Genomic DNA, 98,170 nt, shown 5'->3' with positions numbered 1-98,170 from the left:
CCAGCTCGACCAGGTGACCCAGCAGAACGCGGCCATGGTCGAGGAGGCCACCGCGGCCAGCGCGACGCTGCGCCACGAGGCCGAGACGCTGCAGGGCCTCGTGGCCCGGTTCCGCCTGCAGGGCGGCGCGCCCGCCCGACCCGCACAGCCCGGCGCCATGACCCCGCTCCGCCTGGTCGACCCGGCCCGCCCGGCCCCCGGCCCCGCACCTGCGGCCACCGTGCCGCAATCCGAGCGCCTGGCGCGCGCGGCGGGGGCCGAGACCTGGCAGGATTTCTGATCCGCGTCCGGAAACTGCATCTGGGGCGCTCGGGACACCCGGCGCCCCTTGTCCATTCGGCCCATCCCTCGCCCCTTGGGCCATGCAGGATGTTGGACATTCGCGCGCATGGGCGCTAGATCAGGGCCGTTGACAGGAGGCCCCATGCGCCCGCGCGATCTCAGCATTCCCGACCAGCGCCATCCCGAAAAGGCGCATCGCCCCGACACCGCCCAACCGAAGAAACCCGCCTGGATCCGCGTGCGCGCACCGGGCGGGCAGGGCTATCGGGACACCCACCGCATCATCCGCGACCACGGGCTGGCCACGGTCTGCGAAGAGGCGGGTTGCCCGAATGTGGGCGAATGCTGGTCGCATGGCCACGCCACCATGATGATCATGGGCGAGATCTGCACCCGCGGCTGCACCTTCTGCAATGTCGCGACCGGCAAGCCCCAGGCGCTCGACCCGTTCGAACCCGGCCGGGTGGCCGACGCAGTGGCCCGGCTGGGGCTGAAGCATGTGGTGATCACCTCGGTCGACCGCGACGACCTGGAGGATGGCGGGGCCGAGCATTTCGCGCGCACCATCCGCGCCACCCGCCACCGCACGCCCGAGACCACGATCGAGGTGCTGGTGCCCGATTTCCTGAAATGCCAGCCCGCGGCGCTGGAAACCGTGGTCACGGCAAAACCGGACGTCTTCAACCACAATCTGGAAACGGTTCCGGGGCTTTATCCAGAGGTGCGGCCCGGTGCGCGCTATTTCCATTCGCTGCGCCTGTTGCAGCGGGCCAAGGAGATCGACCCGGGCGCCTTCACCAAGTCGGGCATCATGGTGGGCCTGGGCGAGACGCGGCAGGCGGTGCTGCAGGTCATGGACGACCTGCGCGCGGCCGATGTCGATTTCCTGACCATCGGGCAATATCTCCAGCCGACGCCCAAGCATCACGCGGTCGACCGCTTCGTCACGCCCGAGGAATTCGCCGCCTATGAACGCGCGGCCTATGGCAAGGGGTTCCTGATGGTCTCGGCCAGCCCGCTCACGCGGTCGAGCTATCACGCAGGCGAGGATTTCGCCCGTCTCCGCGCCGCGCGTGAACAGGCCCTGTCATCGCGCTGAGGCGCGGCCCCCCGGACAGGGCCGTCACATCTTTCGCTCGCGCCCCGAGATCACCATCAGTTCGCCGATATTCTCGCGCGTGATATAGCCGACCATGCGCCCCGAGGGCTCGGTCACCGCTACCGCCGGCGCGCCGCTGTCCTGCAACGCGTCGAGCGCGGCATCCAGCGGAGCGGCCAGCGGCACCGTCGGAATGCCCTCGGTCATGGCCTCGGCTACAGGCCGCATCCTGCTGCCCTCGGCGGCAAGTGCTGCGAACAGGGCGTTCCGGGTCAGGAAGCCGCGCAGACCGCCCCCGGCATCGACCACCGGAAATTCGTGCTGGGTGGTGCGGATCACCGCGTTCGAGGCCACCTGAAGGGTGTCGCCGGGTCTCAGCGTCTCGAAATGGATGATCATCGCATCGCGCGCCCGCAGATGCCGGGCCATGTCGCGCAACGACACATCAGCGCTCTCGGCGCCCGCGGCCACGAAGATGAAGATCGCGATCAGCACCAGGACCGGGCTGCCCCAGGTCAGGCCGAGAAAGCCGAAGAGGAAGGCCAGCGCCTGGCCTGACCGCGCCGCCAGCCGGGTCGCTGCGACTCGCCCGATTCCATAGGACAGCGCCGCGCGGAATACCCGTCCGCCATCCATCGGGAAGGCCGGGATCATGTTGAACAGCACGAGATAGAGGTTGAGCGCGGCAAGGCTGCCCCAGAACGCCGCCGCGCCGCCCTCGCCGAGTTGCGCGAATGTGGCGATGTCGGGCCGTGCGCCGAGCGCGACCAGAACAAGCCAGATCACGACGTTGACCGCAGGCCCGGCCAGCGCCACGGCGATTTCCTGGCCGGGCTTCTCGGGCATGCGTTCAAGCCGAGCAAGCCCGCCGATCGGCAGAAGCGTGATGTCGGGCGTCGCGATCCCGAAACGGCGCGCCATCAGCGCGTGACCGAACTCGTGCGCCACCACGCAGACGAAGAGCGCCAGCACGAAGACCACGCTGATCGCGGCCGAGGCGGGACCGTAGGCAATCCAGGAGGCGGCGCCGATCCAGGCCAGCAGCAGGAAGAAGGTGGCATGCACCCTCAGTTCCGAGCCGAACAGGCGGCCGATGGGAAAGGACCACGTCATCGCTTCTGCCTCGGGGCGCCGTCAGCGCGCAGGGAGGCCACCCCCCTAGAACGGGATCTCGTCGTCGAGATCGCCGGCCGGAGCCGGCCCCGGCGAGCCCCGGAAATCGTCGCCGCGGCCTTGGTCGTAATCGCCATAGCCCCCGCCGCCATAGCTTCCGCCGCCGCCGCTGCTGCTGCCGCCTTCGCCGCGGCCGTCAAGCATGGTCAGTTCGCTGCGATAGGGGCGCAGCGCGATCTCGGTCGTGTAGCGATCCTGGCCGGACTGGTCCTGCCATTTCCGGGTCTCGAGCTGGCCTTCGATATAGACCTTGGAGCCCTTCTTCAGGTACTGCTCCGCGACCCGCACGAGAGGCTCGGAATAGATCGCCACCGAATGCCATTCGGTCCGTTCACGCCGTTCGCCGGTATTGCGGTCCTTCCATTGCTCCGAGGTCGCGATCCGCAGGTTGCACACCTTGCCGCCACTGGGAAAGCTGCGGACCTCCGGGTCGCGGCCGAGATTGCCGATGAGGATGACCTTGTTGACCGAACCCGCCATTTGGGTGCCCCCTGTCGAATCTGAACTTTCGCGTTTCCCGTTTACACCACCCCCTCAGGTGTAATGGAAGTTGAAAATCCGCCCGGCCCCGGGACCGGTGTTGTGCGACCGGCGGCAAGGCTGGCAGGCGCACGCGTTTTTGCCTATAGTCCCGCGGGACACAAATGACGACCGGAAGAGGGACAGTGCTTCGCAACCTGATGGCGGCCCTGACGCTGCTAGGGCTCGGGATCGCGCCCGCGAGCGCGGATGTAACGGTTTCGTCCAAGGCACGCGCCGCGATCTTCGAGACGCAAAAGCGCGTGCTGGACGGGCGTGCGGCGCAGCAATATGCCAATTCCGTGCGGCTTCAGCCGCAGCGGGTGATCACCCCTTCGGCAGGCGGCACACTGCCCTATGCGGGCAAGTATCGCGGCGAGTATCTCGAACATGCCCGCGCCGCCGCCCGCCGCCATGGGGTGCCCGAGGATCTGTTCCTCAGGCTCGTTCAGCAGGAATCGGGCTGGAACCCGGGGGCTGTCTCGCACAAGGGGGCAATCGGGCTGGCGCAGCTGATGCCCGGCACCGCGCAACTGCTGGGGGTGGACCCGCGCGATCCGCAGCAGAACCTCGAGGGCGGCGCGCGCTACCTGCGCCGCCAGTTCGACCGGTTCCGGTCCTGGCGGCTGGCCCTCGCGGCCTACAATGCCGGCCCCGAGGCGGTCGAGCGCCATGGCGGCGTGCCGCCCTACAACGAGACGCAGACCTATGTCCGGCGAATCTGGGGCAGCTAGGGCAGGGCGTCCGGCACCAGCCGCGTTACCCCGACCGCCGCAGCCCGCGCCAGTGCCGGGTCCAGCGACATCGGGATATACTCGCCGCGCCGCCACAACTCGCCCAGATCGTCATAGTGCCGGCTGAGCGGGTGGCCCGACTGCCCGGTCGAGATCACGAAGACCGAACTGTCGGGGTCTGCGAAATCGAAGACCCCACGAAAGCCCGCCCCGTGGACATTGGCGAAAGGCTCGGGGTCGCGGGCGTGGGTCAGGCCGCGGTTAAGCGTGTTGTCTCCGCCGGAGGTCGGCTGGCGGATATTGACGAACCATTTCAGGAACGGCACCTCGCCCAGCACCGGATGATCGTGCCAGGCCTGATGCGCAGCCCCCCAGCGCAGGCTTTCGAGTGACCCGCCATAGGTCTCGGACAGCCACAGAAGCGCCTCGTCCAGCGCAAGCCGGGCGATCTCGGTGCAGGTTTCGGTCGCGCCGGACTGGCGGATGTCGCACCAGGCGCTGGCCCCGTCGATATCGCGGAACACCCGCTCGATGAACAGCGGCTCGACATGAGCGAACTCGTCGGCCAGCGGGCCCAGTTCGTCGCGGATCAGCCGGTCCTGAAGGTGCCTCAGCCAGGCGGCATAGATCAACGGCTCGGGCAGATGTTCATTCATCTCGCCATTCCACGCGGCCAGCAGTTCCAGCGCGCGCTGGCGCCGCCGCTCGGGGCTGCCTGCGGGCGCAGGCTCGCCGGTGAACCACAGATCGCGCGCGATCAGCGGCAGAAGCGACTGCGCGGTGAAGGACACGGTATCGAGCTGCGCCTCGATGAAGCTTTCGCGGGTATGCACCGAGCGGCGCGTCATCAGCGTCTTCCAGCGCTCGATCCGCTGGGTGTCGCCCCAGTCATAGCTGACATGCAGCGGGAAGGGCCGGTCCAGAAGCTTGTTGTTGGTATTGCCCAGTATGCCGCTTTCGGGTGCGCGAAAGCGCGGGTTGGCGGCATAGTTCAGCCAGCCCTGCCAGCGGTTTTCCTCACGCCAGCCCGGCACCGGCAGGCGCCCCTGGCTCTGGTGTTCGGCCATCCGGCGGGGCATCGCGCCCACGGTCTGCAGGGCGATGGTTTCCCTGTCGACCACCACCAGGTTCTGCGCGGGCGCGATGAAGAACCGCCCCGCCTCGAGCGCCTCGTCCACATTGCGCGCGCGCATCAGCTTCAGCGCCGCGCTCAGCGAGGTGTCGGCACCGCTCAGCAGGGTCCAGCCCAGCGCCGTCACATGACCGGGCGGCGTGATCGAGCCCAGCCCGAAATGGCCGCCGGGCAGCACCGGGCCGTTTTCGGTCCAGCGCATGGTGATCGTCACCGGCTCGCTGCCGGCGACGCGGATGATCGAGCGGCGCGTCTCGAAGGGAGCAAATCCCTCGGGCGCGCGGTATTCCTCGGAATTTTCGGGGTTGAGTTGCTCGAGATACACGTCCTGATCGTCCAGATAGGCCGTGGTCATGCCCCAGCCCAGATCGGCGGACCGTCCCGTCAGGATTGCCGGAATGCCTGGTATCGTGCCGCCGATCACCCCCCCGGACTCCAGTTCCAGCCGCGCGAGGTACCAGATCGACGGCGCGGTGAAGCCCAGATGCGGGTCGCTTGCCAGAAGGGTGCCACCGGCGGCCGAGCGGTTGGGCGCGGCGGCAAAGACGTTCGAGGCCGAGGCGAAGGCCCGCGGGCCGAAAGGCGAGAGAATCCCTTCGGCCATCCGGTCGAGCGGCGCGGACGAGGGCAGGATCCCCGGGGCCAGCGCCGCATAGTCGGGCAGCGCCGCAATGCCCTGCCCGGGCGCATCCGGCATGAGGTCGCGCACCCGCTCGGCCCCGATCAGCAACGACAGCCGCGCGCGCAACACCTCGGTCTCCAGATGGCTCGACAGACTGAGCCCCATCAGCTTGACGAGGGCGATCGAATCGGCCGGTTGCCACATTGCGATCTCTGGCGAGAACAGAAAGAACTCGGGCGCGCCGCGGCCGCGTGCATCGGCGTTGACCCGCCCGATCCAGGCGTTCACCCCGTCCGCATAGGCTTGCAGCGCCGCCATGGCATAGGGGTCTTGTGCCTTCATCGAGCTTTGCGCCAGCCCGTAGATATCAAGTCGCCGGACCAGTTCGTCGACGGCCAGCGTCCGGCTTCCGAAAAGCTCGGACAGACGCCCCTGCGCGGTCCGCCGGAGCATCGTCATCTGCCACAGACGGTCCTGGGCATGGGCAAAGCCCAGCCCGAAGAACACGTCGGTGTCCGACTCCCCGAAGACATGCGGCACATTGGCGTTGTCGCGCACGATCTCGACCGGCGCGGTGATCCGGGCGACGTTGTGCACGGCCTCGTAATTGGGCAGCGAGCGTGCGGCGAGGTAATAGACCGTGGCCCCGGCCAGGAAGGCCAGGATCACCGCGGCCGTGAAAAGCCGCAGAAGCCAGCGGAAAAGCCCGGCCATGTCCGCCCCGTTGTTGACGCCCCCGATGCGGCCGTTAGTTAGGGGCAAACGCCAAAGACTGCAACGAGGGGGAAGATCCAATGGCAAAGGTCGCGTTTCTGGGGCTTGGGGTGATGGGCTATCCGATGGCCGGGCACCTTGCGGCCAAGGGGCATGAGGTCACTGTCTACAACCGCACCGCCGCCAAGGCCGAGGCCTGGGTCGCCCAGCATGGCGGCAGCGCCGCCGCGACGCCCGCGGGCGCAGCCGCGGGCGCAGAATTCGTGATGGCCTGCGTCGGCAACGATGACGACCTGCGCGCGGTCTGCACCGGGACGGAGGGCGCCTTCGCGGGAATGGCCGAAGGCACGGTCTTCGTCGATCACACCACCGTTTCGGCGGCCGTGACGCGCGAGATGCACGAGGCCGCCGCCGCCGCGGGCATCGGCTTTGTCGATGCGCCGGTCTCGGGCGGGCAGGCCGGGGCCGAGAACGGGCAGCTTGTCGTGATGTGCGGCGGTGCGCAGGCCGCCTATGACCGCGCCGAGCCGGTGATCGCATCCTACGCAAAGGCCTGCCGCAGGCTGGGCGACAGCGGGGCAGGGCAACTGACCAAGATGGTCAACCAGATCTGCATCGCGGGCCTGGTGCAGGGTCTGGCCGAGGGGCTGCATTTCGCCGAGAAGGCAGGGCTTGACGGGCGCGCGGTGGTCGAGGTGATCGGCGGCGGCGCGGCCGGAAGCTGGCAGATGATGAACCGCTACGAGACGATGATCGAGGAACGCTTCGATTTCGGCTTCGCCGTCGACTGGATGCGCAAGGATCTCGGGATCTGCCTTGCGACCGCCAACGAGACCGGCGCCAGCCTGCCGGTAACGGCCCTGGTCGATCAGTTCTACAAGGACGTGCAGAAACTTGGCGGCGGGCGCTGGGACACCTCGAGCCTGATCGCACGGCTCCGCGCGATGGGCTGAGGCGCAAGGGGGATCGGCGGGCTGCGGATTCGCTTAAGGAAGGGACGTTATCGGGCGACGTTGTCAGATTGCCGTCGCCCGGCATCCCGCAAGCACTTCGCCCTGGCCCGGCATGCCTCCGCCGCCAATTCCGTTCTCCAAACCGCAGGATGGCCGCGGGCCAGCCTTGTCGGGATGGACCAGGGTCACGCGGCCCCTGAGTTCTGCATGCCGAGCACAGGAACGCCGTCCACGAGGACCTTGCGCGATCGTTCGTCCCGGTGGCGGACGAAGATCTGAGGCTTTGCCATGGACAACGGCATGTCGGCCCGCGCCCCGCGCGTTCGCCCAACCGCGGCCACACCCGCCGGGCGTGGCCTGGTTGCGGCGCACCTGAGCCGACATTTCCCGGTCCGATTCCCGATGGTGTCCATGTCGCCCATCCCGTTGCCTGGACGAGAGCGAAACGGGATGGTTCACAGGCGTTCTAATTCACCCTGCCGCGATCCAGGCCGAAGTCGTTCAGGGGTTTTTGGGTGGCGCACCCGACAGGATTCGAACCTGTGACCTCTGCCTTCGGAGGGCAGCACTCTATCCAGCTGAGCTACGGGTGCTTCGTAAAGCGGTATAACGGCGCGCGCTGTCGGCTGCAATCGGAAAGGCGCGACGCGGTTCGCGGCGTGTTCGGGCGGCGGGCGGGCAAGAGGCGGGCGGCGTCACATCGCCGTTACCCACAGGCGGTATAGAGCGAGGAGCGGGCCACTTCATCTTGCGGGGCTTGCCAGGTGGCGAACGCCATATATAGTCAGAACCAGACAGGGGCGGGCGCGTCCCGCTCCGCGGCAAGAGCAGGCAGACGGGGCGGAGGCGGAGTGGCAGATGGACGGGGATTTCAGAAGCAGTTTCGTACGCGAACCGGGCAGCCTGAGGCACCACCCCGCATTGGTGCTGAATGCCGATTACCGGCCGCTCTCCTATTACCCGCTATCGCTCTGGCCCTGGCAGGAGGCGGTCAAGGCGGCGGTGCTGGACCGGGTCGACATCGTGGCCGAATATGACCAGGTCGTGCGCAGCCCCTCGCGGGTGATCCGAATACCCTCGGTCGTGGTGCTGAAGGACTATGTCAAACCCCAGAAGCGCGTGGCCTTCACGCGCTTCAATCTTTTTCTGAGGGACGAATTCACCTGCCAGTATTGCGGCACCCGCGGCGATCTGACCTTCGACCATGTGGTGCCGCGGGCCCGCGGCGGGATCACCAGTTGGGAGAACGTCGTGGCCGCCTGTTCTCGCTGCAATCTCCGGAAGGGCTCGAAAAGCCTGCGCCAGGCCGGCATGACCCTGCGCCGCGCCCCGCGACGACCCGGGCCTGAAGAGCTTCGCGACACCGGGCGAAAGTTCCCACCAAACCACCTGCACGAAACCTGGGTGGATTTCCTTTACTGGGATGCGGAACTTGATGCCTGACGGGCCGCCGCAGGCGTCCGATGCAAAGGGCTGCATGGTTCCCACAGAACGGGCGGTTCGCCTGCCGGCGGCCACCGAACCCGCTCTTCGGGCGGAGCGAAGAGCCCGGCTCTCATCGGCGTCGCGCGACTGACCGAACGGACAGGTCGGCCCCGAGCTGCCTTTCGACATGTCTGTTCGTCGCCGCGGTGCGGCCCGTCGCACCGGCCCTGCGTTGCGAGCCCGTCTTTCTCAGGCAGGAATAGCGGGTCGGACCGCGCCCTGGTTGGAAAGACCAGCGTTTCAGGACTGGGCTAGCGCATCTTCCGGGTCTCGTTGATCCAGTCGACCATGGCGGCGTCGATCTGGCGCAGGATCTCGACCGCGGCCTCGGCATCGCCATGGTTCACGAGCGCGTCCAGCGCCATGTGCACGCCGCGATGCATCTGCTGCACCCCGTCCAGCGCCTCGCGATTGGCGACCTTGTGCATCGCGCGTTCCCCCCCTGACCAGACGGCGCGCCTATTCGGCGTCGCCGGACCCCTCGTCTTCGCCCTGTTCGGCGATCCAGGCGACCGAGACGACCTCCTCGCCGCGGGCGGTGTTGAACACCCGCACGCCGCCCGCGCTGCGCGAGCGGAACGAGATATCCTCGACCGGGCAGCGGATCGACTGGCCGGTAGAGGTGACCAGCATGATCTGGTTGTCGATCTCGACCGGGAAACAGGCCACCAGCCTGCCGCCGCGCATCCCCTTGTCGATGGCCTGCACGCCCTGGCCGCCGCGGCCGCGCACCGGGTAGTCGTGGCTGGACGACAGCTTGCCGGTGCCGCCCGCGGTGATCGTCAGGATCAGATCCTCGGCCGCCGACATTTCCGCATAGCGTTCGGGCGAAAGCTGGCCCTCGGCAACGGCTTCCTCCTCGTCGTCGGACTCCTCCTCCTCGGTGACGCCGGCCATCAGGCGGCGCTGCTTGAGGAAGGCCGTGCGTTCCTCGGGCGTGGCCTCGAAATGGCGGATCACGGCCATCGACACGACGCTGTCGCCATCGCCCAGCCGCACACCCCGCACGCCGGTCGAATCGCGGCCCTTGAAGACGCGCACATCCGTGGTGGAAAAACGGATCGCCCGGCCCAGGGCGGTGACCAGCATGACGTCGTCATCCTCGGTCGCGATGCGGGCATTCACCAGCGCGACGCCTTCGGGCAGCTTCATCGCGATCTTGCCATTGCGCATGACATTGGTGAAATCGCCCAGCTGGTTGCGCCGGACATCGCCCTCGGTGGTGGCAAAGACGATCTGCAGGTCGTCCCATTCCGCCTCGGGCCGGTCCACCGGCATGATCGCGGCGACTGAGACGCCCGTTGCGATCGGCAGGATGTTGACGATGGCCTTGCCCTTGGACGTGCGTCCACCCTGGGGCAGGCGCCAGCATTTCAGCTTGTAGACCATCCCGTCGGTGGTGAAGAACAGAAGCGGCGTGTGAGTATTGGCCACGAAGAGGGTGGTGACCACATCCTCTTCCTTGGTCTGCATCCCCGACATGCCCTTGCCGCCGCGGCGCTGGGCGCGGAACTCGGCCAGCGGCGTGCGCTTGATATAGCCGGACTGGGTGACCGTCACGACCATGTCCTCGCGCTCGATCAGATCCTCGTCCTCCATGTCGCCGGACCAGTCGGCGATCTCGGTGCGGCGGGGGACGGCGAACTGGTCGCGGACTTCTTTCAGCTCGTTGGAAATGATCTCCATGATCCGGTCGCGCGAGCGCAGAATGTCGAGGTAATCCTTGATCCTTGCGGCAAGGTCTTCAAGTTCGTCGGTAACTTCCTTGACGCCCAGTTGGGTCAGGCGTTGCAGCCGCAGATCGAGGATCGCGCGGGCCTGGGTCTCGGACAGGTAATAGGTGCCGTCCTCGTTCATCTTGTGGCTCGGATCGTCGATCAGCCGGATGTAGTCGGCGATATCGGCGGCAGGCCAGCGGCGTTCCATGAGGCGCGCGCGGGCCTCGGCGGCATCGCTTGATGCGCGGATCGTGGCCACCACCTCGTCCACATTCGACACCGCGACGGCCAGACCGCACAGGATATGGCTACGCTCGCGCGCCTTGCGCAGTTCGAACGCCGTGCGTCGTGCGACAACCTCCTCGCGGAAGTCGATGAAAGACGTGAGGAATTTTCGAAGCGTCAACGTCTCGGGGCGGCCGCCGTTCAGCGCCAGCATGTTGCAGCCGAAGGAAGTCTGCATCGGCGTGAAGCGGAACAACTGGTTCAGCACGACATCGGGCGTGGCGTCGCGTTTCAGCTCGATCACCACGCGCACGCCGACCCGGTCGGATTCGTCCTGCACATGGGCGATGCCCTCGATCCGCTTGTCGCGCGCGGCCTCGGCGATGCGCTCGATCATCGTGGCCTTGTTCACCTGATAGGGGATCTCGTCCACGACGATGGCAAAGCGGTCCTTGCGGATTTCCTCGATCCGGGTCTTCGCCCGGATGATGACCGAGCCGCGCCCCTCCAGATAGGCCTTGCGCGCGCCCGAGCGGCCGAGGATCTGCGCGCCGGTCGGGAAATCCGGGGCAGGGACATAGTCCATCAATTGCTCGGTCGACAGATCCGGGTTCGCGATCAGCGCCAGCGTGGCATCGACCACCTCGCCCAGATTGTGCGGCGGGATGTTGGTGGCCATGCCGACCGCGATGCCGCCCGCGCCGTTGACCAGCATGTTCGGGAAGCGCGCGGGCAGGACGGTGGGTTCCAGGTCCTTGCCGTCATAGTTCGGCTGGAAATCGACCGTGTCCTTGTCGATATCGGCCAGCAGCGCCGCGGCGGGCTTGGCCATGCGCACCTCGGTATAGCGCATGGCGGCCGCGTTATCGCCGTCCATCGAGCCGAAATTGCCCTGCCCATCCAGCAGCGGCAGCGACATCGAGAAATCCTGCGCCATCCGCACCAGCGCATCATAGATCGCGCTGTCGCCATGGGGGTGGTATTTCCCCATCACGTCGCCCACAGGGCGGGCCGACTTGCGATAGGGCTTGTCATGCGTGTTGCCGGTCTCGTGCATCGCGTAGAGGATGCGCCGGTGCACGGGTTTCAGGCCGTCGCGCAGATCCGGGATCGCGCGGCTGACGATCACGCTCATCGCGTAATCGAGATAGGAGGTCTGCATCTCCTGCTCGATGGCAATGGTCGGGCCGTCATGGACGGCACGGGGCGCCCTTGCGCTCGAGCCGTTTTCGTCTTCGTTTTCAGGGGTTTCCGGCGTGTCGCTCACGTCAGTATCCGCCCTTTCGTGGCGATGCTACATATTGTTGGGCGCACTCTAACAGAACCTTCATGTTGGGTGCAATGCTCGTCCGGCCCCGCCATTGGCAGCCGCGCGACAGGAGTGAAAACATACTGTTTTCATTGAAAATAAACAGCGATTCGGCATCATTGAACCGTTAACGCAACAGGAGGTTCAAACGTGCGCCCGACCGAGACTGAGCTGATGCTGAAGGGCTATGGCCTGACCACGGCCGAGTTCTTCTACCGGATGCCCGATTACCGCAATGTGCTGAACACGTTCATCTGGCAGGATTACGACCTCGCCCCCGATCACCCGCGGCTGTTCAGGTTCATCGAGTTCTGGCAGGAAAGCATCGAGGGGCCGCTGCATTCGGTGCGTTTCACCCATCGCAAGATGATCTCGCCCGGCGAATGGCAGAACGTGGTCGGCGAGTTCACGCTGCACTAGACGACCGCGCCGCGCTTCGCCCGTAAAGGAACGCCCAGAGCCAGAGCCCTGCGAAGGCCAGCGAGATCATGGCGTTGTAGCTGGCCATCGACAGGCCGAACATCTCCCACTGGACCTGGTCGCACATCACGACCGGCTGCACCAGCGTCGGGTCGAGCATCTGTTCGGGCGTCAGCGTCTGGAAGCCGGCCGCATCGCCCGTGCACGAGGCGGGGCCGGACCACCATTTCCGCTCGACCCCGGTATGGTAGACCCCAAGCCCGGCCGAAACGACCATCGTCACCGCACCCGCCAGCGGCAGGACGCGCCCGCCCACCGCGATCGCCGCCATGCCCAGAAGCGGTGCGATCATGTGCGGCAGGCGCTGCCACAGGCACAGGATGCAGGGCGCCAGGCCGACGATATACTGGAACCAGTATCCCGCCAGCAGGATGCCGAGCGATCCCGCCGCGGCAAGGAAGATCGCGCGGTTGCGTGTCATCGTCAGCATCCTGGTCATAGATATCTCACAGCGTAGAATCCGCCGAGCAGCAGCAGCACGAACAGGGTAAAGAGCAGGCCCATGTAGCGCTCGATGAAGGCGCGGATCGGAACCCCGAATTTCCACAACAGCGCGGCCAGCACGAAGAAGCGCAGCCCCCGGGCGATCACGCTGGCCACAATGAAGACGCCGAGATTCAGCGACGTCAACCCCGACAGGATCGTGATCACCTTGTAGGGAAAGGGCGTGATGCCCGCGATCAGCACCGCCCAGGCGCCGTATTCATTGTAGCGTTCGGAAAACGCGTCGAAATAGGCGTCCTTGCCGTAGAATTCCAGAACCGGGCGGCCCAGGGTCTCGAAGAAGCCCCAGCCGATCAGATAGCCCAGAAGCCCGCCCAGAACCGAGCCCATCAGCGCGACGCCGGCGATCAGCCAGGCGCGCGAGGGGCGGGCCAGGATCATCGGGATCATCAGCACGTCGGGCGGGATCGGGAAGACCGAGCTTTCAACGAAGGCCACCACGAACAGCGCGGTCAGCGCATGCGGGTGGTCGGCCAGGGACATGGTCCAAGCATAGAGGCGGCGAAGCATCGATGGGCGGTCCTCGGTTCGGTTCGGGCCCAGAAGCCACGGGGGCGATGCCGCGTCAAGACGAGGGCGCGCTCCCCGAAGCGGGCCGGCCCGATTGACCCGCGCGCGGCCGCGCGCTAGAGCGGGGCGTGGCCCGAGTGGCGGAATGGTAGACGCAGGGGATTCAAAATCCTCCGCCGCAAGGCGTGCGAGTTCGACTCTCGCCTCGGGCACCACATCGAACGACCAGCGCAGGAATCGATTCGGCCCGAAAGGGGGGGCGTCTTGCGGGGCTGTTTCCACGTCGTGCCCAATCCTTGCGCCCCGCGCCGATCGGTTCCGTTTCGGCATCCGGGCAGGGGGGCCTGACCCAGAGCCGACCGGGTCTTCGCGCGGCCGGGATCGGAAAGGTTCCGGCGTCAATATGTATCCCGCCCGCGGCCAATGCCGGGCGCGTGATCTGTATTGTTCCGGCGACGTGGACAATCGGCCGCGCCACGGAAACAGTCGCGGAAATCCGCCCGCCGACGCCCGTTGCGGTCCGGGGCAGGGCCGACCGATCCCGCCCGGCTTTTGGCCCCGTTTAGGCCCGATTCTCCTTGGGCCGCGACCTTGGCCGCCATAGCCTGACCTTGCCTTGCTGGGGGGGCATCGGGTCGGGGCCATGGGGTGGCCGCATGACAAAGCCGGGGCGCCGTGCCTGACCTGTCCGCCTATTCCGGCGGACCAGGGCAGGGGAAAAGGGCGGCGTCCCGGCCGGTTTCGAGAGGGGTGGGGGATACCTCCATGCGGGCTGGCCCGACGCCCCGATGTCATGGGCTGACGGGCAGGGACCGGGTCTGTATCAACGCCGTGCCCGGTCCGACCCATGATGTCGCACCCGCTGGACAGAGGGGGCAGCTTGCAGGCAGTTTGGCAGCAGGGCCAAGCGGGCAAGGCAGGGGCTGCGATGACCGACGAGACGGAGATCTGGCACCTGATGCCGGTCGCGATCCTTGCGATCCTGTGGAACCTTGCGGGCTGCGCGGATTACGTTCTGACGCAATATGGCGTCGCGCCCTATCTGCAGATCCTGACGCAGAGCAATGCCGAGTATTTCACCTCGCTTCCCGCGGCACTGGACGGGGCCTGGGCAATTGCGGTCTGGGGCGGACTGTTGGGCTCGGTGATGCTGTTCCTGCGGCTGGGCGCGGCGCCCTGGGTGCTGGGCGTGGCGGCGCTGGCCATGCTGGGTTCGGCGGGCTGGCTGATCCTGCTTGCCGTGCCGCCGCTTGCCGAGGTGTCGGGCCTGTTCGGGGTTGCCATGATCGCGGGCGCGGCCGGGATGGCGACTTTCTTCTACCTTTATGCCCGGCAGATGCGGGTTGCCGGGGCGCTGGGATAGGGGCGCCTCGGGACGCGTCAGAGGCCGGTCCGGGCACGCCAGGCGGCCCAGTCCTCGGGCGTGTCGAGGTCGATGAGCGCGCGGTCTCCCTCCAGCGTGCAGGTGCGCACGCTCTCGCCCGCAAGCACCGCGCGTCCCCCCGCATCGCCCTGCACCGCGCCAAGCGCGGGAAGCAGCCGGGCGGGAAAGATCACCGGATGGCCCGCCGTCCCGTCCGGGGCAGAGGCGCGCAGCACGCGCTCGGGGGCCTGATCGAAGGCCGCGAGCAGGTGCAGCAGATCCCCGGCGGTGATCCCGGGCATGTCGGGCGGCAGCACCATCAGCCCCCGCGCGCCTTCTTGATCGGCTGCCGCAGCCCCTGCGCGAAGCGAGGCCGCCATGCCCTCGGCGGCGTCGATCCCGGCAATGCGCACCGCCAGCCCCGCCAAGGCCGATGCCCGGCCCGCGCTCGTACCCTGCGGCAATGTCACCAGCACCGGCGCCCCGGTGGCGAGCGCGGCCATCACCTGACGGCGCAGGACCGGCACGCCATCGACCGGTTCCAGCAGCTTGTCGCGCCCCCGCATCCGGGACGAGGCGCCCGCGGCCGGCAGCAGGATCAGCACCTCGTCCATTCGACCTCACGCTGAGGCGCGGCGTGCGCGTTGCCATTGGAACCGGGAGGGACGACATGCAAGACTGCCCTTGCAGGATACTGATCGCAACTTGGGGATTGATGGCCAAGGGGGGGCATATGATCCGCACGACATTTCTTTTGGCGGTCTGGGTTCTGCCGATTGCTGTCTTTGCAGAGCCTGTCCCAAGTCCCGTTCCCCAAGCCACACGGGAACAGACCCTTTCGCCCGGCGCAGAGAAGATAAACAACGCGTCTTGCTGCAAGATCTGCCGCCAAGGTAAGGCGTGCGGCGACACATGCATCAGCCGCACACATAGTTGCAGAAAACCCCCGGGCTGCGCCTGCAACGGCTAGCACGCCGCCCCCGCCCCGTCAGCGTTCGGGGATCAGCCCGCGCGGGCTGAAGCGCAGCACCAGAAGCAGGATCACCCCCATGGTCAGCAGCCGCATATGCGCCACGCTGTCCAGAAGATGCGCGCGCAGCGCCGAGTCGGCGGCCATGCCGCTGGTCAGCAGCTCCATCAGGAAGGCGCCGAAGGGTTCGACCTGCACCCAGAGGAACCAGATCAGGAACCCGCCAAGGACCGCCCCGAAATTGTTGCCCGAACCGCCGACGATCACCATCACCCAGACAAGGAAGGTGAAGCGCAGCGGCTGGTAGCTGGCGGGCGTCAACTGGCTGTCCAGCGTGATCATCATGGCGCCGGCCAGCCCGCAGACCGCCGATCCGAGGATGAAGATCTGCAGATGGCGTGCCTTGACATCCTTGCCCATCGCCTCGGCCGCCACCTCGTTGTCGCGGATCGCGCGCATCATCCGCCCCCAGGGCGATCTGAGCGCCATCTGGCTGAGCCAGATCAGCGCGATCAGCACAATTGCGAACAGCCCGGCATAAAGCAGCTTGACGTACAGCGTCGAGGCCGTGACCGGATCGAGCCCGAAGCCCGCGGCCCGTTCGACAAAACCCGGATCGGCCTGCAGGTCGACCTCGTAGGGGACGGGGCGGGGGATGCCGATGACGTTCTTGACGCCGCGGGTCAGCCATTCCTCGTTCTTCAGGACCGCGATCACGATCTCGGCGATGCCCAGCGTCGCGATCGCCAGATAGTCCGAGCGCAGCCCCAGCGCGGTCTTGCCGATCACCCAGGCCGCGCCCGCGGCCAGCAGCGCGCCCACCGGCCAGCCGAACAGCACCGGCAGCCCCAGCCCGCCCAGATAGCCCGTCGCCGCCGGGTTCACCGCCTCGATCGCCGCCACGGCGGGGTCGAAGACAGCGCGGAACACGAAGAAGCCCGCCACCAGCCAGACCACCATCGCGAGCCCGCGCAGCGCGCCCCGCGCCATCCGTCGCCAGAGCTGGATCGCGCCCATGATCACCGCAAGCCCGATGCCCAGCGCGAACAGGACCCGCAGCCCGCCCGCGGACCAGGACTCTCCCACGGGCGGCATCGCGACCAGCACCGCACCCAGCCCGCCCAGCGCCACGAAACCCATGACGCCCACGTTGAACAGGCCCGCATAGCCCCATTGCATGTTCACCCCAAGCGCCATGATGGCCGAGATCAGCCCCATGTTCAGGATGTTCAGCGCCGCGTTCCAGCTTTGCAGGTAGCCGGTGCCCAGGATCAGCAGGGCAACCAGCGCGAAAAGGGCCATGTCTCTGGGCTTCATACCGATTTCCCCCGGAAAATCCCCGTCGGTCGGAACAACAGAACGATCACCAGGATCACGAAGCTGACCGCGAACTTGTATTCGGTGGACAGCAGTTGCACGAGGCCCTCGGGCGCCATGCCGTCAGGCAGCAGGTAGGTCAGCACCTTCTTCCAGGCATAGGTGATCGTCACCTCGGAATAGGCGATCAGGAAGCCGCCCGCGATGGCGCCCAGCGGATTGCCCAGCCCCCCGACGATGGCCGCCGCGAAGATCGGCAGCAGGAGCTGGAAATAGGTGAAGGCCTTGAACGACTTGTCCAGCCCGTAAAGAACGCCCGCCGTGGTCGCAAGGGCTGCCACGATGATCCAGGTGATCGCCACCACGCGTTCGGGATTGATGCCCGACAGCAGCGCCAGGTCCTCGTTGTCGGAAAAGGCGCGCATCGACTTGCCGGTGCGGGTGCGGTTGAGGAACCAGAACAGCAGGGCGACCACGACCACCGCGGTCACGATGGTAATGGCCTGCGAGGTGCGGATCGCCAGCCCCTCGGCCAGCCCGGTCATCTCGCGGAAGGTGCGCGCGTCGATCAGGAACCGTGCCCCGTCGGCAAAGCGATGGTCGTCCGGGCCGATGATGAAGCGGACCAGCCCGTTGAGGATGAACATCACCCCCATCGACACGATCACAAGGATCACCGGCTTGGCCTTCTGTTCGCGGTAGAAGCGATAGACCGCCCGGTCCGTGCCCAGCAGCAGCAGCGCGGTGATCGCGATGCCCGCTGGCAGCGCCAGAAGCGCGGTCGGCAGCGGCCCCAGCGAGATCCCGTAGGACTGCAATCCCCAGGTCACGAGGATTGTCGCCATCGTGCCGAATGCCATCGTGTCGCCATGCGCGAAATTCGAGAAGCGCAATATGCCGTAGATCAGCGTCACTCCCAGCGCCCCAAGCGCCAGTTGCGCGCCATAGGCGGTTGCGGGGATCAGGACGAAATTGGCCAGCGCCACGACGGCGTTCAGGACATCCATTACTCGCAGGTTCCGTGATAGGTGACGACGGTGGGCCCTTCGGCCATGTGCAGGGTGTAGCGTGCGGCGCCGTTGGTGACGACGAGATAGGACCGGGACGATCCGTTGCCGCCCTGAAGGAACAGCGTGCCGCCGCCCAGGGTGCCGAAGGCGTCGACATCGCCCGAGACCGAGGACAGCACCACCCGGGCCAGCATGGTCCCCGCGCCCATCCCGCCGGTGCGGCCGGTCACGTCCAGGGCAAAATCGGCGTCCGTGCAGGGCTCGGTCTCGCGGCATTCCCGCTCGAAGGCACAGGCCAGCGCGAAATCGTTGTCGGTCACCTCGGCATCCTGCGCAGCGAGGGGCAGGGGCGTGCCCAGCATCAGGGCAATGATCGCGACCGGGGCGGCGAGATGGCGGTTCGGCATGGCTGTCCTCCTGGGCGGGCCGACGGGGTCGGCCGACGGTGCTTGGCGCGTATCCACCGATATCCTAACCGGATTTTCCGGCCGGGCGATTCCGAATGCCGTGCGGCCCATCACCGCCGTGCCTCGCAGCGGCCATGGATCGTGATCGCGACCGCGCTGGACGGGGACTCGGCGCCATCCAGCGGCAAGAGGCTGTGCCGGGTCAGAACGAAGCCGAGATCGTCGAACACCGTCATCGCGCCCGCACCCTGGCCGGGTTCGAGCGCGCCGCCCGCGGCCTGCACCAGCACGCCCGGCGCATCGTCCAGACGGCGAAACTCGAAGAACCGCTCGCCCTCGGCCGTGGTCAGGATCAGCTTGTCGCCCGTCTTGCGCGGTACTTCCATGGCATAGCCCAGATCGACCGGGTCGCAGACGCTGTCCACCCGCGTCACGCAGGCCAGGTCTGCCGTGCAGTCCAGCATGGTCGGCGCGGCCTCGGCCGGGATCGCAGGAACGGCCAGCAAAGCCATGAGAAGGAAGCGTTTTCCCATCTCAGCCCCCCAGGAAGGTGCGGCGCACCTCGGGATCGGCCAGAAGTGCCTTGCCGGTATCGGTATAGGCATTGCGCCCCTGCACCAGCACATAGCCCTTGTCGGCGATCTCCAGCGCCTGGCGGGCGTTCTGTTCCACCATCAGGATGGAAATGCCGGTGCGCGCGACCTCGATGATCCGGTCGAACAACTCGTCCATGACGATGGGGGAAACCCCCGCCGTGGGCTCGTCCAGCATCAGGACCGAGGGTTTCGTCATCAGCGCCCGCCCCACGGCGACCTGCTGGCGCTGGCCGCCCGACAACTCGCCCGCTGCCTGCCGACGCTTTTCCTTGAGGATCGGGAAGAGGTGATAGACCTCCTCGATCGTGCCCGAGATGTCGTCGCGGCGCAGGAAGGCGCCCATTTCCAGGTTTTCCTCGACACTCATCGAAGTGAAGATGTTGCTGGTCTGCGGCACGAAGGCCATGCCCTTGGCCACGCGGGCCTGCGGCGTCAGGGCGGTGATGTCCTCGCCGTTCAGACGCACCGCGCCCGAATGGACGTTCAGCATTCCGAACACCGCCTTCATCGCGGTCGACTTGCCCGCGCCATTGGGGCCCACGATCACCGCGATCTCGCCCTTTTCGACCGCCACCGTGCAGCCATGCAGGATGTCCGCGCCGCCATAGCCGCCGGTCATCCGGTCGCCGATCAGGAAAGGTTCACCCATCCGCGCGCGCCCCGTCCTTCTTCCTGGCAAAAATACCCAAATCCGCCCTTTCCGCCTGCGCGTCCCCGCTCAGGCCGTGCCTTCCGCCTTCAGCTTGTTCTTCAGCCCGGTGCCCAGATAGGCCTCGATCACCGCCTCGTTCTGCATGATCTCGTCCGCCTTGCCCTGGGCCAGCACCTTGCCCTCGGCCATCACGATCACCGGATCGCACAGCCGGCCGATGAAATCCATGTCATGCTCGATCACGCAGAAGGTATAGCCGCGTTCGCGGTTCAGCCGCACGATGGCATCGCCGATCGTGTTCAGAAGCGTCCGGTTCACGCCCGCGCCGACCTCGTCGAGGAAGACGACCTTGGCATCGACCATCATCGTGCGGCCAAGTTCCAGCAGCTTCTTCTGCCCGCCCGACAGGTTGCCCGCCCGTTCATCGGCCAGATGGTCGATGGTCAGGAAGTCCAGCACCTCGTCGGCCTTTGCGGCCAGCGCCTTTTCCTCTTCGGCGACCCGGCCACGCCCGAACCAGGCGTTCCACAGCGTCTCGCCCGACTGGCCCGCGGGCACCATCATCAGGTTCTCGCGCACCGTCATGGAACTGAATTCATGCGCGATCTGGAAGGTGCGCAGCAGCCCCTTGTGGAACAGGTCATGCGGTGGCAGGCCCGTGATGTCCTCGCCCGCCATCGTGACCTTGCCCGAGGTCGGCGGCAGCACGCCCGCGATCACGTTGAACAGCGTCGACTTGCCCGCGCCGTTCGGCCCGATCAGCCCGGTGATCGAGCCCGTGGCGATCTCGATCGAGGCGCCGTCCACCGCGTGGAAGCCGCCGAAATGCTTGTGCAGGTTCTCTACCCGGATCACGTTCCCATCCCCCGCGTTCTGGCGCGCGTGCTTAGCGCAAGGCGGCGGCCCGGAAAAGCCCCGGGCCGCCTGTCCTTTCGGCCAGTCGCCGTGCCGCGCCTCAGCGGAAGCGGTCGGTGACGAAGGCACCGTCGGTGATGGTGTATTCGCGGAAATTGCCCGCGCTTTCGCCCGGTCCGATCAGTTCGACCGCGGTTGCCCCGACAAAGTCGATCTGCTCGCCTGCCGCGAGAAGCTCCAGCGCCTTGGCCAGGTCGCCGGGATAGATCTTCTCGCCCGGCTCGTTGGCGATGTCCATGATCCGGTCCTTGAAATCGGCCGAGGCGGTCGAGCCCGCCGCATGCATCGCCAGCAGGATCAGCGCCGCCGCGTCATAGCTTTCGGCGACATAGGACGAGGTCCCGTCGAAGCCAGCCGCCGCCGCCATTTCCTGGATCGTCGCCGCGCCGGGGCTGTCGGTCCCGGGCACGGTGCCGAACGAGCCGTTCAGCCCGTCGCCGATCGCCGCGATCAGCGACTCGCCATACATCCCGTCGGGCAGGAAGAAAGTGTCGAAGGCGCCCGTGTCGATCGAGGCCTGGATCACGCCACGACCGCCCTGGTCGACATAGCCCGCGACCACCAGCATGTCGCCGCCCGCAGAGGCCAGCGCCGCGACCTCGGCCGAGTAGTCGGACTTGCCGTCCTCATGCGCGGCGACGATGGTCACGGTGCCGCCGGTGGCCTCGAAGGCGGCCTTGATCGAATCCGCCAGACCCTTGCCGTAATCGTTGTTGGTATAGGAGATCGCGACCGATCCCATGCCGCGTTCCTGCAGCACCTCGGCGATCACCTCGCCCTGGCGCGCATCCGACGGCGCGGTGCGGAAGAACAGCCCGTCATCCTCGGCATTCGACAGCGCAGGCGAGGTCGAGGAGGGCGAGATCATCACGATGCCGTTGGGCCGCGCCACGTTCTGCAGGATGGCGCCCGACACGCCCGAGCAATCCGCGCCGACGATGGCATGCACCTTGTCAGAGGTCACCAGACGCTCGGCGGTGGCGGTGGCGGCGGCGGCGTCCACACAGGTCGAGTCGCCGCGCACCGCGGTCACGGCCGCGCCGTCCATGAAGGTTCCGGCGGCGTTGATCTCGGCAATCGCCAGTTCCGCACCGCCCGCCATGGCCGGGGTGATCGATTCGAGCGGCCCGGTGAAGCCGAAGATGATGCCGATCTTGACCTCGTCAGCCGTCGCCGTCCCGGCAAGGGCCAGCGTGGCCGCGCTGGCCAGAAGCAGTTTTTTCATTGTTGAACTCCCGTGTTGGAATGAAATCCGCGGGGCAGACTAGTGGCGCGGCTGACAAAAGGGAAGGGAAACCGCGCCGCAGCCGGGCTTGGCATTGCGCGGCCGGGCGCTAGGTTTCGGGATATGCAACAGAGTGTTTCCAGACGGTTCCTGCGCCTTGCCGGGCTTGCCCTCGGCGCGGCTGCCCTGTTCCTGCCCTTGTCCGGTCCCGCCCGCGCGCTGGAAAGTTCGGCCGGGCCGCTGCGCATCGAGACAATCGCCACCGGCCTAAGCGAGCCCTGGGCCATCGGCTTTCTACCCGATGGCAGCGTGCTGGTGACCGAACGGGGCGGGCGGCTGGTGCGGATCGCCGGGGGGAACGCGGCCGAGGTCGCGGGGCTGCCGGATGTGGCGGCCGTGGGGCAGGGCGGTCTGCTCGATCTGATGGTGCCGCGAGATTTTGCCGAAAGCCGCGAGATCTTCCTGTCCTATGCCCGGGCGCAGGGGCGGGACGAGGGCACGGCGCTGGGGGTCGGGCGGTTGTCGGAGGACGGCACGCGGCTGGAGGGGTTTCGCGAGATCTTTGCGATGGCGCCCGGGGCCCGCGGCGGGCGGCATTTCGGCTCGCGCATCGTCGAGGGGCCGGAAGGCCATCTGTTCCTGACCATCGGCGACCGCGGCGAGGATCGCAGCGCGCAGGATCTGATGCGCCACGAAGGCTCGGTGCTGCGGCTCAACCGCGATGGCACGGTGCCGGGAGACAACCCCTTCCTGGGGCAGGCGGGCGCGCGGCCCGAAATCTGGTCTTATGGCCACCGCAACCCGCAGGGCGCGGCGCTGGATCTCGAAGGGCGGCTTTGGGTCAACGAACATGGCGCGCGCGGTGGGGACGAGGTGAACCTGATCGCCAAGGGGGCGAATTACGGCTGGCCGGTGATTTCCTACGGGCGGCATTATTCGGGCCGGAAGATCGGCGAGGGGACGGCGAAACCGGGGATGGAGCAGCCCCTTCATTACTGGGATCCCTCCATCGCGCCCTCGGGGCTGATGATCTATTCCGGCGCGCTCTGGCCCGAATGGCGGGGGCATCTGTTCTCGGGCAGCCTGAATTCCGGTTTCCTGTCGCGTCTGGACCCGGCGGCCGGGTTCGCCGAGGAACGGCTGGAGGCGCCCCAGACCGGCCGGGTGCGCGATCTGCGTGAAGGCCCCGATGGCGCGATATGGTTCCTGTCGGTGACGGACGGGGCGCTTTACCGGATCCTGCCCGAAACCGGACAGTGACCGGGCGCCTCGGCCCGGTCGGTCATCGTGTAGTCGCGCGTGATCGCGAAGATGCGGACCTCGTCGGCGCCGCCTGATGCCATGCGATCCGCCAGGGTTCGGGCCGCCGCGCCCTCGGCCCGTTCGGCCAGCGTGACGAAGCGACCGGGCCGCGTGACGCTTTCATGGCTGCGCCCGGATGCGAGCGGTGCGGGGCCATAGGCGGCGACAAGCCAGCGCGCCGCGCCCTCGGCTGGACGGGCTGCCTCGGGCCCGACCCGGATGCGGTAGCTTTCGAAATGGATCCGCTGGCCCGCCCATTGGCTGGCCCGGTGCGCGATGTCGCGGCGCCAGGCGGTGATCGCGTCCTCGTCCGCCCAGAGCTGATGCGAGAGCAGCGCGTCAGGCGCGTCGAGCGGGCGGAAGCGTTCCAGATAGATCAGCCCGCGATGCCGCGCGAGGATCGGCCGAAGCCGGTCGACATGGGCGAAATAGGCGTCCATGTGACCGGGTTTCGGGCGGACATCGAAGAACAGGCACTGCATCGGTCAAACGGGCCTTCGCGGGTTTTTCAGGCGCAAGACTGGCCGGGGCGGGCGGTCGAAGGCAAGCACCATCGCAGCCGGATCGGATCTGGCGATTCAAACCGGAAGCCGCGCCATCCCGCAAGAACCGCGCGCGCGGTCCGCCACGATCCTGTCGCGCGCCGCACCCACCCGCATCAGCGGCAGCGCGGGCACCGGATCGTCAAGCCTCTCGGCCAGGCGGCGGCGGCTGCCCTGCCACAGATCCCGCAAGATCAGCGGGCCGAGAAACAGCGACTCCGCAACGCAGCCGTTCGCGATCAGCAATTCATGCCTGTCGAGCATCAGGTGATGCCAGGTCACACGGGGCCTGCCGTTCATCGCGCGCACACCCCGCAGCGGCAACAGCGCCCTTGCAGGCACCAGCACCGGCTGCGGGAACAACGCCTCGAGCTGGCCGAACACGCCCAAGGCGATGCGATGCTGGACCGAAACGATCAGATCGGTCGCAGGTCGACCCGGACCAAGCGCATGCGCGGCGATGCGGATCGGGCGGGGGACATGCGGCGTGGTCTCGAAGCATATTTCGCGACGGCAGGCCCAGCGGATGGGTTCGGTCGCTCCCGTGGCGGTCAGCACCCTGTCCCCGGCCGACAGGCTTTCGATCGGTCGGGGGCCATCGGGGGTCTCGATCAGCGTGCCCGCGCCGAAACAGGGGATCGTTCCGGGGTTCGGGCTTGTCTGCTGGAAATAGCTCGCGCCCCCGTCGGCGGTTTCGAACGAGTTCCCGAAATCCGTGCTGCCGATATCGGTGCTTGTCATCCCGGCCGCGGGACCCGTCGCCGGGGTGACGACGGTGCCATGCCACGAGATGAACTGCACCGCCGTTCCGCTGCCATCCGCCAGCGCCAGGGCATGGGTATAGCCGAGATTGGGCAGGCCGTCCGTGGGTCGGATGACATACAGATCCCGGCCCGCGATGCTGGCATCGACCCCGCCCAGCGACAGGGTCGCGGCGATGCTGCCGTCGCCGTTATAGACCACCAGCGACCAGTTCGCGGTATTGGTGCCGGACGGAACCGCCACCTCGACGAATTCGGTGCTGCCGCCGAAAATGTTGAATTCCGAGATGTAGGCAGACATGGGCGCGACCCTATGGTTTCCGGAACGATCATCGCGCAACCTGGTTACCGAACCGTATCCGCGGACCGGATCGACACCGGCCGTCAGTCCTTGACCTGTCCCCCCCGGCTGCCGCGTTCCCGGTAGGGGGTGGTCGCATAATGCGCCCGGTAGCATTTCGAGAAATGGCTGGGCGAGGCGAAGCCGCAGGCCAGCGCCACGTTGATCACGCTCATGTCGGTCTGCATCAGCAGGTTGCGCGCCCGGCCCAGCCGCAGTTCCATGTAATAGCGCTTGGGGCTGCGGTTGAGATAGCGGCGGAACAGCCGTTCCAGCTGGCGCGTGCTCATCCCGACATCGCGCGCCAGCGTCGCGGGCGAAATCGGATCCTCGATATTGCGCTCCATCACCTGGATGACCTGGGAAAGCTTGGGGTGGCGCACGCCGATCCTCGTGGGGATCGACAGCCGCTGGGTGTCCTGGTCGGTGCGGATCGACGAATAGATCAACTGGTCGGCCACGGCATTGGCCAGATCCGCGCCATGGGCCTCGGCGATCATGGTGATCGCAAGGTCGATCGAGGCGGTGCCGCCCGCCGTGGTCATGCGGTTGCCGTCGATCACGAAGACCGATCTGGTCAGTTCGATCTCGGGGAAATCCTCGGCGAAGCTGTCCTGGTTCTCCCAGTGGATCGTGGCGCGGCGCCCGTCCAGAAGCCCCGCGCGCGCCAGCGCATGCGCCGCCGTGCACAGCCCCGCGATGGCCCGGCCCTGGCGCGCCTCGCGCCTGAGCCAGCCCACCAGTCGTTTCGTCGTGGCCGCCTGCACGTCGATGCCGCCGCAGACCAGCACGGTCTCGTCGCGGCCCAGCGCGTCGAGATCCATGTCCAGCGCGATCCGCGCGCCGTTGGAACAGGTGGCCCAGTCGCCGCCCTCGCCCGCCAGCCGCCAGCGGTAGAGCGTCTTGCCGGACATGCGGTTGGCGATGCGGAAGGGTTCGATCGCGCCGGCGAAACTGAGCATGGTGAAGCGGTCGAGCAGCACGAAGACGAGGTCCTGCGGCCGGTTGCCATCTGCCGCCACCTCGATCAAATCGCTGTCCCGAGCGACTGTCGCCACCTCTGCCTCCGCGCATCTTGTCGGTTCAGCGAAAGCAGGTTTGCCCCAGCGGATCAAGTGGGCCGGGGGAATTGACGGTGGCGGCAAGGCGCGCTTGCCCCTATAAGGCCCCACGGAATGCGACAGACCTGCGGAGCGAGAGAGATGACGACCTGGCAGAAATCCGACTGGCGGTCCCGGCCCCGGGTGCAGATGCCCGATTACCCGGACCAGGCGGCCCTTCATGCCGTCGAGGCGCAGTTGGCCAAGTATCCGCCGCTGGTCTTCGCCGGCGAGGCGCGCAACCTGACCGCCAAGCTGGGCCAGGCGGCACGCGGCGAGGCGTTCCTGCTGCAGGGCGGCGACTGCGCCGAGAGCTTTGCCGAGTTTTCCGCCGATTCCATCCGCGACACCTTCAAGGTGCTGTTGCAGATGGCCATCGTGCTGACCTATGGCGCCAAGCTGCCGGTCATCAAGGTGGGCCGGATGGCGGGGCAATTCGCCAAGCCGCGCTCTGCGCCGACCGAGACCCAGGGCGGCGTGGAACTGCCCGCCTATCGCGGCGACATCATCAACGGATTCGATTTCACGCCCGAGGCGCGCATCCCCGATCCGGCGCGCATGTTGCAGGCCTATACCCAGGCCGCCGCCTCGCTGAACCTGTTGCGCGCATTCTCCAAGGGCGGGTTCGCCGACATTCACCGGGTGCATGCCTGGACGCTGGGCTTCACCGACAGCGACGAGGCCGAGAAATACCGCGACATGGCGAACCGGATCGGCGACACGCTGGCCTTCATGACGGCCGCGGGCGTGAACGGCGACACGATGAACGCTCTGTCGGTGGTGGATTTCTTCACTTCGCACGAGGCGCTGCTGTTGGAATACGAGGAGGCGCTGTGCCGGGTCGATTCCACCTCGGGTAACTGGATCGCGGGGTCGGGCCACATGCTGTGGATCGGCGACCGCACGCGGCAGGTGGACGGCGCGCATGTCGAGTTCTGCCGCGGCGTGATGAACCCGATCGGGCTGAAATGCGGGCCGAGCATCAGCGATGACGATCTGAAGGTGCTGATCGACAAGCTGAACCCGAAGAACATCCCCGGTCGGCTGATGCTGATCGCGCGCTTCGGGGCGGGCAATGTGGGCGACCACCTGCCGCGGCTGATCCGGGTGGTGCGCGAGATGGGGGCGCAGGTCGTGTGGACCTGCGATCCGATGCACGGCAACACGATCAAGTCAGCAAGCGGGTTCAAGACGCGGCCCTTCGACTCGGTGCTGCGCGAGGTGCAGGAGTTCTTTGCCGTCCATGCGGCCGAGGGCACGATCCCCGGCGGCGTGCATGTCGAGATGACCGGCAAGGACGTGACCGAATGCACCGGCGGCGTGCGCGCGGTGACCGACGAGGATCTGTCCTCGCGCTATCACACCGCCTGCGATCCGCGGCTGAATGCCTCTCAGGCGCTGGAGCTTGCCTTCCTCGTGGCCGAGGAACTGTCCGCGCGCCATGACAGCGCTGCGGCCGCCGCAGCGGTCTGATCCACATGAAGAAGGCGGGGTAACCGCCTTCTATCCCTTGGTATTCCTGTCCTGAACGGGGCGGGGATCAGGCCCGGGCCGACAGCCCGCCCTCGATCACCCTCAGCGCCGGGCGGCCGGTCGTGGCAACCGGACGATCGGTCTCGGCCGCACCCAGAATGCGGAAGCGGCGCGGCGCGCGGCCGGGCTTGCCGACCGTGGCAAAGGCACCCAGCGTCCGGCGCGGCGCGCCGGCCTCGTCGCGCAGCGGCAAAAGCACGATGCCGCCATAAAGCGCGGGCTGGCCGAAACGGGGCGGCGCGAACAGGCTGATCCTTGCGGGTCCGGCCATGTTCGCCAGCCCTTCGGCGATCACCTGCTCCAGATGGGGGCGGGAATCAGGCAGGATCAAGGCAGAGAGCGGCATCCCGCGCATGTCCATCCCCATGACATCGCTCAGGTGCTGACCCGTCAGCCGCAGGCGCAGATGGCGCGGCGTGATCGCCTCGGCGATGAAGCAGTTCGACAGCGCCCGGGAAAAGCCGCGCGGGTCCAGTTCGGCCCGGCTCGGCGGGATGCCGTTTTTCTCGGTCAGCCCACGCCAATAGGCCTCGATCTCGTCCAGCGCGGCTAGGCCGCCCCCCGCGCGATACCCTGCCAGCGCGATCACAGCGGCCCTCAGGCTCTTGTCGTTCTCGGACATCTCGTTACCACCCCGGTCACACCAACCATGGCTGTCCGAAACGCCCCTCCCTGGCCGCCGTTGTCGGCCAGCGTGGGACATGCTAGTGCGGATCAGCCCCCATGGGCCAAAGATTGCCACAAAAAAGCCACGAGTGAGAGGGGAGTCTTCACCAATGGTTAACGAAGATGCCTGACTCGATGACCGCCTTCGCGGCGCGGGGCGGACAGGGGCACGGCCATGGCTGGACCTGGGAATTGCGCAGCGTCAACGGCAAGGGGCTGGACCTGCGGCTGCGGCTGCCCGACTGGCTGCCGGGGCTGGAACAGGCGGCACGCGCGGCAGTTCAGGGGCGGATCGCGCGAGGCAGCGTGACGCTGGGGCTGAAGGTCCAGCGCGAGGCGACGGGGGCGGGGACGGCGATGATCGACGCGCGGGCGCTCAACGCGGCGCTTGTCATGCTGAAGAAGGTCGAGGCCGCGGCGGCCGAACACAATCTGCGCCTTGCGGTGCCCAGCGCGGCCGACATCCTGACATTGCGCGGCGTGGCGGACACGGCGCTGCCCGAGGCCGAGACCGAGGCGCTGACCGCCGCGCTTCTGGCCGATCTGGACAGGCTGATCGACGACTTCACCGCGATGCGCGCCGCCGAGGGCGCGGCGCTCGAGGCGCTTCTGCGCGATCATCTTGCCCAGATCGCCGATCTGGTCGAGGACGCAGCCCGGGCCGCCGAGGCGCGGCGCGAGCACATGGCCGAATCGCTGCGCGCGAACCTCGCCCGGGTGCTGGACAATTCCGAGGGCGCCGACCCGGACCGGGTGGCGCAGGAACTGGCGATGATCGCGGTCAAATCCGACGTGCGCGAGGAAATGGACCGGCTTTCGGCCCATGTCGAGGCGGCGCGCGCGCTGCTGGATGCGGATGGCCCCATCGGACGCAAGCTCGACTTCCTGATGCAGGAATTCAACCGCGAGGCCAACACGCTCTGTTCCAAGTCGCAATCCACGCCGCTGACCCGCATCGGGCTTGACCTCAAGCATGTGATCGACCAGATGCGCGAGCAGGTTCAGAACGTGGAGTAGGGCATGGGGGCGCGGCGGGGTCTTCTCATAATCCTGTCCTCGCCGTCCGGCGCAGGCAAGTCCACGCTGGCGCGGCGGTTGCGCGACTGGGACAGGGATATCCTGTTCTCGGTCTCGGCCACCACCAGACCGCCGCGGCCGGGCGAGGAGGAGGGCCAGGACTATCATTTCCTGAGCGAGCCCGCCTTCAAGGCCGAGGTGTCGAAGGGCGCGATGCTGGAACATGCCTATGTCTTCGGCAATTTCTACGGTTCGCCCGAGGCGCCGGTGCGCGCCGCCATCGAGGCGGGGCGCGATGTGCTGTTCGATATCGACTGGCAGGGCGCACAGCAGATCCGCAACTCGGCCCTGGGCCAGCACACGCTGTCGATCTTCCTTCTGCCGCCCTCGATCGCGGAACTGCGCCGTCGACTGGAGAGCCGCGGGCAGGACAATGCCGAGACCATCGCGAAACGGATGCAGAAAAGCTGGGACGAGATCAGCCATTGGGACGGCTACGATTTCGTGCTGGTGAACGAAGATCTCGACGCGACCGAGGAAAAGCTGAAGACGATCCTGACCGCAACCCGCCTGCGCCGCAGCCAGCAGCCGGACCTGACGGCCCATGTCCGCGCGCTTCAGGCCGAATTCGAGGCCCTGCCATGACGCTTTACGCCCTTGACGGCATCCTGCCCACGCTTCCCGAGGACGGCGATTTCTGGGTCGCCCCCGATGCCAACGTGATCGGCAAGGTGATCCTGGGGCAGGGCGCCTCGGTCTGGTTCGGCGCCACGCTGAGGGGCGACAACGAACCGATCACGGTGGGGGCAGGGAGCAACATCCAGGAAAACACGGTCTGCCACACCGACATGGGTTTTCCGCTGGTGATCGGCGAAGGCTGCACCATCGGGCACAAGGCGATGCTGCATGGCTGCACCATCGGCAACAATACCCTGATCGGCATGGGTGCCACGGTGCTGAACGGGGCGGTGATCGGCGACAATTGCCTGATCGGGGCCTGCGCGCTGGTCACCGAGGGCAAGGAAATCCCCGATGGCAGCCTCGTGATGGGCAGCCCCGCCAAGGTGGTGCGCCAGCTCGACGCGGCCGCGATCGAGGGGCTGCGCAGGTCCGCGCGCAACTACCAGGCCGCCATGCGACGTTTTCGCGGCGGTTTGACGGCGCATCAAGAGGGATGACCCGCCAGGCGGTCCGAAGGCTAGATCCGCGCGCGCGGGATCAACTCGACCGTCAGGCCCGGGCAAAGCTGTTCGATCTCGCGGCGGATCATGTGCGGCGCGGGCAGGGCAGGTGTGACGACGACATAACGCCCGCGATAGCCGGCAAGCTCCAGTTGCGCTGCCAGATCAAGCGCGTCGAAATGATCGCTCACCAGCGGAGAAACCACATAATCGGCCCAGGGCACGCAAGCCAGCGCGGCGTGAAGCAGCGCATAGGGCAGTTTCTCGCAACGACCTGCGGCAAAGGGCATGCAATGCTCGGGGTGATCTTCCTGGTCGAAACCGACAAGCAAGGCCAAGGAGGGCGCGAGCGGTCTTGCGACCCACGCGTCCGTAAGAAGATGGCGTTGCTCCATGCATGCCGCTCCGCTGTGCGGCGCCATGGAGGCGCCTGTAATCAATCCTAAGTTGTCAACCTGCCTTTTCAGTCAGGTCTCAACTGTTTTTATATGGTCAATTCGAAGCAGAGGCAAATGCCTATGACAAGGAATCGCGGGTTCCGTTACGTCCGTTTACGATCAGCGACGCGAGGGAGCCGTACATGACCGCCGAACTTGCCCCGTCGATCATCGCGGGGGTGCCGCTTCCGGTGGTGTTGATCGATCGCAGCGAACGCGTGCAGGCAATGAATGCGCCCGCCACGCAGCTTTTCGGCGCGGCGGGTGCGGGGCGGCATTACATCACGGTCCTGCGCCAGCCCGCGCTGCTGGACTGCGTCGAAGAGGCGTTGCGCCTGCGCCAGTCTCGCAAGGTGCGCTACCTGACCACCGAGGTCGCACGCGAGGTCACCTACGAGGTTACCGCGAGCCCGCTGGGCCCCGATGGCGGTTCGGGCGTCGTTGTCGTCTTCACCGACGTCACCGAACGCGAGCAGATGGGCCAGATCCGACGCGATTTCGTGGCCAATGTCAGCCACGAGTTGAAGACGCCGCTGACCGCGCTGCTGGGCTTCATCGAGACACTTCAGGGGCCCGCACGGGACGATGCCGCGGCGCGTGGGCGCTTTCTCGAGATCATGGGACGCGAGGCGAAGCGGATGAACCGGCTGGTCAGCGACCTTCTGTCGCTCAGCCGGGTCGAGGCCGAGGAGCGCATGCGTCCGGGCGCGCGGGTGGATGTCGCCGCGCTGTTGCGCAGTTCGGTTCAGACCCTGCGCCCGCTTGCCTCTGATTCGGGGGTCGAGATCGCCCTCGAAGGCGCGGACAGCCCGGTCCATGTGCTGGGTGATCCCGACCAGCTCACTCAAGTGTTCCACAACCTGATCGAGAACGGCATCAAATATGGCGGATCGGGTGGCAGCCTCGTGGTGCGCATGACGCAAAGCGAGCGCGAGCTGGCGTTCCGCGGCCCCGGCGTGCGGATCGACGTGATCGACCGTGGCGAAGGCTTCGATCCGGTGCATATCCCGCGGCTGACAGAACGGTTCTACCGGGTCGACAGCCACCGCTCGCGCGAGATGGGCGGAACGGGGCTGGGGCTTGCCATCGTCAAGCATATCGTGAACCGCCACCGCGGCCGGTTCCGGATCGAGAGCGTCGAGGGCGAAGGCAGCACCTTCACCGTCTTCCTGCCGGTCGGCTGACCGGCGCCCGGGGGGCAGGAAGCCATCGCGGCGTCCCAAGCCCACATATCCAAGGCCGATAATCAGTATTATGTAACGTAAATCTGTTGCCGATATCTTTCGACACTCGGTCCCAACAGATAGGTCTGCCGAGCATATTCAAATTGAAATCAGTTGCCTGTCTCGCAATCTTCACGTCGACCGCGCCCCCCCCCGATTGCGGCGTGCCCCGCCGTCATCGTCGCGACGAATAAAGCACCACCGCAGCGGCGCCGAACTGGCGAGCCGGCATGTGGCATGCGCGGCGACAGGCGCTGCCTCTCGACATGCCGGGGAAGCCTGGCGTAAACATCTGGATCGTCCGGGGATTGCGGCGCCCGGCGGTTCTGGCGGATCATCTCGGCTACCTTGATCCGCGAACCCCGAGTTTCCGCGTTCTCGCATTCACGGAGGTGCCATGCCACTCGAGCATCTCAAGACCATCGTCGCGGCGCAGACCGTGGAAGAGTTGTGGGCGCACCACACGCAACGGATGGCGGCCTACGGGTTTGACCGGCTGATCTACGGGTTCACACGGTTCCGTACGGCCAATTCGCTCGGCGACCGGGACGATCTTCTGGTGCTGTCCAATCTCAGACCCGACTATACCCGCGCCTTCGTCGACCAGGAGATGTATCGCAACGCGCCCATGGTGCGCTGGGCGGCCGAGAACGAGGGGGTTTGCAGTTGGCGCGAACTGTGCGAACGCCGGGCGCGCGGGGAACTGACCCCGGAAGAGGAACGCACGCTGGAATTCAACCGGTCGATGGGCATCGTGGCGGGATATTCCATCGCGTTTCGGGACATCTCGATGCGCGCCAAGGGGGCGATCGGGCTGGTGGCGCGCGAGGGTCTGACGCAGGACGACGTGGATGCCGTCTGGGCCGAACATGGTGACGAGATCTTCCTGATGAACGAGGTGATGCATCTCAAGGTCCAGAACCTGCCCTATCTCTCGACCCGCCCGCCATTGACACCGCGTCAGCGCGAGGTGCTGGAATGGGTGGGCGACGGCAAGACGGCGCAGGACATCGCGACGATTCTGGGCGTGACGCCGGCAACGGTGGAAAAGCACCTGCGCCTTGCGCGTGACGCGCTGGACGTCGAGACGACGGCGCAGGCGGTGCTGAAAGCATGGTTCCAGAACCAGATCTTCAGCACGCGCGGGTGATGCCGTCCTGATTCGATCCGGCCAATGCGCAAGCTGCGCATGCTGCAGGTAAGGATTCCCCCACTACCGACACGGTGCGTGAATCGGCGACTATCCGCTCGTTCCGTGAGTGGTGGCCTTGGGCCAAGGAACTGAAGGGCTGAAGCGACCTCGCGATTTCGATGGTGCTACGCCCCCCGGGAGACCGGGACGAGCACGTTGCGACCTATACTCGGTCGAATCGTGTCAGCCACTTCGCGCGGTTCGTCCTCTTCGAGGGGGGATCGGTGGGAAGTACGGGGGCGGTGCGGCCAAGGGGTGGTCGTACCGCCTTTGCCTTTCTCGGCAGTCGACGGAACGACCGGGCGCATCCCGGTTCGTGCCTGCCTTGCCGGCCGCCAATCGGGTCGGATCCGAAACGGAAAGGGGGCGGTCAGACCCCTGCCCGACCGCCCCCTGCCCTGTGCCTGTCCCTGGTCGGGCTGCGATCAGCCCTGGACCGCCTTGGCGACCTCGGCGGCGAAGTCTTCCTCGACCTTTTCGATGCCCTCGCCGACCTCAAGCCGGACGAAACCGGTGATCGTGGCGCCAGCCTCGGCAGCGGCCGCCTCGACGGTCAGGTCGGGATTCATCACGAAGGCCTGACCCAGAAGCGTGACCTCGGACAGGTACTTCTTCATCCGCCCCTCGATCATCTTCTCGATCACCGCATCGGGCTTGCCGCTTTCGCGGGCGATGTCGATCTGGACCTGGCGTTCCTTCTCGACCAGCGCGGGGTCGAGATCCGCCGCGCCCAGCGAGGCGGGGTTCGCAGCGGCAACGTGCATTGCGACCTGCTTGCCGAACGCCTCGTCGCCACCGGTCATCGCCACCAGAACACCGATCTTGCCCATGCCGGGCGTGGCGGCGTTGTGGACATAGCTGACCACGGTCTCGCCCTCGATGCAGGCCATGCGGCGCAGCGTCATGTTCTCGCCGATGGTGGCGATCTTGTCGGTCAGCGTGTCGGCGACCGACTTGCCGCCCAGATCGGCGGCCATCAGCGCGTCCAGATCGGCCGCGCCCATCGCCGCCTTGGCGATGCCCGCCACCATGGCCTGGAACTCGGCGTTCTTGGCCACGAAATCGGTCTCCGAGTTCACCTCGACGGCGACGCCCTTGCCGCCCGTGACCTCGACGGCCACCAGGCCCTCGGCAGCGGTGCGGCCGGATTTCTTGGCGGCCTTGGCCAGCCCCTTGGTGCGCAGCCAGTCGATGGCCGCTTCCATGTCGCCCTCGGTTTCGGTCAGCGCCTTCTTGGCGTCCATCATGCCCGCGCCGGTCCTGTCGCGCAGATCTTTCACCATGCTAGCCGTGATTGCCATGGCTCGGCTCTCCTCGATTGTCGAATAAGGTTCCGGGCGCGGCGATATCCGCGCCCGGTATCAATCCCGTGACAGGCCGGGCTCAGGCCCCGGCGGTCTCTTCGGCGGGTTGTTCCGTGGCCTCGGCCAGCAGTTCCTCGGCCGGCGCCTCGTCCAGCGCGCCGATATCGACGCCTGCGGCATCCATCTGCGCAGACATGCCGTCCAGCGCCGCACGGGCGGCCAGATCGCAGTACAGCTGGATCGCGCGGGCGGCGTCGTCATTGCCGGGGATCACATAATCCACGCCGTTGGGCGAGCAGTTGGTGTCGACCACCGCCACCACCGGGATGCCCAGCTTGCGGGCTTCGAGGATGGCCAGGTCTTCCTTGTTGACGTCGATGATGAACAGCAGGTCCGGCAGGCCGCCCATTTCGCGGATGCCACCAAGCGAGGCCTGCAGCTTGGCCTGCTCGCGTTCCATCCCGAGCCGTTCCTTCTTGGTCAGGCCCTCGGCGCCCATCGCCATCTGCTCGTCGATCTCGTTCAGACGCTTGATCGATTGCGACACGGTCTTCCAGTTGGTCAGCGTGCCGCCCAGCCAGCGATGGTTCATGTAGTATTGCGCGCAGCGTTCGGCGGCGTCCGCGACCGGCTTCTGCGCCTGCCGCTTGGTGCCGACGAAGAGAATGCGGCCACCCTTGGCAACGGTCTCGCGGATGACGTTCAGCGCGGCGTCCAGCATCGGGACGGTCTGCGTCAGGTCGATGATGTGGATGCCGTTGCGGTCGCCATAGATATATTCGGCCATGCGCGGATTCCACCGCTGGGTCTGGTGGCCGAAATGAACGCCAGCTTCGAGAAGCTGACGCATCGAGAAATCGGGAAGCGCCATGTCGTGTTCCTTTCCGGTTTGCGCCTGGGCGGGGCATTAAGGGCAGATGCCCAACCGGCGGACCGCAAGCGGGATGTCTCCCCGCAAGGGCCCAACCCCGCCTGTGAAGTGGCGCGCGCATAACGCGTTTCGTCCGGGCATGCAAGCCCCGGCTGCGGACTTGTCTCGACGCAACGGCTGTTCCAGAGTGTCGCGATGATGCCATGCCCGACCCGCTCGCGGGACGCGGTGGCGCCAGACCCTGTGTCCGGATGACCGCGCCGCCGCTCGTCTTCTCGCCCGAGGTTGCCGCCGCGCAGGCGGCGGGTGCGCCCGTCGTCGCGCTGGAAAGCACCATCGTCACCCATGGCATGCCCTGGCCCCGCAACCTCGAAACCGCGCGCGCGGTCGAGGACGAGCTGCGCGCAGGCGGTGCCGTGCCTGACACCATCGCCGTGATGGGCGGCGCGATCCGGGTGGGGCTGGCCCCGGACGAGCTGGCCGGGCTGGCCCGCGCCGGGCAGGTGGCCAAGCTCAGCCGCGCCGATCTGGCCGTGGCGCTGGCCCGGGGGCAGACCGGGGCCACGACCGTTGCGGCGACCATGATCTGCGCCCATCTGGCCGGGATCGCGGTCTTCGCCACGGGCGGGATCGGCGGGGTGCATCGCGGCGCCGAGACCAGTTTCGACATCTCGGCCGACCTTCGCGAACTGGCCCTGACGCCCGTCACGGTCGTCGCCGCCGGGGCGAAGGCGATCCTTGATCTGCCCAAGACGCTTGAGGTGCTGGAAACCCTGGGCGTGCCGGTGATCGGCTATCGCAGCGACGACTTCCCGGCCTTCTGGTCGCGCAGTTCCGGCCTGCGGGCGCCGCTGCGGATGGACAGCCCGGCCGAGATCGCCGCCGCCCACCGGATGCGCGCGCGGCTGGGCCTGCCCGGCGGGCAGCTTGTCGCCAACCCGATCCCCGAGGCCGACGAGATCCCGCTGGACGAGATTTCCCCCGTGATCGAGCGCGCCCTGGCCGACACCGCAAATGTCTCGGCCAAGGCGGTGACGCCCGCATTGCTCGCCCGGATCCTGGAGTTGACCGGGGGCCGCTCGCTTGACGCGAATGTCGCGCTGGTGCGCAACAATGCCCGGCTGGCCGCCGCCATCGCCCGCGCCCTGGCCTGACCTCGCACCGCCGATCCGGGCAGCACCCTGCCCCGCAAAGTGCAGGAAGGGCGTGATCGGCGCGGGAACGAGCCGGGCGGCCGCCCCCGCTATTGCACAGCGACCGGCCCGCGCCTAGCTAAGGGCATCAGCGGGGGCGCCAGCCATGTTCGAGAAAGACGACCAGCACCAGACGGATCCGCAGGACGGACATGGCCGCCATATCGGGCGGTCTCTCTTCGCGCGGCTCAGGAACAACTTTCTAGCCGGTCTGGTTGTGATCGCCCCGGTCGGCCTGACCGTCTGGCTGATCTGGACGGTCACCGGCTGGATCGACGGGTTTGTGCTGCCGCTGGTGCCGAACCAGTTCAAGCCCGAACAGTATATCGGCATCGACATCCGCGGCCTTGGGGTCATCTTCTTTCTTCTGTTCACCCTGCTTGTCGGCTGGACCGCCAAGGGTCTGATCGGGCGGTCCTTCATCGGCTGGGGCGAGCGGCTGGTGGGCCGGATGCCCATCGTCCGCTCGATCTATAACGGGCTCAAGCAGATCGCCGAGACGGTTTTTGCCCAGTCCGAGGCCAGTTTCGACCGGGCGGTTCTGATCGAATACCCGCGCAAGGGCCTGTGGGCGGTGGCCTTCGTGTCGACGCGCGCGCGCGGCGAGATCAACCGTCGCATCCCGCAGGACGAGCAGATGCTGGCCGTGTTCCTGCCCACCACGCCGAACCCGACCTCGGGCTTTCTGCTGTTCGTGCCGCAAGGCGATGTGATCGAACTGGAGATGTCCGTGGAAGAGGCCGCCAAGCTCATCATCTCGGCCGGGCTGGTGTCACCCGAGGAACGTCCCCTGCCCGTTCCCGAACCGCTGCAGGAAATCGCGCAGCGCCAGAAGATCGGCGCGTGATCCCGCGTGAGCGGCGCCGCGCTGACCGGTTTCGCCACCTCGCTGTCGCTGATCCTTGCGATCGGGGCACAGAATGCCTTCGTGCTGCGCCAGGGGGTGATGCGGAGGCATGTCTTCGCACTCTGCCTGTTCTGCGCGGCCTCGGACGCCGTGCTGATCGCGGCGGGGGTGGCGGGGTTCGGCAGGATGTCGGCGGCCGCGCCCTGGCTGCCGGTGGCGATGACGCTGGGCGGGGCGGCCTTCCTTGTGGTCTATGGCGCGCTTCGGCTGCGTGCGGCGATCCGCGGCGGGCATGCGCTGGCGGCCGCGGGCCGTGGCGGATCGGTCTGGGCGGTGCTGGGCACGGCCGCGGCGCTGACCTGGCTGAACCCGCATGTCTATCTCGACACGCTGGCGCTGATCGGGGCGGTCTCGACCCGGTTCGCGCCCGGCGATGAACGGCTGGCCTTCGGGCTCGGGGCGGTCGCGGCGTCTTTCGTGTTCTTCTTCACGCTGGGCTACGGGGCGCGGCTGCTGGCGCCGCTGATGGCCAGCCCGCGCGCCTGGCGGCTGCTCGATCTGGGGATCGCGCTGGTGATGTGGGCGATTGCCGCGGGGCTGCTCGCGGGGCTGTAGACCGCGCGGCCCGCCTCAGTCGCAAAGCCGGTGCAGATCGACGCTGCTTTCCTGCCCGATCCGCGGCCCGGCCTCGGCCAGGAATCGGTCCGCCGCCGCGCGGCCCGCACGCTTCAACTCGTCCAGCACAAGCGGGCTGGGCACCAGCTTGGTCGCCACGTTCAACTGCCGCATCAGCGCGTCGTCCGATACCATGTGGATGCGGATCTCCTTCATCGTGCCGCGTTCCAGCCGCCCCTGGTCGATCAGGTCACGCACCTGCTGGATCGCGCGCAGCTCGCCCAGAAGCGAGGCGTTGAAGCTGATCTCGTTGATCCGGTTCTGGATCTCCTGCCCCGTGACCGGCACCCTGGCGCGTTCCAGCGGGTTGATCGAGACCACGACGACATCGCCGGGCAGATCGGGCGCGAGAAAGGGAAACAGCGCCGGATTGCCGGTATAGCCGCCATCCCAATAGGCATCCGTCTCGCCCGTCTCGGGGTCGGTCACCTCGACCGCCTGGAACAGCGTGGGCAGGCAGGCCGAGGCAAGGATCGCGTCGGTGGTGATCGCGCGGCCCTCGAAGACCCGGATCTTGCCGGTGCGCACATTGGTCGCCCCGACGAAGAAGGCGGGCGGGCGGCCGGGCAGCGCAGACGCGATCGAAGTCGAACCGCTCGACGATCCGGCGCAGCGGGTTGCGGTAGAACGGGCCATAGGCATAGGGGCCGACCATGCGGCTGGCCATGTCGCCCAGCGACCAGGGAATTGCTGCGTCCAGCATCCGCGCCACGGTGCCCGCGCCGGGGGTAAAGGCCGCCATCCAATGCGTCAGCCGCAGATCGCCCACCGCGCCGACCTGCGTCCAGAGCCAGTCGAGATTCTCGCGCGCCGCTTGCGGCCCGCCCGCCACCAGGCCGGCCTTCAGCGCCGCCCCGTTCAGCGCGCCCGCCGAACTGCCCGAGATTGCCGCGATCTCGATCCCGGGTTCATCCAGCAGCCGGTCCAGCACGCCCCAGGTAAAGGCGCCATGCGCGCCCCCGCCCTGCAAGGCCAGATTGATGCGCAGGGGCGTCATGGCCGCTGGCCCGGGCATCCGTTCACAGCGCGGTCCAGCCGCCATCGACGCTGATGGTCGTGCCGGTGATCTGGGCCGCCGCCTCGGAACACAGGAAGACCGTCGTCCCCCCGAGTTGCTCGACCGTGGCGAACTGCCTGGAGGGCTGGCGCGCCAGCATCACCTCGCGGATCACGGTCTCGCGGTCCATGCCATGCGCCTTCATCTGGTCGGGGATCTGCGCCTCGACCAGCGGGGTCAGCACATAGCCCGGGCAGATCGCGTTGCAGGTGATCGCTTCCTCGGCGGTTTCCAGCGCGACGGTCTTGGTCAGCCCGACCACCCCATGCTTGGCCGCGACATAGGCGGATTTGTAGGGGCTGGCCGTCAGCCCATGCGCCGAGGCGATGTTGACGATCCGCCCCCAGCCCGCCGCGCGCATCATCGGCAGCGCGGCAGCCGTGGTGTGGAACGCGGAGGACAGGTTGATCGCGATGATCGCGTCCCATTTCTCGACCGGGAACTGATCCACCGGCGCGACATGCTGGATCCCGGCATTGTTCACCAGGATATCGCAGGCGCCTGCCTCGGCGATCAGCCCGCGGCAGGCGTCGGCGCTGGACAGATCGGCCTTGATGTAGCGCACCCGGACCCCATGCTCCTGCGCCATGTCGGCGGCCAGCGCATGATCCTCTGCGCGGTCGGTGAACGAGTTCAGCACCACATTCGCACCCGCTCGGGCCAGTTCCTGTGCGATGCCAAGCCCGATGCCCGAGTTCGAGCCGGTCACGATGGCGGTCTTTCCGGAAAGCGTCATTTGGGTCCCTCGCAATGTCTCGAAACGGTTGCCAAGGAGCCTACATCCCGCCGCGGCGCGGCGAAAGCGCCGCGGGCGCGCGCGACGACGAAAAAAAGACGCCCGCACAGGGCGGGCGTCAAGTTATTGAGGCAGGTTTCATACAGGCAAGAAACCTATCGAGCAGTAACCTCTGTATACGCAATCCCCCGCCGGCGGCCAAGCTAAAAGTTTGAAAAATCGGGCGCTCATCCCTAAGCTGGCCCCCAAGAATACAAGGCACCGGGCAGGAATGTTGCCGAGATGAGACAGAAGAATCCCCTCCGCGCGCCGCTCGCGGTGGCTGCGGCGATGCTGCTTGGCGCAGCCGGATTCGGGCAGGCCGAACCCGCCCATGGCATCGCTATGTATGGCCAGCCCGCGCTGGCACCGGATTTTGTGTCGCTGCCCTATGTGAACCCAGATGCGCCCCGGGGCGGGCGCATCGTGCTGGGCGAACTGGGCGGCTTTGACAGCCTCAATCCGTTCATCCTGAAGGGCAACGCCCCCTGGGCGCTGCGCAGCCTCGGCTACGAGACCCTGATGGGCCGGTCCTGGGACGAACCCTTCACGCTTTACGGGCTTCTGGCCGAATCGGTCGAGACCGGAGAGGCCCGCGACTGGGTCGAGTTCACCCTGCGCGAAGGCGCGCGCTTCTCGGATGGCAGCCCGGTCACGGTCGAGGATGTGCTGTGGTCGTTCAGGGTGCTGGGCGAACAGGGCCACCCGCGCTACCGCAGCGCCTGGGAAAAGGTCGCGACGGCCGAGGCGACGGGACCGCGCAGCCTGCGCTTCACCTTTACCACCGCCGACCGCGAATTGCCGCTGATCCTGGGCCTGCGCCCGGTGCTGAAAAAGGCGCAATGGGAGGGGCGCGATTTCGCGCAAAGCGGGCTGGAGGCGCCGATCGGGTCCGGGCCCTATGTCATCGCGGGGTTCGAGCCGGGCCGGTTCGTCCTGTTGCGCCGGAACCCCGACTGGTGGGGGCGCGATCTGGCGCTGAACCGGGGCCAGCACAATTTCGACGAGATCCGTATCGAGTTCTACGCCGATGCGGGCGTGCTGTTCGAGGCGTTCCGGGGCGGCGCGGTCGACATCTATCGCGAATCGAGCGCGGCGCGCTGGCAAAGCGCCTATGACTTCCCCGCCATCGCCACGGGGCGGATCGTGAAATCCGAGATCCCGCATGCCCGCCCCACCGGCATCAGCGGGCTGGTGATGAATGGCCGCCGCCCGGTCTTTGCCGACTGGCGGGTGCGCGACGCGATGCTGCATGCCTTCGATTTCGAGTTCATCAATGGCGTGCTGACCGGCGGCACCCAGCCGCGCATCGCGTCCTATTTCTCGAATTCCGAGCTTGGCATGGGACCGGGCCCCGCCGAGGGCCGCGTGCGCGCGTTGCTGGCGCCCTTTGCCGACGAGCTGCTGCCCGGCGCGCTCGAGGGCTATGCGCTGCCCGTCTCGGACGGGCGGCCCTCGAACCGGCAGAACCTGCGCATGGCCTTTGCCCGGCTGGAGGAGGCGGGCTGGCGCGTGGGCGATGACGGGGTGCTGCGCGATGCCGACGGCCGGCCCTTCACCTTCGAGATCCTCTTGCGCCAGGGCGCGGCCGAGAGCCAGAAGATCGTCGACATCTTGGCCGAGGGGCTGAAGCGGCTGGGCATTGCGGTGCGCATCAGCACGGTTGACAACGCGCAATATACCGAACGCACCGATGCCTATGATTTCGACATGGCGTTCTACGCGGTCGGGCTGTCGCTGTCGCCCGGCAACGAACAGCGGCTTTACTGGGGGGCGGAGGGGGTCACGCGGCCCGGCACGCGCAACTGGATGGGGCTGGCCAGCCCCGCCGCCGAGGCGATGATCGAGGCGCTGCTGACATCGGAAACGCATGAGGAATTCGTCGCGGCGACCCGCGCGCTTGACCGGGTTCTGACGACCGGGCGGCATGTGATCCCGGTCTGGTATGCGCCCAGTTCGCTGATTGCCCACCGCGCCACGCTGCGCTATCCGGAAACGATACCGATATACGGGGATTGGATCGGTTTTCTCCCCGATATCTGGTGGTCCGAGAGGGAGTGATCCATGACCCGAACGCTTCTGATGCTGGGCCTGCTGGCCCTTGCGGGCTGCGGAACCGTCGAAGGGATCGGCGAGGACATCTCGGCCGGGGCCCGCGCGGTGCGCAACGTGTTCTGATCCCGCCCGCCGTCGCGTTCCCCGCCCTTGCAACCGCAAGGCAGCGGGTCTAGCACGCAGCCCATGCGAGCGATCTATGACGAGGGCGCCCCGCCGCCCTGCCCCACCCCGTTCAACCTGGCCGCCCATGTACTGGCCCCGGCCGCCTGCACGCCCGAGAAGGTCGCGCTGGCCGTGATCGGCCCCCATGGCGCCGAACGCTGGAGCTATGCCCGGCTCGAGGCCGCCGTCCTGGGGCTGGCGGCGGGGCTTGCCGGGATGGGGCTTGAGCCCGGCGCGCGGGTGCTCTTGCGGCTGGGCAACGGGGTCGAGTTTCCCATCGGTTTCCTGGGCGCGATCGCCGCGGGGCTGGTGCCGGTGCCGACCTCGGCGCTGCTGACCACGCTCGAGATCACGAAACTTGCCGCCGAGATCGAGCCCGCCGTGATCCTGGCCGGTCCGGGCGTTGCCCTGCCCGCCGATTGCGCCGCGCCGGTGCTGGACCTCGACGCGCAGCGCGCCCTGCACGAACACGCCCCAGCGGGCTATGCGATGGGCGATCCCGACCGGCCGGCCTATGTGGTTTATACCTCGGGCACCTCGGGCAATCCGCGCGGCGTGATCCATGCCCATCGCGCGGTCTGGGCGCGGCGGATGATGTGGGAGGGCTGGTATGGCCTGACGCCCGAGGACCGGCTGCTGCATGCGGGCGCCTTCAACTGGACCTATACGCTGGGCACCGGGTTGCTCGATCCCTGGTCCATCGGCGCGACCGCCCTGATCCCCGCGCCGGGCGTGCGGCCCGCGCAATTGCCGCTGCTTCTGAAACGCTTCGACGCGACGATCTTTGCCGCCGCGCCCGGGGTCTATCGCCAGATGCTGCGCGACTATCCCCATCTGGTGCTGCCCCGGCTGCGCCACGGGCTGTCGGCGGGCGAGAAGATGCCCGAGGCCACCCGCGCCGCCTGGGCCGAGACCACCGGCACCTTCGTCTACGAGGCGCTGGGCATGTCGGAATGCTCCACCTTCGTCTCGGGCAGCCCCGCCCGCCCCGCGCCGCTGCCCTCCTCGGGCTATCCGCAGCCGGGCCGCCGGGTCGCGGTGCTGGGTCCGGACCTCGAACCCGTCCAGCGCGGCGAGCCGGGGCAACTGGCCGTCTCGCGCCGTGATCCGGGGCTGATGCTGGGCTATCTCAAGGCCGAGGCCGAAACCGCGACGCGGTTCCATGGCGAATGGTTCCTGACCGGCGACATGGTGGAAATGGCCGAGGATGGCGCGATCACCTATCTGGGCCGCGACGACGACATGCTGAACGCGGGCGGCGTGCGCGTCTCGCCATTGGAGGTGGAACGCGCGCTTATGGAACACCCCGCGATCCACGAGGTCGCCGCGACCGAAATCGCGATCAGGGCCGATACCACAATCATCGCCGCCTTTTACACCGGCGAGGCGCAGCCCGAGGACCGGCTTGCCGCCTTTGCCGCCGAACGGCTGGCCCGTTACAAGCAGCCGCGGCTTTACATCCACATGGACGAGTTGCCGAAGAACCCGAACGGCAAGCTGAACCGCCGCCGGGTCCGCGCATCCTACGAGGCTGGCCATGGTCCGGCTTGATATCTTCGCCGACCCGATCTGTCCCTGGTGCCTGATCGGCAAGCGGCTGCTGGATGCCGCGCTGGACGCCCGGCCCGACCACCCGTTCGAGATCGTCTGGCAGCCCTTCCAGTTGAACCCCGGCATGCCGCGCGCGGGCATGGACCGGCGCGCCTATCTCGAAGCCAAGTTCGGCGGCCAGATCGAGGCCGCCCGCGCCTATGTCGAGATCGACGACAAGGCCCGCGCGGCGGGGATCGAACCGAACCTCGCGGCGATCACCCGCACGCCCAATACGCTGGACGCGCAGCGGCTGATCCACTGGGCGGGGCTTGAGGGGTGCCAGACCGCGCTGGTCCAGGCGCTGTTCGACGCCTATTTCCTGGAAGGCCGCGATATCGGCTCGCCCGGCGTTCTGGCTGCGATTGCCGGGGCCGTCGGGATGGACCGGGGCGTGGTCGCGCGGCTTCTGGCCTCGGATGCCGATGCGGATGCGATCCGCGCCCGCGACGCCCATGCCCGCGCCCGCGGCGTGAGCGGCGTGCCGACCTTCATCGTGGCAGACCGCCACGTTCTGGTGGGTGCGCAGCCCACAGCGCTGTGGGAACAGGTCATCGCGGAACTGGCGGGCGATCCGGCAAAAGCGCGGCTTCAGTAATCCTCGGCCTTCAGGATCGCCTTGCCCTCGTCAAGCGACACATATTTCACCGCAAGCAGCGGCATCTCCTCGTCATAGGAGAAGACGAAGATGCTGGCGCTGTGATCGGTCTCGGCATAGCGGCAGAACACCGCCCCGGGATCGAATTCCTGGGGACATTCGGACAGATCCTCATGCGCCACGCTCATTTCGAAGACCTCGTAGGAAAGAACCCCCTTCTCGAGGTAGGAGATCCCGCTTCGCTGGGCGCCCGACACGCCGCTGGCGAGCGCCGATCCTGCGCCGATTGCGCCAACAAGTCCGGCGACCAGGGAAAGTGTGGAACGAGGTGACATGACGATTCTCCTGCTTGAGTTCATTCCTGATAAAAATAGTCTGGCTTTATCCGCTGGCGCAAGCGGGATTTCTGTCGCAAGACGGAACTCTCCCTGAAACCCCGATCCCGAACAGGTCGAACCCATGCAGGAGAGTCGCCTCTCCCGTCCCGAATTCATCGCGATGATGGCGCTTCTGTTCGCGACGGTGGCGTTTTCCATCGACGCGATGCTGCCCGCCCTGCCCGAGATCGGCCGGGAACTCGCGCCGGCCAATCTCAACCATGCGCAATTCGTCGTGCTCGTCTTCGTCGCGGCAATGGGGATCGGCACGCTGGTTGTGGGGCCGTTGTCGGATTCGTTCGGCCGCAAGCCGGTGATCCTGGGCGGCGCGGGGCTGTTCGTCGTCGGCGCCATGATCGCGGGCACGGGCCAGTCGCTGGAACTGGTGCTGTTCGGGCGCGCGCTGCAAGGGCTGGGCGCTGCGGCGCCGCGGGTGGTGGCGCTGGCGGTGATCCGCGATCTTTATGCCGGGCGCGACATGGCGCGGATCGTGTCCTTCGTGATGATGATCTTCACGCTCCTGCCCGCCATCGCGCCGCTGCTGGGCGCAGGCATCATCGCGCTGGCGGGCTGGCGCGCGATCTTCCTGGCCTTCCTGCTGTTCTCGGTGATCTCGGTGGGCTGGTATGCGCTGCGCCTGCCCGAGACGCTGCCCCCCGCCCGGCGCCGGTCGCTGAAACCCGCATCGCTGCGCGCCGCCGCACGCGAGGTCTTTGCCGAGCCGGTCGCGCGGCGCGCGGTTCTGGTTCAGACGCTGATCTTTTCGGTGCTGTTCATGCTGCTGACCTCGATCCAGCAGATCTTCGACATCCATTTCGGCCGCGGGGACAGCTTTCCGCTGTGGTTCGCCCTGATCGCGGTGATCGCGGGAAGCGCGAGTTTCACCAACGCGATGCTGGTGGGCCGTCTGGGCATGCGCTTTTTGGTGCGGGTCACGCTGAGTGCGCAGCTTGCGCTGTCGGTCGCGATGGCGGCGCTGTTCTGGAGCGGGCTTCTGCCGCCGGGTGCCGAATTCGCGGCCTTCATGCTGTGGGCGATCACGCTGTTCGGGATGCTGGGCCTGACCATCGGCAACCTGAACGCATTGGCGATGGAGCCTCTGGGCCATGTTGCGGGCATGGCCGCCTCGATCATCGGGGCGCTGGCCACGGTGATGTCGGCGCTGCTGGCGGTGCCGGTCGGCCAGGCTTTCGACGGCACGCCGCGGCCGCTGGCGACCGGCGTACTTCTGGCGGTTGCCGCGGCCTTCCTGCTGATCCGGAAATTCCCGGAACGCCCAGAGACGTAAGCCACTTACGCCGTGTTCTTCACCTTTTCGGCCAGATCCCGCGCGATTCCATGGGCGCCCTTGATCCGGTCGCTGTCCCTGGTCCAGTCGCGGCGAATGACGATCTTGTTGTCCTTGACCTTGGCCAGTCCGTTCTGGCCCTGGATGAAATCGACCAGCCCGGCGGGATTGGCGAACCTGTCGTTGTGGAACTGAACCGTCGCCCCCTTGGGCCCGGCATCCAGCCGGGCGATGCCCGCGCGCTTGCACATGGCCTTGATGCGCACGATCAGCAACAGCGTGTTCACCTCTTTCGGCAGCTTGCCGAAACGGTCGATCAGTTCGGCGGCGAAGCCTTCCAGCTCGACCTTGGTCGTCAGCCCGGACAGCCGCCGGTAAAGCCCCAGCCGCACGTCCAGATCTGCGACGTAATCGTCGGGGATCAGCACCGGCACGCCCAGGTTCAACTGGGGCGACCAGTCGCTTTCGATCTCGGACAGCCCCTCAAGCTCGCCCGCCTTGATGCGGGCAATCGCCTCCTCCAGCATCGACTGGTAAAGCTCGAAGCCGACCTCGCGCACATGGCCCGACTGTTCCTCGCCGATCAGGTTGCCCGCACCGCGAATGTCCAGATCCTGGCTGGCCAGCGTGAAGCCCGCCCCCAGCGTGTCGAGCGAACCCAGCACGCGCAGCCGCTTCTGCGCGTGCGGCGTCAGCGGCGCGCGCGGCTTGGTGGTCAGATAAGCATAGGCGCGCGTCTTCGAGCGCCCCACCCGCCCGCGGATCTGGTAAAGCTGGGCCAGCCCGAACATGTCGGCGCGATGGATGATCATCGTGTTGGCGGTGGGGATGTCGAGGCCCGATTCCACGATGGAGGTGGCCAGCAGCACGTCGTATTTCCCGTCGTAAAAGGCGTTCATCCGGTCGTCGAGTTCGCCCGCCGCCATCTGGCCATGCGCCACCACGAACGACACCTCGGGGACGTGGTCACGCAGAAATGCCTCCATCTCGGGCAGATCCGCGATCCGTGGCACGACGAAGAAGCTTTGCCCGCCTCGATAATGCTCGCGCAGCAGCGCCTCGCGCACCGTCACCGTGTCGAACTCGCTGACATAGGTGCGGATCGACAGCCGGTCGACGGGCGGCGTGCCGATGATCGACAGGTCGCGCACGCCGGTCAGGCTCATCTGCAGCGTGCGTGGGATCGGCGTTGCGGTCAGCGTCAGCACATGGATGTCGCTGCGCAACTGCTTCAGCCGCTCCTTGTGGTTCACCCCGAAATGCTGTTCCTCGTCGATGATCAGCAGGCCCAGGTTCCTGAACCTGATGCCCTTGGCCAGCAGCGCATGGGTGCCGATCACGATATCGACCGCACCCTCCGCCAGGCCCGCGCGCGTCGCCGCGGCCTCCTTCGCGGGGACGAATCGCGACAATTGGCGCACCTCCAGCGGAAAGCCGCGGAAGCGTTCGGCAAAGCCCTTGGCATGCTGGCGCGCCAGAAGCGTGGTGGGCGCGATCACCGCCACCTGCACCCCCGACATCGCCGCGACAAAGGCCGCGCGCATGGCGACCTCGGTCTTGCCGAAGCCGACATCGCCGCAGATCAGCCGGTCCATCGGCGTGCCGCTGGCCATGTCGCTCATCACATCGGCGATGGCGGCCAGCTGGTCGTCGGTTTCCTGATAGGGAAAGCGGGCCGAAAACGCCTCCCACAGGTGATGGTCGGCCTCCAGGATCGGGGCGTTTCGCAGATGGCGTTCGGCGGCGACCCGGATCAGCTTGTCCGCGATCTCGCGGATCCGCTGCTTCAGCTTCGCCTTCTTGGCCTGCCACGCGCCGCCGCCCAGCTTGTCGAGCAGCCCCTCGTCATGGCCATAGCGGCTGAGCAGTTCGATGTTCTCGACGGGCAGATACAGCCGGTCGCCGCCGGCATATTCCAGCGCCAGGCATTCATGCGGGGCGCCCGCCGCCGTGATCGTCTCAAGCCCGGTGTAGCGGCCCACGCCATGTTCGACATGCACCACCAGATCGCCCGGCGACAGCGCCTGCGCTTCGGTCAGGAAGTTCTCGGCCTTGCGGCGTTTCTTCGGCGCGCGGATCAGCCGGTCGCCGAGCACGTCCTGTTCCGAGATCACCGTCAGCCCCGGCCCCTCGAACCCGTGCTCAAGCGCCCAGACGGTCAGATAGAGCCCCCGCCCCTCGGTCACGTCGCGGATATCGGCGGCAAGGCGGGCATCCGCCACGCCCTCGTCCTCCAGCAATCCCTTCAGCCGCTCGCGCGCACCCTCTGAATAGGACGCGACCACCACGGCGCCATCTTCGCGCCGCGTCCGAACATGATCCGTCAACGCACTGAAGAGGCTGACCTGCTCCAGCTTTCGTTCAGGCGCGAAATTGCGCCCGATGCGCCCGCCCGCGTCGATCACGCCGGGGCCGGTGCCCTGCGGCAGCGGGTTCATCTGCACAACGCGATGCCCGGCCAGCGCCGCCTCCCAGGCGGCATCGTCAAGATACAGCAGCCCCGGCGGGCACGGCTTGTAGACCGTGTCGATCCGGCCCTTCTGGGCCATCGCCTCGCGGCGGGTCTCGTACTGGTCGGCGACCCCCTCCCACCGCGCCAGCCGCGCGGGCGTCACCTGGTCGTCAAGCCAGACGCTGGCGCCGGGCAGGTAGTCGAACAGCGTTTCCAGCCGTTCGTGGAAAAAGGGCAGCCAATGCTCCATCCCGGCATGCTTGCGCCCCGCGCTGACCGCCTCGTATAGCGGATCGTCGGTGCCCGCCGCACCGAACTCGATCCGGTAGTTCTGCCGGAAGCGGGTGATCGCGGCCTCATCGAGGATCACCTCGGAGACCGGCGCAAGCTCGATCCTCTTCAGTTTTTCCGTGGTGCGCTGGGTGGCCGGATCGAAGCGGCGGGCGCCGTCCAGCACGTCGCCGAACAGGTCAAGCCGCACCGGTCCCGACTCGCCCGGCGGATAGATGTCGATGATCCCGCCGCGGATCGCGTAATCGCCCGGCTCCATCACCGTCGGCGCCTGGGTGAAGCCCATGCGCACCAGAAAGGCCCTGAGCGCGGCCTCGTCCACCCGCGTGCCGACCTGCGCGGTAAAGGACGCATCGCGCAGCACGTCGCGGGCCGGGACGCGCTGGGTGATGGCGTTCAGCGTCGTCAGCAGGATGAACGGCCCCGGCAGGCCCTGGACCAGCGCCGCCAGCGTCGCCATGCGCGCCGCCTCGGCATCGGGATTGGGCGAGACCCGGTCATAGGGCAGGCAGTCCCATGCGGGGAAATCCAGAACCACCGCCTCGGGTGCAAAGAACCCCAGCGCCGCGCGCATCGCCGCAAGCCGCCGGTCGTCGCGGGCGATATGGATCGCCGGCTGGCCGGACTTTTCCAGTTCGCGGGCCAGAAGTCGGGCGTCGAAGCCCTCGGGCGCGCCGCCAGCGGTGATGTGCAAGGGCTGTGACATGGCCGCCGGAATAAGCGCCGGGCGCGCGCTGTCAACCGCCCAGAACGCCGATCGTGAAGTTCTGCCACATTCCCCACATGGCGGTCACGAGGATCGACAGGATCCCCATGATCTGCACCCCAAGCCGGTGCCAGCGCAGCAGCCAGAAAAGCCGCTCGTCGTCGGGGTTGCGCTGTTCATAGGCGCGCGCGGTGCGCACCGTCCAGAGACCGACCAGAATCATCGGGGCCAGCAACAGGAACACCGCCTGCGAGAATTCGTTGCCATAGACGAAACCCAGCATCCCCAGCATGGTCAGCGCAAAGCCCGCAAAGGCGCTGATCCACAGCCCCGAGACGCGCATGACGTAAAGGTAGCGCCGGGCATTGATCCGCACCAGGCCGGCCACGTCCTCGGCCGCCTCGCCACCCTGGCGGCGCGCGCGCTGCACCAGATCATAGGGCACGCCCAGAACCCAGTGGCTGGCGGTCGACCACAGAACGGCAAGCGCGATCCAGTACCAGAGATTCGAGAATGACCGCATGTCGATCAGCTCGAAGACTTGCTGGGTGAAATTCACGGGGCCTTTGTCTCCGTTCCGGGGGCCTCGCTTGCCGGAGGTCGTGTCGTGACGATTCCCGCTCTTGAGGTGCGATCCGATCCGTGTAACCCAGTCGCAGCCAATGTTGAAGGAGCCGTTGACCATGCGCCCCACCCTCGCCCCCTTCCCGATGACGCGCCTGCGCCGCACCCGCCGCACCGCCGCCCTGCGCGCGCTGACCTGCGAGACCGCGCTGGGCGTTGGCGACCTGATCTGGCCGATCTTCGTGCGCGACGGCACGGGCGTGGAAGAACCGATCCCCTCGATGCCCGGGGTGGTGCGCCGGTCGGTCGATCTTGTGGTCAGGGCGGCCGAGGAGGCGGCGGAACTCGGCATCCCCGCGATCTGCCTGTTCCCCTATACCGATCCCGCGCTCAAGACCGAGCTGTGCGAGGAGGCCTGGAACCCCGAGAACCTGTCGAACCGCACGATCCGCGCGATCAAGGCGGCGGTGCCCGAGATCGCGGTGATGACCGATGTCGCGCTCGACCCCTACAATTCCAACGGCCATGACGGGATCGTGCGCGACGGGGTGATCGTCAACGACGAAACCATCGAGGCGCTGGTGAAGATGGCGCTTGCGCAGGCCGAGGCCGGGGCCGACATCCTGGGCCCGTCCGACATGATGGACGGCCGGATCGGCGCGATGCGCCAGGCGCTGGAGGCGGCGGGCCATTGCGATGTCGCGATCATGTCCTATGCGGCGAAATATGCCTCTGCCTTCTACGGCCCGTTCCGCGATGCGGTGGGCGCCTCGGGCGCGCTGAAGGGCGACAAGAAGACCTACCAGATGGACCCGGCCAACAGCGACGAGGCGCTGCGCCTGATCGAGCGCGACCTGTCCGAAGGGGCCGACATGGTGATGGTGAAACCGGGCATGCCCTATCTCGACATCTGCCGCCGGGTAAAGGACGCCTTCGGCGCGCCGACCTATGCCTATCAGGTGTCGGGCGAATACGCGATGCTGATGGCGGCGGCGCAGAATGGCTGGCTCGACCGCCAGAAGGTGATGATGGAGAGCCTTCTGTCCTTCAAGCGCGCGGGCTGCGACGGGATCCTGACCTATTTCGCCCCCGAAGCGGCGCGGCTGCTGCGCGCGGGCTGAGAGCGCACAGGCGGGGCCGCGCGCGGGGATTTGCCGCCTGTCACTCTGCAAGGGTGACAGGACGCGGCAGGGCCTCTATAGTTTGTGTCAAAGGTCGGCAAGGCCACAACAAGAGGCACAGAGCGATGCAAGACAGCAAGAGCATGACCGGGCGTCTGTCGCGCCGCGGCTTCATCGGCGCGATGGGCGCGACGACGGCGCTGGCGGCCTGCGGCAATGGCGTGGGCAGCCAGGGGGGCGCGTCCCTCGACAACCGTGTGGACGGCACGCGGAACTTCCTGTTCAGCCGCTATCCCGGCACGCAGGAGCTTGAGGCCAAGTCGCATGGCGTGCTGTGGATGCCGCTGATCACCAAGGCGGGGCTGTGGGTGGGCGGGGCCTATGGCCGCGGCGCGCTGCGGATCAACAACGCCACGGTGGATTACTACTCGGCCACCAAGGCCAGTTTCGGCTTGCAGGTCGGCGCGCAGCAATATGCCCATGCGCTGTTCTTCATGACGCCCGACGCGTTGCGGACCTTCCGCTCGGGCGCGGGCTGGTCGGCGGGGGCGGATCTGGAATACGCCTTCCTCGACGACGCGGGCGCGGTCTCGGCCTCGACGCTGACCTCGCTCGACCCGGTGGTCGCGCTGGTCTTCGGTCAGCAGGGCCTGATCGTGGGCGCCTCGCTCGAGGGCACGAAATACACGCGCATCATCCCCTGAACGCCGGGACAGCTGACACCCGGCGTCCGGCATTCGCAGGGAAGTCCCGGCAACGCCCCTTTCCGGCGGGGTCCTTGCTCGTCTGATGAAAGACCGCCTTTCGCCCGGGCCCGCCTCCCGTTGGTCAGGGTCCGGGCCGGTCGGACGGAAGGCGCAGCCTGCCCGACCGGCAGAAACGATGCCCACCCCCGGCGATCCGGCGCGCCGGTCCGCGGCACGAGACCGCCGGATGGGCAAGGTCCGTGCGCTGCCTCGCGACGCATGGGTCAGGGTCGGATGCCCGTTCTCAGCCCCCGGCAGAGCCGATGTCGCGTTTCCAGACCGCCGCGGCGATCTCTTCGCGGCTCAGCCCCTTTTCCTCGAGCGACTTGATGTCCTTGAACATCTGTTCCGCTTCGAGGACGAGAGCGCAGTTCTCGCACAGGGTGCCCGATTTGGAGCCGAACAGCCCCAGAACCTTTCCACATTCTCGACAGGTCGCCATATGTTCCAAACTCCGGGATCGCATTTCAGCCTAGCCGCGAATCCTTAACGGAATCCTTCCCCGCCCCGGATATCCCGCTCCCGGCCGGAAACGAACGCCACCAGCGCGCGGGTCGACCCGTCCAGTTCCTCCCCCGGGCATTCACCGCAGAGAACCGGCGCCAGCGCGGTCGCCAGTTCCTTGCCAAGCTCGACCCCCCACTGGTCGAAGGAATTGATCCCGAGGATCACGCCCTCGACAAACACCCGATGCTCGTAAAGCGCCACGATCCCTCCCAGCACCTGCGGGGTCAGTTGCGGATAGATCAGCGTGCTCGAGGGCCGGTTGCCCGGAAAGACGCGATGGCGGGCCTGGCGGTCCAGTTCCGCGCCGGTGAACCCCGCCCGCGCCGCGATGGCGCGCGCATCGTCAAGGCTGCGCCCGCGCATCAGCGCGGCGGATTGCGCCAGCGCATTGGCCAGCAGCAGGCGGTGATGATGCGCCAGTTCGGGTTCGTGACCCCGAGCGGCGACAAGAAACTCGCAGGGCACGACCTGCATGCCCTGATGCAGCAACTGGTAAAACGCGTGCTGGCCGTTGGTGCCGGGCTCGCCCCAGACCACGGGGCCGGTGGGGCGCGGGGGGCTTGTGCCCTCCATCGTCACGCCCTTGCCGTTCGATTCCATTTCCAGCTGTTGCAGATAGGCGGGCAGCCGCGCCAGCCGCTGGTCATAGGGCAGCACCGCGCGGGTCGGATGGCCCAGCACCTGCGCATGCCAGATCCCGACCAGCGCCAGCAGGACGGGCAGGTTCCCGCCCGGCGGCGCGCTGCGGAAATGGGCATCCATCGCCGCGCCGCCCGACAGGAAATCGTCGAAGCGATCGGGCCCGATGGCCAGCATCAGCGACAGCCCGATCGGCCCCCAGACCGAATAGCGCCCGCCCACCCAATCCTCGAAGCCGAAGACCCGCTCGGCCGGGATGCCGAATGCCGCCGTCCGCTCCTGCGCCGAGGACAGCGCGACGAATTGCGCGGCCGGATCGACCACGCGCCCCGCCATCCAGTCCCGCGCGGTCGCGGCATTGGTCATCGTCTCGATGGTCGTGAAGGTCTTGGAGGCGACGATCACCAGCGTCGTTTCCGGGTTCAGGCCCTTCAGCGTGTCGGCGACATGCGCGCCGTCCACGTTCGAGACGAAATGACAGCGCGGCCCATCATGGTAGGGCGCAAGCGCCTGCACCGCCATGGCCGGGCCCAGATCGGACCCGCCGATGCCGATATTGACCACATCCGTGATCGCGCCGCCCTGCCCCGCGAATAGCCCGCCCCGGACCATTTCGGCAAAGGCCCGCATCCGCGCCCGCGTCGCGCGCAGCTCCGGCATCACGTCGCGCCCGTCCACCAGAACCGATCCGGCGGGGCTGCGCAGCGCCGTGTGCAGCACCGCCCGGCCCTCGGTCTCGTTGATCCTCGCGCCGGTGAACATCGCCTCGCGGCGCGCGGCGATATCGGCCGCCTCGGCAAGGCCCAGCAGCAAGTCCAGCGTCTCGGCGTCGATATTCGTCTTGGAATAGTCGAACAGCATGTCGCCAAAGCGCGCCGAGAACGCGGCGGCGCGGCCGGGATCGTCGAACAGCGCCGAAATCGGCCGGTCGGCCACCGCGCGCGCCCTGGCGTCGAGCGCCTTCCAGATCCTGTCCATGTCCATCCCTGGTTATGCCGCCCAGTGGATCGTGGCCGATCCCAGCACCGCGCAGACCGGGGCCAGCAGCGGATCGTCGATCTCGACCGCCCGTTCCAGCGCCGCGCGCTTGTCCGCCCCCGTGATCAGGATATGCACGACCGTCGCGCCGCGCAGCGCCGGTCCGGTCAGGCTCACCCGCGGCTCGGGCTGGCCCGGGGGGGTGATCTGCATCACTGGCGGCGCATCCGGGCGAAGCGCGTCCTCAAGCTCGGGCGCGCCCGGAAACAGCGAGGCCACATGCATGTCCGCCCCCATTCCCAGCACGAGAATATCCAGCGGCAGCGCTCGCCGCACCCGCTCGGTCAGCCCGGCCATGCCGTCGGCACCGGGGCGCAACCCGATCAGCCGCGCCTCGGCCGCCGCCCCGGTCAGCAGGCGGGCGCGGATCATCCCCTCGTTCGAGCGGGCGTCGTCGGGGGCCACCAGCCGTTCATCGGTCGGCAGCACCCGCACCCGGTTCCAGTCCAGCGAACTGGCGCAGAGCGCGTCGTAAAGCGGCCCCGGCGTGGTGCCGCCCGGCACCGCGATGCTGGCCTGCTCGGCATGGAACAGAACGGTGTTCAACTCCCCGGCCAGCGTGTTGGCCAGGTCGATCATCATCATCTCGGAATCGGGATAGGTCATCAGTTTCATGGACGAATCTCCCGCCAGCGCCGCCCGTCGCGATGCATCAGCATCAACGCATCCTCGGGCCCCGAACTGCCCGGATCATAGGGCTGGGGCCGGTCGCCGCGCGTTTCCCAGGCGGCGATGACGGGATCGGTCCAGGCCCAGGCGGCCTCGACCTCGTCGCCGCGCATGAACAGCGTCTGGTTGCCGCGGATCACGTCCATGACCAGCCGCTCATAGGCATCCGCGATATCCTCCGCCCCCGGTCCCAGCGCCTGGGCAAAGGACATGTCGAGCGGCACCTCGATCAGCCGCATGCCGCCCGGCCCGGGCTCCTTGATCGTCACCTTCAGCTTGATCCCCTCGTTCGGTTGCAGCCGGATCACCAGCACGTTCGATTTCTGCCCCTCCTGCTCGCCAAAGATCGAATGCGGCGGATCCTTGAAGGTGATCGCGATTTCCGAGGTGCGCGCGCGCAGCCGCTTGCCGGTGCGCAGGTAGAAGGGCGTGCCCTTCCAGCGCCAGTTCGACACATGCGCCTTGAGCGCGATGAAGGTTTCGGTCCGGCTTGCCGGGATGCCGGCATCCTCGGCATAGCCCGCCTGCCCGTTGCCCGCGATATACTGCCCGCGCACGATGTCGCCCGGCTCGACCGCGTCGAGCGCGCGGATCACCTTGAGCTTCTCGTCCCGAACCGCGTCCGGTTCAAAGGCATAGGGCGGCTCCATCGCGATCAGGCACAGAAGCTGCATCATGTGGTTCTGCACCATGTCGCGCATGGCCCCGGCCTTGTCGTAATAGCCCCCCCGCCCGGCCACGCCCACGGTTTCGGCCACGGTGATCTGGATGTGATCGACATATTGCGCGTTCCACAAGGGCTCGAACAGCATGTTGCCGAAGCGCACGGCCATCAGGTTCTGGACCGTCTCCTTGCCGAGGTAATGGTCGATCCGGTAGATCTGCTGCTCGTCGAAATGGGCGGCCAGCGTGGCGTTCAGCGCCCGTGCGCTGGCAAGATCGTGGCCGAAGGGCTTTTCCACGACGATCCGGCAACCCTCCCGGTTCATGCCGTAGCGATGCAACCCGCGCGCCAGATCGCCGAACAATCCCGGCCCAACCGAGAAATAATAGGCCTGCACCGCGTCCGGGCGGATCCTCGCGGCCAGTTCCGACCAGCCGTCCTCGGCCGTGGCATCCAGCCGGACATGGCAGAGCCGCGCAAGGAAACGATCAAGCGCCGGGCCGTCGATCCGATCGGCGGGCACATGTTCCAGGATCGCGCGCCGGACCTCTGCCCGCCAGACCTCGTCATCCATCACCGAGCGCGCGGCCCCGATGATCCGCGCCGCATCCGGCAATTGCCCCGCCAGATCGCGCCGGTAGAGCGCCGGAAGGATCTTGCGGGTGGCAAGATCGCCGGTTGCGCCGAAGATCACGAGATCGAAGGGATCGACCGGGATCACGCGTGAGACCATCTGAACCCTCGCCGGATCGGTGGCGGGGATCCGCCCCACCCTGCCCTGACTAGACGTCCATTCACGACAGATCCATAGCTTTCACGGAAAAGGTCGTAAAGCCGCCGTTTGGTCCGACCCTGCCCCGCATCGGCCTTCGCCCTCCCGATCACGCCGCCGATAGCGTCTGCGGTCCGGAACGGTTTTCCTTGCGCGGCATGTCGGCCTGCGGCCTCGGAATCGTATTCCCCCCGTTTCACCCGGTCCGAAAAGGTCGTTCCGGGGATGCGGGCCGGCAGCCTTTAGCGGACGGTGCCCAGGATCCGCTCCACCGAACCGTGGAGCAAGACGGCTGGGCGGCCGCGCCTGTTTTCGAGCGGCGACGCTGCTCAAAAAACAGGCACCTGCCCGGAAACGCGCCCCTGCCCGACAGCTTGCATATTGCTCTGGCCCCGGCGCCTGCCTAGCGTAGCAGCATGAGCGAAACACCGATCTTCGACGAGATGTGGGGCCGGGACGCAGAGCTGCGCCCGCCTTACCGGCGCTTTCAGAACTGGTTCGAGGGCGAGGACATCGCCCGGCTGCGCGCCAAGCAGCGCGAGGCCGAGGAGGTGTTCCGGCTGACCGGCATCACCTTCAACGTCTATGGCCGGGCCGAGGCCGAGGAACGGCTGATCCCCTTCGACATCATCCCGCGGATCATTTCGGGGCGCGAATGGCAGCGGTTGAGCCGCGGCATCGAACAGCGGGTGCGCGCGATCAACGCCTTCCTCTACGATATCTATCACCGCCAGGAGATCGTGAAGGCGGGGCGCATCCCCGAACAGGCGATCTCGCGCAACGATGCCTTCCTGCCGCAGATGATCGGGGTGGAACCGCCCGGCGGCATCTATACCCATATCGTCGGCATCGACCTGGTGCGCACCGGCGACGACCAGTTCTATGTGCTCGAGGACAATGCCCGCACGCCCAGCGGCGTCAGCTACATGCTGGAAAACCGCGAGACGATGCTCCAGATGTTCCCCGAGCTGTTCTCCCAGAACCGGGTACAGCCGGTCCAGTCCTACCCCGCGGATCTGCGCCGCTCGCTCGCCTCCTGCGCGCCCAACGGGTCGGATGCGCCCACCGTCGCGGTGCTGACGCCCGGGATCTACAATTCCGCCTATTTCGAGCATGCCTTCCTCGCCGACCAGATGGGCGTCGAACTGGTCGAGGGACACGACCTGCGCGTGGTCGACGGCAAGGTGGCGATGCGCACGACGCAAGGCTATCAGCCGATCGACGTTCTCTATCGCCGGGTGGACGACGATTTCCTCGATCCGCTGAACTTCAACCCGGACTCGGCGCTGGGGATCCCCGGCATCATGGATGTCTACCGCGCGGGCCGGATCACCATCGCCAACGCGCCCGGCACCGGCATCGCCGATGACAAGGCGATCTACAGCTACATGCCCGAGATCGTGGAGTTCTACACGGGCGAAAAGGCGCTGCTGGAAAACGTGCCGACCTGGCGCTGTTCCGAACCCGACGCGCTGGCCTATGTGCTCGACCATCTGTCCGAACTGGTGGTCAAGGAGGTGCATGGCTCGGGCGGCTACGGCATGCTGATCGGGCCCGCGGCCACGCGCAAGGACCTGGCCGAGTTTCGCAAGAAGCTGATGGCGCGGCCGGGCAATTACATCGCCCAGCCCACGCTCTCGCTCTCGACCGTGCCGATCTTCACCCGCAACGGTCTCGCGCCGCGCCATGTGGATCTGCGGCCCTTCGTGCTGGTGGGTCCGAACGGCATCAACATCACGCCCGGCGGGCTGACGCGGGTGGCGCTGAAGAAGGGATCGCTCGTGGTGAACTCCTCGCAAGGGGGCGGCACCAAGGACACCTGGGTGCTGGAGGATTGAGCCGCATGCTGGGCAAGACCGCAAACGGGCTGTTCTGGATGTATCGCCATCTCGAACGGGCCGAGAACATCTCGCGCCTGGTCGAGACCGGCCAGCGCATCGCGCTGACCCGGCTGGAAAGCTCGGATGGCGAATGGCTATCGATCATGCAGACCGCGGGCGTGGCGGATGGCTATCTGTCCCGCCATGACGAGGTCACCAAGGAAGCCGCGATCGACTGGATGCTGCGCTCCAAGGACAACCCGTCCTCGGTGCTCTCGGCGATCTCGGCGGCGCGGCAGAACGCGCGGCTGGTGCGCACCGCGCTGACCCATGACGTCTGGGAGGCGATGAACCGCTGCTACATGCAGGTGCGCGAGCGGCTGGCCCGCAAGGTCAACGAACGCGACCTGCCCGCCGTGATCGACATGATCAAGCAGCACACCGCCCTTGTGCGCGGCACGACACAGGGCACGATGCTGCGCAACGACATCTTCAACTTCGCCCGCATCGGCACCTATCTGGAACGCGCCGACAACATCGCGCGCATCCTGGACGTGAAATACTATGTGCTGCTGCCCTCGGTGAACTCGGTGGGCAGTTCGATCGACAATGTCCAGTGGGAGACGATCCTGCGCTCGGTCTCGGCCCGCGGGGGCTATCGCATGGTCCATGGCAACCAGGCCTGTTCCGTGGATATCGCGCGCTTCCTGATTCTCGACCGGCGGATGCCGCGCAGCCTGAAATTCTCTATCTCCAAGATCCGCGACAACCTGGACTATCTCGCCTCCGATTACGGGCTGCGTCATCCCTGTCACGCGCAGGTGGATACGCTGGTGCGCCGCTTCATGTCCCATGACATCGACTCGATCTTCGAATACGGCCTGCACGAATACCTGCAGGACATCCTCGCCGCGCTCGCCGCGCTGGGCCACCAGATCGAGATCGACTACAGGTTCTACGAGTGAGCCCATGCGCCTGAGGATCCGCCACACCACCCGTTATCGCTTCGAGAACCCGGTGACCTACGGGTTGCAGCAATTGCGCAAGACGCCGAAATCCAGCCACCAGCAGACCGTGATCGCCTGGACCACCACGGTCGAGGGCGGCCGCAAGGAACTCTCCTTCGAGGATCACAACCACAATACCGTGGAACTGCTCAGCTTCGAGCGCGACGCCACGGAACTGGTCGTGCGCTCGGAGGGCGAGGTCGATCTGGTCGAGACCCACGGCATCGTGGGCGCGCATCGCGGCCCCGCGCCGCTCTGGCTGTTCCGCCGCGCGACCCCGCGCACCCGGGCGGGCCAGGGCTGCCGGGCGCTGATCCGCGAGGTCACGGGCGAGACCGGTCTCGCACGCCTGCACGAGCTGTCGCGGATCATCCTCGGCGCCGTGTCCTACGAACTGGGCTCGACCGATGCAGGCACCACCGCCGAGGACGCCCTGGCCGAGGGGCGCGGCGTCTGCCAGGACCATGCGCATGTCTTCACCGCCTGCGCGCGCGAAATGGGCTTTCCGGCGCGCTATGTCTCGGGCTATCTGCGGATGGACGACCGTGTCGAACAGAACGCGATGCACGCCTGGGCCGAGGCCCATGTCGAGGGGCTGGGCTGGGTCGGCTTCGACGTCTCGAACGGCATCTCGCCCGACATCCGCTATGTCCGGGTCGCCACGGGGCTGGACTATGACGAGGCGGCCCCGGTCCGGGGCACGCGGATCGGCGGCGCGGGCGAGGCCCTGTCGGTCGAGATCGAGGTGGCGCAGCAATAGCCGCGCGGGAAACGGGACGGGCAATGACCTATTGCGTCGGGCTGATGCTGGACCGGGGGCTGGTGATGATGGCCGACACCCGTACCAATGCGGGGGTGGACAACATCTCGACCTTCCGCAAGCTCTTCACCTGGCAGGTGCCGGGCGAACGGGTGCTGATGCTGATGACGGCGGGCAACCTGGCCACCACCCAGGCCGTGGTCAGCCTGCTGGACGAGCGCACCAAGGCCCATGGCGAGCGCGATCCCTCGATCAACGAGGTGCCCTCGATGTTCCAGGCCGCCCGCCTCGTGGCGGACACGCTGCGCAGCGTGATCGCGCAGCCCGGCACCCAGGGCCAGCGCGCCGAAGGCACCTTCAACGCCACGCTGATTCTGGGCGGGCAGATCAAGGGCGGGCCGGTGCGGCTGTTCCTGATCTATCCCGAGGGCAATTTCATCGAGGCCGGCGCCGACACGCCGTTCTTCCAGATCGGCGAGACGAAATATGGCCGCCCGATCCTGGTGCGGGCCTATGACCGGACGATGGGGTTCGAACAGGCGATCAAGCTGTTGCTGGTCAGCTTCGACAGCACGGTCAAGGCGAACCTCTCGGTCGGCCCGCCCTTCGACCTGCAACTCTACCGCGCGGGCAGCCTGACGCTGGAGCCGCAGCTTCGGATCGCGGCGGGCGACCCCTATTATCACGCGATCTCGGCAGGCTGGGGCGAGGCGCTGAAGACCGCGCTGGACAGCCTGCCCGATTTCGAGCTAGACGCCGGGGGCTGACGCGGCGCCGCAAGCCCGCTCAGCGGCGGCGCAGCACCGCCGAGATCGGCGCCAGCGTGACCGCCTCGGCCTCGGCCTCCAGCGCCCATGAATAAAGCGCGGTCACCGTGTCCGAATAGCTGTGCCCGACCATCACCACATGGCCGTCCTGGCGGGCCTTGAACACCGCGCGGTCCATGATGCGCCGGATCGTGGGGGCGTTGGGGCGGTCCTCGTCGAGCATGCGGAACACCGTGGCCTGCGGAACACCTGCCTGGCCCGCCAGCCGCGCCGCGCTGTTCAGCCCGCGGTCATAGGTCACCAGCCCATGCCCGGTCTCTCCGGCAAAGGCCACCATCTGCGCGGTCAGCGCGCGGTCGTCCTGGAACCCCGCCCCGGCCACATCCATCACCGCCACCGCCCGGTCGAGCAGCCCTTGCTGCGCGGCCAGCGCGACCTCCAGATCGCCGGGCGTCGCCCCTTGCGGCAGCCCCGTGGCCAGCGCGACCACCTCGTAGCCCGCCGCGCGATAGGCGGCCATCGCCTCATCCGCGTCCGGGCGGTTCGGATCGACCGCGAAGGTCACCGGGAAGGAAAAGGTCATCAGCGCCGCGCGGTCGAGCCCTTCTTCGCCCGCGTCGATCAGGATCACCGAGAAAAGCGGGCGGTCCGCGGCGGGCTGGAACGGCACCGCGTTGCGGGCCAGCGCCCCCAGCCCCTCGCGCGGCATGGCCCCGGGGCTGGCCTCCGCGGCCTCGGCACCGTCCTCTGCCGGTTCCTGCGCCGCTTCCGGCGGCTGGGCGGCATCGGCTGCGGTCTCGGGCGGCGCGGTGCCGACCATCGGCAACCGGCCGGTGCGGATATCGGGGGCCTCGATCCCGCCGCTGGGGGCCGGAACGCGCAGCGCGCCGCCCGGCGGGCTGTCCGGGGGGGCCTCGGCCTGCATGCCGGTCATCCCGACGTCGCCGCCCTCCGCCCTTTCCGGCAGCACGGGCAGCGGGCGGATGCGTGGCTGCGCAGGCTCGACGGGGTCGCGCATGCCCCCCCCGGCATCCGTAGCGGCCTGCGCGTCGCCATCGCCGGGCGCCGGAACGGCGTCCTGCGCGGCAGGTTCTCCGTCACCGGCCCCGGCCGTCACCTCGGCCAGGACGTCCGGCGCGGTCACGGCCATGTCGTCGCGTTCCGGCGGCACGGCCAGCGGCGCGGTCGCGCCGGGGGCTGTCTGCACGGGCTCGTCCGCGGCGAAATCGGGCGGCGCTTCGGCCGAGAGCGGCGGCGCCAGCCCGTCAGGGCCAGAGGTCACCGGCGCGGGCGCCGCCCCCGGCGCGGTGTCAAGCCGGGGCGACTCGATTGCCGCCCCCCCCGCATCCGGTCCGCGCACGGGCGGCGCGCCGCGGCGGCCTTCATCGGCGCTGGGCAGGCTGGCCTCGCGGTCGGGCGGCCTGCGGTTGAACTCCGATCCGGGCGGAAGCTCGATATCGGTGGCGGGCGCACGGGCGGGCTCGGGGCGCGCAAGGGCGCCGGGACGCTCCGCAGCGGCGGGCGGCGCGGTTTCCGGTGCGGCCTCGGGCGGTCTTGTCTGCGACGGCGGCGCCTCGGGGCGGCCGGCCATCGGCGGCACCGGGGCCTCGCCCGGCCGGGTCGGCGGCGGGCCGACCAGCGCCAGCACGACCAGCACCAAGCCACTCAGGACGATGCCCCAGACAATCCCGCCGAACAGTCCCCTGCCCATGCCGTGCTCCTTCAGGGTTTTGGCCTTGCGCCTCTTGCCTTCTGCCTCGCGCGGGATTTGCCCGCACTGCCGCCCCTTGACCGGGGCGCACCGCTCTGAGCATGTATAGCCCGACCCGCACCCGGGTTCACCCTCTTTCGCTTCTGGCGCGACCATGCTGCTACTGATCGACAATTACGACAGCTTCACCTGGAATCTCGTCCATTACCTGGGCGAGATGGGCGCCGAGACGCGCGTCGTGCGCAACGATACGATGGACGTGCAGCAGGCGATGGCGCTGAACCCGTCCGCGATCATCCTGTCACCCGGCCCCTGCGATCCGGCGCAGGCGGGGATCTGCCTCGCGCTGACCCGCGCCGCTGCCGAGACCGCAACGCCGCTGCTGGGCGTCTGCCTCGGCCACCAGACCATCGGCGAGGCATTCGGCGGCCGCGTCGTGCGCGCGGGCGAGATCGTGCATGGCAAGATGGGCCGGATCGAGCATGACGCCACCGGCGTTTTCGCGGGCCTGCCCTCGCCCTTCAACGCGACGCGCTACCATTCCCTGATCGTCGAGCGCGAAACCCTGCCCGACTGCCTCGTGGCGAATGCCTGGCTTGCCGATGGCACGATCATGGGCCTGCGCCACCGCACGTTGCCGATCCACGGGGTGCAGTTCCATCCCGAAAGCATCGCGTCCGAACATGGTCACGCGCTGCTGGGCAACTTCCTGCAAACGGTGAAGGAACCGGCATGAGCGACGAGTTGAAGCCGCTGATCGGCATCGCCGCCGACCGCCCGCTGACAAGGGAGGAGGCGCGGGTCGCGTTCGAGGCGCTGTTCGAGGGCGAGGCGACCCCCAGCCAGATCGGCGGCCTGCTGATGGCGCTGCGCACGCGGGGCGAGACGGTGGACGAATTCGCCGCCGCCGCCGCCGTGATGCGGTCGAAATGCCGCAAGGTCACCGCCCCCGCAGGTGCCATGGACATCGTCGGAACGGGCGGCGACGGCAAGGGCACGCTGAACATCTCGACCGCCACGGCCTTCGTGGTGGCAGGCGCGGGCGTGCCGGTGGCCAAGCATGGCAACCGCAATCTCAGCTCGAAATCGGGTGCGGCGGATGCCCTGTCCCAGATGGGCATCAACGTGATGGTCGGCCCGGAAATCGTTGAAAAGGCTCTGAAAGAGGTCGGCATCGGATTCATGATGGCGCCCATGCACCACCCCGCGATGGCCCATGTCGGCCCGACCCGCGCCGAACTGGGCACGCGCACGATCTTCAACATCCTCGGACCGCTGACCAACCCCGCGGGGGTCAAGCGGCAACTGACTGGCGCGTTCTCGCGGACGCTGATCCGCCCGATGGCCGAGACGCTGGCCGCGCTCGGATCCGAAGCCGCCTGGCTTGTCCATGGCGGCGACGGCACCGACGAATTGTCGATCTCGGGTATCTCCTTCGTCGCCATGCTGGAGGGCGGCGAGGTCACCGAACGCGAGCTTCACCCCGACGAGGCCGGCCTGCCCGAACATCCGTTCGAGGACATTCTCGGCGGCACGCCCGAACACAACGCCCGCGCCTTCGCCGCGCTGCTCGATGGCGAACCGTCCGCCTATCGCGACGCGGTGCTCTACAACGCCGCCGCCGCCCTTCTCGTCGCAAACCGCGCAAAGACCCTGCGAGAAGGCGTTGAAATGGCGTCCGAAAGCATCGACAGCGGCCAGGCCCGGGCCAAGGTGCAGGCGCTTGCCCAGATCACCTCGGAGCCCACATGAGCGAAACCATCCTCGATCGCATCAAGGCCTACAAGCTGGACGAGATCGCCGCCGACAAGGCCGCCCTCCCATTGTCCGACGTCGAGGCCGACGCGCGGGCCGCGCCGCCCGTCCGCCCCTTTGCCAAGGCGCTGCACAGGGCCGCGCGAGAGGGCTATGGCCTGATCGCCGAGATCAAGAAGGCCAGCCCCTCCAAGGGCTTGATCCGCGAGGATTTCGACGTGCCCGAACTGGCCCGGGCCTACGAGGCGGGCGGGGCGACCTGCCTGTCGGTGCTGACCGACACGCCGTCCTTCCAGGGTGCGAAGGACTACCTGACCCAGGCGCATCGCGCCGTCAAGCTGCCCTGCCTGCGCAAGGATTTCATGTATGACCCCTATCAGGTCGCCGAGGCACGCGCGCTGGGGGCGGACTGCATCCTGATCATCATGGCCAGCGTCTCGGATGCCCAGGCGGCAGAACTGGAGGACGCCGCGCTGCGCTGGGGCATGGATGCGCTGATCGAGGTCCACGACGCCGGGGAACTGGACCGCGCCTGCAATCTGAAATCCCCTCTGATCGGCATAAACAACCGCAATCTCAATACGTTCGAGACCTCTCTTGAGACAACGCGCCAGCTTGCCCGACGGGTGCCCGAGGGCCGCCAGATCGTCAGCGAATCCGGGCTGAACAGCCCCGCCGATCTGGCCGACATGGCGCGCTACGGCGTTCGCAGCTTCCTGATCGGCGAAAGCCTGATGCGCCAGCCCGATGTCACCGCGGCGACCCGCGCCTTGCTGGCCAACCCCTCGATGGGCCTTCAGTGATGGCGGGACTCACCCATTTCGACGCCGAGGGCCATGCCCATATGGTCGACGTGTCCGACAAGCCCGTGACCGTCCGGCTTGCGGTGGCCGAAGGATGGGTAAGAATGACCTCGCAAACCCTTGATATCGTGCGGCAAGGCCGGGCGGACAAGGGCGATGTCCTGGGCGTTGCCCGACTGGCGGGCATCATGGGCGCCAAGCAGACCGCGTCGCTGATCCCGCTCTGCCACCCGCTGCCGATCACCCGCATCGCGCTGGACCTGGCCCCGGATCCCGCCCTGCCCGGCATCCGCATCGCCGCGACCGTGCGGACCACCGGCCAGACCGGCGTCGAGATGGAGGCGCTGACCGCCGTCTCGGTCGCGGCGCTCACGGTCTACGACATGCTCAAGGCCGCCGAAAAGGGCATGGAGATCGGCGGGATCCGCCTGACACTCAAGGAGGGCGGCAAATCCGGCCGCTACGAGGCGCAGGAATGATTTCGGTCGAGGAGGCGCTTGCCCGGGTCTGCGCCCTGGTCGCGCCGACCGGCATCGAGGAGGTGCCGCTGGCCGAGGCCGCGGGCCGCGTGCTGGCCCGCCCGGTCGCCGCCCGCCTGACCCAGCCGCCCTTCGACACCTCGGCGATGGACGGCTATGCCATCGCCGAAACCGATGCCCGGCCCGGCGCCACGCTGGACGTGATCGGCACCTCTCGCGCGGGCGAGGGATTCGGCGGCACGCTTGCCCCCGGGCAGGCGGTGCGCATCTTCACCGGCGCCCCCGTCCCGCAAGGCGCCGCGCGCGTCGTGATCCAGGAGGATTTGACCCGCACGGGCGAGCGGATCACGCTAGGCGACCGACTGGACCACGGCACCAATATCCGCCCCGCTGGCGCCGATTTCGCCGCAGGTGACGCCCTGAGCGCGCCGCGCCGGTTGCGGCCGGCCGATCTGGCGCTGGCCGCGGCGATGAACCTGCCCGCCCTGCCCGTCCACCGCCGCCCCGATGTCGCGATCATCGCCACCGGCGACGAGCTGGTGATGCCGGGCGAGGTGCCGGGCCCCGATCAGATCGTCGCGTCCAACGGTTTCGGGCTCAAGGCCATGGTCGAGGCCGAGGGCGGCATCGGGCGGCTTCTGCCCATCGCGCGGGATACCGAGGCCTCGCTGAAAACCGTCTTCGGGCTGGCCGAGGGGGCCGACCTGATCGTGACCATCGGCGGCGCGTCGGTGGGCGATCACGACCTTGTCGGCAAGGTGGCCGCCGGTCTGGGCATGGAGCAGGCGTTCTACAAGGTCGCGATGCGGCCGGGCAAGCCGCTGATGGCGGGCCGGATGGGCAAGGCGGCGATGATCGGGCTGCCCGGCAACCCGGTCTCGGCGCTGGTCTGCGCGACGCTGTTCCTGCTGCCGGTGCTGCGCGTGATGCAGGGCCTGCCCAAAGCCCCCGCCCCGCGCCGGACCGCCCGGCTGGCCTGCGATCTGGACGCCAACGGCCCGCGCGAACATTACATGCGCGCCCGGATCACCGCGGACGGCATAGCCCCCTTCGACCGCCAGGACAGCGCGCTTCTGACGATCCTCTCCGAAGCCGACGCGCTGATCGTGCGCCCCCCCGGCGACGGGCCGCGCCGCGTGGGCGAGGCGGTGGAATACCTGCCGCTCTGACCGGACCGGTTTGCGCCGGGATAACTTGACACAAAACGTGAACATGCCTAGAACATGCGGGAACGATCCCCATGGCGAGGATGTCCCATGCTCACCCGCAAGCAACTCGACCTCCTGGAATTCATCCACAAGCGCATGCAGCGCGACGGCGTGCCGCCCTCTTTCGACGAGATGAAGGAGGCGCTGGACTTGCGCTCGAAATCCGGCATCCACCGCCTGATCACGGCGCTTGAGGAACGCGGCTTCATCCGCCGTCTGGCCCATCGCGCCCGCGCCATCGAGATCGTCCGCCTGCCCGAGGCGCTGGAGGCCAAGGGCTTCCGGCCCATGGTGATCGAGGGCGACGGCCCGCCGCCCGCCCCGCCGCCCGGCGCGATGGGTGTGGAATCCGCGGGCGCGCTCGAGGTGCCGCTGATGGGGCGGATCGCGGCGGGCACGCCGATCGAGGCGATTTCCCATGTCTCGCACCATGTCGCGGTGCCAGGCAACATGCTCTCGGGGCGCGGGCGGCATTACGCGCTGGAGGTCAAGGGCGATTCGATGATCGAGGCGGGCATCAATGACGGCGACGTGGTTGTGATCCGCGAACAGGACAGCGCCGAGAATGGCGAGATCGTGGTGGCGCTGGTCGATGACCAGGAGGCGACGCTGAAACGGTTCCGCCGCAGGGGCGACATGATCGCGCTGGAGGCCGCGAACCCGGCCTATGAAACGCGCATCCTGCCCTCCGACCGGGTCAGGGTGCAGGGCCGCCTTGTCGGACTGATCCGCAGCTACTGACGCAGCGGCGGCCCGCGGCGGGCCGTCCACACCCGTTCGGCCCTGTTCGCCGCGACCAGCCGCGGCCCATCGCTTCCGGGATAGACCGCCAACGCGCCGCTGCGCGCCAGCGCCCGCCGGTCGAGCAGGCGGCAGTCTTCGGGCGCATCGGCAACGATCTGCGGCACGATCACCCAGCCTTCGGCACAGGCGGGCGCGATCCGCTCGGCCCAGCCGCGCCCGGTGACCAGGATGAACCGGCCGCCCGAAACCTCGGCCACCTGCAGCCCCCGCGCACCGTCCAGCCCCGGCCGCTCGAAGGCCATGCCCTGCGTGATCCGGTCGCCATCGTTTTCAAGCCATGATCCCGCGACGAACCCCTCTCCGGACGGTTTCGACAAGGCCCGCCCCTCCGGCCCCAGCGCGCCCACCAGCCCGCCGCTTTCGGCGATCAGCAGCGCGGGCCGGTCTGTCTGTGACCACAGTGCCAGCGCCAGCAACATCGGCACCAGCCCCGCCAGCCGGGCCCTGCCCGTCCACAGGATCACCCACAGCGCGCCCAGCGAGATCATCGGCAGCACCGCGGGCCCCGGCGTCACCACCGGCCAGACCGCGCCTTCCAGCCCCGCGACCCACTCTGCCACGCCGAGGATCCACGCGATGCCCCAGCGCATCGGTTCAAGCCCCAGCACCGCAAGCCCGAAAGGCGCAAGACAGGCGGCCACGACCGCCGCGGGAATGACCAGAAGCCCCATCAGCGGCACGGAAATCACATTCGCAAGCAGCCCATATTGCGACATCTGGTTGAAATGCGCCGCCCCGAACGGCGCCGTGGCCGCCCCCGCCACCGCCGAGGAAATCACCACCCCCAGCACGGCGTTCAGCCAGCGCGGCGGGCGCCAGCGCCCGTCCGGCATCTCGCGCAGCGCCCCGAAGACGGCGATCAGGGCCGTGGTCGCGGCAAAGGACATCTGGAACCCGGCCTGGGTCAGGCTTTCCGGCGCCATCACCAGGATGATCAGCGCCGCCATGGCCACCGCCCGCAGGGTCAGCGCGCGGCGATCGGCCAGAACGGCGACCAGCACCACCGCGACCATCACATAGGCGCGTTCCGTCGCGACATTCCCCCCCGACAGCGCCAGATAGACCGCACCCGCCGCCAGCGCCCCGATTGCCGCCAGTTTCTTGGTCGGCAGGCGCAAGGCCAGCGGCGGGATCAGCGCAAGGCCAAAGCGCAGCGCGGCGAAGACCACCCCGGTCAACAGCCCCATATGCAGCCCGGAAATCGCCAGAAGATGCGCCAGGTTCGAATCCCGCAGCGCCTGCAACGCATCGCGCGAGATCGCCGAGCGGTCGCCGGTCAGGATCGCGGCGGCGAACGCCCCCTGATCGCCCGGGATACGCGCACGCAGCGCCCCCGACAGCGCCATCCGCGCCCGCTGCACGACAAGCGTCAGCCCCCCCTCGGGCGGGTCCAGCGCCACCGCCGGGCTGCGCGCATAGCCGACCGCGCCCAGCCGGTCGAACCAGGCATGGCGGCGAAAGTCGAAGCCGCCGGGCTCCGCCGGGGCCGAGGGCGGCGACAGATGCGCCATCATCGCGATCCGCGTGCCCGGTGCGGGATCGGTCAGGCCCGCAGCGCCATGCAGCGACACGCGCACCCGTTCGGGAATGCGATGGGCGGGCACACGCTCCAGCCAGACCCGATCCAGCGTGATCCGCGGCGCGTCCGACATCGAGCGGTCAAGCGCCACCACCCGCCCCTCGACCACGCCGTAATAGCGGTAATCGAGCTTGGGCGCGGCGACCATATGCGCCCGCGCACCCGCCAGCGACAGCCCCAGGACCACCAGCGCCAGCGCGACCAGCACCGGCCCCCGGCGTTCGGGCCCCTTCCGGGCGGCCAGCAGCAGGACCAGCCCGCAACAGGCAAGGCCCGCCAGCACCCAGACGGGCGGCTCGACCGGCAGCGCGAAATAGGCCCCGATGCCGAGCGCCAGCAGGACCGGCACCCAGGGGAAAAGATGGCCCCTGCGGACCTCGAGCGCGCCGAGCACCCCCACCGCTTGTCCTCTCCCGGACGATCTCCTAGACAGGCGGCAACGCTATCTCCATCATGATGAACAAAAGGTTAAGGCGCATGTCCGAGACGCAGGTCGTCACCCGCTTCGCCCCCTCGCCCACGGGTTTCCTGCATATCGGCGGGGCGCGCACGGCGCTGTTCAACTGGCTTTTCGCGCGCGGCCGCGGCGGGCGCTTCCTGCTCCGGATCGAGGATACCGACCGCGCCCGCTCGACCCCCGAGGCGACGGCGGCGATCCTGACCGGGCTGCGCTGGCTCGGGCTCGACTGGGATGGCGACCCGGTCAGCCAGTTCGAGCGCGCCCCCCGCCATGCCGAGGTGGCGCATCAGATGCTGGCCTCGGGCCATGCCTATAAATGCTTCGCCACCCAGGACGAGATCGAGACCTTCCGCGAGGCCGCCCGGGCCGAGAACCGCTCGACCCTGTTCCAGAGCCCCTGGCGCGACGCCGACCCCGCCAGTCACCCGGATGCGCCCTTCGTGATCCGGCTCAAGGCCCCGCGCGAAGGCGTGACCGTGATCGAGGACGCGGTGCAGGGCCGCGTGACCATCGGCAATGACCAGCTCGACGACATGGTGATGCTGCGCTCGGACGGCACGCCGACCTACATGCTGGCGGTGGTGGTGGACGATCACGACATGGGCGTGACCCATGTGATCCGGGGCGACGACCACCTGAACAACGCCGCCCGCCAGATGCAGATCTATCACGCGATGGGCTGGCCGGTCCCGATCTGGGCGCATATCCCGCTGATCCACGGGCCGGACGGCAAGAAGCTGTCGAAGCGCCACGGCGCGCTGGGGGTCGAGGAATACCGCGCGATGGGCTACCCGGCCGCCGCGATGCGCAACTATCTCGCCCGGCTCGGCTGGAGCCATGGCGATGACGAGTTCTTCACCGATGCCCAGGCGCAGGCCTGGTTCGGACTGGAGGGAATCGGCCGCTCTGCCGCGCGCTTCGACTTCCGGAAACTCGAGAACCTGTCGGGCCAGCACCTTGCCGCGATGGAGGATGCTGCGCTACTGCACGAATTGAAGGCCTTTCTGGACGCCACCGGCCAGCCCGCCCTGTCTGCGCGGCAGGAGGCGGGTCTGGCCGAGGCCCTGCCGCTGCTGAAAGGCGGCTTCAAGACATTCCCGCAACTTCTTGAAAAGGCGCATTTTGTCCTTGCCGAACGCCCCATTGTCCCGGACGAGAAGGCGGCGCAGGCGCTGGATAATGTATCCCGTGGTATACTGTCTGAATTGACGCCGCACTTGCAAAATGCTAGCTGGGACCGCAACGCTCTTGAGGCGGCGGTCAAGCAACTGGCCGAGGGGCATGGAACCACCCTCGGAAAGCTTGCCGCGCCGTTGCGCGCCGCGCTGGCCGGGCGGACGGTCTCGCCCAGCGTGTTCGACATGATGCTGGTCATCGGCCGCGACGAAACGCTCGCCCGGCTGGCTGACACCCGGGGCTGAGGCTGAAACGGCCCGATGCCCGCGCACGCCACCGACCGTGCCGCAGGGAACGCGGCCCGGTCTCTCGATGAAAATGAGGGACATCCATGGCCGAGAGCACCAGAACCGCGACGCTGACCCTGGGGGACAAGTCGATAGATCTGCCGGTCCTGCACCCGACGGCAGGCCCCGACGTTGTCGATATCGGCAAGCTTTACGGCAAGATGGGGGTATTCACCCACGATCCCAGCTTCACCTCGACCTCGTCCTGCGAAAGCTCGATCACCTTCATCGACGGCGATCTGGGCGAGTTGCTGCACCGCGGCTATCCGATTGACCAGCTTGCCGAGAAATCGCATTATCTCGAAGTCTGCTACCTGCTGCTTTACGGCGAGTTGCCGACCGCCGCCCAGCTTGAGGATTTCGAAAGCCGGGTGACGCGCCACACCATGGTGCATGAACAGATGCACCGTTTCTTCACCGGCTTCCGGCGTGACGCGCACCCGATGGCGGTCATGGTGGGCGTGGTGGGCGCGATGTCGGCCTTCTATCACGACTCGACCGATGTGAACGACCCCTGGCAGCGCGAGGTCGCCTCGATCCGGCTGATCGCCAAGCTGCCGACCATCGCGGCGATGGCCTACAAGTATTCGGTGGGCCAGCCCTTCGTCTATCCGCGCAACGACCTGGACTATGCCTCGAACTTCCTGCGCATGTGCTTTGCCGTGCCCTGCGAGGAATACGAGGTCGACCCGATCCTGACCCGCGCCATGGACCGCATCCTGACGCTGCATGCCGATCACGAGCAGAACGCCTCCACCTCGACGGTGCGCCTGGCGTCTTCCTCGGGGGCGAACCCGTTTGCCTGCATCGCCGCCGGCATCGCCTGCCTCTGGGGCCCGGCCCATGGCGGCGCGAATCAGGCCTGTCTGGAAATGCTGCGCGAGATCGGCACGGTCGAGCGCATCCCCGAATATGTCGCCCGCGCCAAGGACAAGGACGACCCGTTCCGCCTGATGGGCTTCGGCCACCGGGTCTACAAGAATTTCGACCCGCGCGCCAAGGTGATGAAGCAATCGGCCCATGAGGTGCTGGAACTTCTGGGCATCGAGAACAACGAAACCCTCAAGGTCGCGATGGAACTGGAGAAGATCGCGCTCGAGGACGAGTATTTCGTGTCGAAGAAGCTCTATCCGAATGTCGATTTCTACTCCGGCATCATTCTTGACGCGATGGGCTTCCCGACCTCGATGTTCACCCCGATCTTCGCGGTCAGCCGCACGGTGGGCTGGATCTCGCAGTGGAAGGAGATGATCGCCGATCCCAACATGCGCATCGGCCGTCCCCGCCAGCTTTATACCGGTCCGACCCGGCGCGATTACGTCGATGTCGAGGACCGCTGAGCCGCCCCGCCGTCAGAAGAAGATGTCAAGCGCCTCGGGCGGCCCGGCGCTGACCTCGGCAGGCTCGGCAAGCCCGAGCCTGCGGCAGAAATCGCGGTGGATCTCGCGCTCGGCCTCCATGGAATAAAGCAGCCAGAACGGGGCGAGCACCGCGTCGGGATCCGCACCCGCAGAGAGTGGCGCGGCCGCACCGGGCGATCCGGCAAGATCGGCAAGGCGCGCCACCTGCGCCTGCATCGCCTCGCAGGTTCCGGGCAGCGTGGCATGCAGCGACGCGGCAAGGGCCGCGATTCCATCGGTCACGATGCGCCCGGCCTGACAGACCCGGTCCAGATCGCCGGCCACCGCCGCGCCCGCAGCTTCGATCCCGGCAATGGTCCGGGCGGTCCCGCCCTGAAGCTCTCCGATCAGGTCCGAGATCCGCGCGTCGCTGACGCTCAGGGCATCCCGCATCTCGCGCAACTGCGCCGCAGAATCCGAGGCCAGCAGGCGCAACTGGCCCGCGATCTCGCGCAGCGCCGCACCCTCGTCGCCAAGTTCGGCGCAGGCCAGGACCGCATTCGTGCCCACAAGCCGCAAATCCTCCGCCAGCGAGGAGACATCCCCCAGCACCCGCCTCAGATCGGCCATGTTGCCCATCACCGACCCGGCGGATGCAAGCACCGCCTCGCGGCGGCTGCGAATGGCCTCGACGGCAAGGCGCCCGCGCTCCACTTCGGCGCGCAGATCCGCGAAGGCGCGCAGCCGTCGCTCCACCGATCCGGCTCCTCCCGTGCCGGCGATCTCGTCGAACCGTGCGACACTGGCCGACAGCGTCGCGGTTATCGTCGCGGTCTCGTCGCGCAGATCGCCAAAGGCGCCGGCAAGCTGCGCATCGGCAAGACCGACCAGCCAGCCCGCGTCGGGATCGGACGCCGCCCGTTCGTGGATCTGCCCGGCATGGTCGATCCGCTGGCTGGCCCGATCCCCGGTCTGCAGGCTGACGATCACCCCGTCGAACGCGTCCTGAAGCCGGTCCAGATGCTCGGCCAGCGGACGCCCGAATGCGCTTTCGTTCCGGCGGTCCTCGCGAAAGCCTGCCACCGCCCCGCAAAGCGCCTCGAATCCCGGCCGCAACCCTGCCACCTCGGCACGCAGGCCCGGCAACCGGCACCGCGCCAGGACGCGCAGATGGGACGACAGTTCGACGGTGATCGCCGGCACATCGGCCAGGGTCGCCAGCGAATGGTCGAGCAGCGCGCGCGCATTGTCGGCAAAGCTTTCCAGCTTGGCGTGGCGCGGGCGCAGCGCAAAGACCTGGATCCGGGCATTGGTCGCCACGAACTGCATCATCCGGACGCTGCGCGCAATCGTGGCCACCGTTGCGTTCAACGCATCGACCTGTCGGCGCAGCATGTCCAGATCGCCGTTGCATCGGCCCAGATCGTCGTCAAGCGTGCCCACCGACCGGGCAAGCTGGCGCGCATAGCCATCCGCCGCCTCGATCACGCAAGGCGCGCGGTCGACCAGTTCGGCAAGCGGGCCGCGCAGCTCGGCGAAGCGGGCCTCCATCGCGATCAGCGTCTCGCCCGCGTCAAGGAATACGCGCTCAAGCCCGGCCCGCAGGCTGTCCAGCGCCGCCGCCTCGGGCGGGCGGGCCGCGGGACGCATCGGGTGGGGCAGCGCGGCGGTCACGACGCCGCCTTGCGGTCGTCGCGACCGCTGCGGGCGATGATCTCGCGGGCGATCCGGTCCAGCGGCAGGGTCTGGCAGACGGCACCCAGCTCCTCGGCGGCCCGCGGCATGCCATAGACCACGCAGGACGCCTCGTCCTGGGCGATGGCCCAGGCGCCCGCCGCGCGCATCTCGCCCATGCCTGCCGCGCCATCATCGCCCATGCCCGTCAGCAACACGCCCAGCCCGCCCTGCCCCGCCGCCTGCGCGACCGAGCGGAACAGCACATCTACCGACGGGCGGTGGCGCGACACGCAGGGTCCGGCGCGCAGCTCGACCCGGTAGGTCCTGCCGTCCCGGCGCAGCACCAGGTGACGGTCGCCGGGCGCGATCACCGCCTGGCCCGGCACCAGCACATCGCCATCCTCGGCCTCCTTGACCGCAATGGCGCAGAGCGCGTTCAGACGCTCCGCGAAGGCGCGGGTGAAATGCTCGGGCATGTGCTGGACCACCGCGATCGGCGGCAATCCGACCGGCAGGCTTTCGAGGATCTCGCGCACCGCTTCGGTGCCGCCCGTCGAGGCGCCGATGGCGATCACCGGCGGGCCTGCACCCGGACGCGCGGCCAGGGGCGGCAGGATCACATCGGCGCTGAACCGCTCTCCGGGGGCGAGCGCACGCAGCCGCGCCACGTTCCGCCTGGACCCGCGTCCGGACGCGCCCCTGCCCGACTGATAGGCGGCATGGATCGCGTCGCACAGACGGATCGCGGCCTCGCGCCGGTCCTCGGCCGTGGCGATGCGCGGCTTTGCCAGCACCTCGGCCGCGCCCAGTTCCAGCGCCCTGAGCGAGGCGCGCGAACCCGCCTCGGTGAAGGACGAGATCACGACGACCGGCATCGGGCGCTGGGACATGATCTTCTTCAGGAAGGTCAGCCCGTCCATCCGCGGCATCTGCAAATCCAGAAGCAGCACGTCCGGCAGCCGCTCGCGCATCATCTCGGCCGCCTGGAACGGATCGGCCGCTGCCCCGATCATCTCCAGCCCCGGATCCTCGGCGATCAGCTTCTTGAAGGCGATCCGGATCGAGGCACTGTCGTCGATGACGAGCACGCGAACGGGGTCTTTCAGGGCCGTGCCTGTCATGTCAATCCACCCTTCTGAAAGTCGCCGGTGCGATCTGGGCCAGCGCCGCGCCTTGCCCGATCATCGACTCGGAATGGCCAAGATACAGGATGCCACCGGGCGCCAGATGGCCCGCCACACGCCCGACGATGCGGGCCTGTTCCTCCGAGGAGAAATAGATCAGCACATTGCGCAGGAAGACGATGTCGATATCGCGCTCGAGCGGATAGCTTGCATCGAGCAGGTTGAGTTGCGCGAAACGGACGTGACGGCGCAGTTCGGGCACGATGCGCGACTGCCCGCTCTGCCCCTCGCGGCCGCGCATCACCCACCGCTCCCGCAGATCGGGGGGCACCGGGGCCAGCATCGGATCGGGATAGACCGCGCGGCGGGCGTCGCGGATCACCCTTGTATTGATGTCGGTGGCCAGGATCGCCCAGTCGAACGGGCCGGTCGCGCGGGCATGTTCGGCCGCGCAGATCGCCATCGTCCAGGCCTCGGCCCCGGTCGAGGCCGCTGCCGACCACAGCTTGACCGGCTGGCGCGTGCCACGCCGCCGCGCGATGGCCTCGGGCAGCGCGCTGTCCGAAAGATGCCGGAAATGCGTGGGTTCGCGGAAGAAATCGGTCTTGTTCGTGGTCACCGCGTCGAAGATCTCGGTGCGCTCGGCGTCAAGCGCGCCATCGCGGAACAGGTGCCGGATATAGTCGTCAAGCGTGGCAAAGCCCAGCTCGGCCATCCGCCGGCGCAACCGCCCGGCCACCATCATGCGCTTGCTCGGCGGCAGGCGGACGCCGATCTCGGCCTCGACATAGGCCGCGAAGCGGCCGAACGCGTCGCGCCCGGCCGCAGCCTGCGGGCGCAGGACGGCGGCTTGGGGGGCCGGGCTTTCGGCGTTCATCGTCGCGGCCATGTCGGACCTCCCTAGGCTCAGGCCGCGGCCGGACTGCCGGGCGCCGCGGCCGGGTAGGCCAGGAACAGCCGCTCCAGATCCAGCAGCGTGACGAATTCGCCGTCGCGCCGACCGATGCCCCGGACCAGACGGTGATCCCAGTGCAGAAGGTCCGCCTCGGGCACCGGCTCGATGCGGTCATTGTCGAAGGCCGCGACCTCGAACACCCGGTCGGTGCGCAGCGCGACCTGCGCGCGCCGCTCGCCGGTCTCGATCCAGAGCACGACAATGCGCGTCGCGTCGTCATCCTCCGCGCGCGGCAGGCCCAGGACCGCGCGCAGATCCACGACCGACACGCCCGCGCCGCGCACGTCGATCACGCCCATGACATGCGCGGGCGCGTTGGGAATGCGCGTGATCCGCCGCCGGTCGAGGATTTCCTGCACCCGGCCGACGGGGACGGCGAACCGTTCCTCCCCGACGCCCAGGGTCACGACCTGCCCGATGCCGGTCATGCGGCGCTCTCTTTCTTCCAGTCGCGCATGAACTGCGCGTCCAGCTCGTCGCCATCCTTGCCCAGATCGAAATCGAAGCCCATCGGCTGCGCCTTCTTCGCGAGCGCCTTGCGGGCGGGCGCGGGCGCGCGGGCCGGTGCCTTGGCATCGGTCACCCGGAAATAGGCGATCGCGGATTGCAGCTGTTCGGCCTGGCTGGCCAGTTCCTCGGCGGTGGCCGACATCTCTTCGGAGGCCGAGGTGTTTTCCTGCGCGACCTTGTCGAGTTGCTGGATCGCCATGTTCACCTGGCTCGCGCCGGTTGCCTGTTCCTGGTTCGAGCGCGAGATCTCGGTGACAAGCTGCGAGGTCCGCTCGATATCGGGCACGAGGCAGGCCAGCATCTCGCCCGCCATCTCGGCCGACTTGACCGTGCTGGCCGACAGCGACGAGATCTCGCCCGCCGCACTCTGGCTGCGTTCGGCCAGCTTGCGCACCTCGGAGGCCACGACCGCGAAGCCGCGGCCATGCTCGCCCGCGCGGGCGGCTTCCACCGCGGCGTTCAGCGCCAGCAGGTCGGTCTGGCGGGCGATCTCCTGCACCACCATGATCTTCTCGGCAATGGTCTGCATCGCCTCGACCGCCTGGCGGACCGCCGCGCCGCTCTCGCGGGCATCGCCTGCGGCCTTGCGCGCGGTCTTCTCGGTCTCGTTGGCGTTCTCTGCGTTCTTCTCGATATTGGCCGCCATCTGCTCCATCGAGGCCGACGCCTCTTCGGTCGAGGAGGCCTGTTCGGTCGCGCCCTGGCTCAGTTCTTCCGAGGTCGAGGCCATCTGCTCGGCCCCCGACGAGACGTTGCGCGCGGCACCGTTCACCTCGGTGACCACCGAGCGCAGCTTTTCCGACATCCGGTTCAGCGCGCCGAGCAGATCGGCGATCTCGTCATTGCCGCGCGCCTCGGCGGTCTGGGTCAGGTCGCCATCGGCCACGGCGCGGGCCAGCGCATTGGCACGGTTCAGCCCGCGGCTGATCGAGATCAGGATCCAGGTCGCGATGCCGGTCCCGAGAATCGTCGCCACGGCCAGAAGCGTCAGCGCCAGCATGCGGGCGCTTTCATATTCGACCCGCGCCGCCGCGACGGACTCGTCCATCATCGAGAGGTTGCGCTGCAACATGCCGTCCAGGATCGCCTCCATCTGCCGCCAGGTCTGCTGCCCCTCGCCGGCCAGAAGCCGGTAGGCCTCCTGTTGCTGGCCGGCATCCGACAGTTCCATGGCCCGGCTCGAGATCGCGCTGAGCGTGGCGTAGATGCCAAGATAGGACTCGACCTCTGCCCGCCCCTCGGCGGAGGCAAGCGCGCGGAACTCCTCGACATGCCTGCCATGCGCCTCGCGTCCGCGGGTCAGGGCGGCCTTGATTTCTTCCCTGACGGCGGCATCGTCCGACAGCAGGTATTCCCGCACGTTGCGCTGCACGCGCAATTGTTCGGCGGTGATCGTCTGGGTCAGTTCGACACGCTTGGCCTCGTTGTCGACCAGCCCGTTCAGGCGCCCGTTCAGGTTCGACAGATCCGCCAGCAGCAGGCCGACCCCCACCGCCGACATCGCGACGAGCACCGCGAAGGCCGCGGCGAGTTTGACTTTGATCGTGAGGCGCATTTTCAGAGGTCCTTCTCGAACTGGGGGGTGCCGGCGGAATTGGCGAGCGAAGCGGCATAGAACCGCTCGAGATCCGGCAGGATGACGAAACCGGCATCGGTGCGGGCGATGCCGGACAGGAATTCGGGCGGCCATTTCATGCCCACCTCGGGGATGTCGCCCATGGCGGCATCGTCGATCTCGGTCACGTCGAGCACCCGGTCGGCGATCACCGCGACCGTGGTCGCCTCGCCCGCCACGGGCACGTCCAGCACCAGGATCCGGGTATGCTCATCCTGCGCCGCCTGTGCCATGCCAAGCGCGACACGCAGATCGGTCAGCGGGATCACCGCGCCGCGCACATTGATCAGCCCCGAGGCGAAACGCCCGGCGCGCGGCACCCGGGTCACCGGCACGGGTTCCAGGATCTCGTGCAGCATCCGGGTCGGAACGGCCAGCGTCTCGCCGGACAGGGTCAGGGTCACGACCTGCATCAGGCGGCTCCTTCCAGAATGCGCACCCGATCCTCAAGCCTCCGGCCCAGCAGGATCAGGTGCCCGATATCGAGGATCAGCGCGACCTTGCCGTCGCCCAGAATCGTCGCGCCCGAAAACGCCTTGAGTCCGGCATGGACGCGCGAAAGCTGCTTGATGACGGTCTGGGCGTTCGACACGATCCGGTCGACCACCAGGCCCACCCGGCCATTGGTGCCGGAAACGATCACCACCTTCTGGAACTCCGACCGCGGCCCGGGCGTCTGGAACACGTCGGCCAGCCGCAGGAAGGGCACCAGATCGCCGCGGATATCGAGGAAGTTCGAGCGGCCCTCGCTGGCAAGCAGGTCGGGCGGAAGTTCCACGCATTCCTCGACCGCCGAAACCGGGATCGAATAGCGCTCTCCCCCCACCTCGACCAGCAGCCCGTCGGCAATGGCCAGCGTCAGCGGCAGGCGCAGCGTGACGGTGGTGCCATGGCCGGGCTCGCTGTCCACGTCGATCTGCCCGCGCAGCCCCTGGATCGCGCTGCGCACCACGTCCATGCCCACGCCCCGGCCCGAAAGCTCGGTCACGGTGGCCGCGGTCGAGAAGCCCGGCTCGAAGATCAGCCGGTAAAGCTCGGGACCGGCGACGGTCGAGCCCGGCGGCAGCAACTCGCGCTCGATGGCGCGGGCGCGCAGCCGCTCGTCGTTCAGCCCGCGCCCGTCGTCATGGATGCGGATATGCACCTCGGCCCCGGCATGGGTCGCGGTCAGCGAGACCGTGCCCATGCGCGGCTTGCCCGCCGCGACGCGGTCCTCGGCCGTTTCCAGCCCGTGATCGGCGGCGTTGCGCAGGATATGGACCAGCGGATCGGTCAGCACCTCGATCACGGTCTTGTCCAGCTCGGTCTCGCCGCCGGTCGAGACGAACTCGATGGGCTTGCCCAGTTGCTGCGACAGGTCATGCACCAGCCGACGAAAGCGGCCGAACAGGTTCCCGATCGGCACCATGCGGATCGACATCGTGGTCTCGCGCATGCCCGAGGCAAGGCGGCGGATATCCTCGGCAACCGCGATCAGCGTGGGATCGCGCAGCGATTGCGACAGGTCGTGCAGCCGCGACTCCGCGATCACCAGTTCGCCCACCCGGTCCATGATCTCGTCCAGCCGCTGGGTCGCCACGCGCATCGTGGCGTGATCGCCCGGCCCGGCGGCCCGCTTTTCGGGGGTGGCGCGGGCGGTGTCGGGTGCCTCCTCGGCCGCTAGCGCCGGTGCATCCCCAAGCGGTTCGATGCTCAGGCGCAACTGGTCCTGAAGGAACAGGAACACCTCGTCGATCGCCTCGCGCGCAACCGGCGCCTCGATCAGCACGGTCCAGCGGATCGGCGGCGCCTGCGGGTTCAGCGCATCAAGCGGCGGCAATTCGGAAAGATCGCAGTCAACCTGCACCCGTCCCGGCGCAAGTGCCTGCAATTCCTCAAGAAGCGCGGGCAGGTTCAGCCCCAGCCCCAGCGCATCGGGACCCAGGCCGAAGACGATGCGCCACCCCTCGCCCGAGGGCGGCGCGGCGGCGTCCTGCCCGCCCAGCGCGGCGGCCAGCGCTTCCAGGATCGGCCCGTTGCCGGGGCTTGCCGCGACCGGATCGGCCAGCAGCGCGCCGATCTGGTCGCAGGCGGTCAGCGCGACGCGGATCAGCGCCGCGCCCGCCCGGCCGCCCGGCGCGCGCAATGCCTCGAAGGCGGTTTCGAATCCGTGCAGGAAATGCGCCAGCTCGGCATGGCCGAACATCGCGCCCGACCCCTTGAGCGTGTGCAGGTCGCGAAAAAGCGCGTCGATCAGGCCGCGATCATCCGGTGCATCGTCAAGGTTCAGCAGGTTGCGTTCGATGGCGGCCTGCAGATCCGCCGCCTCGGCCAGAAAGACCGCATCGGCATCCTCGTCCCCGGTCTTGCCCCCACCATCCGTTTCACCACGGTCAGAAGTTGCGCCTGATCGAAGGGCTTGGTCATCCAGCCCAACGCACCCGCGGCCTTGGCCTCCTGGCGCAGGTCATCGCGGGTTTCGGTCGACAGGAACACGATGGGCACCCCGCGCGATGCCGGGCGGGTGCGGTAGCTGCGGATGAAGCTCAGCCCGTCCATCCGCGGCATGTTCTGGTCGGTCAGGATCGCGTCGGGCCGCGCCCGGTCAAGCTCGGCCAAAGCCTGTTCGCCATCGCCGGCCTCGATCACCTGATAGCCCGCACCCGCGAGCGTCTTGCGCACCATCTGCCGGACAGAGGGCGAGTCGTCGACGATAAGGACGGTCTTGGTCATGCGTCAGCTTCCTTGGTTCGTTTGGGGGCAAGGCCGGTGGCGCGACCCCCTTCCATCTGCAGATGCCGGTCCGGGTCGATCCCGCAGGCCTGCATCCGTTGCGCGACAAGCCCGCCCGAGGGCATCGTGACGGCCAGCGCCGCACCGCGCTGCGTGGCGGTCGCCAGCGCCGAAAGCAGCGTGGCGATCCCCGTCAGATCGCAATGGATCCAGTCCGAGGTGTCGATGTGATGATCGCCGCCCGCAACGATCCCGGCGGACAGGCGCGGTGCAATCTTGTCCGCGCGGGCCAGGTCCACGCCGGAAAGATCGCCAATCAGTTCAGAGGACATGCAACCCCTTTCGATTGAAAAGGTGACTATGAAATGCGAATTAACGAAGCCCTAAGACGGGATTTGCTCCGCGGGGAAAACGCAGCCGATTTGATCGAACGGCCCGGCCGCACCACCTTTCGGCACGCGACGCGGACCCGCGCCCCGACGGGCCGCAGGTCGCGGGATCGGCTAAAATTTTAGGGATTGCATGGCACGCGCAGGGTCATTTCGTGATCCCCAAGGCGCGAACCGGGCGCTGCCGGGGCGGCCCCGATTGCCTGCGCCTGTCTCAGCGTCCCTCGAACCGGGGCGGCCGCTTTTCCAGGAAGGCCAGAACGCCCTCCTTGAAATCCCGCGTCGCCCCGCAAGCACCCTGAAGCTGCGCCTCCAGCGACAATTGCGCCTCCAGGTCGTTGCCATAAGAGGCGCGGATCGCCTGCTTCAGCCTGGCATAGGCCACCGTGGGTCCCTTGGCCAATTGCGCCGCGCGGGTCCGCCAATGGGCCTCGAACCCCTCTTCGGGAACCGCCTCCCAGATCATGCCCCAATCGGCGGCCTGACGCGCGGGCACGGGTTCGGCAAACAGCGCCGCCCCCATCGCACGCGCGAACCCCACCTGCCGCGGCAACCAGTAGGTGCCGCCCGCATCGGGGATCAGCCCGATCCGGGTGAATGCCTGCAGGAACATCGCCGCCTCGGAGGCGATCACCACATCCGCCGCCAGCGCAAGATTCGCCCCCGCCCCCGCCGCCGGACCGTTCACCGCCGCGAGTGTCGGGATCGGGCAATCGAAGATCGCCCGCAGCATCGGTTCGTATTCGTCGCGCAGCGTGCGTTCCAGGTCGATATCGGCGACATTGGCCCCGTCCCCCAGATCCTGCCCCGAACAGAAGGCCCGCCCCGCCCCGGTGATGACCAGCACCCGGGCATCCTCGGGCGCGTGGCGCACGGCATCCAGGATCTCGGCCCGCATCCGCGTGTTCAGCGCGTTCATCACCTCGGGCCGGTTCAGCACTAGCACGCCGATCCCGTCCGCCGCGCGGTAGTCGATCACCTCGTAGACCATGGCCGGTCCTCCCGCTTCGCCCTTCCGCCAGACTAGCGCGGCGGGCGGGGATGGAAAGCGGAACGCAGCGGCGCGGGCGCGCTCAGAACCCCGCCGCCTTGCGCAGCATGTTGCCCGCCACCACGATCGCGAAAAGCGCAAAGACCCGGCGCAAGGGCTTTGGGTCCAGCCGATGGGCAAGCCGCACGCCCAGCGGCGTGGTCAGCAGCGTCATCGCCACGATCACCGCAAAGGCGGGCAGGTTCACCGCGCCGATGGTCAGCGGCGGCCGCCCCTCGGGGGCGATATCGACCAGAAGAAAGGCGATCACCGAAGGCACCGCGATCAGCAGCCCGAAGCCCGCCGCCGTCGCCACCGCCCGGTGGATCGCCTGGCCATAGACCGTCATCAGCGGCACCCCGAACAGCCCGCCCCCGATCCCCATCAGCACCGCCAGGAACCCCACGCCCGAGGACAGCGCCGCACGCAGCGCGCCCCCCGGCATGGCCACTCCCAGCCGCCAGTTCGCCCGACCGAAGGCCAGATAGCCCCCCGCCAGCACGCCCAGCACCCCGAAGATGCCCTGCAACACCACCGAGCGCAGCCCCGAGGCCACCAGCACGCCCAGCACCGCCCCCAGCATCAGCCCCGGCGCCCAGCCGCGCAGGATCGCCCAGTCCACCGCCCCCTTGGCATGATGCGCCAGCACCGAGCGGACCGAGGTCACGATGATGGTGGACAGCGAGGTGGCCAGGCAGATCTGCATGATCTGCGGGCTGTCATAGCCCAGCGCGGTGAAGGCATAGAAGAAGGCCGGCACCAGGATCAGCCCGCCGCCGACGCCCAGCAAGCCCGCGATCACCCCCGCCACCGCCCCGATCGCCAGCAGCAGCGCCAGCATCGGCAGGATCAGCGAAAGGTCTGGCATGGCAATCTCCGGTCCGGCTCCCCTGCCCTTAGCCCAGCCGCACCCGCCGCGCCAGCGGGATAAGCCCCCGTTCAGCGCCGGTTCAGGCCGCGCGCGGCAGCGCCGCAAGGGCCGCGTCCAGCACGTCGAGCCCCGCACCCGGCCGCACCGCCCCTTCGGACAGGATCCGCCGCCAGGCCCGCGCACCGGGCTGGCCCGCATAAAGGCCCAGCATGTGCCGGGTGACATTGTGCAGCCGCCCGCCCTCGGCCAGGTGGCGCGCGATATAGGGGCGCATCCCGTCGACAACCTCTTCCCGCGTCTTCCGGCCTTCCTGCCCGAAGATCGCCGCATCCGCACCCAGCAGGATCGCCGCCGGATCGTGATAGGCCGCCCGGCCGATCATCACCCCGTCAAGCCCCGCCTCCAGCAACCGCCGCGCCTCGTCCAGCGACTGGATCCCGCCATTGATGCAGATCGCAAGGTCGGGAAAGGCGCGCTTCATGTCCAGAACCAGATCGTAGTCCAGCGGCGGGATGTCCCGGTTCTCCCGCGGGCTCAGCCCCTGCAACCAGGCCTTGCGCGCATGGATCACGAAGCAGCGCACACCCGCCGCGCGCAGGGTTTCCAGGAATCCCGGCAGGATGTCGCGCGGCTCCTGGTCGTCGACGCCGATGCGGCATTTCACCGTCACCTCGACGCGCGCCGCCGCCCGCATCGCCGCCACGCATTCGGCCACCAGACCGGGCGACTTCATCAGCACCGCCCCGAAACTGCCCGACTGCACCCGGTCGGAGGGGCAGCCGACATTCAGGTTCACCTCGTCATACCCCTCGTCGCAGGCCATCCGCGTCGCCAGCGCCAGCTCGCCCGGATCCGAGCCGCCCAGTTGCACCGCCACCGGATGCTCGGCCGGATCGAAGGCCAGCAGATGCCGCGCCTCCCCCCGCACCAGCGCGGCCGAGGTGACCATCTCGGTATAGAGCAGGGCGCGCGCGCTCATCAGCCGGTGGAAATACCGGCAATGGCGGTCGGTCCAGTCCATCATCGGGGCGACGGACATAAGGCGCGCCGCGATGCCGTCCCGCTTTTCGTCTCTTTCAGCCATGGATCGCCCTCCGGTCAGCGGCTGCGCGTCCTATACGGCCTGAACCGCGTCGATGGCCAGCCCATGCAGCCGACCCCGACATGGTGGCCGGCCGGCCCGGCCAGGGACGGAATGTTGCAATCGCAGCAGAAACCCCTTGATCGACTCGACACGAACCCTTAGGTGCCACTCCACATGATCGGAACCGATCCCAACTTCGGAGCACCGGGGGGGCGCTAAGGGACCGACTGGATTCAATCTACTGGTCAGAAGGGGAGCGCCATGAGCGACGCCAACCTCTTCCAACTGGGGATCGGTCTGGAGACAGGCGCCCATGCGGAAGATCACCGCGGCCAATCGGCTGCAAACGTAACCCGTGACGTGTTCGACGATTCGCGCGATGACCATTTCATCCGCCGCGACGGTCGGGTATTCGCCGGAACCCATCTCATCATCGAGGTGGTGAACGGCCACGGTCTCGACGACGAGGCCCGCATCCAGCAGGCGTTCCGCGACTGCGTGGACGAATGCGGTGCCACGCTGCTGCATATCCACACCCACAAGTTCAGCCCCCAGGGCGTGAGCGGCGTGGCCGTGCTGGCCGAAAGCCATATCTCGGTGCACACCTGGCCCGAGATCGGCTATGGCGCCTTCGATGTCTTCATGTGCGGCGATGCCCAGCCCTGGCGCGCCGTCGACGTGCTGTCGCGCGCCTTCGGCACCCAGGATGTCCGCGTCAAGGAACTGCTGCGCGGCGACGGTCTGGTGACGGACGTCCAGGCGGCATGACCGACTGGGTCCGCGAAAGCCTGCATCCCGACTACGCGCAGTCCCTGCGCGTGGATCGTCTGCTCTATGACAGCGAGACGGAGCATCAGCGGCTGAAGGTGTTCGAGAACGCCACCTTCGGCCGCGTCCTCACGCTGGATGACGTGGTGCAGACCACCGAAGGCGACAATTTCATCTATCACGAGATGATGACCCATGTGCCGATCCTCGCGCATGGGGCCGCGCGCCGTGTGCTGATTATCGGCGGCGGCGATGGCGGCATGGCCCGCGAGGTGTTGCGCCACAGATCGGTCGCGCATGTCACCATGGTCGAGATCGACGCGGGCGTGGTCGATTTCTCGAAGACCTACCTGCCGATGCTCAGCCAGGGCGCGTTCGACGATCCGCGCCTGAATCTCGTGATCGACGACGGCGCGGCCTTCATCCGCAACACGGCCGAGAAATTCGACGTGATCGTGGTCGATTCGACCGATCCGATCGGCCCCGGCGAGGTGCTGTTCACCGACACGTTCTATGGCCACGCGAAACGCGCGCTGACCCCGGGCGGCATCCTCGTCACCCAGAACGGCGTGCCCTTCATGCAGGGCGGGGAATTGGCCAACACGATGCGCGCCTTCAAGGCGCTCTTCGCCGACTGGGGCTGCTATCTCGCCTCGATCCCCACCTATGCCGGCGGGCCGATGGCCTTCGGCTGGGGCACCGATGGCGACGCGCGCCACACCCCGCTCGACGTGCTGGACCAGCGTTTCGCCGCTTCCGGCATCGACACGGGCTATTACACGCCCGAGGTGCACAAGGCCGCCTTCGCGCTGCCGGGCTATGTCGCGCGCCTGATGCCCTGACACCCTGCCTTCTTCTGGCCGGAAATATCCTCGGGGGGAGTCCGCGTCCGCGGACGGGGGGCAGAAGGCCCCCCTACCCCTTGGGCGGGATCGAATAGGTCAGCCCGGCGCGCGCCACGGCCCCCGCCATTCCTTCCGAAAAGATCAGCGCATCGCCCACCGCCAGCACGCGGCCCAGCTTCAGCAGGCGCGCCTCGCAGACCAGGTCGCGCCCGGCCTCGGGCTTGCGCATGAAGTCGATCGAGCAATTCGTCGTCACCGCCAGCGCCTTCGGCCCGATCATCGCAAGGATCGCCAGGTAGATCCCGACATCGCCCAGCGCGAACATCGACGGCCCCGACACCGTGCCGCCCGGCCGCAGATGCCGCTCGGCCACCGCCATGCGCACCCGCACGGCCATCGGCGCGACGTCCTCGATCACGAAATCGTCGCAGACCTGCGGAAATTCCCGCGCAAGGAACGCGGCAAGCGCGTCCCGGTCCATCACCACGTTCATGGCTTTTCCCCTGTCCCTTTGACGCGTAGTCTTCGCCGCAAAGGCGAGGAGAGACAAGATGACCGAAATCCTGTTGCGTGAGGATGCTGGCGGCATTGCCACGCTGACCCTGAACGCGCCCGAACGGCTGAACGCGCTGTCGGATGCGATGCTGGCCGCCCTTCAGGCGCAGATCGACGCGCTGGCCGGGGACCGCGAGACGCGGGTGGTGATCCTGAAAGGCAATGGCAAGGCGTTCTGCGCGGGCCATGACCTCAAGGAGATGCAGCAGGGCCGTCAGGCCGAGGATGGCGGGCGCGCCTATTTCGCCGATCTCTTCGCCCGCTGCGCCTCGGTGATGACCGGGCTGATGCGCCTGCCCCAGCCGGTGATCGCCGCGCCGCACGGGATTGCCACGGCCGCGGGCTGCCAGCTCGTCGCCTCCTGCGACATGGCCATCGCCGCCGAGGGCACGCGCTTCGGGGTGAACGGGGTGAATATCGGGCTGTTCTGTTCGACGCCCATGGTCGCGCTGACCCGCAACATCCCGCGCAAGCAGGCGTTCGAGATGCTGACCACCGGCGCCTTCATCGACACCGACCGGGCGACCGCGCTGGGCCTCATCAACCGCGCCGTTCCCCATGACAGTCTCGATCAGGAAACCCGCGCCCTAGCCGAGACCGTCGCAGGAAAACTCAACCCCGCGGTGCGCATCGGCAAGCGGACATTCTACGAGCAGATCGAGATGGGGATTTCCGACGCCTATGCCCATGCGGGCGACGTGATGGTCGAGAACATGCTGTGGCGCGATACCGACGAGGGAATCAGCGCCTTTCTCGAAAAACGCCCGCCGGACTGGCAGGCGTGAGCAGATGGACCGGGGCCGGGCGGGAGCGCGCCCGGCCCTGATCGTTTCACTGGCAGGAGGCCGCGATCACTCGGCGGCGATCCGCATGGCCGACGCCGACTCGGCAGCGGCTTTCTCAGCCTTGCGACGGCGGGTCTCGGCGAGCTGCTCTTCGGTCTGACGCATGTTGATATAGGCGAAGGCGACGACGAAACCGATGGTGCCAAGCGCGAGGGGGCCGATGATGTCCATTTCCAGTTCCCTTTGTTTTGTGTGTGGTTGTGCAAGGGATACGGCAGGCATGGTAAACCGGATCACCGGTGGGGGAAAAAATGTTGGAATTCATGTGCATGCACCGGCATACCGCAGGCCAAGTGCTTGTCGGAACGCCGAAAACCCGGCCCTGACGGGCGCGGTCACGGCTGTGTGATCGGCCCATGACTGCCGGTCAGCGCACCAGGATGATGATGATCAGGAAAAACACCAGAAGCCCGATGACACCGGCATTGGCGAACAGCAGGCTCGTGAACAGCATCGCCAGCAGCACCGCGAGCACGATGAAGACCTGTTCGTGGATGGGCCGGCGCGAGACGCGTTCCTCGATCTCCTCGGGCGAATAGCGCCGGATCACCCCGCCGAGAATGGCAAAGGCGACCCGCCGTGCGCTTTGCCACAGCTCGCCCAAGAGTGTCCCGCGCCGCATCATTCCGCCTTCTACCAGCGCCCTGACATCGTTTCCAGCCCGCTGTCCGGGCACTTACAGATCGTAGAGTGCGCCGAACTTCGCGTCGAGATAATCCATCAGCGGCCCCTCATGCGGCGCAAATCCGCAGGCGTGCTCGATCGTCTCGGCCGGCAGATACAGCCCGCCATGGCGCTGCACATGGGCCGCAAGCCAGGCGGTCGCCGGTTCGGCATGGCCGCGCGCCAGATCCTCGTCCAGCCTGGGCATCGCGGCGCGCAGCGCGGTATGAAGGCACCCGGCATAGACATTGCCCAGCGTGTAGGTCGGGAAATAGCCGAACAGCCCGACCGACCAATGCACATCCTGCAGGACCCCGTTCGACGGCCGGTCGACCGCCAGACCGAAATCCGCCATGAACCGCGCGTTCCAGGCCTCTTCCAGATCGGCCACCTCCATCCGCCCGGCAATCAGCTCCCGCTCCAGATCGAAGCGCAGCATGATGTGCAGGTTGTAATGCACCTCGTCCGCCTCGGTGCGGATGAAGCCGGAATGAACCCGGTTGACCGCGGCATAAAAGGCGTCCGGATCGGGGGCGCCCGAGGACCCGAAGATCCCGGTCATCCGGGCGTGTAGCCAGCCGCAGAAGGCGGGGGACCGCCCCAGCTGGTTCTCGTAGATCCGGCTCTGGCTTTCATGCACGCCCATCGACACGCCCGCCCCCAGCGGCGTCAGCCGATAGGAGGGCTCGATCCCCTGTTCATAGGCGCCATGGCCCACCTCGTGCAGCGTGGAGTAAAGACAGCCTAGCGGCTCGGCCTCGTCCACGCGCGTCGTGATGCGCACATCCGTCCCCGACCCGCTGGTGAAGGGATGCACCGACCGGTCCAGCCGCCCATGCCGCCAGTCATAGCCGAAATGGCTCGCCACCTCGCGCGCCAGCGCCAACTGGCCCTCGGCCGGGAAATGCCCCGCCAGCGCCGCGGGGGCGCGGCCCGAACCCATGATCCGCTCGCGCAGCTCCACCAGCCGCGGCCGCATCCGGTCGAACATGGCTGCCAGCCCCGCGGCGGTGGCGCCCGGCTCGTAATCATCCAGCAGCGCGTCGTAAAGACTGCCGCCCTCGGCCAGCGCCGAGGCTTCCTCGCGCTTCAGCCGCACGACCTCGGTCAGGATGGGCAGGAAATGCGCGACATCGTCAGCCGCCCGCGCCTCGGCCCAGATGCCCTGCGCGCGGCTTGTCACCCGGGCGAGCTCGGCCGACAGCCGGTCGGGCAGCTTGGTCGCGCGGGCGAAACTGCGCCGGATATGGCGCAGCTGCGCCCGGCCCGCCGGGTCCAGCGCCCCCTCGTCCACCGCCGCCAGCCACTCGCCGACCTTGGGATCGGTCCGGCGCGCATGCAGCACCGATTCCAGCGCGCCCATCTCGTCGGCGCGCTGCTGGGCCGCCCCCTTCGGCATCACCGTTTCCTGGTCCCAGCCCAGCCGCCCCATCACCTGCGCCAGCGCCTCGGTCTCGCGCTGAAACGCCATCAGATCGTCGAACGCACCCATCCGCTACCCCCGGATCGTCGATTGCTGCACCGGGTATTGCGCCAGGAACCGCGCATGCAGCACCAGCGTCCAGAGCGTGATCGCCCCGATCTGGTGGGCCACCGCGATCGGCCATTGCGAGGCGAACAGGATCGTCCCGATCCCCAGCGTCGCCTGCATCAGCACCATCAGCGCCACAAGGTCAAAGGCCCGGCGCGTGCGCCGATGCACGCTCTTGCGCCCGACAAACCAGGTCACGATGCCCAGCACGGCCACCAGATAGCCGTTCATCCGGTGCAGGAACTGCACCAGCCCGTGATTCTCGAAGAAATTGCGCCAGAGCGGCTCGATATAGAACGGGTTCGGCGGCAGGAAGCCGCCCGCCATCATCGGCCAGTCGGTATAGGCCCTGCCCGCATAGAGCCCCGCCACCTGCGAGCCCAGCAGGATCTGGAGGAAGACCAGCAGCATCAGCGCCGTCGCCATCCCGTAGCCCGCCGGATCGCGCACCCGGCGGGCCTGCAACAGGTCGGCCTCGGTCCGCGACAGCTTGAAGATGAACCAGGCCGTCACCCCGATCAGCGAGAAGCCGAAGCCGATATGCAGCGCCATTCGGTAGGACAGGAAATCGAAGGGCGGCGGCGCGATCCCGCCCCCGCCCACCAGCCAGTCGGCCGCGCCCAGGAACACGATCAGCACGCCCAGCCCCAACAGGCGCAGCGTCCAGCCCTTGGGCATCTTGCCCGCCGCCAGAAATCCGACAAAGCCCACCGCCCAGAGCACCAGCGCCGTGGGCGCCAGCTGGCGCGAGCCCCAGCCCCACCAGAAGGCCAGCTGGAACTCGTCGATCCCCAGCCCATGCGCCTCGCCGCGATAGACCGGGCTCTGGCGGAAGCGGTCGAACGCGGCCAGCCAGTCGCCGGGGTCCAGCGGCGGCAGCGCCCCGAACAGCGGGTTCCAGTTCGGCATCGGCACCAGCATCTCGGTCAGGCGCGCAAAGGCGCCGATCACCAGCATCGCGGCGACGATCAGGAACAGCATCATCAGCCACAGCCGCACCGCGCTGCGCGCGCCCCGGCGGGCCGCACGGTCGATCGCGCCAGGCTGCACCACGGGCCGCTCGCGCGGGGCCTCGGTGCCGACCTCCTCGAAGATGTTGCGCTTCTTGCTCATGGATGTCCCTTTCGGCGGCCCGTCCCTGCCGCGCGTCTGAGGCCTGCGGCGAACAGTAGTTCCGCCGGGGGGTGCCTTCAAGTCAGAGCCCGTCGCCGCGGCCCCGCATCAATTGCCGCAGCATCCCGTGCAGCGTCTGCACATCGGCCCGCGTCAGCGGCATCCGGCTCCACATGTTGCGCAGGTTCAGCTTCATGTTCGCGGCCTTGGTTTCGGGAAAGAAGAAGCCCGCCGCCTCAAGCCGTTCCTCGAAATGCTCGGCCAGTTTCTCGACCTCCAGCCCCGTGGCGGGCGCGGCCCCGGCCATCTCCAGCCGTTCGGCCACGATCCCGGGGCCCTCGCGGCGCCATTCATAGGCCGTCAGCAACACGCATTGCGCCAGGTTCAGCGAGGGGAATTCCGGGTTCGCGGGCACCTCGACAATCGCATTGGCCCGCGCGATGTCCTCGTTTTCCAGCCCCGCGCGCTCGGGACCGAACAGCACGGCCACCCGGCGGCCCTGCGCGATCATCCCGCGCGCCTCCGCCATCGCGCGTTCGGGGGTGACGACCGGCTTGGTCAGCCCGCGTGCGCGCGAGGTGGTGGCATAGACATAGTCGCAATCGGCCAGCGCCTCGGCGGTGGTGGCAAAGACGCCCGCATGATCCAGCAGCCGACCCGCCCCCGATGCCAGCGCCACCGCGCGCGGGTTCGGCCAGCCATCGCGCGGGTCCACCATCCGCATGCCCGTCAGCCCGAAATTCCACATCGCCCGCGCCGCCGCGCCGATATTCTCGCCCATCTGCGGGCGGACAAGGACAAAGACGGGCTGATCGGCCATGCGGGGGGCTCCGGGCTGGGCTGCGCCCGCCTGATACGCAAGCCGCCCGCCCGGTTCAAGCGATGGTCAAGCCGCGCAAACCCCGCTATAGGGGCGCGAACGACCCAGGAGCCCCGAAATGGCCGAGATCGAGCGCCCGCAAATCTACCTCATCACCCCCCCCGCCTTCGAGCCCGAGGCGTTCGCCCCCCGCCTTGCCGCGGTGCTGGATGCCCATCCGGTGGCCTGCCTGCGGCTGACAATGGCAACGCGGGACGAGGACCGCGTCGCGCGCGCCGCCGACGAGCTGCGCGAGATCGCCCATGCCCGCGACGTGCCGCTGGTGATCGAGGCGCATCTGGGCCTGGTCGAACGGCTGGGGCTTGACGGCGTCCACCTGACCGACGGCGCGCGCAACGTGCGCAAGGTGCGCACCGCACTGGGGGCGGATGCGATCGTGGGCGCCTATTGCGGCGCCTCGCGCCATGACGGGTTGAACGCGGGCGAGGCGGGCGCGGATTACATCGCCTTCGGCCCCATCGGCGCGACGGGTCTGGGCGACGGGACGCTGGCCGAACGCGACCTGTTCGAATGGTGGTCCGAAGTGATCGAGATCCCCGTGGTGGCCGAGGGCGCGCTGGATGAGGAACTGATCGCAAACCTCTCCCCCGTCGTGGATTTCTTCGCCATCGGCGAGGAAATCTGGCGCACCGACGATGCCTGCGCGACGCTCGCCCGCCTGATCGCCGCGATGGGCTAGACGGGCGGCATGGCGCTGCGCACCGCGTCCTCGCAGGCCCGGGCCAGCGCCTTGCGGTCGGGGTAATCGGCCACCCTCAGCGGCGCGTGATAGACCAGTTCGACCCCCCCCTGCGGTCGGGCCGCCAGCACCTTCAGCAGATGCGCGCCAAACCCCATGTCGCCCCACCAGCCATAAAAGGCCGGATGCGCGCCCGGCGGCGCGGCATAGATCACCGTCACCGGCTGGATATGCAGGATATCCTTCAACTCCTGCGCCAGGAACGCCGCGAAAAGCGTTGTCTTGAAAGGCAGAACCCGCCGCCCGTCGGTCGAGGTACCCTCGGGGAAGAACAGCAGCTTGTGACCCGCCTTCAACCGATCCTCGAAGACATGGTTATGCGCCTTCGCCTCGCGCCGGTCGCGATTGATGAAGACCGTCCCCGTCGCCCGCGCCAGCCAGCCGATGCCGGGCCAGCCTGCCACCTCGGATTTCGAGACGAAATAGATCCGCTTGCGCGCATTCAGCGCAAAGATGTCCAGCCAGGACGCATGGTTGGCCACCACCGCCCCCCGTTCGCGCATCTGCCGGCCGCGCACGGTATAGCCGATCCCGAGGATGACAAAGGCCATCCGGCAGACGAATTGCGTGATGAAGGGCGTCACGGGCCGGTGCCAGCCGAAAACCGGGCGCTCCACCAGCCGCACCAGCAGCAAAAGCCCCAGGCAACCGAAGGTCACGATCCCCAGCGCCAGGCCGCGCCAGACCACGCGAACCCAGCCCGCCAGCGAAATCGGCGGCGCGGGCGGCGGCTCGGCGCCACGCCAGGTGCTCACCCCCGCCCCCGCACATAGCGCGCGCTGCTTTTCGCGTTCATCTGCGCGGTGTCCATCACAAGGCAGACGTCGATCGTGTTGAACGCCCGGTCGATATAGGCCCCCTCGCCCACGAAGCCGCCAAGCCGCAGATAGGCCTTGATCAGCGCGGGCATCGCCAGCATCGCGCGCTTGCGGTCGATCGCGTCCTCCTCCAGCAGGTCCATCCGCTGGAAATGCCCCTCGACCGCGCGCACGCGCAGCGGTTCGGGCGCAAGGAACCGGTGATGCAGCAGCGAGAGCGGCTCGGCCAGCGCCTCGACATCGGTGCCGTGGAAACTGGCCACCCCGAACAGGATCTCGACCCCGCGCTGCTGGACGTAATCGGCCAGCCCGTTCCACAGGTGATACAGCGCCGTGCCGCCGCGATAATCGGCATGCACGCAGGACCGCCCCAGTTCCAGCAACCGCCGCCCGCTCTCCCCGAGCCGGGTCAGGTCGTATTCGTCCTCGGTATAGAACCGCCCCAGCGCCGCCGCCCGTTCCGAGGTCAACAGCCGGTAGACCCCCACCACATGATCCAGCGCGCCCGCATCGCGGCGCGTGTCGACCAGAATCAGGTGGTCGTAATGCGGATCGAACGCGTCCCGCTCCAGCCGGTTTTCGTGATCGACCAGCGGCCCGTCGCCGCCCAGTTCCGCCACGAAGACCTCGTAGCGCAACCGCTGGGCGGCGCGCAGATCGGCCTCGGTCTGGGCAAGGCGCAGCTCGAAATGGTCCTCGGGCGGGTGCATCGGCGCGGACTCCGGCGGCCCCGGCGGGGCGGTCTCGGCGCGTTCTAGGGGGCCGTGCGCCAAAGCGCAACTGCGCGTGCCGCCGCGCATCCCCCCCCGGCCAGGCGCGGCCGTTAATCCCGCGTTAACCATCTTCGGTCAGCCTGCGCGCATAGGATGTTAGGATTCGTAAACAGGCATGAGCTCTATTCTCGCCCCGTCGATCACCACCTTTCCCGCCTCGCGGAAATTGACAGTGATCCGTGCCCCGATCACCGATTGCACCTGCCCGATGCCCCAATCCGGCTGGCCCGGATGGCGCACCAGCATGCCGGGTTCGAGGATGGAATTCATTGGCTGCATCGACTTTTCCCCCATCACCCGCCACGCGGAGTTGCGACATGGCTGATCTGACCGCCCTTGTCGGCTCGCGCATCTGTCACGACCTTATCAGCCCGATCGGTGCGATCGGCAACGGGATGGAACTTCTGGCCATGTCGCCGGGCATCTCGGGGCGCGACGAATTCGAACTGATCGCCCACAGCGTCGCCCGCGCGAATGGGCGCATCCGGCTGTTCCGCCTGGCCTTCGGCGCGGCGGGCGAAGGCACCGAGATCGCCGGGGCCGAGATCGCCGACATCCTGTCCGACTATTACGGCGGCAGCCGGATCGAGATCGCCGCCGAACCGCCCGCCGCATTGCCGCGCGCGCTGGCCAAGGTCGTCCTGCTGGCGGTCCTGTGCGCCGAGACCGCCCTGCTGCGCGGCGGGCGGATCGCGATCAGCGGCTCGGGCAGGGATCTGGCGCTGACGGCGGAAGGCGCCCGCCTGCTGCTCGATCCGCGGCTCTGGCTTCCGATCGCCGAGAACCGCGCCCCGGAGGGCGAGATCGCCGCCTCGGAGGTCCAGTTCGCGCTCTTGCCGGTCGCCGCCCGCGCGGCCGGGCGCACGCTCGCGCTCTCGCGCAGCGAGACGCGGTTCGACCTCTCGATCTGACCCCGAAGGGCCGCTCCGGCGCGGCCTGCCCGGCGCCATGCCGGGGGCGCCATGGGCAAGGGAATGGACAGCTTCCCCGCGCGGCGCTCTAATCCCTCGCACCAGGGAACGAGGGAGACCCCGATGAAACATCTTGCACTTGCCGCGGCGATTCTGGCCGCCCCCCTGCCCGCCTGCGCCGGATCGCTGGGGCCCTACACCGATTTCTTCGTCTTCGGCGACAGCCTCAGCGATCCGGGCAACACGCTCTCGCAGCTGCCCGGCGCGAACCCGGCTCTCGCCGCGATCTATCCGCAGGGCCAGTTCACCGATGGCGCGACATGGGCGGCGCAACTCGGCGCCGATCTCGCCTCCGGCGCCAATTTCGCCTTCGGCGGCGCGACCGCGGTGACCCAGGGCGAGATCGAGATCAACCTGCCCGGCGGCCCCTATACCGTCGACCTGCCCGATTTCGCCGAACAGCGCACCCTTTACGAAGCGACGGCGCCAGTCTTGGGGGCGAACCCGCTGGCCGCGGTCTGGTTCGGCGGCAACGACCTGCGCGACGCCTTCCGCGCCGACGATCCCGCGACCGCCGCCGCCGCAGCCATCGGTGCCGCCGTGACCGGGATCGTCACCGGGGTCCAGGCCCTGATCGCCGGCGGCCTCGGCACCGTCGCGGTCTTCGGCCTGCCCGATCTGGGCAAGATCCCCGAGGCGCTGGCCCTGGGCGGCGAAGCCTCGGCCGCCGCAACCGCGGCGACCATGGCCTTCAACGCCACCCTCCAGACCGCCCTGACGGGCATCAGCGACGGCGATGTGCGCTATGTGGACATCTTCGGGCTGTTCGCGCTGGTCCAGGACGACAGCGCCGCCTACGGCTTCACGAACCTCACCACGCCCTGCCTCGTCGCGCTTCAGGCCGGTGCGGCACCGGATTGTACCGGCTTCCTGTTCCACGACAGCATCCACCCGACCCAGGCCGCGCATGCGCTGATCGCAGATCGGTTCCTCGCCGCCATCGCCCCCGTGCCGCTGCCCGCGGGGGGCGTGTTGCTGCTGGGCGGGCTGGGCGGGCTGGTCCTTCTGCGTCGTCGCGGGCGGCCCTGACCCGGCCGGCGCGTGCGAAAACGTCGCACGCCGCGCGGGCGATGTCGCAACCGGCCAAGTCGGACGGCCGGAAATGCCGATAGATCGCGCGAAGGGTCCGCCTTGCCCGGCGGGCCCGGGGAACCGGAGTGACGCGAATGGCCGAAGACGAAGACGAGCTGATCCTTGCCGACCTGCCCGACGAGGAGCTCGTCCCGCAGATGCATGACGACCTTTACGACGGGCTCAGGGACGAGGTCGTCGAGGGCGTCGAGATCCTGCTCGCCCGCGGCTGGGAACCCTATCGCGTGCTGACCGAGGCGCTGGTCGCCGGCATGACCATCGTCGGCAAGGATTTCCGCGACGGCATCCTGTTCGTGCCCGAGGTGCTGCTGGCCGCCAATGCGATGAAGGCGGGCATGGGCCTGCTCAAGCCGCTGCTGGCCGAGACCGGCGCGCCCAAGATGGGCAAGATGGTGATCGGCACGGTCAAGGGCGACATCCACGACATCGGCAAGAACCTCGTCTCGATGATGATGGAGGGCGCGGGGTTCGAGGTGGTGGACCTGGGCATCAACACCGATGTCGACCGCTATCTCGGCGCGCTGGAAACCGAACAGCCCGACATCCTGGGCATGTCCGCCCTGCTGACGACCACCATGCCCTACATGAAGATCGTGATCGACACGATGGCCGAGCGCGGCATCCGCGACGACTATATCGTGCTGGTGGGCGGCGCCCCGCTGAACGAGGAATTCGGCCGCGCGATCGGGGCGGATGCCTATTGCCGCGATGCCGCCGTCGCCGTGGAAACCGCCAAGGCCTTCATCGCGCGCAAGCATAACCAGGCCGTTGTCGCCTGACCCCTTGCGGGCGCCGGGGTCGGGGCCCCACATCGGCCCCATGACCCGAGGGGAGTGCCCATGCCGTTCCGCATCTTCGCCCTGATCCTGGCCGGCGTGATCGCCGCCGCCGCGCTGACCGTCGCGCTGGTGACCGCCCTGCCCGGCCACGGCATGGCGGTGCTGATCCCGCTGGCGCTGGTGGCGGCGCTGGCGCTGCGCTTGCTGCGGCGGAAATGATCCCGTCCGGCGACCACGCGCTGACCGAAACCGGGCTTGCGCCGTCGGGCAAGGGCCGGGTGCTGGTGATCGGCTGCGGCGCGCTGGCCCACGAGATCCTCGCGCTGAAACGGGCCAATGGCTGGGACCATCTCGACCTCGCCTGCCTGCCCGCGATCTGGCACAACCACCCCGAGCGGATCGAACCGGGCATCCGCGCCGCCGTGGCGCAGCATCGCGCCGATTACCGGACGATCCTCGTGGCCTATGCCGATTGCGGCACCGGCGGCGGGCTGGCGCGGCTCTGCGCCGAACTGGACGTCGAGATGATCGCGGGGCCGCATTGCTACGCCTTCTTCGACGGGCTCGACGCCTTCGCCGCCCGCGCCGGGGACGAGCTGACCGCCTTCTACCTGACCGATTTCCTCGCCCGCCAGTTCGACGCCTTCGTCTGGCGCCCGCTCGGCCTCGACCGCCACCCGGAGCTGGTGGCCAGCTATTTCGGCAATTACGACCGGCTGATCCATCTTGCCCAGACCGACGACCCGGCACTGGACGCGGCCGCGCGCGCATGCGCCGCGCGGCTGGGGCTGGCCCATGAACGGCGGGTCACGGGCTATGGCGATCTGGCGCGGTTCCTCGCGCCGCGCGCCTGAAACGGGCGACCGTGCCGCGTCAGACGCCCTCGGCGACGCAAGCGGCCTGGCTGCGGATGCGTTCCACCATCGCGCGCAGCCCGTTCGAGCGTTGCGAGGACAGGTGCTCGTCCAGCCCCAGCCGGGCCATCTGCGCGCCCGCATCGGTGGCCAGAACCTCGGCCACCGTCCGCCCGTCATAAAGCGCCCGCAGCACCGCGATCAGCCCGCGCACGATCATCGCGTCGCTGTCGCCCTTGAAACGGTAGACCGCGCCCGCGCCCTGCCCCTCGATCTCGGGCATCAGCCAGACCTGGCTGGCGCAGCCGTCCACTTTGGTCGCGGGCACCTTGAAGGCATCCTCCAGCGGGTCCATCGCGCGGCCCAGTTCGATCACATGGCGATACCGGTCCTCCCAGTCCTCCAGGAACTCGAAGGTCTCGACGATCTCCTCGAATGCCGCGCTTGCCACCACCCGGGCCTCCTTGCCATTGCCCCTCCCACTTAGGACCGGCAACGCGAAAGGTCCAGCGCAGCGCCTGTCGCGGCTTTTCAACCGCCCGGCTTTCGGCTAACCCGTGGGCAGGAACAACACGGGGGCCCCCATGCGCGCACGTTTCATGGTCATCCTGTCGACCGCGCTGATCCTTGGCGGCTGCGCCACGGTGCGCGAATCCCGCATCAACCCGTTCAACTGGTTCGGCGGCGCCACCCAGGAAGGCACGACCGCCATTCCGGTCAGCCGCCAGATGGCCGATCCGCGCCCGCTGGTCGATCTGGTGGTCGAGATGGGCGTCGATCGCGCGCCCGGCGGCGCCATCGTGCAGGCCACGGGCCGACCCTCGCGGCAGGGGTTCTGGAACGCCGAAC

General features: G+C 68.0%; 99 protein-coding genes, 2 tRNA genes and 3 pseudogenes (1 of these 104 running past the window's edge). 47 read left to right on the top strand and 57 right to left on the bottom strand.

Annotated features, from left to right (window positions below):
• Together NHN26_RS04100 and lipA are read left to right on the top strand one after the other, a co-directional pair.
• A pseudogene (locus tag NHN26_RS04100) lies at positions 1-280 on the top strand (methyl-accepting chemotaxis protein); the annotation flags it as partial.
• 144 nt (positions 281-424) lie between these two features.
• Positions 425-1,381: a lipoyl synthase gene (gene lipA / locus NHN26_RS04095; RefSeq protein ID WP_253088240.1), complete on the top strand. Its 957-nt coding sequence runs from the start codon at positions 425-427 to the stop codon at positions 1,379-1,381.
• A gap of 24 nt (positions 1,382-1,405) precedes the next feature.
• Here lipA and NHN26_RS04090 read toward each other — a convergent pair whose 3' ends face one another.
• Together NHN26_RS04090 and ssb are read right to left on the bottom strand one after the other, a co-directional pair.
• Positions 1,406-2,494, bottom strand: a complete 1,089-nt coding sequence (locus NHN26_RS04090) for a site-2 protease family protein (RefSeq protein ID WP_253088239.1) — start codon at positions 2,492-2,494, stop codon at positions 1,406-1,408.
• Between the two features lie 45 nt (positions 2,495-2,539).
• Positions 2,540-3,034, bottom strand: coding sequence for a single-stranded DNA-binding protein (gene ssb, locus NHN26_RS04085; RefSeq protein ID WP_253088238.1), 495 nt, complete (start codon positions 3,032-3,034; stop codon positions 2,540-2,542).
• A gap of 164 nt (positions 3,035-3,198) precedes the next feature.
• On the opposite strand from ssb, the gene NHN26_RS04080 reads away from it, so the two are divergent.
• Positions 3,199-3,807, top strand: a complete 609-nt coding sequence (locus NHN26_RS04080; RefSeq protein WP_435594172.1) for a lytic transglycosylase domain-containing protein — start codon at positions 3,199-3,201, stop codon at positions 3,805-3,807.
• Here the strand turns inward: NHN26_RS04080 and NHN26_RS04075 are convergent.
• The gene (locus NHN26_RS04075) at positions 3,804-6,275 is read right to left on the bottom strand and encodes a penicillin acylase family protein (protein WP_253088237.1); all 2,472 of its coding nucleotides are present in this window, start codon (positions 6,273-6,275) and stop codon (positions 3,804-3,806) included. The two genes, NHN26_RS04080 and NHN26_RS04075, sit on opposite strands and share 4 nt — an antisense overlap.
• Positions 6,276-6,355: 80 nt before the next feature.
• Here NHN26_RS04075 and NHN26_RS04070 point away from each other — a divergent pair, with 80 nt between their 5' ends.
• Positions 6,356-7,228: an NAD(P)-dependent oxidoreductase gene (locus tag NHN26_RS04070; RefSeq protein WP_253088236.1), complete on the top strand. Its 873-nt coding sequence runs from the start codon at positions 6,356-6,358 to the stop codon at positions 7,226-7,228.
• Positions 7,229-7,744: 516 nt separating this feature from the next.
• Here the strand turns inward: NHN26_RS04070 and NHN26_RS04065 are convergent.
• Positions 7,745-7,821: transfer RNA gene (locus NHN26_RS04065), tRNA-Arg, on the bottom strand.
• Positions 7,822-8,086: 265 nt separating this feature from the next.
• Between NHN26_RS04065 and NHN26_RS04060 the strand changes: the two genes are divergently transcribed.
• Positions 8,087-8,671 carry an HNH endonuclease gene (locus NHN26_RS04060; protein ID WP_253088235.1) on the top strand — a complete coding sequence of 195 codons (585 nt, stop codon included), beginning with the start codon at positions 8,087-8,089 and terminating at the stop codon, positions 8,669-8,671.
• A gap of 293 nt (positions 8,672-8,964) precedes the next feature.
• On the opposite strand, the gene NHN26_RS04055 is transcribed toward NHN26_RS04060, so the two are convergent.
• Both NHN26_RS04055 and gyrA read right to left on the bottom strand, forming a co-directional pair.
• Positions 8,965-9,141, bottom strand: a complete 177-nt coding sequence (locus NHN26_RS04055) for a hypothetical protein (protein ID WP_253088234.1) — start codon at positions 9,139-9,141, stop codon at positions 8,965-8,967.
• Between the two features lie 31 nt (positions 9,142-9,172).
• Positions 9,173-11,923 (bottom strand): DNA gyrase subunit A, encoded by a 2,751-nt coding sequence (gene gyrA / locus NHN26_RS04050; protein ID WP_253088233.1) that lies wholly within the window; start codon positions 11,921-11,923, stop codon positions 9,173-9,175.
• A 192-nt stretch (positions 11,924-12,115) separates the two neighbouring features.
• Here gyrA and NHN26_RS04045 point away from each other — a divergent pair, with 192 nt between their 5' ends.
• Entirely contained in the window at positions 12,116-12,385 is a 270-nt protein-coding gene (locus tag NHN26_RS04045) for an usg protein (protein ID WP_132695856.1), read from the top strand.
• Here NHN26_RS04045 and NHN26_RS04040 read toward each other — a convergent pair.
• Together NHN26_RS04040 and NHN26_RS04035 are read right to left on the bottom strand one after the other, a co-directional pair.
• A complete protein-coding gene (locus NHN26_RS04040; protein WP_253088232.1) occupies positions 12,372-12,866 on the bottom strand; it encodes a disulfide bond formation protein B in 495 nt (164 codons plus the stop codon). The genes NHN26_RS04045 and NHN26_RS04040 overlap by 14 nt on opposite strands.
• 14 nt (positions 12,867-12,880) lie before the next feature.
• Positions 12,881-13,459 (bottom strand): YqaA family protein, encoded by a 579-nt coding sequence (locus NHN26_RS04035; protein ID WP_253088231.1) that lies wholly within the window; start codon positions 13,457-13,459, stop codon positions 12,881-12,883.
• A 131-nt stretch (positions 13,460-13,590) separates the two neighbouring features.
• On the opposite strand from NHN26_RS04035, the gene NHN26_RS04030 reads away from it, so the two are divergent.
• Positions 13,591-13,674: transfer RNA gene (locus NHN26_RS04030), tRNA-Leu, on the top strand.
• Positions 13,675-14,387: 713 nt separating this feature from the next.
• A complete protein-coding gene (locus tag NHN26_RS04025) occupies positions 14,388-14,822 on the top strand; it encodes a hypothetical protein (RefSeq protein ID WP_253088230.1) in 435 nt (144 codons plus the stop codon).
• A 17-nt stretch (positions 14,823-14,839) separates the two neighbouring features.
• On the opposite strand, the gene NHN26_RS04020 is transcribed toward NHN26_RS04025, so the two are convergent.
• The 8 genes from NHN26_RS04020 to NHN26_RS03985 form a co-directional block, all read right to left on the bottom strand.
• On the bottom strand, positions 14,840-15,436 hold the full coding sequence (locus tag NHN26_RS04020; protein WP_253088229.1) for a nucleotidyltransferase family protein: 597 nt from the start codon (positions 15,434-15,436) through the stop codon (positions 14,840-14,842).
• Between the two features lie 374 nt (positions 15,437-15,810).
• Positions 15,811-17,094 carry a branched-chain amino acid ABC transporter permease gene (locus NHN26_RS04015; RefSeq protein ID WP_253088228.1) on the bottom strand — a complete coding sequence of 428 codons (1,284 nt, stop codon included), beginning with the start codon at positions 17,092-17,094 and terminating at the stop codon, positions 15,811-15,813.
• Between the two features lie 11 nt (positions 17,095-17,105).
• Positions 17,106-18,116 (bottom strand): branched-chain amino acid ABC transporter permease, encoded by a 1,011-nt coding sequence (locus NHN26_RS04010; protein ID WP_253088227.1) that lies wholly within the window; start codon positions 18,114-18,116, stop codon positions 17,106-17,108.
• The gene (locus NHN26_RS04005; RefSeq protein ID WP_253088226.1) at positions 18,116-18,526 is read right to left on the bottom strand and encodes a hypothetical protein; all 411 of its coding nucleotides are present in this window, start codon (positions 18,524-18,526) and stop codon (positions 18,116-18,118) included. The genes NHN26_RS04010 and NHN26_RS04005 overlap by 1 nt, the downstream gene beginning before the upstream one ends.
• 110 nt (positions 18,527-18,636) lie before the next feature.
• Entirely contained in the window at positions 18,637-19,059 is a 423-nt protein-coding gene (locus NHN26_RS04000) for a hypothetical protein (protein ID WP_132695863.1), read from the bottom strand.
• 1 nt (position 19,060) lies between these two features.
• Entirely contained in the window at positions 19,061-19,771 is a 711-nt protein-coding gene (locus tag NHN26_RS03995; RefSeq protein ID WP_132695864.1) for an ABC transporter ATP-binding protein, read from the bottom strand.
• 69 nt (positions 19,772-19,840) lie between these two features.
• A complete protein-coding gene (locus NHN26_RS03990; protein WP_253088225.1) occupies positions 19,841-20,629 on the bottom strand; it encodes an ABC transporter ATP-binding protein in 789 nt (262 codons plus the stop codon).
• Between the two features lie 100 nt (positions 20,630-20,729).
• A complete protein-coding gene (locus tag NHN26_RS03985) occupies positions 20,730-21,914 on the bottom strand; it encodes an ABC transporter substrate-binding protein (protein ID WP_253088224.1) in 1,185 nt (394 codons plus the stop codon).
• Between the two features lie 123 nt (positions 21,915-22,037).
• Here NHN26_RS03985 and NHN26_RS03980 point away from each other — a divergent pair, with 123 nt between their 5' ends.
• Complete coding sequence (locus tag NHN26_RS03980) at positions 22,038-23,174, top strand: PQQ-dependent sugar dehydrogenase (protein ID WP_253088223.1); 1,137 nt, start codon at positions 22,038-22,040, stop codon at positions 23,172-23,174.
• On the opposite strand, the gene NHN26_RS03975 is transcribed toward NHN26_RS03980, so the two are convergent.
• From NHN26_RS03975 to NHN26_RS03965, 3 genes are all read right to left on the bottom strand, one after another.
• Entirely contained in the window at positions 23,144-23,698 is a 555-nt protein-coding gene (locus tag NHN26_RS03975) for an antibiotic biosynthesis monooxygenase family protein (protein WP_253088222.1), read from the bottom strand. The genes NHN26_RS03980 and NHN26_RS03975 overlap by 31 nt on opposite strands.
• Before the next feature lie 96 nt (positions 23,699-23,794).
• A complete protein-coding gene (locus NHN26_RS03970) occupies positions 23,795-24,820 on the bottom strand; it encodes a Hint domain-containing protein (RefSeq protein ID WP_253088221.1) in 1,026 nt (341 codons plus the stop codon).
• Between the two features lie 83 nt (positions 24,821-24,903).
• Positions 24,904-25,821 (bottom strand): GlxA family transcriptional regulator, encoded by a 918-nt coding sequence (locus tag NHN26_RS03965; RefSeq protein WP_253088249.1) that lies wholly within the window; start codon positions 25,819-25,821, stop codon positions 24,904-24,906.
• Between the two features lie 240 nt (positions 25,822-26,061).
• Here NHN26_RS03965 and NHN26_RS03960 point away from each other — a divergent pair, with 240 nt between their 5' ends.
• Positions 26,062-27,432 (top strand): class II 3-deoxy-7-phosphoheptulonate synthase, encoded by a 1,371-nt coding sequence (locus NHN26_RS03960; protein ID WP_253088220.1) that lies wholly within the window; start codon positions 26,062-26,064, stop codon positions 27,430-27,432.
• A gap of 67 nt (positions 27,433-27,499) precedes the next feature.
• Here the strand turns inward: NHN26_RS03960 and NHN26_RS03955 are convergent, their stop codons facing one another.
• A complete protein-coding gene (locus tag NHN26_RS03955; RefSeq protein WP_253088219.1) occupies positions 27,500-28,114 on the bottom strand; it encodes a PAS domain-containing protein in 615 nt (204 codons plus the stop codon).
• 167 nt (positions 28,115-28,281) lie between these two features.
• On the opposite strand from NHN26_RS03955, the gene NHN26_RS03950 reads away from it, so the two are divergent.
• From NHN26_RS03950 to NHN26_RS03940, 3 genes are read left to right on the top strand one after another with little or no spacing between them, the layout of a single operon-like run.
• Positions 28,282-29,175, top strand: a complete 894-nt coding sequence (locus NHN26_RS03950) for a YicC/YloC family endoribonuclease (protein ID WP_253088218.1) — start codon at positions 28,282-28,284, stop codon at positions 29,173-29,175.
• A 3-nt stretch (positions 29,176-29,178) separates the two neighbouring features.
• The gene (gene gmk, locus NHN26_RS03945; protein WP_253088217.1) at positions 29,179-29,820 is read left to right on the top strand and encodes a guanylate kinase; all 642 of its coding nucleotides are present in this window, start codon (positions 29,179-29,181) and stop codon (positions 29,818-29,820) included.
• Complete coding sequence (locus NHN26_RS03940; protein ID WP_253088216.1) at positions 29,817-30,353, top strand: gamma carbonic anhydrase family protein; 537 nt, start codon at positions 29,817-29,819, stop codon at positions 30,351-30,353. Before gmk ends, NHN26_RS03940 begins: the two co-directional genes overlap by 4 nt.
• Positions 30,354-30,373: 20 nt before the next feature.
• On the opposite strand, the gene NHN26_RS03935 is transcribed toward NHN26_RS03940, so the two are convergent.
• Positions 30,374-30,694, bottom strand: coding sequence for a hypothetical protein (locus NHN26_RS03935; RefSeq protein ID WP_253088215.1), 321 nt, complete (start codon positions 30,692-30,694; stop codon positions 30,374-30,376).
• A 242-nt stretch (positions 30,695-30,936) separates the two neighbouring features.
• Between NHN26_RS03935 and NHN26_RS03930 the strand changes: the two genes are divergently transcribed.
• Together NHN26_RS03930 and NHN26_RS03925 are read left to right on the top strand one after the other, a co-directional pair.
• Entirely contained in the window at positions 30,937-31,977 is a 1,041-nt protein-coding gene (locus NHN26_RS03930; protein ID WP_253088214.1) for an ATP-binding protein, read from the top strand.
• 436 nt (positions 31,978-32,413) lie between these two features.
• Positions 32,414-33,166 (top strand): LuxR family transcriptional regulator, encoded by a 753-nt coding sequence (locus NHN26_RS03925; protein ID WP_253088213.1) that lies wholly within the window; start codon positions 32,414-32,416, stop codon positions 33,164-33,166.
• A 467-nt stretch (positions 33,167-33,633) separates the two neighbouring features.
• Here the strand turns inward: NHN26_RS03925 and tsf are convergent, their stop codons facing one another.
• Together tsf and rpsB are read right to left on the bottom strand one after the other, a co-directional pair.
• Complete coding sequence (gene tsf, locus NHN26_RS03920) at positions 33,634-34,509, bottom strand: translation elongation factor Ts (protein WP_253088212.1); 876 nt, start codon at positions 34,507-34,509, stop codon at positions 33,634-33,636.
• Between the two features lie 82 nt (positions 34,510-34,591).
• Positions 34,592-35,383, bottom strand: a complete 792-nt coding sequence (gene rpsB, locus NHN26_RS03915) for a 30S ribosomal protein S2 (RefSeq protein WP_253088211.1) — start codon at positions 35,381-35,383, stop codon at positions 34,592-34,594.
• Between the two features lie 251 nt (positions 35,384-35,634).
• Here rpsB and NHN26_RS03910 point away from each other — a divergent pair, with 251 nt between their 5' ends.
• The 3 genes from NHN26_RS03910 (at position 35,635) to NHN26_RS03900 (ending at position 38,038) form a co-directional block, all read left to right on the top strand.
• Positions 35,635-36,537 carry a pseudouridine-5'-phosphate glycosidase gene (locus NHN26_RS03910; RefSeq protein WP_253088210.1) on the top strand — a complete coding sequence of 301 codons (903 nt, stop codon included), beginning with the start codon at positions 35,635-35,637 and terminating at the stop codon, positions 36,535-36,537.
• Between the two features lie 145 nt (positions 36,538-36,682).
• Positions 36,683-37,423, top strand: coding sequence for a DUF502 domain-containing protein (locus NHN26_RS03905; protein ID WP_253088209.1), 741 nt, complete (start codon positions 36,683-36,685; stop codon positions 37,421-37,423).
• 6 nt (positions 37,424-37,429) lie between these two features.
• Entirely contained in the window at positions 37,430-38,038 is a 609-nt protein-coding gene (locus tag NHN26_RS03900) for a LysE/ArgO family amino acid transporter (RefSeq protein ID WP_253088208.1), read from the top strand.
• 15 nt (positions 38,039-38,053) lie between these two features.
• Here NHN26_RS03900 and NHN26_RS03895 read toward each other — a convergent pair whose 3' ends face one another.
• The 3 genes and pseudogenes from NHN26_RS03895 to NHN26_RS03890 form a co-directional block, all read right to left on the bottom strand.
• Positions 38,054-38,734 carry a patatin-like phospholipase family protein gene (locus NHN26_RS03895; protein WP_435594173.1) on the bottom strand — a complete coding sequence of 227 codons (681 nt, stop codon included), beginning with the start codon at positions 38,732-38,734 and terminating at the stop codon, positions 38,054-38,056.
• Positions 38,735-38,948: 214 nt separating this feature from the next.
• A pseudogene (locus NHN26_RS17695) lies at positions 38,949-39,095 on the bottom strand (patatin-like phospholipase family protein); the annotation flags it as partial.
• A 22-nt stretch (positions 39,096-39,117) separates the two neighbouring features.
• On the bottom strand, positions 39,118-39,891 hold the full coding sequence (locus tag NHN26_RS03890; protein ID WP_253088207.1) for a 3-hydroxybutyrate dehydrogenase: 774 nt from the start codon (positions 39,889-39,891) through the stop codon (positions 39,118-39,120).
• 282 nt (positions 39,892-40,173) lie between these two features.
• On the opposite strand from NHN26_RS03890, the gene NHN26_RS03885 reads away from it, so the two are divergent.
• From NHN26_RS03885 to NHN26_RS03870, 4 genes are all read left to right on the top strand, one after another.
• Positions 40,174-41,991 carry an extracellular solute-binding protein gene (locus NHN26_RS03885; RefSeq protein ID WP_435594171.1) on the top strand — a complete coding sequence of 606 codons (1,818 nt, stop codon included), beginning with the start codon at positions 40,174-40,176 and terminating at the stop codon, positions 41,989-41,991.
• Between the two features lie 3 nt (positions 41,992-41,994).
• Entirely contained in the window at positions 41,995-42,108 is a 114-nt protein-coding gene (locus NHN26_RS03880; RefSeq protein WP_253088206.1) for an entericidin EcnA/B family protein, read from the top strand.
• Positions 42,109-42,171: 63 nt separating this feature from the next.
• Entirely contained in the window at positions 42,172-43,701 is a 1,530-nt protein-coding gene (locus tag NHN26_RS03875; RefSeq protein ID WP_253088205.1) for a class I adenylate-forming enzyme family protein, read from the top strand.
• On the top strand, positions 43,688-44,338 hold the full coding sequence (locus tag NHN26_RS03870; RefSeq protein ID WP_253088204.1) for a DsbA family oxidoreductase: 651 nt from the start codon (positions 43,688-43,690) through the stop codon (positions 44,336-44,338). Before NHN26_RS03875 ends, NHN26_RS03870 begins: the two co-directional genes overlap by 14 nt.
• On the opposite strand, the gene NHN26_RS03865 is transcribed toward NHN26_RS03870, so the two are convergent.
• Positions 44,332-44,673 carry a hypothetical protein gene (locus NHN26_RS03865; protein ID WP_253088203.1) on the bottom strand — a complete coding sequence of 114 codons (342 nt, stop codon included), beginning with the start codon at positions 44,671-44,673 and terminating at the stop codon, positions 44,332-44,334. The two genes, NHN26_RS03870 and NHN26_RS03865, sit on opposite strands and share 7 nt — an antisense overlap.
• Positions 44,674-44,797: 124 nt before the next feature.
• On the opposite strand from NHN26_RS03865, the gene NHN26_RS03860 reads away from it, so the two are divergent.
• The gene (locus tag NHN26_RS03860; RefSeq protein ID WP_253088202.1) at positions 44,798-46,003 is read left to right on the top strand and encodes a multidrug effflux MFS transporter; all 1,206 of its coding nucleotides are present in this window, start codon (positions 44,798-44,800) and stop codon (positions 46,001-46,003) included.
• A gap of 5 nt (positions 46,004-46,008) precedes the next feature.
• On the opposite strand, the gene mfd is transcribed toward NHN26_RS03860, so the two are convergent.
• The gene (mfd, locus tag NHN26_RS03855; protein ID WP_253088201.1) at positions 46,009-49,452 is read right to left on the bottom strand and encodes a transcription-repair coupling factor; all 3,444 of its coding nucleotides are present in this window, start codon (positions 49,450-49,452) and stop codon (positions 46,009-46,011) included.
• Between the two features lie 31 nt (positions 49,453-49,483).
• Complete coding sequence (locus NHN26_RS03850) at positions 49,484-50,011, bottom strand: component of SufBCD complex (RefSeq protein ID WP_253088200.1); 528 nt, start codon at positions 50,009-50,011, stop codon at positions 49,484-49,486.
• A gap of 124 nt (positions 50,012-50,135) precedes the next feature.
• Here NHN26_RS03850 and hemB point away from each other — a divergent pair, with 124 nt between their 5' ends.
• Positions 50,136-51,137 carry a porphobilinogen synthase gene (hemB, locus tag NHN26_RS03845; protein ID WP_253088199.1) on the top strand — a complete coding sequence of 334 codons (1,002 nt, stop codon included), beginning with the start codon at positions 50,136-50,138 and terminating at the stop codon, positions 51,135-51,137.
• 125 nt (positions 51,138-51,262) lie between these two features.
• The gene (locus NHN26_RS03840; protein ID WP_253088198.1) at positions 51,263-51,841 is read left to right on the top strand and encodes a lipid-binding SYLF domain-containing protein; all 579 of its coding nucleotides are present in this window, start codon (positions 51,263-51,265) and stop codon (positions 51,839-51,841) included.
• Positions 51,842-52,127: 286 nt separating this feature from the next.
• On the opposite strand, the gene NHN26_RS03835 is transcribed toward NHN26_RS03840, so the two are convergent.
• From NHN26_RS03835 to zwf, 4 genes are read right to left on the bottom strand one after another with little or no spacing between them, the layout of a single operon-like run.
• Entirely contained in the window at positions 52,128-52,325 is a 198-nt protein-coding gene (locus NHN26_RS03835) for a hypothetical protein (RefSeq protein ID WP_253088197.1), read from the bottom strand.
• Between the two features lie 44 nt (positions 52,326-52,369).
• Positions 52,370-54,007, bottom strand: a complete 1,638-nt coding sequence (gene pgi / locus NHN26_RS03830) for a glucose-6-phosphate isomerase (protein ID WP_253088196.1) — start codon at positions 54,005-54,007, stop codon at positions 52,370-52,372.
• Between the two features lie 12 nt (positions 54,008-54,019).
• On the bottom strand, positions 54,020-54,682 hold the full coding sequence (pgl, locus tag NHN26_RS03825; RefSeq protein ID WP_253088195.1) for a 6-phosphogluconolactonase: 663 nt from the start codon (positions 54,680-54,682) through the stop codon (positions 54,020-54,022).
• Positions 54,679-56,133, bottom strand: coding sequence for a glucose-6-phosphate dehydrogenase (gene zwf / locus NHN26_RS03820; protein ID WP_253088194.1), 1,455 nt, complete (start codon positions 56,131-56,133; stop codon positions 54,679-54,681). Before zwf ends, pgl begins: the two co-directional genes overlap by 4 nt.
• A gap of 455 nt (positions 56,134-56,588) precedes the next feature.
• Here zwf and NHN26_RS03815 point away from each other — a divergent pair, with 455 nt between their 5' ends.
• The 4 genes from NHN26_RS03815 to NHN26_RS03800 are packed head-to-tail and all read left to right on the top strand — an operon-like array spanning position 56,589 to position 60,526.
• On the top strand, positions 56,589-58,010 hold the full coding sequence (locus tag NHN26_RS03815) for a circularly permuted type 2 ATP-grasp protein (RefSeq protein WP_253088193.1): 1,422 nt from the start codon (positions 56,589-56,591) through the stop codon (positions 58,008-58,010).
• A gap of 5 nt (positions 58,011-58,015) precedes the next feature.
• A complete protein-coding gene (locus NHN26_RS03810; RefSeq protein WP_253088192.1) occupies positions 58,016-58,957 on the top strand; it encodes an alpha-E domain-containing protein in 942 nt (313 codons plus the stop codon).
• A 4-nt stretch (positions 58,958-58,961) separates the two neighbouring features.
• Complete coding sequence (locus NHN26_RS03805) at positions 58,962-59,759, top strand: transglutaminase family protein (RefSeq protein WP_253088191.1); 798 nt, start codon at positions 58,962-58,964, stop codon at positions 59,757-59,759.
• A gap of 23 nt (positions 59,760-59,782) precedes the next feature.
• Positions 59,783-60,526, top strand: a complete 744-nt coding sequence (locus NHN26_RS03800; protein ID WP_253088190.1) for a proteasome-type protease — start codon at positions 59,783-59,785, stop codon at positions 60,524-60,526.
• Positions 60,527-60,545: 19 nt separating this feature from the next.
• Here NHN26_RS03800 and NHN26_RS03795 read toward each other — a convergent pair whose 3' ends face one another.
• Positions 60,546-62,237, bottom strand: a complete 1,692-nt coding sequence (locus NHN26_RS03795) for a divergent polysaccharide deacetylase family protein (RefSeq protein WP_253088189.1) — start codon at positions 62,235-62,237, stop codon at positions 60,546-60,548.
• A 154-nt stretch (positions 62,238-62,391) separates the two neighbouring features.
• Between NHN26_RS03795 and NHN26_RS03790 the strand changes: the two genes are divergently transcribed.
• From NHN26_RS03790 to lexA, 6 genes are all read left to right on the top strand, one after another.
• Positions 62,392-62,973, top strand: coding sequence for an anthranilate synthase component II (locus NHN26_RS03790; RefSeq protein WP_253088188.1), 582 nt, complete (start codon positions 62,392-62,394; stop codon positions 62,971-62,973).
• The gene (trpD, locus tag NHN26_RS03785) at positions 62,970-63,989 is read left to right on the top strand and encodes an anthranilate phosphoribosyltransferase (RefSeq protein ID WP_253088187.1); all 1,020 of its coding nucleotides are present in this window, start codon (positions 62,970-62,972) and stop codon (positions 63,987-63,989) included. The genes NHN26_RS03790 and trpD overlap by 4 nt, the downstream gene beginning before the upstream one ends.
• On the top strand, positions 63,986-64,795 hold the full coding sequence (trpC, locus tag NHN26_RS03780; RefSeq protein ID WP_253088186.1) for an indole-3-glycerol phosphate synthase TrpC: 810 nt from the start codon (positions 63,986-63,988) through the stop codon (positions 64,793-64,795). Before trpD ends, trpC begins: the two co-directional genes overlap by 4 nt.
• Positions 64,795-65,274 (top strand): cyclic pyranopterin monophosphate synthase MoaC, encoded by a 480-nt coding sequence (gene moaC, locus NHN26_RS03775; protein WP_253088185.1) that lies wholly within the window; start codon positions 64,795-64,797, stop codon positions 65,272-65,274. Before trpC ends, moaC begins: the two co-directional genes overlap by 1 nt.
• Complete coding sequence (locus NHN26_RS03770) at positions 65,271-66,443, top strand: molybdopterin molybdotransferase MoeA (protein WP_253088184.1); 1,173 nt, start codon at positions 65,271-65,273, stop codon at positions 66,441-66,443. The genes moaC and NHN26_RS03770 overlap by 4 nt, the downstream gene beginning before the upstream one ends.
• 87 nt (positions 66,444-66,530) lie before the next feature.
• Entirely contained in the window at positions 66,531-67,223 is a 693-nt protein-coding gene (gene lexA, locus NHN26_RS03765) for a transcriptional repressor LexA (RefSeq protein WP_253088183.1), read from the top strand.
• Here lexA and NHN26_RS03760 read toward each other — a convergent pair.
• On the bottom strand, positions 67,217-69,265 hold the full coding sequence (locus NHN26_RS03760) for a ComEC/Rec2 family competence protein (RefSeq protein ID WP_253088182.1): 2,049 nt from the start codon (positions 69,263-69,265) through the stop codon (positions 67,217-67,219). The two genes, lexA and NHN26_RS03760, sit on opposite strands and share 7 nt — an antisense overlap.
• A 77-nt stretch (positions 69,266-69,342) precedes the next feature.
• On the opposite strand from NHN26_RS03760, the gene gltX reads away from it, so the two are divergent.
• Entirely contained in the window at positions 69,343-70,746 is a 1,404-nt protein-coding gene (gene gltX, locus NHN26_RS03755; RefSeq protein ID WP_253088181.1) for a glutamate--tRNA ligase, read from the top strand.
• An 86-nt stretch (positions 70,747-70,832) separates the two neighbouring features.
• Entirely contained in the window at positions 70,833-72,128 is a 1,296-nt protein-coding gene (gltA, locus tag NHN26_RS03750) for a citrate synthase (RefSeq protein ID WP_253088180.1), read from the top strand.
• Between the two features lie 12 nt (positions 72,129-72,140).
• Here gltA and NHN26_RS03745 read toward each other — a convergent pair whose 3' ends face one another.
• The 12 genes and pseudogenes from NHN26_RS03745 to dusA all read right to left on the bottom strand — a co-directional run bounded on the left by NHN26_RS03745 (position 72,141) and on the right by dusA (position 84,095).
• On the bottom strand, positions 72,141-73,802 hold the full coding sequence (locus tag NHN26_RS03745) for a hypothetical protein (RefSeq protein ID WP_253088179.1): 1,662 nt from the start codon (positions 73,800-73,802) through the stop codon (positions 72,141-72,143).
• Positions 73,799-74,926: a protein-glutamate methylesterase/protein-glutamine glutaminase gene (locus NHN26_RS03740; RefSeq protein WP_253088178.1), complete on the bottom strand. Its 1,128-nt coding sequence runs from the start codon at positions 74,924-74,926 to the stop codon at positions 73,799-73,801. The genes NHN26_RS03745 and NHN26_RS03740 overlap by 4 nt, the downstream gene beginning before the upstream one ends.
• A gap of 1 nt (position 74,927) precedes the next feature.
• Complete coding sequence (locus NHN26_RS03735) at positions 74,928-75,818, bottom strand: CheR family methyltransferase (RefSeq protein WP_253088177.1); 891 nt, start codon at positions 75,816-75,818, stop codon at positions 74,928-74,930.
• A gap of 17 nt (positions 75,819-75,835) precedes the next feature.
• The gene (locus NHN26_RS03730) at positions 75,836-76,312 is read right to left on the bottom strand and encodes a chemotaxis protein CheW (protein ID WP_253088176.1); all 477 of its coding nucleotides are present in this window, start codon (positions 76,310-76,312) and stop codon (positions 75,836-75,838) included.
• Positions 76,309-77,949 carry a methyl-accepting chemotaxis protein gene (locus tag NHN26_RS03725; RefSeq protein WP_253088175.1) on the bottom strand — a complete coding sequence of 547 codons (1,641 nt, stop codon included), beginning with the start codon at positions 77,947-77,949 and terminating at the stop codon, positions 76,309-76,311. Before NHN26_RS03725 ends, NHN26_RS03730 begins: the two co-directional genes overlap by 4 nt.
• A 2-nt stretch (positions 77,950-77,951) precedes the next feature.
• Positions 77,952-78,422, bottom strand: a complete 471-nt coding sequence (locus NHN26_RS03720; RefSeq protein ID WP_253088174.1) for a chemotaxis protein CheW — start codon at positions 78,420-78,422, stop codon at positions 77,952-77,954.
• Positions 78,422-80,293, bottom strand: coding sequence for a chemotaxis protein CheA (locus NHN26_RS03715; protein ID WP_354595919.1), 1,872 nt, complete (start codon positions 80,291-80,293; stop codon positions 78,422-78,424). Before NHN26_RS03715 ends, NHN26_RS03720 begins: the two co-directional genes overlap by 1 nt.
• 65 nt (positions 80,294-80,358) lie before the next feature.
• A pseudogene (locus NHN26_RS03710) lies at positions 80,359-80,721 on the bottom strand (response regulator); the annotation flags it as partial.
• Positions 80,718-81,053, bottom strand: coding sequence for an STAS domain-containing protein (locus NHN26_RS03705; protein ID WP_253088173.1), 336 nt, complete (start codon positions 81,051-81,053; stop codon positions 80,718-80,720). The pseudogene NHN26_RS03710 and the gene NHN26_RS03705, both read right to left, overlap by 4 nt.
• Before the next feature lie 271 nt (positions 81,054-81,324).
• Positions 81,325-82,101 (bottom strand): enoyl-CoA hydratase-related protein, encoded by a 777-nt coding sequence (locus NHN26_RS03700; RefSeq protein WP_253088172.1) that lies wholly within the window; start codon positions 82,099-82,101, stop codon positions 81,325-81,327.
• A gap of 82 nt (positions 82,102-82,183) precedes the next feature.
• Positions 82,184-83,008 (bottom strand): sulfite exporter TauE/SafE family protein, encoded by an 825-nt coding sequence (locus NHN26_RS03695; protein ID WP_253088171.1) that lies wholly within the window; start codon positions 83,006-83,008, stop codon positions 82,184-82,186.
• Between the two features lie 82 nt (positions 83,009-83,090).
• Complete coding sequence (gene dusA / locus NHN26_RS03690) at positions 83,091-84,095, bottom strand: tRNA dihydrouridine(20/20a) synthase DusA (protein ID WP_253088170.1); 1,005 nt, start codon at positions 84,093-84,095, stop codon at positions 83,091-83,093.
• 261 nt (positions 84,096-84,356) lie between these two features.
• Between dusA and speD the strand changes: the two genes are divergently transcribed.
• Positions 84,357-84,863: an adenosylmethionine decarboxylase gene (gene speD / locus NHN26_RS03685; RefSeq protein ID WP_132696322.1), complete on the top strand. Its 507-nt coding sequence runs from the start codon at positions 84,357-84,359 to the stop codon at positions 84,861-84,863.
• Positions 84,860-85,705 carry a polyamine aminopropyltransferase gene (gene speE, locus NHN26_RS03680; protein WP_253088169.1) on the top strand — a complete coding sequence of 282 codons (846 nt, stop codon included), beginning with the start codon at positions 84,860-84,862 and terminating at the stop codon, positions 85,703-85,705. The genes speD and speE overlap by 4 nt, the downstream gene beginning before the upstream one ends.
• 73 nt (positions 85,706-85,778) lie before the next feature.
• Here the strand turns inward: speE and NHN26_RS03675 are convergent, their stop codons facing one another.
• Positions 85,779-86,201: a PaaI family thioesterase gene (locus NHN26_RS03675; RefSeq protein ID WP_253088168.1), complete on the bottom strand. Its 423-nt coding sequence runs from the start codon at positions 86,199-86,201 to the stop codon at positions 85,779-85,781.
• Between the two features lie 58 nt (positions 86,202-86,259).
• Here NHN26_RS03675 and NHN26_RS03670 point away from each other — a divergent pair, with 58 nt between their 5' ends.
• A complete protein-coding gene (locus NHN26_RS03670) occupies positions 86,260-87,048 on the top strand; it encodes an enoyl-CoA hydratase (RefSeq protein WP_253088167.1) in 789 nt (262 codons plus the stop codon).
• 66 nt (positions 87,049-87,114) lie between these two features.
• Here NHN26_RS03670 and NHN26_RS03665 read toward each other — a convergent pair whose 3' ends face one another.
• The 5 genes from NHN26_RS03665 to NHN26_RS03645 all read right to left on the bottom strand — a co-directional run bounded on the left by NHN26_RS03665 (position 87,115) and on the right by NHN26_RS03645 (position 91,235).
• Entirely contained in the window at positions 87,115-87,279 is a 165-nt protein-coding gene (locus NHN26_RS03665; RefSeq protein ID WP_253088166.1) for a hypothetical protein, read from the bottom strand.
• Positions 87,280-87,475: 196 nt separating this feature from the next.
• Complete coding sequence (locus NHN26_RS03660; protein WP_253088165.1) at positions 87,476-87,730, bottom strand: hypothetical protein; 255 nt, start codon at positions 87,728-87,730, stop codon at positions 87,476-87,478.
• Positions 87,731-87,784: 54 nt separating this feature from the next.
• Entirely contained in the window at positions 87,785-89,263 is a 1,479-nt protein-coding gene (locus tag NHN26_RS03655; protein WP_253088164.1) for a carboxypeptidase M32, read from the bottom strand.
• Between the two features lie 3 nt (positions 89,264-89,266).
• Positions 89,267-90,415: a COX15/CtaA family protein gene (locus NHN26_RS03650; protein ID WP_253088163.1), complete on the bottom strand. Its 1,149-nt coding sequence runs from the start codon at positions 90,413-90,415 to the stop codon at positions 89,267-89,269.
• 82 nt (positions 90,416-90,497) lie between these two features.
• A complete protein-coding gene (locus tag NHN26_RS03645; protein WP_253088162.1) occupies positions 90,498-91,235 on the bottom strand; it encodes an RNA methyltransferase in 738 nt (245 codons plus the stop codon).
• Between the two features lie 118 nt (positions 91,236-91,353).
• On the opposite strand from NHN26_RS03645, the gene NHN26_RS03640 reads away from it, so the two are divergent.
• Positions 91,354-91,974, top strand: a complete 621-nt coding sequence (locus NHN26_RS03640; RefSeq protein ID WP_253088161.1) for a thiamine phosphate synthase — start codon at positions 91,354-91,356, stop codon at positions 91,972-91,974.
• Here NHN26_RS03640 and olsA read toward each other — a convergent pair.
• From olsA to NHN26_RS03625, 3 genes are all read right to left on the bottom strand, one after another.
• Positions 91,971-92,789: a lyso-ornithine lipid O-acyltransferase gene (olsA, locus tag NHN26_RS03635; protein ID WP_253088160.1), complete on the bottom strand. Its 819-nt coding sequence runs from the start codon at positions 92,787-92,789 to the stop codon at positions 91,971-91,973. The two genes, NHN26_RS03640 and olsA, sit on opposite strands and share 4 nt — an antisense overlap.
• The gene (gene olsB, locus NHN26_RS03630; RefSeq protein WP_253088159.1) at positions 92,786-93,562 is read right to left on the bottom strand and encodes an L-ornithine N(alpha)-acyltransferase; all 777 of its coding nucleotides are present in this window, start codon (positions 93,560-93,562) and stop codon (positions 92,786-92,788) included. The genes olsA and olsB overlap by 4 nt, the downstream gene beginning before the upstream one ends.
• A 159-nt stretch (positions 93,563-93,721) precedes the next feature.
• Positions 93,722-93,904, bottom strand: coding sequence for a DUF3553 domain-containing protein (locus tag NHN26_RS03625; RefSeq protein ID WP_132696312.1), 183 nt, complete (start codon positions 93,902-93,904; stop codon positions 93,722-93,724).
• Between the two features lie 38 nt (positions 93,905-93,942).
• Here NHN26_RS03625 and NHN26_RS03620 point away from each other — a divergent pair, with 38 nt between their 5' ends.
• The 5 genes from NHN26_RS03620 to NHN26_RS03600 all read left to right on the top strand — a co-directional run bounded on the left by NHN26_RS03620 (position 93,943) and on the right by NHN26_RS03600 (position 97,321).
• Complete coding sequence (locus NHN26_RS03620; protein WP_253088158.1) at positions 93,943-94,536, top strand: histidine phosphotransferase family protein; 594 nt, start codon at positions 93,943-93,945, stop codon at positions 94,534-94,536.
• A 123-nt stretch (positions 94,537-94,659) separates the two neighbouring features.
• Positions 94,660-95,625, top strand: a complete 966-nt coding sequence (locus NHN26_RS03615) for an SGNH/GDSL hydrolase family protein (protein ID WP_253088157.1) — start codon at positions 94,660-94,662, stop codon at positions 95,623-95,625.
• Between the two features lie 137 nt (positions 95,626-95,762).
• A complete protein-coding gene (locus NHN26_RS03610; RefSeq protein WP_253088156.1) occupies positions 95,763-96,467 on the top strand; it encodes a corrinoid protein in 705 nt (234 codons plus the stop codon).
• Between the two features lie 60 nt (positions 96,468-96,527).
• The gene (locus tag NHN26_RS03605) at positions 96,528-96,686 is read left to right on the top strand and encodes a hypothetical protein (RefSeq protein WP_165899268.1); all 159 of its coding nucleotides are present in this window, start codon (positions 96,528-96,530) and stop codon (positions 96,684-96,686) included.
• Entirely contained in the window at positions 96,683-97,321 is a 639-nt protein-coding gene (locus NHN26_RS03600) for a DUF1638 domain-containing protein (RefSeq protein WP_253088155.1), read from the top strand. The genes NHN26_RS03605 and NHN26_RS03600 overlap by 4 nt, the downstream gene beginning before the upstream one ends.
• A gap of 19 nt (positions 97,322-97,340) precedes the next feature.
• On the opposite strand, the gene NHN26_RS03595 is transcribed toward NHN26_RS03600, so the two are convergent.
• Positions 97,341-97,772, bottom strand: a complete 432-nt coding sequence (locus NHN26_RS03595) for a SufE family protein (protein ID WP_253088154.1) — start codon at positions 97,770-97,772, stop codon at positions 97,341-97,343.
• A 133-nt stretch (positions 97,773-97,905) separates the two neighbouring features.
• Between NHN26_RS03595 and NHN26_RS03590 the strand changes: the two genes are divergently transcribed.
• Positions 97,906-98,170, top strand: partial view of a hypothetical protein gene (locus NHN26_RS03590; RefSeq protein ID WP_253088153.1) — the 5' portion only. The gene runs 203 nt beyond the window's last position; only the first 265 of its 468 coding nucleotides appear in the window; its start codon is at positions 97,906-97,908; its stop codon lies beyond the right edge, outside the window.

The sequence above is a fragment of the Rhodovulum tesquicola genome (assembly GCF_024128855.1).
GTDB classification, from domain to species: domain Bacteria; phylum Pseudomonadota; class Alphaproteobacteria; order Rhodobacterales; family Rhodobacteraceae; genus Rhodovulum; species Rhodovulum tesquicola.
Note: the sequence above shows the minus strand (reverse complement) of the source record. Positions and strands in the feature narration are given on the sequence as shown.

Excerpts from the sequence above, each read along its gene's own strand:
- lipA (WP_253088240.1), top strand. The coding sequence starts at position 425 with ATGCGCCCGCGCGATCTCAGCATTCCCGACCAGCGCCATCCCGAAAAG.
- NHN26_RS04090 (WP_253088239.1), bottom strand. The coding sequence starts at position 2,494 with ATGACGTGGTCCTTTCCCATCGGCCGCCTGTTCGGCTCGGAACTGAGG.
- ssb (WP_253088238.1), bottom strand. The coding sequence starts at position 3,034 with ATGGCGGGTTCGGTCAACAAGGTCATCCTCATCGGCAATCTCGGCCGC.
- NHN26_RS04080 (WP_435594172.1), top strand. The coding sequence starts at position 3,199 with ATGACGACCGGAAGAGGGACAGTGCTTCGCAACCTGATGGCGGCCCTG.
- NHN26_RS04075 (WP_253088237.1), bottom strand. The coding sequence starts at position 6,275 with ATGGCCGGGCTTTTCCGCTGGCTTCTGCGGCTTTTCACGGCCGCGGTG.
- NHN26_RS04070 (WP_253088236.1), top strand. The coding sequence starts at position 6,356 with ATGGCAAAGGTCGCGTTTCTGGGGCTTGGGGTGATGGGCTATCCGATG.
- NHN26_RS04060 (WP_253088235.1), top strand. The coding sequence starts at position 8,087 with ATGGACGGGGATTTCAGAAGCAGTTTCGTACGCGAACCGGGCAGCCTG.
- NHN26_RS04055 (WP_253088234.1), bottom strand. The coding sequence starts at position 9,141 with ATGCACAAGGTCGCCAATCGCGAGGCGCTGGACGGGGTGCAGCAGATG.
- NHN26_RS04040 (WP_253088232.1), bottom strand. The coding sequence starts at position 12,866 with ATGACACGCAACCGCGCGATCTTCCTTGCCGCGGCGGGATCGCTCGGC.
- NHN26_RS04035 (WP_253088231.1), bottom strand. The coding sequence starts at position 13,459 with ATGCTTCGCCGCCTCTATGCTTGGACCATGTCCCTGGCCGACCACCCG.
- NHN26_RS04025 (WP_253088230.1), top strand. The coding sequence starts at position 14,388 with ATGACCGACGAGACGGAGATCTGGCACCTGATGCCGGTCGCGATCCTT.
- NHN26_RS04020 (WP_253088229.1), bottom strand. The coding sequence starts at position 15,436 with ATGGACGAGGTGCTGATCCTGCTGCCGGCCGCGGGCGCCTCGTCCCGG.
- NHN26_RS04015 (WP_253088228.1), bottom strand. The coding sequence starts at position 17,094 with ATGGCCCTTTTCGCGCTGGTTGCCCTGCTGATCCTGGGCACCGGCTAC.
- NHN26_RS04010 (WP_253088227.1), bottom strand. The coding sequence starts at position 18,116 with ATGGATGTCCTGAACGCCGTCGTGGCGCTGGCCAATTTCGTCCTGATC.
- NHN26_RS04005 (WP_253088226.1), bottom strand. The coding sequence starts at position 18,526 with ATGCCGAACCGCCATCTCGCCGCCCCGGTCGCGATCATTGCCCTGATG.
- NHN26_RS04000 (WP_132695863.1), bottom strand. The coding sequence starts at position 19,059 with ATGGGAAAACGCTTCCTTCTCATGGCTTTGCTGGCCGTTCCTGCGATC.
- NHN26_RS03995 (WP_132695864.1), bottom strand. The coding sequence starts at position 19,771 with ATGGGTGAACCTTTCCTGATCGGCGACCGGATGACCGGCGGCTATGGC.
- NHN26_RS03985 (WP_253088224.1), bottom strand. The coding sequence starts at position 21,914 with ATGAAAAAACTGCTTCTGGCCAGCGCGGCCACGCTGGCCCTTGCCGGG.
- NHN26_RS03980 (WP_253088223.1), top strand. The coding sequence starts at position 22,038 with ATGCAACAGAGTGTTTCCAGACGGTTCCTGCGCCTTGCCGGGCTTGCC.
- NHN26_RS03975 (WP_253088222.1), bottom strand. The coding sequence starts at position 23,698 with ATGCAGTGCCTGTTCTTCGATGTCCGCCCGAAACCCGGTCACATGGAC.
- NHN26_RS03970 (WP_253088221.1), bottom strand. The coding sequence starts at position 24,820 with ATGTCTGCCTACATCTCGGAATTCAACATTTTCGGCGGCAGCACCGAA.
- NHN26_RS03965 (WP_253088249.1), bottom strand. The coding sequence starts at position 25,821 with ATGCTCAGTTTCGCCGGCGCGATCGAACCCTTCCGCATCGCCAACCGC.
- NHN26_RS03960 (WP_253088220.1), top strand. The coding sequence starts at position 26,062 with ATGACGACCTGGCAGAAATCCGACTGGCGGTCCCGGCCCCGGGTGCAG.
- NHN26_RS03955 (WP_253088219.1), bottom strand. The coding sequence starts at position 28,114 with ATGTCCGAGAACGACAAGAGCCTGAGGGCCGCTGTGATCGCGCTGGCA.
- NHN26_RS03950 (WP_253088218.1), top strand. The coding sequence starts at position 28,282 with ATGCCTGACTCGATGACCGCCTTCGCGGCGCGGGGCGGACAGGGGCAC.
- gmk (WP_253088217.1), top strand. The coding sequence starts at position 29,179 with ATGGGGGCGCGGCGGGGTCTTCTCATAATCCTGTCCTCGCCGTCCGGC.
- NHN26_RS03940 (WP_253088216.1), top strand. The coding sequence starts at position 29,817 with ATGACGCTTTACGCCCTTGACGGCATCCTGCCCACGCTTCCCGAGGAC.
- NHN26_RS03930 (WP_253088214.1), top strand. The coding sequence starts at position 30,937 with ATGACCGCCGAACTTGCCCCGTCGATCATCGCGGGGGTGCCGCTTCCG.
- NHN26_RS03925 (WP_253088213.1), top strand. The coding sequence starts at position 32,414 with ATGCCACTCGAGCATCTCAAGACCATCGTCGCGGCGCAGACCGTGGAA.
- tsf (WP_253088212.1), bottom strand. The coding sequence starts at position 34,509 with ATGGCAATCACGGCTAGCATGGTGAAAGATCTGCGCGACAGGACCGGC.
- rpsB (WP_253088211.1), bottom strand. The coding sequence starts at position 35,383 with ATGGCGCTTCCCGATTTCTCGATGCGTCAGCTTCTCGAAGCTGGCGTT.
- NHN26_RS03910 (WP_253088210.1), top strand. The coding sequence starts at position 35,635 with ATGACCGCGCCGCCGCTCGTCTTCTCGCCCGAGGTTGCCGCCGCGCAG.
- NHN26_RS03905 (WP_253088209.1), top strand. The coding sequence starts at position 36,683 with ATGTTCGAGAAAGACGACCAGCACCAGACGGATCCGCAGGACGGACAT.
- NHN26_RS03895 (WP_435594173.1), bottom strand. The coding sequence starts at position 38,734 with ATGGCCCGTTCTACCGCAACCCGCTGCGCCGGATCGTCGAGCGGTTCG.
- NHN26_RS03890 (WP_253088207.1), bottom strand. The coding sequence starts at position 39,891 with ATGACGCTTTCCGGAAAGACCGCCATCGTGACCGGCTCGAACTCGGGC.
- NHN26_RS03885 (WP_435594171.1), top strand. The coding sequence starts at position 40,174 with ATGAGACAGAAGAATCCCCTCCGCGCGCCGCTCGCGGTGGCTGCGGCG.
- NHN26_RS03880 (WP_253088206.1), top strand. The coding sequence starts at position 41,995 with ATGACCCGAACGCTTCTGATGCTGGGCCTGCTGGCCCTTGCGGGCTGC.
- NHN26_RS03875 (WP_253088205.1), top strand. The coding sequence starts at position 42,172 with ATGCGAGCGATCTATGACGAGGGCGCCCCGCCGCCCTGCCCCACCCCG.
- NHN26_RS03870 (WP_253088204.1), top strand. The coding sequence starts at position 43,688 with ATGGTCCGGCTTGATATCTTCGCCGACCCGATCTGTCCCTGGTGCCTG.
- NHN26_RS03865 (WP_253088203.1), bottom strand. The coding sequence starts at position 44,673 with ATGTCACCTCGTTCCACACTTTCCCTGGTCGCCGGACTTGTTGGCGCA.
- NHN26_RS03860 (WP_253088202.1), top strand. The coding sequence starts at position 44,798 with ATGCAGGAGAGTCGCCTCTCCCGTCCCGAATTCATCGCGATGATGGCG.
- mfd (WP_253088201.1), bottom strand. The coding sequence starts at position 49,452 with ATGTCACAGCCCTTGCACATCACCGCTGGCGGCGCGCCCGAGGGCTTC.
- hemB (WP_253088199.1), top strand. The coding sequence starts at position 50,136 with ATGCGCCCCACCCTCGCCCCCTTCCCGATGACGCGCCTGCGCCGCACC.
- NHN26_RS03840 (WP_253088198.1), top strand. The coding sequence starts at position 51,263 with ATGCAAGACAGCAAGAGCATGACCGGGCGTCTGTCGCGCCGCGGCTTC.
- NHN26_RS03835 (WP_253088197.1), bottom strand. The coding sequence starts at position 52,325 with ATGGCGACCTGTCGAGAATGTGGAAAGGTTCTGGGGCTGTTCGGCTCC.
- pgi (WP_253088196.1), bottom strand. The coding sequence starts at position 54,007 with ATGGACAGGATCTGGAAGGCGCTCGACGCCAGGGCGCGCGCGGTGGCC.
- pgl (WP_253088195.1), bottom strand. The coding sequence starts at position 54,682 with ATGAAACTGATGACCTATCCCGATTCCGAGATGATGATGATCGACCTG.
- zwf (WP_253088194.1), bottom strand. The coding sequence starts at position 56,133 with ATGGTCTCACGCGTGATCCCGGTCGATCCCTTCGATCTCGTGATCTTC.
- NHN26_RS03815 (WP_253088193.1), top strand. The coding sequence starts at position 56,589 with ATGAGCGAAACACCGATCTTCGACGAGATGTGGGGCCGGGACGCAGAG.
- NHN26_RS03810 (WP_253088192.1), top strand. The coding sequence starts at position 58,016 with ATGCTGGGCAAGACCGCAAACGGGCTGTTCTGGATGTATCGCCATCTC.
- NHN26_RS03805 (WP_253088191.1), top strand. The coding sequence starts at position 58,962 with ATGCGCCTGAGGATCCGCCACACCACCCGTTATCGCTTCGAGAACCCG.
- NHN26_RS03800 (WP_253088190.1), top strand. The coding sequence starts at position 59,783 with ATGACCTATTGCGTCGGGCTGATGCTGGACCGGGGGCTGGTGATGATG.
- NHN26_RS03795 (WP_253088189.1), bottom strand. The coding sequence starts at position 62,237 with ATGGGCAGGGGACTGTTCGGCGGGATTGTCTGGGGCATCGTCCTGAGT.
- NHN26_RS03790 (WP_253088188.1), top strand. The coding sequence starts at position 62,392 with ATGCTGCTACTGATCGACAATTACGACAGCTTCACCTGGAATCTCGTC.
- trpD (WP_253088187.1), top strand. The coding sequence starts at position 62,970 with ATGAGCGACGAGTTGAAGCCGCTGATCGGCATCGCCGCCGACCGCCCG.
- trpC (WP_253088186.1), top strand. The coding sequence starts at position 63,986 with ATGAGCGAAACCATCCTCGATCGCATCAAGGCCTACAAGCTGGACGAG.
- moaC (WP_253088185.1), top strand. The coding sequence starts at position 64,795 with ATGGCGGGACTCACCCATTTCGACGCCGAGGGCCATGCCCATATGGTC.
- NHN26_RS03770 (WP_253088184.1), top strand. The coding sequence starts at position 65,271 with ATGATTTCGGTCGAGGAGGCGCTTGCCCGGGTCTGCGCCCTGGTCGCG.
- lexA (WP_253088183.1), top strand. The coding sequence starts at position 66,531 with ATGCTCACCCGCAAGCAACTCGACCTCCTGGAATTCATCCACAAGCGC.
- gltX (WP_253088181.1), top strand. The coding sequence starts at position 69,343 with ATGTCCGAGACGCAGGTCGTCACCCGCTTCGCCCCCTCGCCCACGGGT.
- gltA (WP_253088180.1), top strand. The coding sequence starts at position 70,833 with ATGGCCGAGAGCACCAGAACCGCGACGCTGACCCTGGGGGACAAGTCG.
- NHN26_RS03740 (WP_253088178.1), bottom strand. The coding sequence starts at position 74,926 with ATGACAGGCACGGCCCTGAAAGACCCCGTTCGCGTGCTCGTCATCGAC.
- NHN26_RS03735 (WP_253088177.1), bottom strand. The coding sequence starts at position 75,818 with ATGGCCGCGACGATGAACGCCGAAAGCCCGGCCCCCCAAGCCGCCGTC.
- NHN26_RS03730 (WP_253088176.1), bottom strand. The coding sequence starts at position 76,312 with ATGACCGGCATCGGGCAGGTCGTGACCCTGGGCGTCGGGGAGGAACGG.
- NHN26_RS03725 (WP_253088175.1), bottom strand. The coding sequence starts at position 77,949 with ATGCGCCTCACGATCAAAGTCAAACTCGCCGCGGCCTTCGCGGTGCTC.
- NHN26_RS03720 (WP_253088174.1), bottom strand. The coding sequence starts at position 78,422 with ATGCAGGTCGTGACCCTGACCCTGTCCGGCGAGACGCTGGCCGTTCCG.
- NHN26_RS03705 (WP_253088173.1), bottom strand. The coding sequence starts at position 81,053 with ATGTCCTCTGAACTGATTGGCGATCTTTCCGGCGTGGACCTGGCCCGC.
- NHN26_RS03700 (WP_253088172.1), bottom strand. The coding sequence starts at position 82,101 with ATGGTCTACGAGGTGATCGACTACCGCGCGGCGGACGGGATCGGCGTG.
- NHN26_RS03695 (WP_253088171.1), bottom strand. The coding sequence starts at position 83,008 with ATGCCAGACCTTTCGCTGATCCTGCCGATGCTGGCGCTGCTGCTGGCG.
- dusA (WP_253088170.1), bottom strand. The coding sequence starts at position 84,095 with ATGGCTGAAAGAGACGAAAAGCGGGACGGCATCGCGGCGCGCCTTATG.
- speD (WP_132696322.1), top strand. The coding sequence starts at position 84,357 with ATGAGCGACGCCAACCTCTTCCAACTGGGGATCGGTCTGGAGACAGGC.
- speE (WP_253088169.1), top strand. The coding sequence starts at position 84,860 with ATGACCGACTGGGTCCGCGAAAGCCTGCATCCCGACTACGCGCAGTCC.
- NHN26_RS03675 (WP_253088168.1), bottom strand. The coding sequence starts at position 86,201 with ATGAACGTGGTGATGGACCGGGACGCGCTTGCCGCGTTCCTTGCGCGG.
- NHN26_RS03670 (WP_253088167.1), top strand. The coding sequence starts at position 86,260 with ATGACCGAAATCCTGTTGCGTGAGGATGCTGGCGGCATTGCCACGCTG.
- NHN26_RS03665 (WP_253088166.1), bottom strand. The coding sequence starts at position 87,279 with ATGGACATCATCGGCCCCCTCGCGCTTGGCACCATCGGTTTCGTCGTC.
- NHN26_RS03660 (WP_253088165.1), bottom strand. The coding sequence starts at position 87,730 with ATGCGGCGCGGGACACTCTTGGGCGAGCTGTGGCAAAGCGCACGGCGG.
- NHN26_RS03655 (WP_253088164.1), bottom strand. The coding sequence starts at position 89,263 with ATGGGTGCGTTCGACGATCTGATGGCGTTTCAGCGCGAGACCGAGGCG.
- NHN26_RS03650 (WP_253088163.1), bottom strand. The coding sequence starts at position 90,415 with ATGAGCAAGAAGCGCAACATCTTCGAGGAGGTCGGCACCGAGGCCCCG.
- NHN26_RS03645 (WP_253088162.1), bottom strand. The coding sequence starts at position 91,235 with ATGGCCGATCAGCCCGTCTTTGTCCTTGTCCGCCCGCAGATGGGCGAG.
- NHN26_RS03640 (WP_253088161.1), top strand. The coding sequence starts at position 91,354 with ATGGCCGAGATCGAGCGCCCGCAAATCTACCTCATCACCCCCCCCGCC.
- olsB (WP_253088159.1), bottom strand. The coding sequence starts at position 93,562 with ATGCACCCGCCCGAGGACCATTTCGAGCTGCGCCTTGCCCAGACCGAG.
- NHN26_RS03625 (WP_132696312.1), bottom strand. The coding sequence starts at position 93,904 with ATGCAGCCAATGAATTCCATCCTCGAACCCGGCATGCTGGTGCGCCAT.
- NHN26_RS03620 (WP_253088158.1), top strand. The coding sequence starts at position 93,943 with ATGGCTGATCTGACCGCCCTTGTCGGCTCGCGCATCTGTCACGACCTT.
- NHN26_RS03615 (WP_253088157.1), top strand. The coding sequence starts at position 94,660 with ATGAAACATCTTGCACTTGCCGCGGCGATTCTGGCCGCCCCCCTGCCC.
- NHN26_RS03610 (WP_253088156.1), top strand. The coding sequence starts at position 95,763 with ATGGCCGAAGACGAAGACGAGCTGATCCTTGCCGACCTGCCCGACGAG.
- NHN26_RS03605 (WP_165899268.1), top strand. The coding sequence starts at position 96,528 with ATGCCGTTCCGCATCTTCGCCCTGATCCTGGCCGGCGTGATCGCCGCC.
- NHN26_RS03600 (WP_253088155.1), top strand. The coding sequence starts at position 96,683 with ATGATCCCGTCCGGCGACCACGCGCTGACCGAAACCGGGCTTGCGCCG.